The 110,643-nt window shown below is 54.3% G+C and carries 101 protein-coding genes (1 of these 101 running past the window's edge); 33 read left to right on the top strand and 68 right to left on the bottom strand.

The features are described from left to right. Positions 1 to 419 precede the first annotated feature (419 nt). Together adhP and IAE50_RS09740 are read right to left on the bottom strand one after the other, a co-directional pair. The gene (adhP, locus tag IAE50_RS09745; RefSeq protein WP_054804193.1) at positions 420 to 1,451 is read right to left on the bottom strand and encodes an alcohol dehydrogenase AdhP; all 1,032 of its coding nucleotides are present in this window, start codon (positions 1,449 to 1,451) and stop codon (positions 420 to 422) included. 26 nt (positions 1,452 to 1,477) lie between these two features. Beyond that, entirely contained in the window at positions 1,478 to 2,998 is a 1,521-nt protein-coding gene (locus tag IAE50_RS09740) for an aldehyde dehydrogenase family protein (protein WP_094419690.1), read from the bottom strand. 75 nt (positions 2,999 to 3,073) lie between these two features. Here IAE50_RS09740 and IAE50_RS09735 point away from each other — a divergent pair, with 75 nt between their 5' ends. Both IAE50_RS09735 and IAE50_RS09730 read left to right on the top strand, forming a co-directional pair. Then, a complete protein-coding gene (locus tag IAE50_RS09735; protein WP_200133793.1) occupies positions 3,074 to 3,268 on the top strand; it encodes a hypothetical protein in 195 nt (64 codons plus the stop codon). A 1-nt stretch (position 3,269) separates the two neighbouring features. Continuing rightward, positions 3,270 to 5,033: a sigma-54-dependent Fis family transcriptional regulator gene (locus tag IAE50_RS09730; protein ID WP_200133792.1), complete on the top strand. Its 1,764-nt coding sequence runs from the start codon at positions 3,270 to 3,272 to the stop codon at positions 5,031 to 5,033. A gap of 27 nt (positions 5,034 to 5,060) precedes the next feature. On the opposite strand, the gene IAE50_RS09725 is transcribed toward IAE50_RS09730, so the two are convergent. Continuing rightward, positions 5,061 to 5,864: a trypsin-like serine protease gene (locus tag IAE50_RS09725; RefSeq protein WP_200580140.1), complete on the bottom strand. Its 804-nt coding sequence runs from the start codon at positions 5,862 to 5,864 to the stop codon at positions 5,061 to 5,063. Between the two features lie 381 nt (positions 5,865 to 6,245). Between IAE50_RS09725 and IAE50_RS09720 the strand changes: the two genes are divergently transcribed. After that, positions 6,246 to 7,106: an alpha/beta hydrolase gene (locus IAE50_RS09720; RefSeq protein ID WP_200580139.1), complete on the top strand. Its 861-nt coding sequence runs from the start codon at positions 6,246 to 6,248 to the stop codon at positions 7,104 to 7,106. A 38-nt stretch (positions 7,107 to 7,144) separates the two neighbouring features. On the opposite strand, the gene mqo is transcribed toward IAE50_RS09720, so the two are convergent. Together mqo and IAE50_RS09710 are read right to left on the bottom strand one after the other, a co-directional pair. Further along, complete coding sequence (mqo, locus tag IAE50_RS09715; RefSeq protein ID WP_200580138.1) at positions 7,145 to 8,791, bottom strand: malate dehydrogenase (quinone); 1,647 nt, start codon at positions 8,789 to 8,791, stop codon at positions 7,145 to 7,147. A gap of 260 nt (positions 8,792 to 9,051) precedes the next feature. Next, complete coding sequence (locus IAE50_RS09710) at positions 9,052 to 9,966, bottom strand: N-acetylmuramic acid 6-phosphate etherase (protein WP_200580137.1); 915 nt, start codon at positions 9,964 to 9,966, stop codon at positions 9,052 to 9,054. Positions 9,967 to 10,139: 173 nt separating this feature from the next. Here IAE50_RS09710 and IAE50_RS09705 point away from each other — a divergent pair, with 173 nt between their 5' ends. Both IAE50_RS09705 and dcuR read left to right on the top strand, forming a co-directional pair. Continuing rightward, positions 10,140 to 11,756 carry a sensor histidine kinase gene (locus tag IAE50_RS09705; RefSeq protein WP_200580136.1) on the top strand — a complete coding sequence of 539 codons (1,617 nt, stop codon included), beginning with the start codon at positions 10,140 to 10,142 and terminating at the stop codon, positions 11,754 to 11,756. After that, positions 11,753 to 12,472 carry a two-component system response regulator DcuR gene (gene dcuR, locus IAE50_RS09700; protein ID WP_200133788.1) on the top strand — a complete coding sequence of 240 codons (720 nt, stop codon included), beginning with the start codon at positions 11,753 to 11,755 and terminating at the stop codon, positions 12,470 to 12,472. Before IAE50_RS09705 ends, dcuR begins: the two co-directional genes overlap by 4 nt. Here the strand turns inward: dcuR and IAE50_RS09695 are convergent. Next, a complete protein-coding gene (locus IAE50_RS09695; RefSeq protein WP_200580135.1) occupies positions 12,453 to 13,415 on the bottom strand; it encodes an FAD:protein FMN transferase in 963 nt (320 codons plus the stop codon). The genes dcuR and IAE50_RS09695 overlap by 20 nt on opposite strands. A gap of 93 nt (positions 13,416 to 13,508) precedes the next feature. Then, on the bottom strand, positions 13,509 to 16,286 hold the full coding sequence (locus IAE50_RS09690; protein WP_200580134.1) for a flavocytochrome c: 2,778 nt from the start codon (positions 16,284 to 16,286) through the stop codon (positions 13,509 to 13,511). Positions 16,287 to 16,919: 633 nt separating this feature from the next. Here IAE50_RS09690 and IAE50_RS09685 point away from each other — a divergent pair. Then, positions 16,920 to 18,431, top strand: coding sequence for an anion permease (locus IAE50_RS09685; RefSeq protein ID WP_042715318.1), 1,512 nt, complete (start codon positions 16,920 to 16,922; stop codon positions 18,429 to 18,431). 52 nt (positions 18,432 to 18,483) lie between these two features. Beyond that, complete coding sequence (fumA, locus tag IAE50_RS09680) at positions 18,484 to 20,130, top strand: class I fumarate hydratase FumA (RefSeq protein ID WP_200133785.1); 1,647 nt, start codon at positions 18,484 to 18,486, stop codon at positions 20,128 to 20,130. Between the two features lie 56 nt (positions 20,131 to 20,186). Here the strand turns inward: fumA and IAE50_RS09675 are convergent, their stop codons facing one another. From IAE50_RS09675 to IAE50_RS09475, 41 genes are all read right to left on the bottom strand, one after another. Then, entirely contained in the window at positions 20,187 to 20,714 is a 528-nt protein-coding gene (locus IAE50_RS09675) for a hypothetical protein (protein WP_200580133.1), read from the bottom strand. Between the two features lie 20 nt (positions 20,715 to 20,734). Then, the gene (locus IAE50_RS09670) at positions 20,735 to 21,832 is read right to left on the bottom strand and encodes a hypothetical protein (protein ID WP_200580132.1); all 1,098 of its coding nucleotides are present in this window, start codon (positions 21,830 to 21,832) and stop codon (positions 20,735 to 20,737) included. 133 nt (positions 21,833 to 21,965) lie between these two features. After that, positions 21,966 to 22,541 (bottom strand): hypothetical protein, encoded by a 576-nt coding sequence (locus IAE50_RS09665; RefSeq protein ID WP_232045432.1) that lies wholly within the window; start codon positions 22,539 to 22,541, stop codon positions 21,966 to 21,968. Between the two features lie 79 nt (positions 22,542 to 22,620). Then, a complete protein-coding gene (locus IAE50_RS09660; RefSeq protein WP_200133782.1) occupies positions 22,621 to 22,956 on the bottom strand; it encodes a hypothetical protein in 336 nt (111 codons plus the stop codon). A 9-nt stretch (positions 22,957 to 22,965) separates the two neighbouring features. Further along, complete coding sequence (locus IAE50_RS09655; protein WP_200580131.1) at positions 22,966 to 27,390, bottom strand: RHS repeat-associated core domain-containing protein; 4,425 nt, start codon at positions 27,388 to 27,390, stop codon at positions 22,966 to 22,968. Between the two features lie 13 nt (positions 27,391 to 27,403). Next, positions 27,404 to 27,832, bottom strand: a complete 429-nt coding sequence (locus tag IAE50_RS09650; protein ID WP_200133780.1) for a DcrB-related protein — start codon at positions 27,830 to 27,832, stop codon at positions 27,404 to 27,406. Positions 27,833 to 27,863: 31 nt separating this feature from the next. Further along, positions 27,864 to 28,409 (bottom strand): hypothetical protein, encoded by a 546-nt coding sequence (locus IAE50_RS09645; protein ID WP_200133779.1) that lies wholly within the window; start codon positions 28,407 to 28,409, stop codon positions 27,864 to 27,866. After that, positions 28,372 to 30,984, bottom strand: coding sequence for a type VI secretion system Vgr family protein (locus IAE50_RS09640; RefSeq protein WP_200580130.1), 2,613 nt, complete (start codon positions 30,982 to 30,984; stop codon positions 28,372 to 28,374). The genes IAE50_RS09645 and IAE50_RS09640 overlap by 38 nt, the downstream gene beginning before the upstream one ends. A gap of 95 nt (positions 30,985 to 31,079) precedes the next feature. Continuing rightward, positions 31,080 to 31,472: a DUF4150 domain-containing protein gene (locus IAE50_RS09635; RefSeq protein ID WP_007371701.1), complete on the bottom strand. Its 393-nt coding sequence runs from the start codon at positions 31,470 to 31,472 to the stop codon at positions 31,080 to 31,082. 9 nt (positions 31,473 to 31,481) lie between these two features. Beyond that, positions 31,482 to 32,090: a DUF3540 domain-containing protein gene (locus IAE50_RS09630; protein WP_200580129.1), complete on the bottom strand. Its 609-nt coding sequence runs from the start codon at positions 32,088 to 32,090 to the stop codon at positions 31,482 to 31,484. Then, positions 32,087 to 33,172 (bottom strand): pentapeptide repeat-containing protein, encoded by a 1,086-nt coding sequence (locus tag IAE50_RS09625; RefSeq protein WP_200580128.1) that lies wholly within the window; start codon positions 33,170 to 33,172, stop codon positions 32,087 to 32,089. The genes IAE50_RS09630 and IAE50_RS09625 overlap by 4 nt, the downstream gene beginning before the upstream one ends. Beyond that, positions 33,169 to 35,709 (bottom strand): DUF2169 domain-containing protein, encoded by a 2,541-nt coding sequence (locus tag IAE50_RS09620; RefSeq protein ID WP_200580127.1) that lies wholly within the window; start codon positions 35,707 to 35,709, stop codon positions 33,169 to 33,171. The genes IAE50_RS09625 and IAE50_RS09620 overlap by 4 nt, the downstream gene beginning before the upstream one ends. Before the next feature lie 50 nt (positions 35,710 to 35,759). Beyond that, a complete protein-coding gene (locus IAE50_RS09615; protein WP_232045428.1) occupies positions 35,760 to 36,032 on the bottom strand; it encodes a hypothetical protein in 273 nt (90 codons plus the stop codon). 255 nt (positions 36,033 to 36,287) lie between these two features. Continuing rightward, positions 36,288 to 36,545 carry a DUF3592 domain-containing protein gene (locus IAE50_RS09610; RefSeq protein WP_232045427.1) on the bottom strand — a complete coding sequence of 86 codons (258 nt, stop codon included), beginning with the start codon at positions 36,543 to 36,545 and terminating at the stop codon, positions 36,288 to 36,290. 154 nt (positions 36,546 to 36,699) lie between these two features. Beyond that, positions 36,700 to 37,065, bottom strand: a complete 366-nt coding sequence (locus IAE50_RS09605; protein ID WP_200580125.1) for a hypothetical protein — start codon at positions 37,063 to 37,065, stop codon at positions 36,700 to 36,702. 298 nt (positions 37,066 to 37,363) lie between these two features. Further along, positions 37,364 to 37,711: a DUF3592 domain-containing protein gene (locus tag IAE50_RS09600; RefSeq protein ID WP_200580124.1), complete on the bottom strand. Its 348-nt coding sequence runs from the start codon at positions 37,709 to 37,711 to the stop codon at positions 37,364 to 37,366. A 9-nt stretch (positions 37,712 to 37,720) separates the two neighbouring features. Then, positions 37,721 to 40,126 carry a type VI secretion system Vgr family protein gene (locus tag IAE50_RS09595; protein ID WP_200580123.1) on the bottom strand — a complete coding sequence of 802 codons (2,406 nt, stop codon included), beginning with the start codon at positions 40,124 to 40,126 and terminating at the stop codon, positions 37,721 to 37,723. Positions 40,127 to 40,182: 56 nt separating this feature from the next. Continuing rightward, positions 40,183 to 40,563: a DcrB-related protein gene (locus IAE50_RS09590; protein ID WP_023480152.1), complete on the bottom strand. Its 381-nt coding sequence runs from the start codon at positions 40,561 to 40,563 to the stop codon at positions 40,183 to 40,185. 142 nt (positions 40,564 to 40,705) lie between these two features. Continuing rightward, positions 40,706 to 42,160, bottom strand: coding sequence for a serine/threonine protein kinase (locus IAE50_RS09585; RefSeq protein WP_200580122.1), 1,455 nt, complete (start codon positions 42,158 to 42,160; stop codon positions 40,706 to 40,708). Positions 42,161 to 42,186: 26 nt separating this feature from the next. Continuing rightward, positions 42,187 to 44,805 carry a type VI secretion system ATPase TssH gene (gene tssH, locus IAE50_RS09580; protein ID WP_200580121.1) on the bottom strand — a complete coding sequence of 873 codons (2,619 nt, stop codon included), beginning with the start codon at positions 44,803 to 44,805 and terminating at the stop codon, positions 42,187 to 42,189. A 175-nt stretch (positions 44,806 to 44,980) separates the two neighbouring features. Then, positions 44,981 to 46,024, bottom strand: coding sequence for a type VI secretion system baseplate subunit TssG (gene tssG / locus IAE50_RS09575; RefSeq protein WP_094419670.1), 1,044 nt, complete (start codon positions 46,022 to 46,024; stop codon positions 44,981 to 44,983). After that, positions 46,021 to 47,892 (bottom strand): type VI secretion system baseplate subunit TssF, encoded by a 1,872-nt coding sequence (gene tssF, locus IAE50_RS09570; RefSeq protein WP_200580120.1) that lies wholly within the window; start codon positions 47,890 to 47,892, stop codon positions 46,021 to 46,023. Before tssF ends, tssG begins: the two co-directional genes overlap by 4 nt. Before the next feature lie 3 nt (positions 47,893 to 47,895). Continuing rightward, the gene (gene tssE, locus IAE50_RS09565) at positions 47,896 to 48,465 is read right to left on the bottom strand and encodes a type VI secretion system baseplate subunit TssE (protein ID WP_054803660.1); all 570 of its coding nucleotides are present in this window, start codon (positions 48,463 to 48,465) and stop codon (positions 47,896 to 47,898) included. After that, positions 48,458 to 49,270 (bottom strand): type VI secretion system accessory protein TagJ, encoded by an 813-nt coding sequence (locus IAE50_RS09560; protein ID WP_094419668.1) that lies wholly within the window; start codon positions 49,268 to 49,270, stop codon positions 48,458 to 48,460. The genes tssE and IAE50_RS09560 overlap by 8 nt, the downstream gene beginning before the upstream one ends. 9 nt (positions 49,271 to 49,279) lie before the next feature. After that, positions 49,280 to 50,257, bottom strand: coding sequence for a hypothetical protein (locus IAE50_RS09555; protein WP_200133768.1), 978 nt, complete (start codon positions 50,255 to 50,257; stop codon positions 49,280 to 49,282). A gap of 20 nt (positions 50,258 to 50,277) precedes the next feature. Then, entirely contained in the window at positions 50,278 to 51,072 is a 795-nt protein-coding gene (locus IAE50_RS09550; protein ID WP_023480106.1) for a PP2C family serine/threonine-protein phosphatase, read from the bottom strand. After that, entirely contained in the window at positions 51,069 to 52,889 is a 1,821-nt protein-coding gene (tagH, locus tag IAE50_RS09545; RefSeq protein WP_200580119.1) for a type VI secretion system-associated FHA domain protein TagH, read from the bottom strand. The genes IAE50_RS09550 and tagH overlap by 4 nt, the downstream gene beginning before the upstream one ends. 140 nt (positions 52,890 to 53,029) lie before the next feature. Then, positions 53,030 to 53,824: a lysozyme inhibitor LprI family protein gene (locus IAE50_RS09540; protein WP_200580118.1), complete on the bottom strand. Its 795-nt coding sequence runs from the start codon at positions 53,822 to 53,824 to the stop codon at positions 53,030 to 53,032. Positions 53,825 to 53,827: 3 nt separating this feature from the next. Beyond that, complete coding sequence (locus IAE50_RS09535; RefSeq protein ID WP_232045424.1) at positions 53,828 to 54,700, bottom strand: peptidoglycan-binding protein; 873 nt, start codon at positions 54,698 to 54,700, stop codon at positions 53,828 to 53,830. A gap of 162 nt (positions 54,701 to 54,862) precedes the next feature. Then, positions 54,863 to 55,345 carry a type VI secretion system tube protein Hcp gene (locus IAE50_RS09530; protein WP_023480099.1) on the bottom strand — a complete coding sequence of 161 codons (483 nt, stop codon included), beginning with the start codon at positions 55,343 to 55,345 and terminating at the stop codon, positions 54,863 to 54,865. Between the two features lie 202 nt (positions 55,346 to 55,547). After that, positions 55,548 to 56,042: a T6SS effector amidase Tae4 family protein gene (locus tag IAE50_RS09525; protein ID WP_200133765.1), complete on the bottom strand. Its 495-nt coding sequence runs from the start codon at positions 56,040 to 56,042 to the stop codon at positions 55,548 to 55,550. Continuing rightward, entirely contained in the window at positions 56,039 to 56,464 is a 426-nt protein-coding gene (locus tag IAE50_RS09520) for a Rap1a/Tai family immunity protein (protein ID WP_370568963.1), read from the bottom strand. Before IAE50_RS09520 ends, IAE50_RS09525 begins: the two co-directional genes overlap by 4 nt. Positions 56,465 to 56,537: 73 nt before the next feature. Continuing rightward, on the bottom strand, positions 56,538 to 58,040 hold the full coding sequence (gene tssC, locus IAE50_RS09515; RefSeq protein WP_023480123.1) for a type VI secretion system contractile sheath large subunit: 1,503 nt from the start codon (positions 58,038 to 58,040) through the stop codon (positions 56,538 to 56,540). A gap of 3 nt (positions 58,041 to 58,043) precedes the next feature. Beyond that, positions 58,044 to 58,568 (bottom strand): type VI secretion system contractile sheath small subunit, encoded by a 525-nt coding sequence (gene tssB, locus IAE50_RS09510; protein WP_023480163.1) that lies wholly within the window; start codon positions 58,566 to 58,568, stop codon positions 58,044 to 58,046. A gap of 74 nt (positions 58,569 to 58,642) precedes the next feature. After that, positions 58,643 to 59,659 carry a type VI secretion system protein TssA gene (tssA, locus tag IAE50_RS09505; protein ID WP_094419664.1) on the bottom strand — a complete coding sequence of 339 codons (1,017 nt, stop codon included), beginning with the start codon at positions 59,657 to 59,659 and terminating at the stop codon, positions 58,643 to 58,645. An 11-nt stretch (positions 59,660 to 59,670) separates the two neighbouring features. Continuing rightward, on the bottom strand, positions 59,671 to 60,381 hold the full coding sequence (gene tagF, locus IAE50_RS09500; protein WP_023480097.1) for a type VI secretion system-associated protein TagF: 711 nt from the start codon (positions 60,379 to 60,381) through the stop codon (positions 59,671 to 59,673). Between the two features lie 18 nt (positions 60,382 to 60,399). Next, on the bottom strand, positions 60,400 to 64,011 hold the full coding sequence (gene tssM, locus IAE50_RS09495) for a type VI secretion system membrane subunit TssM (protein ID WP_200580117.1): 3,612 nt from the start codon (positions 64,009 to 64,011) through the stop codon (positions 60,400 to 60,402). 3 nt (positions 64,012 to 64,014) lie between these two features. After that, positions 64,015 to 65,253 carry a DotU family type VI secretion system protein gene (locus tag IAE50_RS09490; protein WP_076769996.1) on the bottom strand — a complete coding sequence of 413 codons (1,239 nt, stop codon included), beginning with the start codon at positions 65,251 to 65,253 and terminating at the stop codon, positions 64,015 to 64,017. A 17-nt stretch (positions 65,254 to 65,270) separates the two neighbouring features. After that, positions 65,271 to 66,614, bottom strand: a complete 1,344-nt coding sequence (gene tssK, locus IAE50_RS09485; protein WP_042711792.1) for a type VI secretion system baseplate subunit TssK — start codon at positions 66,612 to 66,614, stop codon at positions 65,271 to 65,273. 23 nt (positions 66,615 to 66,637) lie between these two features. Continuing rightward, a complete protein-coding gene (gene tssJ, locus IAE50_RS09480) occupies positions 66,638 to 67,144 on the bottom strand; it encodes a type VI secretion system lipoprotein TssJ (protein ID WP_042711793.1) in 507 nt (168 codons plus the stop codon). A gap of 23 nt (positions 67,145 to 67,167) precedes the next feature. Beyond that, entirely contained in the window at positions 67,168 to 67,659 is a 492-nt protein-coding gene (locus IAE50_RS09475; protein WP_042711795.1) for a hypothetical protein, read from the bottom strand. Positions 67,660 to 68,628: 969 nt separating this feature from the next. On the opposite strand from IAE50_RS09475, the gene IAE50_RS09470 reads away from it, so the two are divergent. Next, complete coding sequence (locus tag IAE50_RS09470) at positions 68,629 to 70,332, top strand: alpha,alpha-trehalase (RefSeq protein WP_200580116.1); 1,704 nt, start codon at positions 68,629 to 68,631, stop codon at positions 70,330 to 70,332. A 51-nt stretch (positions 70,333 to 70,383) separates the two neighbouring features. Here the strand turns inward: IAE50_RS09470 and IAE50_RS09465 are convergent, their stop codons facing one another. Continuing rightward, complete coding sequence (locus tag IAE50_RS09465; protein ID WP_042711797.1) at positions 70,384 to 70,635, bottom strand: GlsB/YeaQ/YmgE family stress response membrane protein; 252 nt, start codon at positions 70,633 to 70,635, stop codon at positions 70,384 to 70,386. 209 nt (positions 70,636 to 70,844) lie between these two features. Between IAE50_RS09465 and IAE50_RS09460 the strand changes: the two genes are divergently transcribed. Further along, positions 70,845 to 71,576, top strand: a complete 732-nt coding sequence (locus IAE50_RS09460; RefSeq protein WP_200580115.1) for a flagellar brake protein — start codon at positions 70,845 to 70,847, stop codon at positions 71,574 to 71,576. On the opposite strand, the gene emtA is transcribed toward IAE50_RS09460, so the two are convergent. Then, positions 71,577 to 72,191: a membrane-bound lytic murein transglycosylase EmtA gene (emtA, locus tag IAE50_RS09455; RefSeq protein WP_023480169.1), complete on the bottom strand. Its 615-nt coding sequence runs from the start codon at positions 72,189 to 72,191 to the stop codon at positions 71,577 to 71,579. Positions 72,192 to 72,292: 101 nt separating this feature from the next. Here emtA and ldcA point away from each other — a divergent pair, with 101 nt between their 5' ends. Beyond that, entirely contained in the window at positions 72,293 to 73,204 is a 912-nt protein-coding gene (ldcA, locus tag IAE50_RS09450) for a muramoyltetrapeptide carboxypeptidase (protein ID WP_200580114.1), read from the top strand. Between the two features lie 113 nt (positions 73,205 to 73,317). Beyond that, on the top strand, positions 73,318 to 75,051 hold the full coding sequence (locus IAE50_RS09445; protein WP_076770000.1) for a potassium/proton antiporter: 1,734 nt from the start codon (positions 73,318 to 73,320) through the stop codon (positions 75,049 to 75,051). Positions 75,052 to 75,066: 15 nt separating this feature from the next. Here IAE50_RS09445 and dadX read toward each other — a convergent pair whose 3' ends face one another. Beyond that, on the bottom strand, positions 75,067 to 76,137 hold the full coding sequence (gene dadX / locus IAE50_RS09440) for a catabolic alanine racemase DadX (protein WP_139568576.1): 1,071 nt from the start codon (positions 76,135 to 76,137) through the stop codon (positions 75,067 to 75,069). 18 nt (positions 76,138 to 76,155) lie between these two features. Next, entirely contained in the window at positions 76,156 to 77,454 is a 1,299-nt protein-coding gene (locus IAE50_RS09435) for a D-amino acid dehydrogenase (RefSeq protein ID WP_200580113.1), read from the bottom strand. A gap of 320 nt (positions 77,455 to 77,774) precedes the next feature. Here IAE50_RS09435 and IAE50_RS09430 point away from each other — a divergent pair, with 320 nt between their 5' ends. Further along, on the top strand, positions 77,775 to 79,307 hold the full coding sequence (locus tag IAE50_RS09430; RefSeq protein ID WP_200580112.1) for a SpoVR family protein: 1,533 nt from the start codon (positions 77,775 to 77,777) through the stop codon (positions 79,305 to 79,307). Positions 79,308 to 79,343: 36 nt separating this feature from the next. Here the strand turns inward: IAE50_RS09430 and fadR are convergent, their stop codons facing one another. Further along, positions 79,344 to 80,063 (bottom strand): fatty acid metabolism transcriptional regulator FadR, encoded by a 720-nt coding sequence (fadR, locus tag IAE50_RS09425; protein WP_200580111.1) that lies wholly within the window; start codon positions 80,061 to 80,063, stop codon positions 79,344 to 79,346. A 306-nt stretch (positions 80,064 to 80,369) separates the two neighbouring features. On the opposite strand from fadR, the gene dsbB reads away from it, so the two are divergent. After that, positions 80,370 to 80,900: a disulfide bond formation protein DsbB gene (gene dsbB / locus IAE50_RS09420; RefSeq protein WP_200580110.1), complete on the top strand. Its 531-nt coding sequence runs from the start codon at positions 80,370 to 80,372 to the stop codon at positions 80,898 to 80,900. 229 nt (positions 80,901 to 81,129) lie between these two features. On the opposite strand, the gene IAE50_RS09415 is transcribed toward dsbB, so the two are convergent. Both IAE50_RS09415 and IAE50_RS25985 read right to left on the bottom strand, forming a co-directional pair. Next, complete coding sequence (locus IAE50_RS09415) at positions 81,130 to 81,516, bottom strand: S24 family peptidase (RefSeq protein WP_200580109.1); 387 nt, start codon at positions 81,514 to 81,516, stop codon at positions 81,130 to 81,132. A 1-nt stretch (position 81,517) separates the two neighbouring features. Next, on the bottom strand, positions 81,518 to 81,757 hold the full coding sequence (locus IAE50_RS25985) for a DNA polymerase V (RefSeq protein ID WP_232045421.1): 240 nt from the start codon (positions 81,755 to 81,757) through the stop codon (positions 81,518 to 81,520). A 225-nt stretch (positions 81,758 to 81,982) separates the two neighbouring features. On the opposite strand from IAE50_RS25985, the gene IAE50_RS09410 reads away from it, so the two are divergent. From IAE50_RS09410 to IAE50_RS09400, 3 genes are read left to right on the top strand one after another with little or no spacing between them, the layout of a single operon-like run. Beyond that, positions 81,983 to 82,345, top strand: coding sequence for a GtrA family protein (locus IAE50_RS09410; RefSeq protein ID WP_139569730.1), 363 nt, complete (start codon positions 81,983 to 81,985; stop codon positions 82,343 to 82,345). Continuing rightward, positions 82,342 to 83,274, top strand: coding sequence for a glycosyltransferase family 2 protein (locus tag IAE50_RS09405; RefSeq protein ID WP_200133753.1), 933 nt, complete (start codon positions 82,342 to 82,344; stop codon positions 83,272 to 83,274). The genes IAE50_RS09410 and IAE50_RS09405 overlap by 4 nt, the downstream gene beginning before the upstream one ends. Next, on the top strand, positions 83,261 to 84,565 hold the full coding sequence (locus IAE50_RS09400; RefSeq protein WP_200580108.1) for a hypothetical protein: 1,305 nt from the start codon (positions 83,261 to 83,263) through the stop codon (positions 84,563 to 84,565). Before IAE50_RS09405 ends, IAE50_RS09400 begins: the two co-directional genes overlap by 14 nt. A gap of 28 nt (positions 84,566 to 84,593) precedes the next feature. Here the strand turns inward: IAE50_RS09400 and IAE50_RS09395 are convergent, their stop codons facing one another. Further along, complete coding sequence (locus IAE50_RS09395) at positions 84,594 to 86,609, bottom strand: hypothetical protein (protein WP_200580107.1); 2,016 nt, start codon at positions 86,607 to 86,609, stop codon at positions 84,594 to 84,596. Positions 86,610 to 86,665: 56 nt separating this feature from the next. After that, complete coding sequence (locus tag IAE50_RS09390; RefSeq protein ID WP_239032829.1) at positions 86,666 to 87,733, bottom strand: host specificity factor TipJ family phage tail protein; 1,068 nt, start codon at positions 87,731 to 87,733, stop codon at positions 86,666 to 86,668. A 21-nt stretch (positions 87,734 to 87,754) separates the two neighbouring features. Between IAE50_RS09390 and IAE50_RS09385 the strand changes: the two genes are divergently transcribed. The 7 genes from IAE50_RS09385 to IAE50_RS09355 all read left to right on the top strand — a co-directional run bounded on the left by IAE50_RS09385 (position 87,755) and on the right by IAE50_RS09355 (position 91,100). Next, on the top strand, positions 87,755 to 88,168 hold the full coding sequence (locus IAE50_RS09385) for a hypothetical protein (protein WP_232045419.1): 414 nt from the start codon (positions 87,755 to 87,757) through the stop codon (positions 88,166 to 88,168). Between the two features lie 91 nt (positions 88,169 to 88,259). Further along, a complete protein-coding gene (locus IAE50_RS09380) occupies positions 88,260 to 88,478 on the top strand; it encodes a TraR/DksA family transcriptional regulator (protein WP_200133750.1) in 219 nt (72 codons plus the stop codon). Positions 88,479 to 88,480: 2 nt separating this feature from the next. Further along, complete coding sequence (locus tag IAE50_RS25980) at positions 88,481 to 88,750, top strand: hypothetical protein (protein WP_232045418.1); 270 nt, start codon at positions 88,481 to 88,483, stop codon at positions 88,748 to 88,750. Continuing rightward, positions 88,751 to 88,987: a hypothetical protein gene (locus IAE50_RS09370; RefSeq protein ID WP_200133749.1), complete on the top strand. Its 237-nt coding sequence runs from the start codon at positions 88,751 to 88,753 to the stop codon at positions 88,985 to 88,987. Between the two features lie 143 nt (positions 88,988 to 89,130). Next, positions 89,131 to 89,364 carry a hypothetical protein gene (locus IAE50_RS09365; protein WP_200133748.1) on the top strand — a complete coding sequence of 78 codons (234 nt, stop codon included), beginning with the start codon at positions 89,131 to 89,133 and terminating at the stop codon, positions 89,362 to 89,364. 172 nt (positions 89,365 to 89,536) lie between these two features. Next, entirely contained in the window at positions 89,537 to 89,785 is a 249-nt protein-coding gene (locus IAE50_RS09360; protein WP_054803809.1) for an excisionase family protein, read from the top strand. Between the two features lie 31 nt (positions 89,786 to 89,816). Next, complete coding sequence (locus tag IAE50_RS09355) at positions 89,817 to 91,100, top strand: site-specific integrase (protein WP_200580106.1); 1,284 nt, start codon at positions 89,817 to 89,819, stop codon at positions 91,098 to 91,100. Positions 91,101 to 91,126: 26 nt separating this feature from the next. On the opposite strand, the gene IAE50_RS09350 is transcribed toward IAE50_RS09355, so the two are convergent. From IAE50_RS09350 to IAE50_RS09340, 3 genes are all read right to left on the bottom strand, one after another. Continuing rightward, the gene (locus IAE50_RS09350; RefSeq protein ID WP_023480182.1) at positions 91,127 to 91,573 is read right to left on the bottom strand and encodes a YcgN family cysteine cluster protein; all 447 of its coding nucleotides are present in this window, start codon (positions 91,571 to 91,573) and stop codon (positions 91,127 to 91,129) included. Between the two features lie 91 nt (positions 91,574 to 91,664). Beyond that, positions 91,665 to 92,324 carry a fumarylacetoacetate hydrolase family protein gene (locus IAE50_RS09345; protein ID WP_200580105.1) on the bottom strand — a complete coding sequence of 220 codons (660 nt, stop codon included), beginning with the start codon at positions 92,322 to 92,324 and terminating at the stop codon, positions 91,665 to 91,667. A gap of 139 nt (positions 92,325 to 92,463) precedes the next feature. Continuing rightward, positions 92,464 to 92,739, bottom strand: a complete 276-nt coding sequence (locus IAE50_RS09340; protein WP_094419653.1) for a YcgL domain-containing protein — start codon at positions 92,737 to 92,739, stop codon at positions 92,464 to 92,466. 122 nt (positions 92,740 to 92,861) lie between these two features. On the opposite strand from IAE50_RS09340, the gene minC reads away from it, so the two are divergent. Genes minC through minE form a run of 3 tightly spaced genes read left to right on the top strand, consistent with a single transcriptional unit; the run spans position 92,862 to position 94,662 of the window. Continuing rightward, positions 92,862 to 93,557, top strand: a complete 696-nt coding sequence (minC, locus tag IAE50_RS09335; RefSeq protein WP_054803648.1) for a septum site-determining protein MinC — start codon at positions 92,862 to 92,864, stop codon at positions 93,555 to 93,557. A gap of 22 nt (positions 93,558 to 93,579) precedes the next feature. After that, the gene (minD, locus tag IAE50_RS09330) at positions 93,580 to 94,392 is read left to right on the top strand and encodes a septum site-determining protein MinD (RefSeq protein WP_042712035.1); all 813 of its coding nucleotides are present in this window, start codon (positions 93,580 to 93,582) and stop codon (positions 94,390 to 94,392) included. A 3-nt stretch (positions 94,393 to 94,395) separates the two neighbouring features. Next, positions 94,396 to 94,662 (top strand): cell division topological specificity factor MinE, encoded by a 267-nt coding sequence (gene minE / locus IAE50_RS09325; RefSeq protein WP_004384978.1) that lies wholly within the window; start codon positions 94,396 to 94,398, stop codon positions 94,660 to 94,662. Between the two features lie 86 nt (positions 94,663 to 94,748). Here the strand turns inward: minE and rnd are convergent, their stop codons facing one another. The 5 genes from rnd to IAE50_RS09300 form a co-directional block, all read right to left on the bottom strand. Continuing rightward, positions 94,749 to 95,876: a ribonuclease D gene (gene rnd, locus IAE50_RS09320; RefSeq protein WP_094192962.1), complete on the bottom strand. Its 1,128-nt coding sequence runs from the start codon at positions 95,874 to 95,876 to the stop codon at positions 94,749 to 94,751. 72 nt (positions 95,877 to 95,948) lie between these two features. Beyond that, the gene (fadD, locus tag IAE50_RS09315; RefSeq protein WP_200133744.1) at positions 95,949 to 97,634 is read right to left on the bottom strand and encodes a long-chain-fatty-acid--CoA ligase FadD; all 1,686 of its coding nucleotides are present in this window, start codon (positions 97,632 to 97,634) and stop codon (positions 95,949 to 95,951) included. A 205-nt stretch (positions 97,635 to 97,839) separates the two neighbouring features. Beyond that, positions 97,840 to 98,427, bottom strand: a complete 588-nt coding sequence (locus IAE50_RS09310) for a Slp family lipoprotein (RefSeq protein ID WP_094419651.1) — start codon at positions 98,425 to 98,427, stop codon at positions 97,840 to 97,842. A gap of 36 nt (positions 98,428 to 98,463) precedes the next feature. Further along, positions 98,464 to 99,159 (bottom strand): tRNA (adenosine(37)-N6)-threonylcarbamoyltransferase complex dimerization subunit type 1 TsaB, encoded by a 696-nt coding sequence (tsaB, locus tag IAE50_RS09305; protein WP_042712038.1) that lies wholly within the window; start codon positions 99,157 to 99,159, stop codon positions 98,464 to 98,466. 58 nt (positions 99,160 to 99,217) lie between these two features. Next, on the bottom strand, positions 99,218 to 101,128 hold the full coding sequence (locus IAE50_RS09300; protein ID WP_200580104.1) for an ATP-dependent DNA helicase: 1,911 nt from the start codon (positions 101,126 to 101,128) through the stop codon (positions 99,218 to 99,220). A gap of 112 nt (positions 101,129 to 101,240) precedes the next feature. Between IAE50_RS09300 and IAE50_RS09295 the strand changes: the two genes are divergently transcribed. Then, positions 101,241 to 101,585, top strand: coding sequence for a RidA family protein (locus tag IAE50_RS09295; protein ID WP_023480033.1), 345 nt, complete (start codon positions 101,241 to 101,243; stop codon positions 101,583 to 101,585). Here the strand turns inward: IAE50_RS09295 and IAE50_RS09290 are convergent, their stop codons facing one another. Continuing rightward, positions 101,586 to 101,774, bottom strand: a complete 189-nt coding sequence (locus IAE50_RS09290; RefSeq protein WP_200580103.1) for a YoaH family protein — start codon at positions 101,772 to 101,774, stop codon at positions 101,586 to 101,588. Positions 101,775 to 101,858: 84 nt separating this feature from the next. On the opposite strand from IAE50_RS09290, the gene pabB reads away from it, so the two are divergent. From pabB to IAE50_RS09270, 4 genes are all read left to right on the top strand, one after another. Then, a complete protein-coding gene (gene pabB, locus IAE50_RS09285) occupies positions 101,859 to 103,208 on the top strand; it encodes an aminodeoxychorismate synthase component 1 (protein WP_200580102.1) in 1,350 nt (449 codons plus the stop codon). A gap of 3 nt (positions 103,209 to 103,211) precedes the next feature. Further along, the gene (locus IAE50_RS09280; RefSeq protein ID WP_139566853.1) at positions 103,212 to 103,790 is read left to right on the top strand and encodes a CoA pyrophosphatase; all 579 of its coding nucleotides are present in this window, start codon (positions 103,212 to 103,214) and stop codon (positions 103,788 to 103,790) included. A gap of 175 nt (positions 103,791 to 103,965) precedes the next feature. Continuing rightward, positions 103,966 to 105,330, top strand: coding sequence for an L-serine ammonia-lyase (gene sdaA / locus IAE50_RS09275; RefSeq protein WP_094419648.1), 1,365 nt, complete (start codon positions 103,966 to 103,968; stop codon positions 105,328 to 105,330). 165 nt (positions 105,331 to 105,495) lie between these two features. Then, entirely contained in the window at positions 105,496 to 107,109 is a 1,614-nt protein-coding gene (locus tag IAE50_RS09270; RefSeq protein ID WP_094419647.1) for an EAL domain-containing protein, read from the top strand. Here IAE50_RS09270 and yoaE read toward each other — a convergent pair. Together yoaE and IAE50_RS26725 are read right to left on the bottom strand one after the other, a co-directional pair. Continuing rightward, complete coding sequence (yoaE, locus tag IAE50_RS09265; RefSeq protein ID WP_054803643.1) at positions 107,091 to 108,650, bottom strand: CNNM family cation transport protein YoaE; 1,560 nt, start codon at positions 108,648 to 108,650, stop codon at positions 107,091 to 107,093. The two genes, IAE50_RS09270 and yoaE, sit on opposite strands and share 19 nt — an antisense overlap. Next, the gene (locus IAE50_RS26725) at positions 108,638 to 108,784 is read right to left on the bottom strand and encodes a hypothetical protein (protein WP_375286797.1); all 147 of its coding nucleotides are present in this window, start codon (positions 108,782 to 108,784) and stop codon (positions 108,638 to 108,640) included. Before IAE50_RS26725 ends, yoaE begins: the two co-directional genes overlap by 13 nt. 309 nt (positions 108,785 to 109,093) lie before the next feature. Here IAE50_RS26725 and manX point away from each other — a divergent pair, with 309 nt between their 5' ends. Next, complete coding sequence (manX, locus tag IAE50_RS09260) at positions 109,094 to 110,068, top strand: PTS mannose transporter subunit IIAB (protein WP_054803642.1); 975 nt, start codon at positions 109,094 to 109,096, stop codon at positions 110,066 to 110,068. A 63-nt stretch (positions 110,069 to 110,131) separates the two neighbouring features. Continuing rightward, positions 110,132 to 110,643: the 5' portion of a PTS mannose/fructose/sorbose transporter subunit IIC gene (locus IAE50_RS09255; protein ID WP_054803641.1), read on the top strand. The gene runs 289 nt beyond the window's last position; the window shows 512 of its 801 coding nt (coding positions 1-512); it begins with the start codon at positions 110,132 to 110,134; its stop codon lies beyond the right edge, outside the window.

Raw genomic sequence — 110,643 nt, 5'->3', positions numbered from 1 at the left:
GGCGTCCAGACCTTGTCATTCCCGCTTCGGTTCGCCGATTTCAGCGGGGGTCAACACCGTCGCTGTCATATTGCAGATAAAAACAAAGTCGGTGTCGCTGAAAGCGCGTTTTTGTAGGCCGGACAAGGCGTAGCCGCCATCCGGCAAGGCTGCCGCGGAGATAATGCCGGATGGCGCGTTACACGCTTATCCGGCCTACGCGGTTTCAGTGGCTCCGTTTTTGTAGGCCGGATAAGGCGAAGCCGCCATCCGGCAAGCGGTGCCGCGGAATATGACCGCACGCCTGGTGAACGGAATCCTTCCACCGAAGCAGCATGCCAGGTTCAATGCCTGATGGCGCTGCGCTTATCAGGCCTACGCGGTTTCAGCAGCTTCGTTGATATCAGCCGGATAAGCGTTTACGCGCCATCCGGCAATTTTTACATCGCCATATCCACCACAATACGGCCGGTGATTTTCCCGGCGCGCATGCGATCGAAAATGTCGTTGATGTTCTCCAGCGGCTCCACGGCGATCTCAGCATGCACCTTGTTGCGTCCGGCGAAATCGAGCGCCTCCTGCAGATCTTTACGCGTACCGACAATCGACCCGCGCACCGTAATGCCATCCAGCACCATATTAAAAATCGACAGATCGAACGTCCCCGGCGGCAAACCGTTCAGCACCATGGTGCCGCCACGACGCATCATGGTGGTGGCTTGTGCGAAGGCCTTCGGCGACACCGCCGTGACCAGCACACCGTGCGCGCCGCCGAACTCCTCGTGAAAACGCGTGCCGGGATCCTCATTGAGGGCATTCACCACCACCGAAGCGCCAAGACGGCGGGCAAACGCCAGTTTCTCATCATCAATATCGACCGCGGCGACATTCATCCCCATCGCCACCGCATACTGAATGGCTAAATGCCCCAGCCCGCCAATCCCGGAGATCACCACCCACTGCCCGGCGGAGGCTTCGGTCATCTTCAGCCCTTTATAGACCGTCACCCCGGCGCAGAGAATCGGCGCGATTTCGTTGAAACCGACGTTATCCGGCAGGATGCCGACATAATTAGCATCCGCCAGGCAATATTCGGCAAAGCTGCCGTTAACCGAGTAACCGGAGTTCTGCTGACCATGGCACAGCGTCTCCCAGCCGCCGAGGCAGTGCTCGCAATGCCCGCAGGCCGAGTAGAGCCACGGCACGCCGACGCGATCGCCCTCTTTGATATGCGTCACGCCCGCGCCGACAGCAACCACATGGCCAACGCCCTCATGGCCGGGAATAAACGGCGGGTTAGGTTTTACCGGCCAGTCGCCTTCCGCGGCGTGCAGATCCGTATGACACACCCCGGTGGCGGCGATTTTTACCAGGATTTTGCCCGGTGCCACGGCGGGCACCATCACCTCTTCAATCACCAACGGTTGGCCAAACGCCTTCACGACGGCGGCCTTCATGCTTTTCAGTTGCATTCTTTCACCCTCATGCTGATGGATAATCAATAGAGACCCAGCGGGGAACCGCTGTAGCTCACCAGCAGGTTTTTGATCTGCTGATAGTGGCTGAGCGCCAGTTTGTGCGTTTCACGCCCCACGCCCGAGTTTTTGTAGCCGCCGAACGCCGCATGCGCCGGGTAGAGGTGGTAGCAGTTGGTCCACACGCGACCCGCTTTGATTGCGCGGCCCATGCGCCATGCGCGGTTGATATCCAGCGTCCACAGCCCGGCACCGAGGCCATATTCTGTGTCGTTGGCAATTTGCAGCGCTTCCGCCTCATCTTTAAAGGTGGTGATGCCGATGACAGGCCCAAAGATCTCCTCCTGGAAGCAGCGCATTTTGTTGTGGCCTTTGATCAGCGTCGGCTGAATGTAGTAACCCTTCTCCAGCTTATCGCCATGCTCAAGGTGCGCGCCGCCAGCGATAATTTCGCCGCCCTCTTCACGGGCAATGTTGATATAGGAGAGGATTTTGTCGTACTGCTCCTGGGATGCCTGCGCGCCAATCATGGTGTCGGTGTCGAACGGGTCGCCTTTACGGATGTTCTCCATGCGGGCAATCACTTTCTCAACAAACTGCGGGTAGATGGACTCCTGCACCAGCACGCGCGACGGGCAGGTACAGACTTCGCCCTGGTTGAAGAAGCCGAGCACCACGCCCTCAACCGCTTTGTCAATATACTCGGCATCGCCATTCAGCACATCTTCAAAGTAGATATTGGGAGATTTACCGCCCAGCTCGACGGTGCTGGGGATGATATTTTCAGCCGCGCACGCCAGGATGTGGCGGCCAATCGGCGTTGAGCCGGTAAAGGCAATCTTCTCGATGCGCTTGCTGCGCGCCAGCGGTTCGCCCGCTTCCATACCGAAACCGTGCACCACGTTCAGCACCCCTTTCGGCAGCAGATCGCCAATCACCTCCATCAGCACGCAGATGCCCAGCGGCGTCTGTTCAGCAGGTTTCAGCACCACGCAGTTACCGGCGGCCAGCGCCGGAGCCAGCTTCCAGGCCGCCATCAGGATCGGGAAGTTCCACGGGATAATCTGCCCGACCACGCCAAGCGGTTCATAGATATGGTACGCAACGGTATTGCTGTCGATCTCTGCCGCCGTCCCCTCCTGCGCACGGACGCAGCCGGCAAAGTAGCGGAAGTGATCGACAGCGAGAGGAATATCGGCACCCAGCGTTTCGCGGATCGGTTTGCCGTTGTCCCAGGTTTCCGTTAACGCCAGCAGCTCAAGGTTGGCTTCGATGCGATCGGCAATTTTCAGCAGCACATTGGCACGATCCTGCACGCTGGTTTTGCCCCAGCTCTCGGCGGCGGCATGGGCGGCGTCGAGCGCTTTTTCAATATCTTCCGCCCCGGAGCGCGGGAACTCGGCAATCACCTCTCCGGTCACCGGCGAGGTATTCGTAAACCAGCGGCCCTCAATCGGATCGACAAATTCGCCGCCAATATAGTTGCCATAACGCGGCTTATAAGAGACTTTCGCGCCATCAAGGCCAGGGTGCAGATATTTCATAAGGTGTTCCTCGTTATTATCGGTACAGAAGAGGCGTCTCACTCTGTGGTGGACAGAAGCATATAAGCAGTTCTTATGCCAACTACTGAAACGACCGGTAAAAACGAAAAATCATCAGGAAAATCAGAGAATAAAAAATCTCTCACCGTAAAAGCGAAAAGTGCGGAAACAAAAAAGCGTGATGGCGATTACGGGAAGTGTGTTGCACGTCGCTACATACGCGACACTCATGTGATACACAATTGCAACATTTCAATTATCGGAGAGTAACATGCCATCACGCGCCCGATCGTTGTCCCCCGCCCCGCAAGAGGTCAGCCTGCCATATCAACTGGAAGATTCCTGGCAGCGCAGCTCACGTTATGGATTAACCCGGGATGATGACGTGCAGCCCTGGGTGGCCTCCTCTCTGCTCAATGACGCCCGCGCGGAGAATGGCTGGGTGAACCACCTGGTCGCCCCGCTGCTGGCGCGGCTGCGCCCGCAACTCTCCAGCCATCCGTCGATTCTGGTGTTGTCCGATGCCACCGGCCTGGTGCTGGAGACCTACGGGAACAGCGACTTTCTGCATAAAGCGCAGCGCTTTGCCCTCTCGCCGGGCCATTTGTGGGGCGAACACGCGCGCGGCACCAATGCCATCGGCACGGCGCTGGCATTACAGCGCCACTGCGAAGTCTCCGGCGGCGAACACTTTCTCAGCCGTAACGCCGGGCTATTCTGCTCCGCCGCGCCGGTATTCCGCCCCGATGGACAGATTGCTGGCGTGCTGGATCTCTCCACCCCGGCGCACACCCCGCGCCGCGATGCGTCGGCGTTGATCCGCCGCGCGGTGTGCCAGATTGAACATAGCTGGGCCAGCAGCGCGCTCGGCGCAAATCGCTGGTTGTTAAGCCTGCATCACGATCGGGCGGTGCTCGGCAGCGCCCAGGAGCTGCTGCTTATTTTTGAAGAGAACACCCTGCTCGGCGCGAACCGGCTGGCGATGGAGGAGTTTTCCCTTACCGCCAACCACTTTGGCGCGATGGAGATCGACACCCTCTTCCCCGGTTTCAGTGCAAAAGCCGGTGAGTGCGCCCTCGAATCGAGCCACGCGCGCCACTACTTTGCCCGCCAGACGCTGCCCGCCCGGCGCTACAGCGCGCCGCGCAGGGTTTATCAGCCGGATCACATGGCGCGTGAAAAAGAGAAAGCGCTGCGCATCGTTAATGCCGGTATCGCCCTCTGTATTACGGGTGAAACGGGCTGCGGCAAAGAGCATCTGGCGCGTGAGCTTTTTCAGCGCAGCCAGTGGCACGAGGGGAAATTTGTTGCTATCAACTGCGCGGCGCTGCCGGAGCCTTTGATTGAGTCTGAACTCTTCGGCTATGTCCCCGGCGCGTTTACCGGTGCGAACCCGAAAGGCTATATCGGTAAATGCCGCGAAGCCGATGGTGGCGTGCTGTTCCTGGATGAGATTGGCGATATGCCGCTGGCGCTGCAAACCCGCTTGCTGCGGGTGCTACAGGAGAAGCGCGTGACGCCGCTCGGCGCCAACAGCAGCGTGGAGGTCAACTTCACGCTGATTTGCGCCACCCACCAGGATCTCGCCGCGCGGGTGCAAACGGGAAGCTTCCGCGAGGATCTGCTCTATCGCATTCAGGAGTTTCATCTGCCGATCCCGCCGCTGCGCGCATGGCCTCACCTGCCGGGCTTTATTCAAAAGTTGTGGCATGAACTGGGCGCTGCCCATCGCGGGCTGACATTAAGCGATGAGGTGCTGAACGTGCTGGCGCAGCGACCGTGGCCCGGCAATGTACGCCAGTTACTGAGCCAGCTGCGCGTGCTGATGGCGCTGGCGGAAGATGGCGATCGCATTACGCTTAGCGATCTGCCGGGTGAGCCGGTAACTGCCGTAAACGCGGCTGCCGCGCCGCAGGCCGATGCCCGGCAGGCGATTGCCGAAGCGCAGGGCAACATGAGCCTGGCGGCGAAAAAGCTGGGCATTTCGCGCAGCACGCTTTACCGGCGGCTGGAGAAGGAGCAGCCAGGCCGCTAAGCGGCAGCCCTGCTTCCCTGACAGGCGCTACCCGGCAACGGTGGCGTTGATCCAGTCCGCATAGTAGCTGACGCGCGTGAACTGCTGCGCCGGCAGAATGAGATCCCGCGAGACAATGCCGACAACGTAGCGGCTGCCATTGTAATCAGCAAACAGTGGGCCGCCCGAATCGCCCCCGGCGGTGGCGTAACCGGCACAAATGTGCATCTGCGGATCGAAATAAGTCGGCGGATAGAACTGCGGGACATCGATACACTGGTTATCCGCCAGTACGCTCAACTGCCCTTTATAGAGCACGTTCGGTTTGAGTCCATTTTCATTCACGCCAAAGCCCACGCCGGTCAGTGGAATATCCGTTAGCGCTGCGGGCGGCTCATCGCCCGGGTTATTTCCGGCCAGCAGCGCAAAATCGGTGCTGGTGGTTTCACTGGCCAGTTTAATTAAGGCGATATCGTATTTTGCCGATCCCTCCATTGTCGAAATATCGTATGAAGGGTGCACAACAATTTTCTCAACCGGCACGCTCTCTTTTATTTTTAACGGCTGATAACTCTCCGCGCCAATTAAAATATTGTCATGGGTTAAATCAAATGTGGTGGTGCAGTGGGCGGCGGTTAATATCCAGCGGGAATTAACCAGTACGCCACCGCAGCGGTGCCCGGCGAGCGTTGAGTCGGTATTGATGGTGATAAACTCAGGAAATTCGCCGGGTTGCGCCGGTGTGCCGTTGACGATCCTGACCATGCGGTCACTGGCTGAAGCCATATTTACGCTGGCAAATGGTAAAAGCGTGGCGACAACGCAAAGCGCCGTTTTAATTTTTGGGTTCACTCTGTTTTCTCCGAAATAGGGCCGACACGCACGCAGGGCAGCACTAATAGCCGCCTTTTTTGAAATAGCGTGATTCTGTTAACCGGGCCATAGTGATGATTTAAAACCGCGTGAAATATATAAAGCGCGGCGCGGGAAGTAAACAGAGACACTTTTCCTGTTGTTGCGATTATTCTCAACCCTCACTTCGCACAAGGCGTACGAAATGATTTAACGCCGTATCATCGCGGCTGTGCCATTAATGAAAACTATCCCGGTATAGCAAAACAGGTTATCTCTGCATTGATATCTGGCGATAAAAAGCGCGGGCGGGTAAGATGGCCCTTCACCGTTAAGCAATTGATTATTCAGACAAATGATAAAAAGGAAATCATAAGTTATATGGATACTTCAACTTACTCGCTCGCCAATGGTATCGCCCTTACCCTGCGCACGCCTGTTACGGCAGGCCCCCATCCCACCGTCGTGTTATGTCACGGCTTCTGCGGCATCCAGCCGATCCTGCTGCCTGCTTTCGCCGAGGCCTTCACCAGAGCCGGTTTTGCTACCGTCACCTTCGATTATCGCGGCTTTGGCGACAGCGAAGGGGAGCGTGGACGGCTGGTGCCTGCTATGCAGATTGAGGATATTCTTTCGGTCGTAGCGTGGGTCGGTGAGCAGCCCGCGCTGGATGCCGGGCGCATCGGAGTGTGGGGCACGTCATTTGGCGGCTGCCACGTCTTCGCCGCTGCCGCGCAGGATGCGCGTATAAAATGCGTGGTCAGCCAGCTGGCGTTTGCCGACGGTGAGGCGATCGTCACCGGGCATATGAATGAAGGCGAAAAGCGCGCCTTTATCGACACGCTGGATAAGATGGCGCAGAAGCAGCAGGCGACCGGCAAAGAGATGATGGTGGCGATCACTCGCGTGCTTTCCGATGCGGAATCGAAAGCGTTCTTTGAGGAAAATCGCACCCGCTTCCCGCAGATGGATATCAAAATCCCCTTTCTGACCGTTCGCGAAACGGTGAATTATCACCCTGCTGAGTGGGCGGCGAAGGTGACCTGCCCGACGCTGGTGGTGGTTGCGGCTGAAGATAGCGTTAACCCGCCTGCACAAGGCCGGGCGCTGTTTGAGGCAGTGGCAGCAGCAGAGAAAGCGCTGCACGAAGAGGCCGGCGCGCGCCATTACGATATCTATAGTGGGGAGGCATTCAGGCGCGTGAGTGAAGTGCAGAGTGCATGGTTTGCCCGCCATCTGTAGGGCATAAAAAAAGGCGCACCGCGGTGCGCCTCTCTTATTTACAGTGCCATATCATGCTGTGGCGCATTTTCGCTCTTCGGCGTGGCTGGCGTTGCAGCCTGCGCGTCTTTCATGTCGATAACCGGCGGCTTGGTCAGCTCCAGCGCGGCGGCGGTGTCATCCCACACCTGCTGCGTCAGTGCGACGTTGCCGTTCAGATGCTGACCAAAGCTCGGTACAACCTCTTTGATCTTGCTCTGCCACTCCGGCGAGTTGAACTGCTCCGGGAACATCTTCTTGATGACGTTCAGGGCAATCGGCGCTGCGGTAGAGGCACCCGGCGATGCGCCTAACAGCGCAGAGAGGGTTTTCGGCTGATCGACCACCACTTCGGTGCCCAGCTTCAGCACGCCGCCTTTATCTTCATCTTTCTTGATGATCTGTACGCGCTGACCGGCCTGGATCAGTTTCCAGTCCTCTTTACGCGCCTGCGGGTAGTACTCTTTCAGCGCTTCAAAGCGGTCGTCATCACTCAGCATCACCTGACCCATCAGGTATTTCACCAGGTCAAAGTTATCCAGACCTACGTGGGTCATTGGCATAAAGTTGCTGGTGGTGGTGGTGCTCAGCAGATCGAAGAAGGAGCCGTTTTTCAGGAATTTGGTCGAGAAGGTCGCGAATGGCCCGAACAGCACCACACGTTTACCGTCAATGACGCGCGCATCAATATGCGGAACCGACATCGGCGGTGCGCCCACGGAAGCCTGACCATACACTTTCTGACGGTGAATGTTGGTAACAGCCGGGTTTTCGGTCATCAGGAAGGAGCCGCCTACCGGGAAGCCCGCATAGTTGTCCGCTTCCGGAATACCGGTTTTTTGCAGCAGCTTCAGCGCGCCGCCGCCAGCACCGATAAAGACATATTTCGCATCGATAGTGTGCTCATCGCCGCTTTTCACATCTTTGATCGTCACATGCCAGGAGTTGTCGGCATTACGTTTGAAATCGGTGACTTCAGACGAAGTTTGCAGCGAGAAGTTTTTGCTCTTTTTCAGGCTACCGATCAGCTGGCGGGTAATTTCGCCATAGTTCACATCGGTACCGACCGGCGTCCAGGTCGCGGCCACTTTTTGCTGCGGATCGCGCCCTTCCATCACCAGCGGTGCCCACTGCTTAATTTGCTGGTGATCGGTGGAGAATTTCATTCCCTGGAATAACGTGGTTTGCTGCAGCGCGGCATAACGTTTTGCCAGATAATCCACATTATCGCCCCAGACAAAACTCATGTGCGGCGTGGAATTAATAAAGGAGTGCGGGTTGGTTAAAATACCGCGCTTCACCTGGGTGGACCAGAACTGGCGGGAAATCATAAATTGTTCATTAATTTCCAGCGCCTTGGTGACATCAATGGAGCCGTCTTCACGCTGTGGCGTGTAGTTCAGTTCCATATTTGCCGAGTGACCGGTACCGGCATTATTCCAGCCGTTAGAGGACTCAAGCGCAACGCCGTCGAGCTTCTCAACCATCACCTGTTTCCACTCCGGTTGCAGGGTCTGCAGCCAGGTGCCCAGGGAGGCGCTCATGATACCGCCGCCAATCAGCAGGAAGTCGGTTTTTTGGTTCTCTTCCGCCCATGCACTGGTCGCAGAGCTGACGAGCATCGCGACGGCGCTGAAGGCAATAATTGTTTTTTTCATTGCAGGCATAATTATTCGGTTAGGTAACAACAAGTGATTCGTGGTGACGCATATTAACGTATTTTTACGTTAATTTAAAATATCATTCACAAAATAGAATAATTTTGTTTTTATTTGCTGTCTGCTTTTTTTAATTAAAAAAAGTAGTGACGCACTCTGTGTGGACTTATTTTGGCGGGAATTTATCTTAAGGGGAGAAATAAAATTTAGCGTATTTCAATTAAATGGAAAATAAATAACGGCCGCACGCAGCGGCCGAATAGCGATTATCAGGCATCGACTCTTTCACTTTCCGCACCGGCGATCGCCAGACGCAAATGGCGATGGTTCTCTGCCAGCAGAACCTGCGCCCGTGAGGCACTTACGCCGGTCAGCAGCATTAAAATAGCGGCGCGACACTCATTATTCGCCTGCGCCAGCGCGCGTTTCGCCTCTTCACGCGAACAGCCGCTCGCCGCCATCACTACGGCGATCTGCCGCTCGGCCCAGTGCAGATTCACCGGTGCCACGTCGACGCGCAGGTTGCCGTAAACGCGCCCACCACGAATGGCCAGCCCGGTAGAAAACATGTTGAGGATCTGCTGCTGTGCCAGCTGCGCTTTTGGCTCGCCAAAACCGCTTACCGCTTCGGCTCCCGTATCGGGCGCGATGACAATATCGGCGTACTGCGCCGCTTCGCACGCCTGCGCGCGGGTGATCAACACCACGTATGCCCCAAGCGCCCTCGCCTGCTGCAGCGCCCCGTTTGCCCACGGTGTTTTGCCGCTTAACGACAGCACCACCAGCATATCGCGCGCCGTTAGCCCCTGCGCCCTGAGATCGTTACCGCCGCAGGCGTAGTCCCCCGCTGCGCGATCCTGCTGCGCTTTCCCCGCCAGTGCGCCACCGGCCATTAACGCCAGCAGCCCGTGCTGGCTATCCGGCGCGAACGCCTCGACGGTTTGGACTGCCGCCCGCCCCGAGGCACCCGCCCCGGCAAGCACCACTCTTGCGCCCTGGTTAAGCGTCGCGCTGGCGTTATCAACCAGCCGGGCGATCGCCGGGAGAAAGGCGGTAACCGCCTGCGTGACCTCTTCACTCTCCTGATGGATAAGCGTCAGCATATCCAGCGTGGCGAGGCGGTCGATATCGCCCGTGCGGCTATTACGACGCGCCTCCATTGAACCGTTTGGCTTACTGCTCATACCCTGCTCCTTGTTAAAGGTTCCCCACACACTATAAGTGTATTTGCGCTTCCTGCTTGCGAGTGGGGTCACGCTTCCCGGCGCGACTATTTTTCCTCATTTATCACACGGCTTTATGAATTGCCGCCCATCGGCGATAATACCTTTTCTCAGATAAATGATTCGGGTTCGGCATGACTCAAATAGCGCCCACGGCGACCTCCCCGCGCAAACGGCCAATGAAGTTCGGCACCATGGTTACACTTATGGTGTGCAGCGTGACGGGTTCCGTGCTGCTGCTGGCCTGCGCCCTCTGGTTCTGGCAGATAAGCAACGCCACGCGCGACGGCGTGAAAGCAACCGGGTTCGCGGTGGCGCGTACCCTTGCCAATGCGCCGGAAATCAGGCGCGGGCTGCTCCTGCCACCCAATAGCAATGTTATTCAGCCTCTTGCGCAGGCGGTGGCGGCGCGAAACGATCTGCTCTATGCAGTGGTGACTAATATGCAGGGCATTCGCTACGCGCACCCGAATGCCAGCATGATCGGGCAGAACTTTATTGGCGAGGATCTGCAGCCTGCGTTAAAGGGCCACGAGAATGCCGCAGTGAACCGTGGCGTACTGGCCCCGGCGCTGCGCGTTTTTACCCCGGTTTTTGATGAGCGCCACCAGCAGATTGGCGTCGTGGTGGTCGGCATTTCGTTAAGCGAGGTCGACGAGCAGGTAAGCCGCAGCCGCCAGGCGGCGATGTGGATCTTAATATTCAGCGCACTGGTGGGCTTTGTTGGCGTCTGGCAAGTGGTGCGGGTGTTGAAACGCATTCTGCTTGGCCTCGAGCCGTATGAGATTTCAGCCCAGTTTAAACAGCGCCAGGCGATGCTGCAGTCCCTCAAAGAGGGGGTGATGGCGGTGGATGCCGACGGGCGCGTAACGCTGCTGAACCATGCCGGGCGACGGATGTTGCTCAGCAGTACGGCGCAGGGCTCCGGCACGCATCAACCTCTGCTTGCCGATCTGCTGAGCGTGTTGCAGACCGGCACGCCTATTTTCGATCGCGAACTGGGGTGTAACGGTCGTCTGCTGCTCAGTAATACCGTACCGGTACGCAGCCAGGAGAGTATTATCGGCGCGATTTGTACCTTCCGCGATAAGACCGAGGTGAGCCAGTTGATGCAGAGGCTCGATGGTATGGTCAATTATGTCGATGCCTTGCGAACCACCTCGCACGAATTCATGAACAAGTTGCATGTCATCCTCGGTCTGTTAAATATGAAGCGCTATGACAAGCTGCAGGAGTATGTGCTGCAAACGGCCCAGAACTACCAGAGTGATATCGGCGCGATCCAGCATCAGATCAAGTCGCCGGTGGTGGCCGGTTTTCTGCTCGGTAAAATCAACCGGGCCAAAGAGTGCGGTTTTACCCTGACGCTGGCTGATGAGAGCCACGTGCCGGATAACCCGAATGAGAAACAGGTGACGGTGCTGGTTACCGTGCTTGGTAATTTGATTGAGAATGCGCTTGATGCGATGAGCGGCCAGCAGGAGGGTGAAGTCGGTCTGTTCCTGCATTATCAGGATGGCTGGCTGGCCGGTGAAGTGAGCGATGACGGGCCGGGTATTGCGCCGGGCAATATCGAGGCTATCTTTCGCAAAGGCTTCTCTACCAAGGGTGAAAACCGCGGCGTCGGGCTTTTCCTCGCCAGCCAGCAGTTGGCTGAACTTGGCGGCACCGTGAGCGTGGAATCTGAACCCGGTGTATTTACCCAATTTTTTGTCCATCTCCCGTGGGATAGTGAAAGGAAGAACGCGTGATAAATGTATTAATTGTTGACGATGATGCCATGGTTGCCGAGCTGAACCGCATGTACGTGGCGCAGATAGCCGGTTTTCAGTGCTGCGGCACGGCGTCAACGCTGCGTCAGGCCGAGGAGATGGTGAACAATCCGCTGCTTGCGATCGACCTGGTGCTGCTGGATGTCTATATGCAGCAGGACAGCGGTCTCGATCTGCTGCCGATCATTCGCGCCAGCGGGCGGGCTATCGACGTGATTATGATCACCTCTTCTGCCGATGCCGCCACCATTCAGACCTCACTGCACTACGGTGTGGTCGACTATCTGATTAAGCCGTTCCAGTTCCCGCGTTTTGAAGAGGCGCTTACCACCTGGCGCGAGAAGCGCAAGCTGATGGATGCACACCCCTACTATGAGCAATCGGATGTTGATCGCCTGCTGCACGGCGGCGCGCCGGAAGTTGCAGATACCCGTCGGCTGCCGAAGGGGCTCACTGCCCAGACCCTGCGCACCATTTGCCAGTGGATCGATGCCCATCCGGGGATTGAATTTTCGACGGATGAGCTGGCGAATGCGGTCAATATCTCCCGCGTCTCCTGCCGTAAATATCTGATCTGGCTCGCGCAGATCAATATTCTCTACACCACCATCCACTATGGTGCGACCGGTCGGCCGGTCTATCGCTATCAGCTTATTGCGGAGCAGTACAGCCTGCTCAAGCAGTACAGTCAATAAACCGGTAGCTGTCGTCAACGTGGGTGTAGCTGAAGTGGCGGCGGGAGGAGAGGATCACTTCGCGCTTTTTGGTGACGAACAGGGCTTCAATATCCTCGCGCTGTTTCAGAAGCTCACACCCTTTCTCGACGCCGAGGCCGAAGAGCAGCGTGGTCCAGATATCGCCGTCGAGTGAGTCGCCGGCGATGACGGTCACGCTGTCGAGTTCATTTTCCAGCGGGTAGCCGCTGCGCGGATCGAGGATATGGTGCCAGCGTCGACCATCCTGCTCGAAATAGCGCTCATAGGTACCAGAGGTGACTACCGACTGGTTGGCGACCTCAAGCGTGCCAATCAGCGCATCCGCCTGTGCGAACGGCTTTTTCACGCCGATCGACCACCGCCCCTGCGGCGTCCCCAGCGTCTGCACGTTGCCGCCAAGATTGATTAATCCCTCGCTCACCCCCTGCTGGTGCAGATAGTCGCGCACCCTGTCGGCAATAAACCCTTTGGCAATCGCGCCGAGATCGATCTCCATCCCGGCCTGGTCAAGAAAAACGCTGCCCGCAGTGTCATCAAGGACAACGTCCTGCACGCGCGTGATGCGCAGCCGCGCGGCGATCGCGTCCGCCTCTGGCACCCGGTCACCTTTAAAACCGATTCGCCACAGTTTCACCAGCGGGCCTATTGCCAGGTTGAAGGCGCTGCCCGGCATCATGCTGGCGGCTTTGGCACATTTGATAAGCTCAAAAACCGGACGGCTGACGGCAACCGGATGCTGCCCTGCAGCGTGATTGATTGCCATCACTTCAGAGTTGGCGCGGTTGACGGTGAAAAGATCTTCGTAGCGCTTAATCAGTGAGAATACGCGGGAGGCGAGCGCCTCATCATGGACAAAGAGCGTGAGCAGGATGGGCGAGCCCATCAGCACGGCTGAGTAGCGCCAGCTCGGATTAGCAGACATTGCATACTCCTTCTGTTGCGTACTGGTGGCGCTACGCTTATCAGGCCAGGGAGAGTGAGGCCTGATAAGACGCAGCCATTTTGCGTTAATGCGTTACCGTTTTGCGCGCAGCGCGGCCTGATGCCCCGCCAGCGAACCGAAGACGATAATATCTGCCACCGCGTTGCCGCCGATGCGGTTACCGCCGTGCAGACCGCCTACCACTTCACCCGCTGCAAAAGCCCCCGGAATAACCTGCTGCTCGCTGTTAAGCACCTGGGTGTCGGTGTTGATGGTCACACCGCCCATGGTGTGGTGCACGCCTGGCGCGATCTGAATAGCGTGGAACGGGCCTTCGTTAATCGGTGCGCGCAGTGCGGTGGTGCGCCCCAAATCATCGTCATGCTGTTTTTCAACAAAGCCATTGTAGCGCTCCAGCGTGGCGAGGAAGGCATGATAATCCATGCCCAGCTTATCCGCGAGTTCGCGTGGTGAACTGGCGCTGGTGACAAAACCACGGGCGATATACTCATCCGCCGCTTTGTTTTTTGCACGAATGTGCTCATCAAAGACGATGTAAGCATAGTGCTCCGGCAGCGCGATGATGGCCGCAGAGACTTTATCGCGGGTCGACATCTCGTTGAAGAAGCGGTTGCCCTGCTGATTGACCAGAATTGCCCCGCCGCCGCGAATCGATTCTGAAATCAGATAAGAGGTATTTTGCTCAACCGTCGGGTGGATCTGGATTTCGCCCATATCCACGGTGGCAGCGCCAAGGCGTTCCAGCAGCGAAATCCCGCTACCGGTCGCGCCTTTATGGTTGGTGGTGACGAAGCCGTCCAGATCGGGGCGATATTTCACGACCATCGCGCTGTTGGCGCTGAAGCCACCGGTGGCGACAATCACGCTCTTCGCCTCGACGCTCAAGGTCTCCTGCTCTTCGGTCAGCAGGCGTACACCGCGCACTTCGCCCGCGTCAAAGAGGATCTCTTCGACGGAGGTGTCCAGCATGACGTCGATATTGCGTTTGGTAACGTTGCGCAGCAGGCCGCTGATCAGATAGCCACCTACCGCCGATCCGTCGCGTGGACGGTGCGTACGGTCAATGCTCATGCCGCCGGTGGTGGTAATGTCGTTAAGCATAATGCCGCGACGTGCCAGCCACTCAATCGCTTCCGGGGCATGTTCAACAAAGCGGCGCAGCAGCGCAGGATCGTTCTTCTCGCCGCCCCCTTTCAGGGTTTCAGCGTAGAACAGCTCTTTACTGTCCTGAATGCCTTTTACGCGCTGGAAGCGGGTTTCCGCCGCGTTCATCCCTGCCGATGCTTTGATAGTGTTGCCACCGATAGTCGGCATTTTTTCGACGATCAGGACGCTGGCACCTTCGTCGTGCGCCTGAATTGCCGCAGCCAGGCCAGCACCGCCGCTGCCGATAACAACCACATCGTAATTTTTCGGCGCGCTGACATCACCACCCTCTTCGGCGATCCGCGCTTTGCTTGATTTCACCATCGCTTTCGACACTGCTTTTTTAACCGCTTCGCTCTGGCTGGTTGCGCCGGAGATGGCGTCTACGTGCGGAGAGTTGGCATCGATGATACGGCTGCGGATCTCTTCAAAGCTGCTGGTAAACTCGACGTCATCCAGCGGGCCTTCCGCCAGCGTAATATCCGCAATGCAGTCCGTTTCGAGACTGACGTTGAACACCAGCGTGGTGCTGTCATCCTGCACGGTTTCAGCAAAGACGCCCGGCTTGAACTTCGCCGCGCCCATGCTCATATCACGGATCATCGCTTCCACCAGCGAGAAACGCCATAGCGGCTCGGGGATGTTCAGCGCTTCACGCTGGGTGCTGTCCATAAAGAGCTCAAGGGTTTCACCGTTGGCAATGCGCGAAGCCCAGTCCGGGTAGGCGATGCAGGCGCGGCCCACCGCCATCAGGTCGTAACCGTGATCCAGCCCCTCTTCCGCATCCGCCGCGTTGACGATGCCGCCAACACCCATTACCGGAATTTGCGCCAGCGTTTCTGAGCGCAATGCGCAGTATTTATCAATCAGCGGCGTCGGATCGGTCGTGTCATTAATGGAGGAGCGCAGCGCAGCACCCACGGAAAAGTGCAGATAATCGAGACCGCGAGCGGCCAGCCTCTCCAGCAGGAACATTGTGTCATCAAAACGGATGCCGGGGATCTCCAGCTCTTCCGGTGAAAAGCGGTAGCCGATGATAAACGCGTCATCAGCATACTGGCGCGCCATCTTGTGAGCGATATCCAGCACGGCCAGCGGGAAGCGGGCCCGGTTTTCGCGGCTGCCGCCCCACTCGTCGTCGCGCTGGTTGGAGTGAGGAGAGAAGAATTGCTGAATGAGATAAGTGTTAGCGCCGTGAATCTCAACGCCGTCGAAGCCTGCCTGGATGGCGCGACGTACGGCTTCGCCAAATTTGGCAATCATGTTTTCCACTTCCGCAGCGCTCATCGCTACCGGGGTCGCGGCACCCTCGCGCGGTGCGGCAATCGCGCTCGGCGCAATAGGTGTACGTCCACCGATCAGTTTCGGCTCCACCATGCGCCCGCCGTGGTAAATCTGCAGAATGGCTTTTGAACCTTTCTCCTTAATGGCGGCGGCAATCTTCGCCAGACCGGCGATTTTTTCATCGCTATCAATCCCAATCGCCCCCGGAAAAGCGAGGCCGAGATCGTCGACAAAGCAACACTCAACAATAATGGTGCCAATAGCCCCTGAACGTGCGCGGTAATACTCCACTAACTCGCTAGTAACGGTACCGTCAAAATAACCCGTGCAGGTGGTCATTGGCGCCATTAACAAACGGTTTTTTAGTTCTACGCCGTTTGGCAATGTAAACGGGCTGAGAATACGTTCGTTGCTGGTCATAATAAGCTCCACATCTAAAATTGATAAATCTTGAATTCGGTGACGGATCTATTTTCGTTCTGGTTATTAATCCTGGTGTCGTGTAATTAATATACCGCGAATTTTATTTACCAAATTAATTACGTTAGTTATAAAACTATTTAACCCCTGCAATAACAGACCTACCTCCACTGTATTATCATTTTTAAATATTGCGTTCACATTTTTATAATTACCGGTAACATAACTATTACTTGGCTACGCCTGATGACGTGAGAGCAAGACAGACAAAAACCCTAAATATCAATAATTTAATCAAGAATTACAGTGCGTGCCCGTTAAATAACAACACAAATATTTAACATTTTCCTGATTTTCTGGAAATTAACCACATCATTCATAGTGGGTATTCCAGATATTAAAAAAAGCACCTATCTTTTCGTTTTATTGATCTTAATCAAGAGAAATCCCATCGTCAGGGGCAATATAGAAATAGACTTATTTTGTTATTTATTGCCGATCGTTTTTGCGATAAATAAAGATCAGCGGAATAAGAGAAGATGATTTTAATAACTAAAATATCTTTTGAAACTAAATAAATCACACTCACTTCCACGATCAATCCGAATTCTTAACTACTTGTAGATGCTCACTATGAAAGAGAAAACTCCAACCCCAGCTTCTGCTACTGCAGAGCACACAAAGGCCGGTAATAAAAACCGCCTGGTGATGATGGCGTTGCCCATTATCGTGGCCATACTGTTACTGTTCGTTCCGGTGCCAGAAGGCTTACCGCCTTACGCATGGCACTATTTTGCTATCTTCGTTGGCGTCATTGTCGGCCTGATCTTCGAGCCGCTGCCGGGTGCCGTGATCGGCATGACGGGCGTGGTAGTAATTGCGCTCTGTAGTCAGTGGGTGCTTTTCAGTCCGGAACAGCTGGCAGACCCGAAATTCAAGCTGGCGGGCCAGTCCTTTAAATGGGCAGTCAGCGGTTTCGGCAACTCCACCGTCTGGCTTATCTTCGGCGCATTTATGTTTGCCGCCGGTTACGATAAGACCCAGTTTGGTCGCCGCCTGGCGCTGATCCTCGTTAAATACCTGGGTCGCCGCAGCCTGACGCTCGGCTATGCCATCACCTTCGCCGATCTGCTGCTGGCACCGTTTACGCCCTCTAACACCGCACGCAGCGGCGGGACCATCTATCCGATTATTGCCAACCTGCCGCCGCTGTATGGTTCAAAACCGAACGATCCGAGTGCGCGCCGCATTGGTTCTTACCTGATGTGGGTGGCGATCACCGCAGCGTGTATCACCAGCTCCATGTTCCTTTCTGCTCTTGCGCCTAACCTGCTGGCGCTGGCGCTGGTGAAAAGCATCGTTGGAATCAATATTTCATGGGGCACCTGGTTCATCGCCTTCCTGCCGCTGGGCCTGCTGCTGATTCTGACTATGCCGCTGCTGGCGTACTGGTTCTACCCGCCTGAAGTGAAAGTGAATGATGAAGTCCCGCTGTGGGCGAGCCGCGAGCTGGAGAAGCTCGGCAGAATGTCCCGTAATGAAATTCTGCTGCTGGTCTTTGTCTGCTGTGCGCTGCTGATGTGGATTTTCGCAGCCGACTTTATTGAACCGGCACTCGCCGCCCTGCTGGTTGTGGTGCTGATGCTGTGGACCGGTGTTCTGAGCTGGAATGATATCACCAGCAATAAACCGGCCTGGAACACCTTTGTCTGGTTCGCCACGCTGGTCGCGCTGGCTGATGGCCTCTCATCCACCGGCTTTATTGCCTGGCTGGGCAAAGAGGGTGGACTGCTGATGAGCGGCATCTCTCCGGGCATGGCAACCATCGCTCTGCTGCTGGCGTTCTATCTGCTGCACTATCTCTTCGCCAGCACCACGGCACACACCACAGCGCTGTTGCCGGCGATGTTAACCATCGCAGCGACCATTCCTGGTATCAATATGGAAGTCGTTGTGCTGGTGCTCTGCACCTCACTGGGTGTCATGGGTATCATCACCCCATACGGCACGGGCCCAAGCCCGATTTACTACGGTAGCGGATACCTGCCGACTAAAGATTACTGGCGTCTGGGTACCATCTTCGGTGCCATCTTCCTCGCCGCCCTGCTGTTGATTGGCTATCCGTGGATTACCATGATGTTCTGATTCATAACCGTCGGGCTTTCCCGGCGGTTTTATTTTTGTGGAGTAATGAGCTATGTCGAACAAACCGTTTGTTTATCAGGATCCGTTCCCGCTGGCAAAAGATGAAACGGAATACTATCTGCTGAGCCGCGAACATGTCTCTGTCGCAGAGTTTGAAGGTGAGCAGGTGCTAAAAGTCGAGCCGCAGGCGCTAACGCTGCTCGCACAGCAGGCTTTCCACGACGCCGCGTTTATGCTGCGCCCCTCCCATCAGAAGCAGGTTGCCGCCATTCTGACCGACCCGCAGGCAAGCGAGAACGACAGGTATGTCGCCCTGCAGTTCCTGCGTAACTCTGAAATCGCGGCCAAAGGCGTACTGCCGACCTGCCAGGATACCGGTACGGCAATCATCATGGGTAAAAAAGGCCAGCGTGTCTGGACCGGCGGCGGCGATGAAGCCGCGCTGGCGCGTGGGGTGTATAACACCTACACCGAAGATAACCTGCGCTATTCACAGAATGCGCCGCTGGATATGTACAAAGAGGTGAATACCGGTACCAACCTGCCCGCGCAGATCGATCTCTATAGTGTCGATGGCGACGAGTATAAATTCTTGTGCATCGCCAAAGGCGGTGGTTCGGCTAATAAGACCTATCTCTATCAGGAGACCAAGGCGCTGATCACCCCAGCGAAGCTGAAAAACTATCTGGTGGAGAAGATGCGTACGCTGGGCACCGCGGCCTGCCCGCCCTACCATATCGCCTTTGTGATTGGCGGGACTTCCGCTGAATCAACGCTGAAAACCGTGAAGCTGGCGTCGACCCGCTATTACGATGGTCTGCCAACCAAAGGGAATGAGCATGGTCAGGCCTTCCGTGACGTTGAACTGGAACAGGCATTGATGGAAGAGGCGCAAAACCTCGGACTTGGCGCGCAGTTTGGCGGGAAGTACTTCGCCCATGATATCCGCGTGATCCGCCTGCCGCGCCACGGTGCTTCCTGCCCGATCGGTATGGGTGTCTCCTGCTCCGCCGACCGTAATATCAAAGCGAAGATCAACCGCGACGGGATCTGGATTGAGAAAATGGAGGCTAATCCGGCGCAGTATATTCCGGAAGAACTGCGTCAGCAGGGTGAAGGCGATGTGGCGAAAATCGATCTTAACCAGCCGATGAAAGCGATCCTCGCCCGGCTCTCCGCCTTCCCGGTATCGACCCGCGTTTCGCTTAATGGCACCATTATCGTGGCGCGCGATATCGCCCACGCGAAGCTGAAAGAGCTGATTGATAATGGTGAAGAGCTGCCGCAGTACGTAAAAGATCACCCGATCTACTACGCAGGCCCGGCGAAAACGCCAGAAGGTTATGCTTCCGGTTCGCTTGGCCCAACCACCGCAGGGCGTATGGATTCCTACGTTGACCTGCTGCAATCCCACGGTGCGAGCATGATTATGCTGGCAAAAGGCAACCGCAGCCAGCAGGTTACCGATGCCTGTGCCAGACACGGCGGTTTCTATCTGGGAAGTATTGGCGGCCCGGCTGCGGTGCTGGCGCAGCAGAGCATTAAGAGCCTGGAGTGCGTTGCGTACCCGGAACTGGGCATGGAGGCGATCTGGAAGATCGAGGTGGAGAACTTCCCGGCGTTTATTCTGGTGGATGATAAAGGGAATGATTTCTTCCAGCAGATCCAGAACAAGCAGTGCGCGGGCTGTAAGCAGTAATAACGAAAAAGCCCCCGGCAGGGAAACCTGGCGGGGGCTTTTATCGCGAAGGGCAGTTACTGCCGATCGTCAACGTAATTGATGTTGATGGAGTTCACTTTGCCTTTTACGATCTCGAAAGAGATCCGCTTGTTATCGCGCTGGTAGCCGATCCATTCTGCCCCATCGCTACTCTCTTTTTCACCCGGCCCATAAAGCTCTGTGACATTGTATTCGCTGCTACCTGGAGCAATGCCGCGCGCGGTATGCGATGTCGCTCCTCGCAGGGTTATCTGCGCAACGATATAGCTATCAAAATCTCGGCTCTGGCTGTCCCACCACAGATTTGCGCTATAGACATCAAAATCATTAAATACGTGACGATAAAATTTGTAGTTACCGTCGCCAAAAGGGACTTCACCGACAAAGTTGTCTTCGCTGCTCTTACCCAGCGACGCCTGGAGTTTATCACTCCATGGCTGACCCAGTGAAACGGGCTGCTGATTCAGCGTTACCGTAAAATCAGGCTCCTCAAGGCCCTGCTGTGCCCCGGCCACAGCGGTAAAACTCAGCAGCAGCGCTGCAAGGGATAAACGTCCGGTCATTATTTTGTTCCGTTGAGTCATTAGTTCAGCCATTTGGCTGGCTGATTAACCAGCACCTTTGCGCCCTGCATAACCACTAAGCCCGGCTGTTGATAATCAACGCGATAGGTTATGTTGCCATTATGGAATTCAGCGCCGGTAACGTTGTTTGCACTGTCCTGCAGCGTTTTCCCCTTCAGGCTAATCGTGGTGTTATCGCTGTTGCGCACGCCGTTATAGAGCACGTCGTCGCACGGCTTCAAGAATGCGCCGCAATTGTTGCGGACAAAGAGGGTAAACTTTGCGGTTTGTAATAAACGTGTCGTCGCACCCGCCGGGACATCCTCTTTGCTCAGGTCAAACTGTTCAGGCGCGTAATATTCGCCATTCACCGGCGTTCGCGTCATAGTCCAGCGAAGCGTACTTCCCTCGAGCTTTAATGTCGCCTGACCATTCACGGCACCAAAATTTGAATCGAAGCTGATTGTCGCAACGTTATTCTTCACCGAGCCCAGAAGGTTAGGTCTATCCTCATCAGCGCAATCAATACGATTCCCCTGCTGTGTGATGTAACAGTAAGTCCCAATCACCTTGTTGCCCATCTGCGTTAACTTCAGGCTTAGCGTTGAGGCATCGTTGTCCTTGCCCTGCCAGGTGCCAGAGAAACTTGTAGCCTGAGGCGCCATATCCGGGAGCGTTTTTCCCTCAAGCTGGCTTGCCCACTGTTGAATATCCCTGTCGATGCCGTCGTTTGGGTGGTTAGTACGGTAGTTCACCACACTGTCATCTGGCAAAATCCATGCCGCAGACAACCGACCATCGGGATAGATAACGAAGGCCGAGGCGTTCTCCTGAGCAAGATGCTGCATCCAGCCAGAAACAAACAGCCCACCATCCGCAGTGTGGTGCGGCTCGCCATAAACATCGAAGTTAGAAATAAAATTGTCGTAATCATTGCCGAGCAGCTTTTTTAACTGCACAACGACCGCTTTGTCGGCAGTAATGCTCTCAACCGTATCTAACTTATCGTACTGGTTAAGCTGAAGTGCGGCTGAAGCATGAGGGAGCGCAAATAACAGGCAGGTTAATAAAGCAGCGTAATATGGCACGTTGCCAAAGGTGCGACGATGATAAGACATACTCTTTCCCTGGTAACCTAAGTTGATTCTTATGATGTTTTAACTGTACGGAACAAAGTACATCACAGGTGATAAATGAATCTATAAAAAGCGATTGAATGTCGACGGTTAAGTGTTACAAAGCGCACTGGAGTTATACGTCATCGGCAAAATTTCGCACCGTCATTCCCTTAAGACAGGCCGGTTCGGCATAAGGAAAGGCGAAAGCTGTGGCATTACCGTTTTTATCTAAAGGGGTGATCCAGGCAAAAGTTTCATTAACCGAGTGCCCATGTGGCGCGCTAAAGAGCTTTAGCTGCGGGTAAATCTTTCTAACGTCTGACAATAAAATACATACATCACTCACGTCATAATGAATGATAAAAACCTTCGGTGGATGCTTATGATCCAATCGCACAGCGAGATTAGAGAGAGTAACCCCGCCATTAAGCGTGAAAGGTTTGGTTGTCAGCCAGTACTCATTGGCCGGATTCAGACGAAAAAGCGGATGCCCCACAATCGGCTCAACGGTATTCACATCCTGACCGATGCTCTCTTTGAGCTGATCTGCAAAGTCATTCAACGCTTTTAGTTTGATGAGATTTTCATCTGCATAAAGAGGAGTCGAAATACAAATGGTGGTGAAAACAAGCAAGGAGCGAATAAACAATGTGGTTTTCACTTCTGAATATGCGACAGTTTTTAACTTTATATTGATCATAAAATACATTTACAAATAACCCTAAGAAATCATCTGCGCATTTCTGCAGAACATTTTGACGAAGGTTAAAAACTCTTGGTGGCAACTATTAAGCATTCGCATCTAAACCAAGTTTTTCCTTTAAGCATTCCGGGCAGACGCTACAAAGATGATGAGATATTTTATTTATAGTAATTCTATCATTCATCTTTTTATTTGCCTTATCCCTGTCATAGAAAACAATGCCATCAACTTGATTTAAGCCGTGACTTACCAGCAATTCCCGATCAACAAAAACATACTCTTTCTTCATCCCCTCATCCGGCTTAATAATTACCACCTTGACTACGTCCGGCAGTTTCCTGCTTTGTTTCAAGGCCTCATTTATAGCCAATGAAACTGTCACATTTCGGGCAACATTGTGAATAGGACATAATGAAAACATTTTTAATCCTTATTTTAAAAGCCTCAGAATATACTTCATTTGTGCCCCAGGTTCATTTGGAACATCTATCCCACCGCGCCTTAAAACATCACAAACATGGGTTACACAGCTTTGTGTTTTAAGATCATAAAGAGGGCCATTCTTATCTAATACCCCCCCTAAGTATTTAACAGCTTCATCAGCCTTAGGTAATTCCACTTCAGCGCTTTTAGCTGCCGGAGGTAACCTATCAAAACCACGAGTTGTAATCATTGTTGATTCCCCCGGGCCCCCAGCCTGGTGCGTGTGTAAACTCATCCCATTAATTTTAACTTCAACAGAGTAATGACCGAACCGGTTATCCGGGGACCGATTGTCATGCCAGTGGATAACCGCTGAGCCTGATTGATGTTCAGACTTTATTCCACCCTTCAGTGAGCTGGTGCTGGTATTAGAACACTTACGCTGACTCAATCCCCATGGATCCACCCAGCCAAGCGCGTTAGGCGCATACTGATAAAGATTTAACCCGCCAGACAGCCCTATCGGATCCTGCTGGGTAAACCTTCCGTAATCCGGATCGTAATAGCGAAAAAGATTGTAATGTAAACCCGTTTCACGATCCAAATATTGCCCCTGCATTCGCAGGTTCTGCGCATAATCAGTGGGATTATCCAACGTTTCACGTAACAGTTTACCCCACGCGCTGTTCTGCCCTTTCCAGCGAACTTCACCCTCTGCGTCAGTGAGTAGCTCAGGGGTGCCGTTTGGCTGGCAATGAAACCAGTAGATCTCCGGGTCATTAATGCCATCAATACGTACAAGTGGATCGTAGCTCGCCTGATCGCTATAGACATATGTCAGCGGGACATCGCCATGAATTTCCTGGAGCAACCTGAAGCCATCCCAGACAAAATGCGTTGTTACGCTGCGCCCGACCACCTGGCCACCAAGAATCTGACGGCAGATTTTGCTGGTGCGTCTTCCCAGAGGGTCATAACGGAAAGTTACCTGCACCTGTGGTTTGTTGCGATTACGGGGCTGGCTAACGACTTCTATCAACCGATGTTCACCATCGTAGCGGTACAACCAACGCGTCTGCCCATTATCTTTCGCTACGGTGCGGCCGTGAATATCATACTGCCAACGAATACCATTTAATTGCGTCACGCGATTATGCCGCACAACTTTGGGCGAAAGATTATCCGTTGGGTTACCTGCGGCATCCCATCGCCACTGCTCGTGTCCGGGCAGCGACCCGTCCTGCACAAGCAGGCGCCCCGCACCGTCGTATTTCCAGCGATGCCAAATAAAGGGGTTATCATCACGCTCTTCGCGGATCAGGTTATTTTGGTAGTCATAATCCCAACGACGCGACCAGCGGCGAGGTGCTGGTCGCTGCGCATTGCCTTCGAAGACATCCCGTTGCTGTAATCGACCGAGTCGATCGTGATGGCTACGGGTTGTTAACAAACCCTGCGTTCGGCTTACCTCACGATGGAGTGTATCTCGGCTGAAATCTGTGATCGGCAGATTGTCGACGGCAATCCCCAACAGATGGCCACTACCGTAGTAATACTGTTTTAATTCTCGGCCATCAGGCAGTTTTGTCGAAACGCGATTACCCAGCGCATCATAGGACCATGCAAGGATCCCATTTTCGCTCTCTTCACTCGTCAAGCGTCCAAGATCGTCGAACGTAAACAGGATTTCCTGTTCAGCCTGGGAACTCCAGCTGTTCTCATCAAGCGCAAGATGCAGGCTAATACGCTTCAGGAGGCCTTCTGGTGACCAGTGCCAGCGTGTCTGGCCTTCAGGCGTCGTTCGTGCCAACAATTCTCCAGTCGCGCTCCAGCGAAAACTGTGCGTTATGGCCTGAGGATGATCGGCTGCAAAAGTTCGCGTCAGCGTACGTCCGCAGGCATCGTAGCTGTAACGGCTTATTACGCCATCCAGCCCCTGCTCTTCCAACAGCAGCGAGTCTGCTCCCCAACGGAAACGGTATGCTTCGCCATTTTGATTATGCAGCGCAATAAGACGTCCGCGAGTGTCCCAGCTGCGGCGGATCTCTTCCCCTTGACTATTGCGCGTCGCAATGAGCCGCCCGATAGGGTCATATCCAAATTCACTTCGGCCACCATCAGCTGATTCATGAATTATCGGAAGGCCTTTATCGTTCCACACCACGGTTTCGAGCCACTCTTCTGCTCGTGCTATCTTAAGCAGACGTCCGGCAGCATCGTAATGGTATCGGGTTACTTCGCCATCGGCTGTTTGAACAACCAGTGGCCAGCCCAGAGAATGATAGCGGTAACGAGTGACATAACCCGAACAATCGGTTTCGCGAATGATCAGGCCCGCGTCGTTGTACTCATGGCGCCTTAGGTTTCCACCCGCGTCAATTTCTTCGATAACTTGACCAAACTCATCGCGACGCCATAATGTTGTCTGGCCGAGAGCATCAACCACTCTCACAAGACCAAAATGTTCGTCATAATAAAAAAACGTGGTTCGCCCGTGTTCACTGATTGCCGAGGGCAACGCACGGTTTGGCAACCATTGAGTCGACCGCGAGTGGCCAGCAGCATCAACCTCTTCAACCCTGTTGCCTATGTCGTCATAGACAAACCTGACTCTATTGCCGAGCGGATCGATACGACAGGTTAATTGCTCGTCGTCATTCCATTCATAGCGCCAATTTTCTCCGCGCTCATCAATAAAACGAACAATTAACCCCTGCTGATTCCAGTAGTGCTGACGAGTTTGACCATCAATGTGTGTAACAGTGGTCAATCCTGCAACAAGGTCGTAAGCAAAACGGTAACCGTCACCGCTGTTTGTACGATTTTCAATTACACGCCAATGATCAAACATCTCCCAGCGGTATTCACTTTCCAGTCCACTTGCTGAGCGGTGCCACGTCATCAATCCATTATCGTTGTAACGATATTCACGTCGGGTAATACCTGTCGCATCAATTACTGAAGCAAGTTGTCCACGCGCATCATAATGCCAACGCATCAATGGCCAATGTTGCTCCCCATCAATATGGCTGGCCGCCGTTACGCGTAGTGGAAAACGCGCGTCGTCATAAGTTAGCTTGATGTTGATAGAACCGGGAGCATCATGGATGAAGACCAGTCGCCCCGTTTCATCCCAACCAGTCTCTAACGCATTTCCATATTCATCGCTCAATGAGGCCAAGCGTAAAATAGTCGGGTCTGCTCGAGTCGGCTTAAATAAGCGCCACACGGCACCATCTTCATCAGCGATAGCCACATCTCCGCTATCGTTACGACGAACAATTACTCCTTCACTGATGCTATACAGCGCCTGATCGATGGCAGGCATTCTGAAACGTAACTCACGGCCGCTATCGTCAAACCAAGTTACCTCTTCATTATCCAGCAACAGATAACTATCAAAAACGGTTGCCCAGCCAAGCCCACACAGCCCAACGCGGGTGGTAAGGCTGTTGTAACTCCGCTGAAATCGCAGCGGAAAACGCCCCGCGAGTGAAAAATCGAGTTCATTTTCATCGTTAAGCACTTTCACACCGGTCGCCGCATGAACAGGATTTGGTGAGCCGAAGAGAGCATTTACCGCCATATCTGCCAACATGCCACCGCCAGCTGCAACGATTGCGCAAGGCATGTTTTTCAGCATCTTCCCTGGACGGCCGCGGATGAGCGAAAGTGCGATCATGGCAACCGACAGCCCTGGTAATTTGCCGCTTTTGATATCACGGACCGTCAGCGTATCCCCACCTATGATGACATTTGGCGAAACAGCATCAGAGACCGTCCCTTCGCAAGTGCTTTTATCTTTTGCCCGAACGGCGGGTCGTCCATTAATAAAGACACTTTTTGAACCCTGAGCCAGATATTGCGGCCCCGAATGTTTTTCACAGGCAACCTTATCCTCTTCACAGGGTGAGGTTGCCTCGTTTGCCGAGCCCACCGTAGGCTGCCACATCTCGCTGCCAAACCGTTTTGCGCCGGCGAGTAACAATCCAGCATAGTCTGCGAAGCTGTCCGGCGATTGCGGCTGAGCGGGCGTATACTCGGGGGCTGTTAACTCTCCCGCAGCGCGCGCGGCGAGCTTGCCATTCGTTATTACATTGGACGACCCGGTTACGATGGTTCCCGCAGGTGATGGAGGAAATAACGCATCGCCGAGGCTGCTGGCCACATTGCTGATGTCATCCGTAATCCCGGCAACGTTCGCCAGTACTCCGCCCAGTATCCCGCTCAAAATACAGCTTGAGCCAATGGCCGCGACGCTGGCTGCAGCTGCGCCCACCCCCAATAAGGGTGCGGCGGTGGTCGCTGCAAACGCAACGGCCGAGCCGATTACGGCATACGCCACGCCTTCAGCAACAAGGCTTGTGATATCAGCGAAAACGCTGGAGTGGATAATTTGATCGCCCTGACGGGCAGCGTGTGTCTCGCTCATGCTACCGATTCCATTATTCGTGCAGCTTAAGGCTCTGTTTAATCCCTTCCCAACGCGCCTGGTCCTTGTCGTCAAACGCACGTAACGCTGAAAGGGTGAAGATCATAATGACTGCTGTATCAGGAACCTGAACAGCAAATTGCTTCTGCCTGGCTGGTTGCCCCTTTCCGGTAAAGGATGTTTCTACCTCCACCGCGCGGGTTTTGCGGTCCGATCCTACGAAAATTCGCTGAAATTCGCTCTGGTTTATATCACTCATTTGAGTACGTAAAACATCCCACTGGCGATGGAACTCTTTTTCAAAATCGCTACCTGTGGGGATGGTCCCCCGGCTGACAATGATCGAAAGGCCACTATCATTATCGCGAAGCACAGTCATGCTAGTATCTTGCCAATTGGCAGGAAAAAGAGAGAAGGAACCTTCCTGTAGCAGATATTCCATAATTCATCCTGAATAAAATAGGTACTAGAATCTAATTATCATAATGTCTGAAGCCGAGGCTTTTAAGACATGATGGCGTAGATTGAGAAAACCCCAAAATTATGCGATTCCCCTTATCATCCTTTGGAGTAACCCAGTTGAATTTCTCATTTGTTGCTCTACCTCTTGGCACACTTGATAGGGTGAGTTGAGGGTAAAGATCTTTAACCTGCGAAACCAAAATACATGACTGCTCAATATCAAAATTTATGATGTTAATACTATGAGGGTAATTAACATGCAATCGAACAATAAAATTATTAATCTGAACACCGTCATCAAGTTTAAATGATGGTGTTGTTAAGCGAATGTCATTATCCGGATCAACACGAGAAAGCGGCTGACCGGTTATTTCTCCAATAACACTTGCGTTCATACCGATACTATTTCTAAGTTCTGAAGCAAGTGACCATAAAGATTCTGTATTCATATTTTTTTCTTCTGCACATAAACAAGCTGAAAAAGACAGGGAAGCACTAATAAGTAAAATTCTCGCCAGGTTACGGTTTCGACTTATTAGCATCATACATCTTGCCATAATGTTCCTCATAAACCTCGTCTGTAAGCGAACTGGAAGCAACTTCTCCCCGTCTATATATTTCACCGATTGCTTTGCTTGCTGCGTTACGTGTAATCTTACCGCTATCCATATCTTTAAATATTTTAATATACTTACTCTCGTTTTGTGATCCAAAGACTGAGCCTATATCTACTCCCATATTGTGATAAATTTCTCGCCTAACCTCAATTTCATTCAACGTGGCATGACCCTCATCATTGAGCATGCTATTCACAAAATTGGTCCGAGATGTTAAATCATGAGTATAAGGGCTAGTGGCGTGCCCCAATTCGTGGGCAAGGGTAATAACAGCCTCATCGTCATTCGCCATATGTTCTGGATCCAGCACCATAAGTTTGTTATCAGTATCTGTCCAGGAGCCTGAACCTGGCACGTTTGGTGCTATATTCCACTCATCATCCAGCAATTTTTTCAAATCTTGTTGCATTTTAGGTGAGCTGTTTATTTTCTCTATCACACCATCGCTAAAAGGCATAAAGAGTTTCTTGCTTTTTTCATTACTGTAAACATAATCCCCTTTCAGCGGCGGCGGTGCTTTATATTTCGCGATCGGTTTTTGAGTTGGAGGAGACGCAGTGGCAGTTGCCACAGGCGCGGCATGTTTTACCTCACTTTGCGGAGAGAAAAATCGCTCTACGGCTGTGTGAATATCGCCTTTATGACCCGATCCCGGTGCTGCGGTTGGCGCAGGTGTTCCTTCAGTGTTGAGATGCAATTTACCACCGGTGGTTATATGCCCATCCTCTTCAACAAAAAAGTTAAACGATTTACCGATCAGATTGATTTTGCCGTTAGCGTTCAACTCAATCGCACTATCACCGGAGACCAGCCGAAGCTGCGTGCCAGAGGCGATAATAAATTGCTCAACCGCAGCATCAAGCTTGCCTTTTCCGGTGAGGTTTTCTGTTTGCCCCTTTACGACATGGGTCTGGTTGGCTTCAACGCGATGAAGCGCGTTTTTGCGCACATAATGACTGTGATTACTGCCAATGGAATGGGAAGCATCGTTTTTTACATGTACATCCAGATTACGCTCGGCCTGAATCCACACCTGCTCCTCCCCCGCTTTATCTTCAAAGCGTAGGGCGTTGGCGTTATCAACCGAGCCATCTTTTGAGCGGCTGAGAAAGCCCATCTGTGTTGCGGCAGCGGGCAGTGACCATGGCGGCATGCTCGCTTCGTTGTAGACGCGCCCTGTCACGATCGGACGGTCCGGGTCGCCGTTGATAAAGTCAATCACCACCTCATCCCCCACGCGCGGGATTTGTACCCCGCCGAAGCCCTGGCCTGCCCACGCGCTCGACACGCGCACCCAGCAGGAGCTGGTGTCATCCCCTTTCGCCTGACGGTCCCAGTGGAACTTCACCTTTATCCGGCCATATTTGTCCGTCCAGATACTCTCGCCCTGCGGGCCGACCACTTTTGCCGTCTGCGGGCCGTGGGTTTTCGGCCACGCTGTTACCGGCGCCGGGCGGAACACCACCGACGAGGGAATGACGGTGAAATCGGTGCGGTGCACCGTCTCGCCGTCTGACCCGCTGGCGTAGCGGTTCTCCTCGAGGAAGTAGTTCGCCTCGGTGGTCAGGTACTCGCCGTTATCGCTGAAGAACGGCGCGTTGTAGAGCGCAAAGGTGTGACCCGGCGCAATACCCGCTGCCGTGGCGGTGGCCTGAATCTGCTGGTGCTCCACCTGCCAGCGCTCCTGGCGGATGCGGGCATAATATTCACCGTGACCGTGCTCGACAAAGCGGCCCGGCCAGTCATAGACGTCAATGCTCCCCGGCTGCGGCGAGGCCGGATTCTGCCGGGCCTGGAACAGCCATGCGTTCGGTTTGCGGAAGTCGTAGTCGTCAAGGCTGTAGATGCCCGGTGTCACGCTGTCCTCCAGCGCCCACTGGCTGATGCCCTCTTCGCTGGTGCTGCCGCCGGACGGCGTCGGGTGGTAGGGAATGGTTTCGTACCCGCTGAAGGGCTGGTGTTCGGTGGCGGCGTCCGTCAGCACCATCACGTGCCGGTCGGCTTCGTGACTGAAGTGGTAGGCAATGCCCTCAAGCTCCATCAGACGGCTGATGAAGTCAAAACTGCTCTCCTGGTACTGCACGCAGTAGCCCCAGCTCCGGTAGCTGCCGGTCAGGCGGTCCTCAAGGTTCACCTGGTATTCCCCAAGCAGGGTCTTCACAATCTGCGGCACCGTCTGCTCCTGGAAGATGCGCAGGTTGCGGTCGCGCTTCATCGGCCACACGTCCGGCTCCACCGTCAGCCGGTAGACCGCATACCGCGTCCCGGACATCTCCGTGGCGCTCACCGCCACGCGGGTGATTTTACCGTTGAAGTGGCGCGTGCCGCCGGCAATCCCCTGCGTCGGCACATTCACCGTCACCGGCTGGCCGAGAAGCTGGCTGCGGTCGATACGCGCGTCGGTGCCCAGCACCGTCAGGGAAAAAGCAAACGCTTCAGACAGCGCCTCGCGACCGGTGAGTTTCCAGAAAAGCAGGCCGTCTACCGGCAGCTTGACCGTAATTCTATTCAACATAGTGATTAATCCCTCAAAAGCGACTATGTCAAAGCGCACCTGAAATTATCGGTGCGCTTATTGTTTTAATAAAATTGCTGTGTGTTTGATGGTGATTAAGGTGCCAGCATCAATACCTTGAACTGGCTCGGCACAATGCGCATGCCGATTGCGTTGGTGGAGTTTTGCAGGCTTACACTGGTCAAGCGTGTGGCCGGCGTGCCTTTCAACAATACGGTGAATGCACCGGTCAGGTGACGTGATGGCCCCATTACGGTGCCGGATGCAACGCCGGTCGCCACGCCTGGGTTGTCGCCGTTGGTAAGCGGCGTGACCGTCGCCATATTATGTGCGGGCATCCCCATAAAAAGGATATTCAGCGCATTCGGGATAGCCGTTGGCCCAAGCGCAATATCCGGATAGGGAATGGGCGTCGGAGCAGGCATCGGCGTCAGGCAGACGTCCGGAAACGCCAGGTCAACGCCCATCAGCTGGCAGTTAGCAAACATACTCTCTCCTTAACCCATATGGATCTGTTCAGAATCGACTTTGGTGATCGCTTTTGAAGTGATCACCGTGTTCTGCGCATGCATGCGCAGATAATCTTCTGCTTTCATATCCAGCTGCCCGGCACGCACCTGCTCCATCTGGCGCGTGGTGCGAAACAGCTGCTGGCTGATTTGCGTCACCGTCTGCCAGACCGATTCCGCCCGCTTGCCGACAATGCGCGAAAGGGATACCCATGCGGAGATCTTGTCGCCGCTGTAATTCATCTCGCTGATATGACACTCCCCTTTTGCCGCACTGATATTAAGCGCTTCACTGCTCAGGCTCAGAGCGCCCTGGCTGGCAATATGCAGATCGCCCTGTACGCTCAGCTCTGCGGCAGAGGCCGGATTCTGGCGCTCCAGCACCGCGAGCAGCCACATCTGGTTATCAACGGCGCTAATCAGTACCGTATCGCCCGCCTGCGGAGCGATGACGCAGCTCACGGCGCGACGGCAGTGCCAGCCGCGGCCTTCGCTTTCAACCATCAGGCTGCCATCCTCAAAGCAGTGAGTGACCTGTGCGGAGAACTGCCCGCTGGGGATCGCCGCCATCAGCAGCTGGTGATTAATATTCGTCATAATGAGTCTCCGTAAATTCTGCTATGGCGTTCGGCGCTCCAGGCTTCCGCCGCCAGTAACTCTTCGTCATATTCAAAGATGCCTTTACGATCGGCAAAGCGCGCGTTGTCCTGCCGGGCGCGATGAAAACGGGTGCGCGAAAAAGTCGCACCGTGAAAATCCGCCAGCCGGACATCGGCGGCAGAGAAGTCCGCATAGGTCAAATCACACAGGGTGAATTCCGCTTCCTGCGCGGTCGTCTGCTGCAGGATGCTCTGGAAGAAGCGGCTCTGCTTAAAGGAGGCCTTATTGAGCGTCGCGCCAACAAATATTGCCTGATTGAACAGGCTCCCCTGCGCCTGCGCTCCGCTTAAGTCCGCTTCCATAAACAGTGCCTGGGTGGCATTCACGCCGCGAAGCTGTGCCTGCTTCAATGATGCGCCTTTAAAGTTACATTGCGTAAGCTGTGCGCCGTTGAAGTCAGTGCCATCAAGCTGGTTATCGGTAAACTGACAACCGGTGAATTTATGCTTTGCATAGTGCTTGCCGCGCTGATCGCAGTTGAAAAAGACCGTGCGCTCAAACTGGCTCGCCTGCAGATCGACATCACGCAGATCGATACCAAACAGCGTAGTCATCAGATTAGTGCAGTTATCGAGCTTCGCTCCGCCAAGCGGGGTCTCATAGAAAGTGGAGCGATCGAAGGTCGAGCCGCTGAACAGACTCTTCTCCAGCGCACAGCGCATAAACTGGCTGGTATCGCTGCTTATGCGCGAAAAATCACTCTTTGCCAGATTGCAGTCATTAAAGACGCAGCGGGTCAGCGTTGCGCCGCTGGCGGTGATGCCCGCCATCTCGCACTGGTTAAATACCGTCTCTTCCAGCAGGGTTGCTTTAAGGTTTGCGCCGCTCAGCTGGCATTCGGTAAAAACGCTCTCTTTGAGATTAGCGCCTTGCAGATTGGCCCCCTGCAATGACACCTCCTGAAAAATCGCGCCGGAGAGATCGCAGCCCTGCAGATCGAGGTCGTCAAGGCTAAGTTCCATGATCGCTTCGCCGCCCTTTATTTTCTGCTGTAGCTCTGCGGCCGTTAATCTCTTCATATCACCTCCCCGTCACGCTTCGGCAATGTTTTAACCCGTTTGGTGTAAGCGCCCTGGAGCTGCGTCGTCTCGCTGGTAAAAGATTGCGACAGATCGGCACGGAACAGGTTGGCGAAGCTGAGATCGGCCCCTTCGAGGCGGCTTTTCTGCAACATCGCGCCCATCAGATTCGCCTCGTTAAGACGTGCGCGACGAAAGTCGGTACGAATAAACATGCTGCCGGTGAGAGTTGCACCGCTAAAATCTGCCGCTTCGCACTGCGCCTCGCTGAGATCGCTATTATTGAGCCTGGCCCGGGTAAAGCGCGCGCCGGTTAACACCGCCTGACGCAGGTTGCTCTGCTTAAGATGTGCACCGCTGAAATCTGCTCTGGCAAGCGTGCCGCCAGAGGCCACCGCGCAGGTCACAAGCGTGGCACCCGCGAAATTCGCCTCTTCCAGCTGGCTTTCGACCCAAGAGCAACTCTCCAGTTGAGCCGCGGTGAAGCTGGCATGCTGAAGCTCACATTTAATAAAGCTGGTTTTATTCATCACCGCATGGCTGAAATCCGGCTTCGGTAGCGTCAGCTCCATAAAGACGCCGCTATCAATAGTGGTGTAATTAAAGCGACACTCACTGAAGCCTGTCTCGCGGAATAAGAGATTATTCAGGCGGGCATGGCTGAAGTCACACGCGTCGAACAATGCGCCGGTCATCTCGGTTTCATTGAACTGCGCGCCCTGAAAGCCGGAGCCTTTACACTGCGCCAGCGCCAGACTGGCCTTGTCGAGGCAGCAGTCGCGCAATGAGGCATTTTGTAAATCGGCGCGCGCCAGCATCGCCTGAGTAAAGTTCGCGCCATCAAGCTTACAATCGCTTAAATTCGCGCACTCCAGCAGGGTGTGAGTAAAGTTTGCGCCGCTCAGATCCATGCCGGAGAAGTCGGCCCCGGTTAAATCGAGCCCGCTAAAGTCGCCGCCCTGCGCCATAGTGCGTTCAGCACGCTGGCGAATAATGAGCGCGATATCGCCGGTCAGTTTTATTGCCGGCGGCTGTTGCGCAGCGGACATCAGGTACATCTGATGCAGCGCTTCACGGCTTTGCGCCAGCTTCTTCTCGCTCATCTGCGAGGCGTTGCGCTCGAGCATATCATTCATACGATGCATCGATTCCGGGCCGCGCGGGCGATTTTCATCATTTGCGGCGTCAGGATATTTTGCTTCCATCTCCGCTTTACGCGCCTCGGCCTGCTGCTGCATTTCCGCCGCTTTACGCTCCATCTCTTCGATAAACTCAGGCAGTTCATCAAGTTTGGGCAATTCAGGTTCATCAAATGCTTTCATCAGGTCGCTGACATCGCCGCCCTGCGCCTCCAGCCGCGCCCGGTGCTGCTCACGCAGTTGTGTGGCACGCGCATTCTGGTTCTCGCGCATCGGGCTGTGATTTTGCTGAACCTCATTGTCGATCCACGGGCCGATAGCCTCTTCCGGCACCAAATCTTTTTCGCGGAAGGCAAACAGTGCCCCCTTCTCTTTATCAAGACGCTGAGTCAGGACTTTGCGGTAGTGATTAACGGAGCGTGTCGCACCCGTTTTTTCCAGCGCTGGCATCAGGTGCAGCACATCGGCGGCATCATCTTCGTTGATCCGCTGGTTACCGTGCCAAATCAGCACCATCTGCTCGAGGTGGGGGAAGAACCAGACGGTGGTAGCACGGAGCGCGATCTCCTCAAACAGGATCTCCTCCCCGCGCTGGCGCTGAATAAAGCAGCGCGCCTGCCACGGCGGTAAAGTGCCTTCCTGCACCGGCTTTTGCGGATGCATGTTCCAGATTCGCCAGGCGGCCTGCGGCGGCAGCGAATCACGCTCCTCCCACCACTGATCGGGGCTGGCGGCATTAAAGACGCGCCAGTCGATATCCGGGGCGAAACCGGGGAAATCATTCTGCAGCCAGCGGGCATCGTAGTTTTTGCCCATGCGGCGGAAACGGCGCGGCCATGTCAGATCCAGCGGCCCAAAGCTCGCCGGCTCCGGTTTCATGCGCGGCGAAACTACGCGCTGTTGTAGCGCTTCGATATTTGGCAAGCGACGGAACTGGGTGCCGTTGTAGTTTTCCATCACAGCGCCGATGCCGTGCGGGTTCTCTTCATACCCTTCACCACCAAACGCGCGGCTCCAGTCGAGGCGCATCTGTTCAAACGGTTTCGGTGCGGTCGCTCTTGAGCCTGCCCAGTAACGATCGCCGGTAACGGCGAGGGTTTTAGTCAGCGTGTCGACTTCGATGCGAACCGCACAGGCTGTTTTATCCTGATGGTGCTGCGTATACGCGTAACCGGTAGCAAGAAACTCAGCGCGCGCCTTCGGCATCGCCATATCGAGCACGCCGCCGCTCGTTTGCAACTCGCTGGCCGCCAGTTGCCAGAGTTCAACTTCGGGACGAAGCTTTGGCGCAGCACTCATATCAGCCAGCGCCATCACGGCAACGCCCAGATGGTTCTGGCCCTGCAAGCGGAACGGACGGTTTAACACGCTTAGCCGCAGCGGTTTGATAATCTTCATATAACTTCCTTTGGAAGATTAAGAGTGGTGTTGGCGTCTGAGAAAAAGGGTTATTTCAGTACGCTCGGAAGAGTATGTTTATTTTGTGTGGGATCGCTGCGCAAATAAACGATCGGCACCGTTGCGCCAACATTGTATTGCGTCATTTCCATGGTTTTAACGACAGTTACAGTATTCTTCTTTGTGTATCGATTTCCTGATCCGTCTTCAAACTCATAATCCAGAGTCACGTTGACAATGCCATTGGGGGCCGGTGTACCAGGCACCGCTTTAGTGATTAATGCATCGGTATAAACGGGATCGCGGGCAATCCTTTTTTTCATTCTCGCGTTTTTGAAATCCCGGAGCCCCAGAAAGAAAAAAAGGATTACGCAAAGTGCTGGAAAAATGTATGTCAGGTATATCAAAAGAAGCTTTCCCGATTGATTTATTCATATTGCTGCCAGATAAAGCTAGAAAAAAAGCAAGAATTTTAATGAAAAACCCCGATCATTATTAGATTCTTTTTTTCTGATACAGCACATAGAGTGTAATAATAGCAGCCTCGCCAAAGTCAGCCCTCAATGAGGGATATGGCCTCACGTCATTTCACACGGCATAAGTAGAACCTGTTTCGGATCATGAGGCATATAGTAAAGAATGACCGTATTGTTTCTCATTACTTTAATGAGTTCCTCAGGTGTAAAATATCTTTTAGCCGTTGCCTGAACTATTCCATCCCTGGTTGCAAATTCAACGACCATACGGAACTTTGTATTACCTGTGCCTGACGCACCTATCTTTTCTTTGCTTATTATTTTAGCTTTGACTCTGACCCCCCACTTTTTTGAACTCATCGTAGGTTGCGCCTGTGTGATAGCAATAAGCAATCACACCGACGCCTGCAATAACGAGAGCTATAATAGTAATGAAGGGTGAATCAAGCAAAACGAACCTCTACCAGAATTAATTGCCGAGAAATAACACATTGCAAAGTATGAACCCATATTATCATGACATTTCACTCTTCACATTGAGCATATTACGGAAAGGATCCATTTTCAAATAAACAACTGGAACCTTTGCACCGACTTTATAATTACATAAGTCCATCGTTTTGATCACAGTTCGTGCATGTTTGTTTCGGTAGGTCGTACCATTTTCGGCATTAAACTCATAATCCACCTCGATGTTAACAACGCCAAGCTTCGAAGGTGTATCAGGGACTATTTTTGTAATAATCGCCTCAACATAAACTGGATTACTAAGTATTTCCTTTTCACTTCGGCCATTTTTATAATTACGAATAACTATTGACAAAGCGATGGCAACAATAATGGCAGGAAAAATAAAATGTAGATATTTGAAATATTGCATAATACTAACTCGTACAATTTAGCATTATTGTCCGCAGCGGCTTGATAGTCATTATACATTTTATAGATTTCGCATAAAGTCACTCACCGCCTCATCCTTCGCCCATGGGAGCTGCCCCCCGAAGGCTGGCCTGCCAGCATACACTATTATCTAGTAAGAGTTGATATCGTGTCTTTTACTTGTTACACCCAGTGAAATTTCAATTTTATACGGCTACATTCGTCCCCCCAAATATTTTCGCCCTGCGGGTCTTGCATCTGAAACAAGGCTCGCAAGGCTTAGAAAAAATGAAAGAGGCCTACTCCATATCCTCAGGAACAAGATAAACCTGTTGTGGATCTTCAGGCATGTAATACAAAAAAACAGTATTTTTTCTCATGATTTTTATCAATTCCTCTGGCGTAAAAAACCGTTTTGCAGTAGCTGTAACTTTGCCATTATTTGTTTCAAACTCAAGATCCATCTCGTATTTCGTGTTTCCAGTACCTGACACCCCAATATTTTTTTTATTTACTATCTGCGCCTCAGTTTTAATACCTTTAGCCCTAAACTTTTCATTATCGTTGCCTGCTTTAATAATCCCGTAAGCCATCCAGCCCAATACGACAATTGAGATAGCGATGGTCCATAATGTTGAATTAGACATTTCATAACCTTACATAAAGACTGTTAATTTGTTAACCTGTGCCTTGATAGCGGATATGCTCATATCATAAATATTCTTTAGCCTCACTTTCACTTGCTGATTTGTTAAATCCAATCCTTTCTCAGCAAAGTCAACACCATTATATCCTGCTGAAATGCCATTCAATGAAATCGATAAGCCGGTAAAGGAAAATTGGGTTGCATGAGTGTTACTATTAAAGAAAGGAGTATCCAGGTCAATATTTTCATTGCTTTTTATACTTATTGCTTTAGGCGAGAAAATGCTGATTTCCCCTTGTGCATTGAATGTAACTTTACCAATAATATCTTCATCAAGATCCCCTTTTACGGTTCGGGCTGCATTGCCATCAATAGATATAATTTGATTTTGTTCTACTGAAAGTTTATCCACTCCTTGGATTTTGGTTACTACACCCTTTTTATACGTAACTTTTGTCGCAAGATTAATTGAGGATGCTGACGCTGATGCAAGAAAGTCACTTGAAGTAGTAACAACGTCCGGACTGGATATAACAGTGCCTTTCTTGTTTTTAACATCGAAAGCCGCTTTAGGAACAGAACTCTCATTGCCAGAAGCATCAACCACTTGCCCAAAAACAACTTCAGGGACTTCATACATGATTTTATTTGCAGCTAATGTACTCACGCTTGCATCTGTTTTAATCACTAGGTTCTGAGTATATGTATTATCCGAATACCCCGTTACCGACTTAGTTTCATTATCGACTATGGTCTCTTTTCGGCCTTTAGCCGTAACGGATATTGTCTGGCCACTATTGTATGTCTGTGTATCGTGATCATCGACAGTCACTGAACGGGTTGTTTTATGTTCATAAATTGTCGCTTGATGAACAACTTCATTATGTACACCTTCGACTGAAACGTTCATGTCGCGTTCAGAATGCAGATCGACAGATTCGCTACCCAGCCTGTCTTCAAAGAACAAATAGCTGGCGTTGTCTTTACTTCCATCCTTACTGCGCGTCATAAAGCCCATGCGCGTTGAATCATCGGGCAGTGACCACGGCGGCATGCTCGCTTCGTTGTAGACGCGTCCTGTCACAATCGGACGGTCCGGGTCGCCGTTGATAAAGTCAATCACCACCTCATCACCCACACGCGGGATCTGCACCCCGCCGAAGCCCTGGCCTGCCCAGGCGCTCGACACGCGCACCCAGCAGGAGCTGGTGTCATCCCCTTTCGCCTGCCGGTCCCAGTGGAATTTCACCTTTATCCGGCCATATTTGTCCGTCCAGATACTCTCGCCCTGCGGGCCGACCACTTTTGCCGTCTGCGGGCCGTGTGTTTTCGGCCACGCCGTTACCGGTGCCGGGCGGAACACCACTGACGAGGGAATGACGGTGAAGTCGGTGCGGTGCACCGTCTCGCCGTCCGAGCCGCTGGCGTAGCGGTTTTCTTCCAGGAAGTAGTTCGCCTCAGTGGTCAGGTACTCGCCGTTATCGCTGAAGAACGGCGCGTTGTAGAGCGCAAAGGTGTGACCGGGCGCAATACCCGTCGCCGTGGCGGTGGCCTGAATCTGCTGGTGCTCCACCTGCCACCGCTCCTGGCGGATGCGGGCGTAATACTCCCCGTGACCGTGCTCGACAAAGCGGCCCGGCCAGTCATAAACGTCAATGCTCCCCGGCTGTGGCGAGGCCGGGTTCTGCCGGGCCTGGAACAGCCAGGCGTTCGGTTTGCGGAAGTCGTAGTCATCAAGGCTGTAGATACCCGGCGTCACGCTGTCCTCCAGCGCCCACTGGCTGATGCCCTCCTCGCTGGTGCTGCCGCCGGACGGCGTCGCGTGGTAGGGAATGGTTTCGTACCCGCTGAAGGGCTGATGTTCCGTGGCGGCGTCCGTCAGCACCATCACGTGCCGGTCGGCTTCGTGACTGAAGTGGTAGGCAATGCCCTCAAGCTCCATCAGACGGCTGATGAAGTCAAAACTGCTCTCCTGGTACTGCACGCAGTAGCCCCAGCTCCGGTAGCTGCCGGTCAGGCGGTCCTCAAGGTTCACCTGGTATTCGCCAAGCAGGGTTTTCACGATTTGCGGCACCGTCTGCTCCTGGAAGATGCGCAGGTTGCGGTCGCGCTTCATCGGCCACACGTCCGGCTCCACCGTCAGCCGGTAGACCGCATACCGCGTCCCGGACATCTCCGTGGCGCTCACCGCCACGCGGGTGATTTTACCGTTGAAATGGCGCATGCCGCCGGCAATCCCCTGCGTCGGCACATTCACCGTCACCGGCTGGCCGAGCAGCTGGCTGCGGTCGATGCGCGCGTCGGTGCCCAGCAGCGTCAGGGAAAAAGCAAACGCTTCAGACAGCGCCTCGCGACCGGTGAGTTTCCAGAAAAGCAGGCCGTCTACCGGCAGCTTGACCGTGATCCTGTCTTGCATGGTGAAGTCCTCTGTGACATCTGATTTTAATGAAGGGTGAGCCTGGCGGTGCAGCGTTAGCGAGCGCGATGGAATTTCAGGCTTTGAATAATTTCCTGATATTGCTGTTGGTAAGACTCACTAAATTCACCCGGGCAGGTGCCCACATAGCTGACCATTTTCTGACCCGCTGCAGGATCCGCCAGCAAAATGATGGTTTGCCGCTGATAAATGATCCGGTTGTCATTGCTGAACTGATAAAACAACTCGACGGCAGGATTGCCATCAACGTCTAACATTTGGGTGGATTCGAGGTGAAAATCGGTGAGCGTCATCTCCAGCTCGCGGATCTTTCTGGCGGCGACGGTATGAACCTTATCATCGGCTTTGGCGCTGGCGCGAGAGACAACAAACGTAAATTCACTGCCACCGTTATTACTGTGTGTTAATAAATTCATAGTTCTGTCTTTTTTATAGGTCGGACGAGACTAAGGTCGTGATGAAAAGAAGAAGCCGTTGCTCCCTGCAGCAAGGTGAAATGATACGCGCGGGATGACGCTCCCGCGCGTGACCGGGTCAGGGTGCCCGGGTAAACAACGATTACCGCGGCTGCGGATTGATAAGCCAGGTGCCCGGGTTAGCAATATCGACAGTCTGGCTACGAGTCTGGCCATTGCCTTCCAGCACCAGCTCGTAACGGCCCGGTTTCACTTTCAGAGAGGCAAAACCGTTGGTGGCCGGTGAAACAGACTGGCTTTCGCCGTTGAGCGTCAGCTTCTCGCCCTCGTTCATCCGAACAAAGAGTTGTGCTATCGGTGTCTGCGAGGCCACCGGTGCGGCGCTCGGCGTTTCGCTCTGGCTCTGTGCTGGCTGAGCCGTCGGCTGTGCAACTGGCTCGGTCTGGCGCGGCGGCTCGACAGGCGCGCTGTTCTGCTGCGGCTGCGAATTATTGACCGTCTCCGTTGCGCCCTTTTCAGGCTCCGAGCTGCTGCTGAACAGCAGCGCGCCGGCGATAACACCAACAATCACACCTGCCGCGACCAGCGCGGGCAGTTTGTAGCGCTGCCAGCCAGCAACCTCAACTTTTTCCGGCGTCTCTTCAACCGGTACCAGCATGGTGCCCGGCTGCTTCACGTTCAGCACATCGTCGATCCCGGCGACCGGCATCTCAATCAGCGCGGCAAACTCATCTATCGACTGCGGACGATCTTCCATCTTCAGCGCCAGCGCGCGATCGACAGCCTGCAACAGCGCGTGAGAGTACCCCGGCAGCCCGCGCTGGGTCAGCGGGACATAGGTGTCCTGAATGCTGCGCACTACGCTGACCGGCGGCGGTGAGCCGATGATCATGGTATGCAGCACGGCACCCAGGGCGTAGATATCGGTCCACGGCCCCTGCTCGCTCTCGTTGTCGTCGGTATATTGCTCGATCGGCGCATAGCCGGGGCGCAGCATGGTTTCGGTTTCATCAGAAATCGAACCGATACTGCGGCGCGCGGAGCCGAAATCAAGCAGCACCGGTAAGCCGTTTTCCTGAATCTGGATATTGTCCAGTGAGATATCACGATGGAGATAACCCTCATCGTGAATGGTCTTGATTGCCCCCAGCAGCATCGGCAGCATGCGGCGGATCCAGGCTTCATTGATCAGCGCCGGATTCTTCTCGCGCAGGCGCGACAGCGTCGTGCCGCTGTAGAACACCGTCCCCATGTAGGCGGTGTCGTTCTGCACCCAGAAACGCAGCACATGCAGCAGGTTCGGGTGGTTAAAACGGGCCAGTAAACGGGCTTCCTGGATAAAACTGTTCAAACCGGCGGTAAACGCTTTACTGAAGCGCTCGCTGCGCAGCACCAGCGTCATGTCGTCGTTACGCACTGCCAGCGAAGAGGGCATAAACTCTTTTATCGCGATGGTTCGCTCAAGCTGGTGATCCCAGGCGCGATAGACGATGCCGAACCCTCCACCACCGATCACTTCTTTAATTTCAAACTCATTGAAGCGATATCCCGGTGGCAACGCGTTCGGTACACTCCGGTTGTTATCGTGATCCGTCATATTGGAAAACTCTCTTGATAATGGCGTTACGCCGCAAACTGACAGTGAAACTCACCCTGCTCAAACGTGACACGTAAACGCTTATAATGCTCGTCTCGCGCGCTGGCGTCGAGTAATAGCTGGCTCATAAGCGGCAGCAAAGTGTTGGTAAGGATGGAGTCAACCATACGTCCGCCCGATTCCACTTCCGTACAGCGGGCAACGATCTGTTCAACCACGCTCTCATCCACTTCCGAAACGATGCCATGGTTCTCTTCGAGACGACGCTGAATGCGCTTAAGCTGCAGACGCACGATCATCGCCAGCATCTCATCGCTTAGCGGATAGTACGGCACCACCAGCAGACGGCCCAGCAGCGCAGGCGGGAAGACTTGCAGCAATGGCGCGCGCAGCGCATCACGCAGGGCATCTGGCTCCGGCATCAGCTCCGGGTCGGCGCACATACCGGTAATCAGATCGGTACCCACGTTGGAGGTGAGGATGATAATGGTGTTACGGAAATCGATATGGCGACCTTCACCATCTTCCATCCACCCTTTATCGAACACCTGGAAGAAGATCTCATGCACATCGGGATGCGCTTTTTCAATCTCATCCAGCAGCACCACGCTATAGGGACGACGGCGCACGGCTTCCGTTAACACGCCGCCTTCACCATAACCGACGTAACCCGGAGGCGCGCCTTTCAGGGTAGAAACAGTATGCGCTTCCTGGAACTCGCTCATATTGATGGTGATGATGTTCTGCTCGCCGCCGTAGAGCGACTCCGCCAGCGCCAGCGCGGTTTCGGTTTTACCGACACCAGACGGGCCGCAGAGCATAAACACGCCGACCGGCTTGTTCGGATCGTCAAGGCGCGCGCGCGAGGTGCGAACACGTTTGGCAATCAGCTCCAGACCGTGACGCTGACCAATAACGCGTTCATTTAAGGTATCGGCCAGTTTCAGCACCGCGTCGATCTCATCTTTCACCATCCGGCCCAGCGGAATGCCGGTCCAGTCAGAGACCACGGCGGCAACCACGTTGGCATCCACGGAGGTAAAGAGCAGCGGCTCGTCGCCCTGCAACGCGCGCAGCGCATTTTGCTGCTCGGTAAGGGTGCCGCGTAACTCGGTCAGTGCCTCTTCCGGCGCGGTATGCAGCTGCGCACGCTGGGCGATGATGCTGTCCACCAGCGCCTGCTCCTGCTCCCAGCGCTGCGTCAGCTCATCGCGCTGCGCGGCGAGTTTCTCCAGATCGGCCTGCAGTTTCACCACGCGCTCGCTGTCGCCAACGGCGACTTTGGCTTCACGATTGGCAATCTCGATCTCCACGTCCAGCGCGTCGATGCGGTGCAGGCAATCTTCCAGTTGCGGCGGCGGTGAACTCTGGCTGACGGCAACGCGCGCGCAGGCCGTATCGAGCAGAGCAACCGCTTTGTCCGGCAGCTGTCGCGCCGGAATGTAGCGATGCGACAGCTTCACGGCAGCAACTACGGCTTCATCCAGCAGCAGTACGCGGTGATGTTTCTCAAGCGCCGACACGGTGCTACGCAGCATCAGTACCGCTTTCTCTTCGTCTGGCTCGGCAACCTGTACGGTCTGGAAACGACGGGTCAGCGCCGGGTCCTTCTCAATGTATTTTTTATACTCGGCCCAGGTCGTGGCACCGATGGTGCGCAGCTGTCCACGCGCCAGCGCCGGTTTCAGCAGGTTGGCAGCATCGCCAGTGCCCTGCTGGCCGCCTGCGCCAATCAGCGTGTGGATCTCATCGATAAAGAGAATGATCGGCGTCGGGCTGGACTGCACTTCGTTAATCAGCGCCTGCAGACGCGCTTCGAACTCCCCTTTCATCCCTGCGCCCGCTTGCAGCATGCCGATATCAAGCAGCCACAGCTGAACGTCAACCAGCGGCTCAGGCACGTCGCCACTGGCGATACGCAGAGCCAGGCCTTCGACCACAGCAGTTTTACCTACCCCGGCTTCACCGGTCAGCAATGGGTTGTTCTGTCGACGGCGCATCAGGATATCGACCATCTGGCGGATCTCTTCGTCGCGCCCGACAACCGGATCGATCTTGCCATCACGCGCACGCGCGGTGAGATCCTGACCATACTGAGCAAGCGTTCCCTGCTGAGCCGGTGCAGCAACGCCGCTTTCATCATTCAGGGCGACCGTTGCCTGCTGCGTCTCTTTGCTGTTGGCGCAAATGGTGTCGAAATTATCCAGCAGCGCATCGGCGCTGACGCGATCGAACTGCGGGGAGATGCCTTTCAGTACGTTGGCGAGGCTCCAGGTTTTCAGGATCCCCGCTAACAGATGACCGCCGCGAATGCGCGTCACGCCAAATTTCAGCGAACCGTAGACCCATGCGCGCTCAACCGCTGTATCAATATGCTCTGACAGGTCGGAAACGGAACTTGCGCCGCGCGGCAGTTTATCCAGCGCCGCGACGATATCGCGCGTTAGCGCCTGCTCATCAAGTGAAAAGTGGCGGATAACCTGCTGCAGATCGCCATCCGACTGCTGCATCAACTGATGCAGCCAGTGAACCAGCTCTACATAAGGGTTGCCCCGCAGTTTACAAAACGCGGTGGCGCTCTCCAGCGAGGTGAATAAGAGTGTGTCGAGTTTGCCGAATAAGACGGCGCGGCTGATTTCTGACATGGGTTCTTCCATTATTCATAATTAATTAGCACTTCATCCTTCGTGCTGTCTCGTCGATGGCGGCCCCATCTCCTTTGTGCTTACGGGTGTAAGCGTCCGGGATACGCCGGCTTACCGTGCAACGCAACGCGAATGATTATGTGCAGACGTCAGACAGGGATGCAAAATCGAAGGATTACCCCTCCGGGCTAAATACCAAATCTCCACGCGCTTCTGGTCTCGGTTGCATACCAAGCCAGGCGCTATACCCCAGACGGCTATCGCCGCCCAGCGCGGCGCCGACAACATCTTCGCTGCGCAGGATAATTTTCACCGCCCACTGATACTCAATGCCCAGATACTGGCGCACCCAGTCACGAAGCGCGGCGACATACTTCTCTCCCGGCAGAAAGCGCCGGTAGGTTTCAGCCGGTAGCGGGCCGATCTCAATGCGAAATTTATGGCACACATCGCGCACCGCCTCACCAAGAAAGGTGGATTGCCCCAGACGCGGCGCGTGCCGTCCACCCTGCAGACGCGCGCGTTCGCGCGGGCTGAGCGGCATCCACTGCGGAACGTTCTCCACAATGTGGACCGGCACATTGAAATAGCCGCGCAGGATCTTCGCCAGCCCCTCGGGATCGCGGCCGTTACGGGTTAAGTGCCCTGCCAGCGCGAAGCGGGAATGGGGGCTGAGCGTCCCCTTCTCCAGCTGTCCTGGCTGACCCATACCGATCAGCGACGCGATATAGTGCTCGAAGCGATTATTGTCTTTGCGATCGAGAGAGACCGTCGGTTGCGCATCCGCCCAGGCACGATAAAAGAGCAGCGTCAGCCGGTGATGGAACAGATCGGCAAAGGCGCTCATGCTCTCATCCTGATGATGGTCGATACGCTCGCGCGCATACTCCGTCAGGTGGATGGGCAGCGGGCCGTTAGGGCCAAAAAGACCAAAGCTGTAGATCGACACATCATAGAGAGGCGACGCTTCGCGCTGTTTCACCCCGGCGAGCGTTGCCGGCGCGAAGCTGAGCGATGGCGTCTGCCCGACGCGCAGCGACTCAAAGCGCGGCAACGGCGCGCGCCCCAGCGGGTAGCGCTCACCGCCGCGCGCATCCACGCGACGCAGCAGAGTAAAGAGATCGTAACGCCACGGCGTCGCCATCACGTTCTGCCAGAAGGCATCCGGCAAGCTGTTCAGGCGGACGATCGCAGGCTTGAGCGCGGGCGTGTCGGTCATATCAGCGCCCTCTTGCCCATACGCGGCGGCCAATAACCCACTTCGCCGCGCTGCTGGCTCTTGAGGGTAAACTCCGTAAAGCTGTTCATGCCCACCAGTCGGGCAAAGACGCGCTCCAGCACGCTGCCGAAAAGCCACGGGCTGAAGCCGGAGAAGGCCTGCTCATCAACGGTAAGGGTAATGCCAACGCCACGGGCAAAGACAATCGGCCCCGGCTCCGGCACCCGGCGATGTACTGGCTCCAGCACGCAGTGGCGCACGCCCTCAATCTGGCGTGCCACCGGCGCTTCCGCCAGCCGGGTATAGAGCCCTAGCAGCTGGCGCAGCGCCGCAGCGCCTTCGCCGTTTTCGCCATCCATCAGGCTGAGGTAGTTCATCTGCAGTTGGCTGATTAAGCGCCAGGTACTGAGCCCTTCTGCCAGCGCCGGACGCGGCGGCGTCGGCCCTTTGCGCAGCTTGAGTGATTTCACCGGCAGCGAATCGGGCAGCACAAACTGCCCCATATCCTGCTGCAGCATCAGCGGCAGATCGCGGCTGGTGCACAGCACTTCTGCGGTGATGTAGCGTAAATCTTCTCGCCACGGCGCATGCTGCTCATCCACCAGCGACGCGAAGACTTCAGAGCCGATATAGCCAGTGCGGGTGCCGTAGCGCTGGGCATGCTCAGAGAGCGCGCGCTGCTCGCGGCGCACTGAGAAGTAGGCACCGTAATTGCCCTCATCCTGGCTCCAGCTGCTCCAGAACGGGCGGAAGGTCTGCTCATCGCGCTGGCCGTCGACGCTGGCGTGGATTTTGCCAACAGAGTAAATCTCATAATCCAGCGGACGGATGTTATCGACCACCAGATGGTATTCGTGCAGGCTTTCGCTCAGCTTCTGCCGCTCGGCGATCTTTGGAAACAGGTTGATGACCGGCGTACAGTGCAGCGCCAGATGGCTCTTATCCACCACCCGCTCCAGCTGACCGTCCGCTTTATCAAGCAGAATAATGATATCGAAGGATTTGGCTTCGCCGCTGCTTTCCAGCATGGTGCGCAGCCCCTGCAGACTGATAAAGAGAAAACGCGACGGGAAAGCAAAATACTCCTGTAGCAGGCGGTAACCGTCGAAATTGCGCAGGTCGTCAGGCAGCAGAGACTGGTTAGCCTCAAAGCCCTCCTGGCGCAGCGCGTCATCCGCCAGCACATGGAGTGCAGCCTGCGGCGCGTTTGCCTGGCAGACCATGCCTACCTGATGCTCCATCAGCAGTTCAAGCAGTTGCAGCGCCTGCATGTCAGGCCCGCTCAGGAAGAGTTCCAGACGGTCAAAATCGAGATGGCTGAGATTTACCGGGCCATCGCAGCTCAGGCGAATACGCAACGCGCTCTGCGCGCCGCGCTGGCTTAAACCAACCTGCGCCAGAGGAAGATCGGCAGGCACGCCGCCAAGCTCAACCTGGCTAATTTTCAGCGGCAGCAGCGTGACGTCGTGGGCGGTGGTGTAGCTACAGGTGACGCCATTCTTCTTCATCAGCTGGCTGTCCATCATGGTGCCGCGCGGCACCACAAACCCGTTGCTCAGATCGCCTTTGGCGCTGTCCGGCTGCAGTTCTGCAATTGCCATTGAGGGCGTCGGCGCCAGGTAGTTCGGCGCGACCATCTCCAGCAGACGCTGGGAGAAGCGCGGAAACTCGGCGTCCATTTTTAACTGTACGCGGGAGGTGAGAAAGGCAAAGCCCTCCATCAGGCGCTCGACATAGGGGTCGGATACATCCATCCCACGCATGCCCAGACGTCCGGCCACTTTTGGGTAGCGCCCGGCAAACTCCTGGCCCATCTCACGCAGCCAGGCGAGTTCGCGGTTGTAGTACTCCAGTAATTTGCTTTCCATGAATTACCCCGCGTCTTTCAACTCGAAATGCCCGTTTTCAAGATCCACATCGGTGCGAAAAAGGAACTCCAGCGGATAGGGCACACACCACAAACGACCTTTGATCTCAATCGACAAAATATTGTGCAGATCCAGCGATTTGGTATCGGAGATACAGCGCACCTGCAGGCCCTGCGGCAGGATGCGCGGCTCAAAGTGCAGGATCGCATCGGTGAGCTTGCGTTGAATATCATTCCATTCAATATCGGACATCCGCTGGCCCGCCAGCGGCGAAATACCGAAGTTGACCACCGAGCGGCGAACTTCATCAAAGCCGGAGAGATCCTGCTGCGCTTCGTTATTGATGGTATTAAACAGCCACTGCAGATCGCGCAGCACATTGCGGCGCAGCGCCGAGTGGGTGATCAGATTGTTATTCGCTGGCTCCTGCGCTTTGTCCGGTGCGTCATCGGTCAGGCGATCGAGCAGCGAGGGCTGCATTTTATCGCGCGCGCCGACAGTATCTTTGCCGCGACGCGAGCGCCAGCCGCTGCGCAGCAGATCGCCCTCGTCATGTTGTGCGGAGTTACTCATTCGTCGCGTCCGCAGCGAAGGTCACTGTGGCGAGATCGAGCAGCGAATATTCGGCACCGTCATTGAGCCACACTTTTTGCCCCATCCCGAGGTAATGCGCCGACTCGCCCGACAGCTGCTGCCATTCGGTGACGCGACAGAGTTTGAAGCGATCTTCTGCGTTAGCCTCCAGCGGATAGCGCGCCGGGATCTGGCACACCTGTTCGCTGCCATCGCGCAGGCGCACCAGCGTGTGACGCCAGACTAAATCGGTGACGCTGGCGGGCGGCTGAAACTGCATCGCGGAGATAGCGCTAAACGGCAGCCAGAAGTAGCGACCATTCACAATCGCTTCGCATACCGGCCCAAAGCGGCTGTCGCCATCCATCAGCCAGTCGAACGCTACCGTCTGCCCATCCTGTGTGGCGAGCTGACCGGGATTGGCGTCGGCCTTCTCCAGCGCCGCGTCACGCAGCGCGTCGGCATCACTGCCCTGCGGATCCAGTGCGCTAATCACCTCTGCCAGCCATGGATACTGCTCGACCGGTGCAACCGGACGCGCGCGCCCGGCCATCACGTCGGCACGCTGACGCTCGCCTTCGATCGCCTGCTCCAGCAGGGTGACGGTCGGCTGCGCCTGCGGCTTAAGCCCCTGCCAGCTTTTTAACTGCGCCTGCGCGCGTGTCCAGTTGCCGTCCAGGCAGAGCAGCTGTGCGAACGCGGCGCGTAAATCGGCGTCGCCCGGCTGAGTGCGAATACGGCTCTCAAGCTGTGCAAGGCTATCCTGCAGGGATTCACCCGCCAGTTGTTGAAATAGGGTATTCATGGCTGCTCCTTAGTTGACGGTTTTGTAGGTCCCGACTGCGGGATCGCGCAACTGCGGATGCAGGGAGTCAATCAGCAGAATATTGAGGCGAGTGCCCGGTTCAAACCATGGGGTCCAGACTTTGCGCACTTCATCAAGCCGCGCTTTTAAGCGTGTGGCATCGCTGGCCACTTCGCGCGAAATCTCGACGGCGACGGTGCCGTTGGCCTGCCAGCCGTTGAGGCTGTTGACGTAAGGCAGGATCATCCAGCTCTGCGCCAGACTGCCTTCGCTCACCACCATACGTTCGTTATTGACGGTGGTGATCAGCAGACGGTCGGCGTCCACTTTGTCGCTCAGGCCGCTCACCGGGAAACCGTGAACGAAGGTCATGGTGATTTTCTTTTCAGCGCCGTTGCTGACCTGCGTAACATCGCTGCGACCATTCAGCCAGCCGCCCTTCTCGCATTTCCCATCCTCTTTAGCGGGAATGAAGAGTGCTGCCGCGCTGGCATCGCCCTGCCAGAAGGTGCGTAAATGGCAACCATCCTGCAGGGTGAACTCCTGCCACGGCGCACGGTTAGCGGGTGGGGAAAGGTCTTCAGGGCGGCCAACCGGCTGTTGCAGCGTCGTGGTTTGCGCTGGCGCTGCGCCGTTTGAGGTGACGACCGGCTGCCACTCTTTGGCTTTATCTGCGGTACCTTCAGCCAGCGTCGTACCCTGCGCGTCGGTCAGTTTCCAGTGCACCTGCGTCAGGGCACCGCACTGGTTTTCCAGCAGCGCGCCAAGACGGGGTAAGAAGTTGTTCAGAACGGAAGGCTTTTTCTCGCCGCCGGTGACAATGCGCAGCGGCAGCGTCTTGCCGCACCAGCTTTTTGGAGTGTTATCCTCAACATTGTCGATCCAGACATCCAGTTTTTGCGAAGGCGATTGCACGATGCGGTAGTTTTCTGCCTGCGCGCTGCCACATGCCGCAAGCAGGGCCAAACCCGGTAGCCAAAGTTTCATAAAAGTCCTTGTAAGCTGTATCAATCACGAAGAGGGAAAAACTGAGCGGCTTCAGAGATCGTATGCAAAAGCGTGGTCTCCTGAGGCGTACCCATCCACACCGCCACGGCGCTGTAGTTATCCTGCTGGGTTTGTGACCCGGCACCGTTTTTCAGCAGGATTTGATTCATTAATGTCAGCCACTCGTCGGGCGTATTAACCATATGCAGCGATTGCTGCATCTGCTCTTCGGTGACGCCGTGCCAGAAACCATCCGTACACAATAAGAAAGCGTCACCATCTTCAATCGGCACCACATCACTGTAGCTCGGCTCGCGCTCATCTTCGCCGAGGCCGAGCGCGAAATAGAGCAGGTTGCCGTTAATGCCTTCAACCTGATGTCCGGCGTCTTTCATCTGCTGGACCAGGCTGTGATCGGTGGTCACATGATAGAGCCAGCCGCGGCGAAAGAGATAGAGACGGCTATCACCGGCGTGGGCCCAGTAAGCCAGCTCGTAATCGCGATCGATAAACAGGCTGACCATGGTGGTGCCCATGCGGTTGTAATCCCTTACCGCTTGCTGCTCTTTACGGATTGCACGGTTCGCGCCGTTGATGTAGTTGCGAATGTACTGGGCATTGAGGTGCTCATCGCCGTCAAACTCGGTGATGATGGCATTGCGCGCCAGTTCGGCCGCCTTGTCACCGCCGGGCAAACCAGCGATGCCATCGCAGACGACAAAACAGGCGGCACGCTCGCCGATAGTTTCTCCGGTCTGATCCTGATTACTGGCACGCTCACCTTGTCGTGATATTGAGGCGGTGCTGATATTCATTCTTCCGATCCGCTTTGTGAGTCTTTGTACTGGTTAACCTCCATGTCGTAAGCGTGGAGGAACGCTTCACCGAACAGGGTATGGAAGTCATCGTCAATCTCACCGGCGGTTTGCGCATAGGTGCGCACAAAGTAGTCCCACATCGCGGCCTTGCGGTTGGAGAGCACGCCAAGACGTGAGGTCGCGCCGTCACGTTTTGCATCCTCTTCCAGCTGCTCAGGATTAAAGGATTGCAGCATCGCCGCGATAATCGCGCGGATACCGGAGATCATCCCCAACTGGTGTGCCTGCAAGTCGATCAGCGCATCGCGTACCGATTTTTTCGGCGGCATAAAGCCCGGCATGCGGTTACCGAACATCTGCATCAGTACGGTTTTACCCGACGGCAACAGTTTGAACGGATTGTTTGCATCGTCCAGCACCATCGTCATATCTGCTTTCACGCCGCGCTTTAAGATCGAACGCGAGGAGAGCAGCGCCACGGTGCCCTGCGAGAACATACTTAACATCTGGCCAAACTGGCGCATGTTCTCTTTATCAAACTGCGGAACGGGCTGCATATCGCCAAGCCCCATCCCTTCGAGCAAAGCTTCGAGCAGTTCACCCTGTAGCACATCGCCGCTGTCGCCGGAGGTGCTGGCAGGTGCTGATTTCGCGCCGGGGCTCTGCACCGGATCGATACGCAGGCGCCCTTTCGGCGTCTGCGCCGCGCTGCGCTGTACCGCCTGCGGTGTCGGCAGAGTGATGCCGGCATAATCCTGCGGCTCCTGCACGCCTTCCTGCAGCGGCATCGGCTCCTCTTCGGCGAAGAGCGGCGTGCCGCTTAAATCCTCTGCGTGCAGATCGGTAATAATCGGTTGCGGCTCTACCGGCGGCTCGCTGGCCTGCAGATCGGTAATGATCGGCGAAGAGGGCTCCTGCGGTTTCGCCGGGGCAATCTCATCAGCATGCGCCAGCGGTACAGCACCACTCAGCAGCCCAAGCGGGTCGTCGCTGCGTGCCTGCGGAGCACTGCCGCTGCCGCCAAACAGCGCCAGCGGATCGAGTTCGTCGCTCTCAGGCGCACTCTCTTTCGGTGCCTGTACTGGTTCAACCGGCGGGACTAAGGTCGATGGCGTGGCGTCATTGAAGATGCTGTCGTTTTTAAACAGCTGTTCGTCATTAAACAGATTGTCTGAATCGAGCGATTTTGGCGCGACCAGCGGTTCGTGGTTGCCCAATAATGAGAGCGGGTCTTCCGGGTTGCGCTCCGGCTCTTTTGGTTCAGCAAAAGGATTGAAGTTTTGCGGCTCGGCGGGTTTGGCACGGCTGCTGGAGATGCTGTCGGAGATTGAGAACTCCTGCATCAGGCTGTCCCAAATCTCCGTCGGCACGGAGGCTGGCGCGCCCTCTGCTGCGTTTTTCGGTGCAGCGGTCGGCGCAGGTGCAGGCTTCGCTGTCGGTGCAGGCGTTGGCTTCGGATACATCTCCTCGGCCATGCGGCTTACCGGCTGCGTGTCCTGAATAAGATCGCTCACTTCGATGCGGTATTCATCGATACCAAGAATGTCCCCATCCTGAAGCTCGACCTGACGGCCGCGCTCAAGCGGGATGTCGTTGAGCACAACGCGCGTCACATTGCCGCGGTTGGTGACACGGCATTCACCCGTGCCGGAGATATGAACAATGGCCTGCAGACGGGAAATAGAGCGGTCGTTATCCGGCAGCACCAGATTATTGTCGGTGCCGCGGCCAATGGTGCCGCCCGGAGGATAAAAGTCGCAGCGGCTTTGCGGCGGCTGATGACCGGGTTTATTGGTGATAATAGTGAATCGCATCGCGTATTCCTGCTGGAGTTATGTGCACTCAAACGGCGCCGTTTTGGGTAAAGCGGCTGCGTTTGAATACGGGCATCTGAAAGCGTTACTCAGCCCACTGCGGGGAAGGCAGTGCGCCCTCCCCGCTATTGTGAAACGACTCAGACGCCATCCAGGCTATGTGCCAGGGTTTCCAGACGATCGTTCATCGATTTTTTCAGACACTCCGTGTCTGAATTACAGCTGTTGCGCTGGCTTAACCACGCTTTCTGCTGTGACTGCAACTGCTTGTCGAGGTCCTTATTGCCCACCTTGACCGCTTCCTGACGGAAAGATCGGTAGGAGCGCGCGACGCTGTTATCCAGTGACGCCAGCTCGCGATCGCTACAGATCGCTTTCTCAGGTGCAGAAGCCGCTTTAGCACAGTCAAACGACGCTTTCGGCTTGCTGTTTTTATCTACAGGCGCGAGTAACAGGATGGTGCCATCCGTCCAGTTGAGCAGTACGCTTTTGTTAACCACTGCGAAACTGGCATCAGCGCCCGGATCGCCGTTAGAAAAGTTTCCTGATGCACAGGTAATGTTCTCAACCTGCGCTTTCGCTTTACCGTCTAAGCCCAGCTCATAGGTTTTAGCGGCATCTTTCTCCGGAATAGATTGCGTTGCCGCAACCCAGGCGTTAAGCGTGGAACCGTTCTCTTTTATCGTCGGTGACTGGCAGTTTGACCCACCCGGCAGCGATGTGGAGATCCCCTTATCGGTCACGCTCAGAAAGCGTCCCACCAGGCGATCGTCATTGAACTGATAGTTCAGGGTACGTTCTGATTCCGTATTGATAAAAGCTTGCTTAACCTGCCACTCGCCCGTAACCGGCGAATTCCCCGCCAGCGCCAGTGACGGCAACAGGGTCGCGGCGGAGATTGCCGCCGCCAGCATCACAATTTTATGCGTCTTCATCGGTCAGTTATTCCCATAGTCGCCGTTTAAGTACAAGTTCACTTCAAAGTTGCGACGATTAATCAAGCCTTTCACCACTTTATGATTACTGGTAACGGCGCGTTTAATTTCCGTCATCGCGTCAGAAATCTGACCGCGGTTGATAAAGCCAAACACATTTCTCAGTCGTCCTCCCGGGTTATAAGCGAAGGAGACCAGTGCATCAAACTCATACTGTTTGAGAGGCACAAAAATACCATTTCTGACACTGTTGACGTACGGGGGGACCGTTGCACGCAGTAAGTTTGTCTCCTGCTCATCCGTCAGGCGCACCAGTTTGGCGTTATCTTTAGCAAACTGGCTCGCTTTGTCGTCCTTCAGCCCGGCAGCTTTACTGATCTTCTCTGCCGTAATGGCATCGATACCAATTTCCATCATTTTAGCTTTGATGGACTGCTCAGACCGCTCTTTCATATCGTAGCCCGGCCCAAGCGTAACGCCGCTTGCGCCGCCTGGCCAGTGCAGATAACAGCTTTTGTTCGCCCAGGCTTCACGATGAAAAATGAAGCTCATACCGCTGGCGGAAATATCCATTGCGCCAACCGCCTGACGCCCTGCGCTGCCGGAAATCGGCGGCTGCGGCGCGCGGGTTGTCACGGGTTTACCCAATGCAGCGAGCGTACGACGCCCGACAATACCGTCCACATGGAGATTCTGTTTAGCCTGGAACTGTTTGACAGCCATTTCCGTTTTCAAGCCGAAAATACCATCATCACCGACGTTAAACCCTGCTTTACTCAGCAGTTGTTGTAACTCTTTGACATTCGTACCACGATCACCCTTGCGCAGAACACTCATTCGTTCATCCTCAAAATATTCTTTAATATTTATACGCATTCAAACGACACAGCTTTCAGCAAAGCTGCTGCGTTTGAGTAGCAATAGCTCTCTGTTGCAGGAAACACGCTATTTGATAAGAGGAAGTCAAAACTAAAGAGGAAATGTGTGGTGTTTATCAGCACGAAAACAGGGTGAGCCCTTGCGGGCTCACCGAAGCAATTACGCTTCTTTGTTTTCTTTGATGTTCCAGCCAGCGCTGGTTTCAGCACCTTTACCGCCGGAAGAGGACTGCTCCCAGTACTGCTGTTTCACTTTCGCAGCCTGGAATGCATAGGTCACACCTACGGTGTCGCCGTTGTCAGCACCGGTGTACTGAACGGAGGTCACCAGCACGTCTTCCAGAGTGATGCGAGCATATTCAACCTGCTGACCACCTGCTTTGCAGACAGAGAGTTCAACTTTGGTCAGATGCTTGCCGCTGGAGCAGTGCTTCAGGATAGCGGTAGTGGATTTGTCAATGAGTGCATTTACATGCAGGTCGTTGAAATTGACTTTACCGGCACCGCCGCCACCGCCAACACTCATGTTCCCTGGCTGTGAAGCACCCCAGGAGAAAGATGTGATATCAGTCCAGCCGGTGTGGTTAGAGTCTTTGGACTCGCCCGTAACTCCATCGACCTTCAGAAACATATCAATAGCCATAATATTTACTCTTCGTTAATGATAAATATTGCTTTCGAAAAAGCGCTTATATGGCAAATGGGTAAGCATGGGGCTGAATAAAACCGTCCATATTTTACCTCTGCCTCTTTACATTCCGAAAAAACGGGTGTTTCTTCAGAAATTCGTTTTCTCTCACATAGAGAAATTTAATCTTTTAAAGTGATAATTTGATTACTGTGAATCAGTTTAATTCCCAGAACCAGATTTCCTTGCAATGCGGAAAGCAGTTTGAGTTACAAATAAAAGAATTACTTGTCAGGGGCTCAAGCATATCAATATGCCCACCGCCATAACCATCAATTCTATTAAAAAAAACGACACCACGACGTTTTAAAAGGGCCCGACCACCCTCGACTTTGTCAGTGTAAATTTCCGCACTACCAAAAATATGGGGTTTATTGAGTTGGTCGGCCAGAAGCTTGGCCCCCATTTCAAATTTTTTACCTTTTAACGGGCCTTTTCTGATAGTAAACCGCCCTGAAAATTCAATGTTACATTTCAGCAGCGCCAGGCTCATTCTTACTGCGCAAGTGTTTTCGTACTGGCGACCTTGCCGTAGTAAGGCCTTAAAATCATAGCCTATCTCTGAAAAAAGGTCATCAGAGTCTACGAAACCTGCTCGCACATCATTTGAAGAGTAATGCTGCTTTTTCAATTGTTCATATAATGGCCTCATTTTTTACTCCTCTCATTACAAGGAAGAATATCGGCCATCGATTTAACAATATACTCAGCTGCAGGTCGTTCTCTTTCCGCTGATTTCATTCTTGATAAGCTTGAATAAATATATTCATGCGCGGAGCTGGGAAGGATTTTTTTGTAGTTACACCATATTTTACCTTCGGTTGCATCCAGCACGCCTAAAAAATACATATCAGCTTTAATGCGCTCACGTTCGTTTTTTTTATTATTCCAGGCGTTGAAAAAACGCTCGGCGGTGAGCTTAACATCATGCCCGGTTAAAAGTGCAGGATCGCGTGGGAATACAGAAGTGTCATCTTCTGGTAAAGATTCAGCCCTGGGATATTCATACGTTTTAGTTTCCGCTAAAACCATCACAGGCACTGTTATTAAAATAGTGACAAGTAGTGCTCTCATTTTCATCACAAATCCCTCTGTTACGAAAAGTATTAGTTGACCGTAAGCGCATCGCGCTTACGGTCTTACAGCCTTACGCCTCTTTAGTTTTCAGCGACGGCAGTTTTGAAACCAGACGCAGAGAAACGGTCAGACCTTCAAGCTGGTAGTGCGGACGCAGGAAGAATTTCGCTGCGTAGTAGCCTGGGTTGTCTTCAATTTCCTGCACCTGCACTTCTGCAGCAGCCAGCGGTTTACGCGCTTTGGTCTCCTGCGAGGAGTTTGCCGGGTCACCGTCGACGTAGTTCATCACCCAGTCGTTCAGCCAGCGTTCCATCTCATCACGCTCGCGGAAGGAGCCGATTTTGTCACGCACGATGCACTTCAGATAGTGCGCGAAACGGCAGCAGGCGAAGAGATACGGCAGACGGGAAGCCAGACGCGCGTTGGCGGTGGCATCAGCGTCGTGGTACTCCATCGGTTTTTGCAGCGACTGCGCGCCAATAAAGGCAGCAAAGTCGGAGTTTTTGCGATGAATCAGCGGCATAAAGCCGTTTTTCGCCAGTTCCGCTTCACGGCGATCGCTGATAGCGATCTCGGTCGGACACTTCATGTCCACGCCGCCGTCATCGCTCGGGAAGGTGTGGCAAGGCAGGTTTTCTACCGCACCGCCAGACTCAACGCCGCGGATAGAGGTGCACCAGCCATACTCTTTGAAGGAGCGGTTGATGTTGGTCGCCATTGCGTAAGCGGCATTCGACCAGGTGTAGTTGTTGTGGTTCGCGCCATCTGTCTCTTCTTCAAAATCGAAGCTGTCGACCGGGTTGGTACGAATACCGTACGGCAGACGCGCGAGGAAGCGCGGCATAACCAGGCCCAGGTAACGCGCATCTTCAGACTCACGCAGCGAACGCCATGCGGCGTACTCGGTGTTCTGGAAGATCTTCGTCAAATCGCGCGGGTTCGCCAGTTCCTGCCAGGACTCCATCTGCATCACGCTTGGTGCAGTACCGGTGATGAACGGGCAGTGTGAGGCCGCGCCAATGCGCGCCATTTCACCCAGCAGCTCCACATCCTGCGGGCTGTGGTCGAAGTAGTAGTCGCCCACCAGGCAGCCGAACGGTTCGCCACCGAACTGGCCATACTCTTCTTCGTAGATCTTTTTGAACAGCGGGCTCTGATCCCAGCCGACGCCTTTATAGCGTTTCAGGTTGCGACCCAGCTCCTGCTTGGAGATGCTCATAAAGCGGATCTTCAGCATCTCATCGGTTTCAGTGTTATTCACCAGGTGGCTCAGACCGCGCCAGGCGCTCTCCAGCTTCTGGAAATCTTCGTGGTGAATAATCTGGTTGATCTGCTGCGACAGCTTCTCATCAATACCGGCAATCAGGTTCTGGATGGTGCGATAGGTGTCGGATGAGAACGTAACGGTGTTCTCCAGCGCCTGCTGCGCCAGGGTTTTCACCGCACTTTCAACCGCCGAGCGCGCCTGATCGGTTTTTGGACGAAACTCTTTATTGAGCAGAGAGCTAAACTCGTCCTGGCTAAAGGACTGGGCACCCTGCTGTAGTTCTTGTTGTTGAGAAGGATTGCTCATCAATTATTCCTCTTTACCTTGCGCGCTCTCGTCACTGTTCGGCATCTGGCTGAGTGATTTCAGCAGGGTCGGATCCTGCAGAACTTTTGCAATCAGCTCTTCAGCGCCGTTTTTACCGTCCATATAGGTCAGCAGGTTAGAGAGCTGGGTACGCGCTTCCAGCAGCTTGTTCAACGGTTCGACTTTGCGGGCAACGGCGTCCGGCAGGAAGTCATCCATGCTTTCAAAGGTTAAATCCACGTTCAGACGGCCATCACCGGTCAGGGTGTTGTCTACGTTAAACGCGACGCGCGGTTTCAGCGCTTTCATGCGTTCATCGAAGTTGTCGACGTCGATCTCGAGAAATTTACGCTCTTCAATAGAAGGTAAGTTCTCCACCGGTTTCCCTACCAGATCCGCCATTACGCCCATCACAAACGGAAGCTGGATTTTGCGCTCCGCGCCGTAAACTTCCACGTCGTACTCGATCTGTACGCGCGGCGCACGGTTGCGGGCGATAAATTTCTGACCACTGTTACTCATTGCCATGATGTTCTCCATCGAATATACGCGGTGAAGGTTTGATGACAGGCAACACGCCTGCCGTCATAACGCGGTTTGCGTCACTCCTGACGCCCAAAAATATTTTGTAGCTGATTGACGCCGTCCGGCGCCAGATCGCGAATGATCTCCATAAAATCCAGCTCGATTAATCGCTGCACGCGGTCGATCATCAGCGGTGCGGGGTGGCTCGGCTCATGCTGGGCAAAGTACTGTTTTACCTTCTCCAGCATTAACTGTGCATCCGCACGCGTGGCGACCTGCGCGGTACGCCAGTCGGTCATCGCCGGTAGCGGAACGGCAGCCGCAGGTTGCGCAGCGCTCTGCGTTGGTTGCGGCTCAGATGTCGTCTCTACAGGCTCATCAGAGCGGGAAGCGCGGCTGACACCGGCAATCATACCCACGGTCTTAAGTAACTGTTCCATTTCCGGCACCCCGCTTTCGCCCAGTTGTTCCAGCAGCCATGTACGGATGGTTTGCAGACGCCCTTCGATTTGCCCGATAGCTTCAATGCCGGGCTGACCGCCACGCGTCAACTCATCAATCAGGCGCACCCGTCCGCCGGGATAGCCTGCACACTCTGTTTTGCTGCCGTCGAGCAGCGACTGCGCATCACGCACGATAATTTCATCGCCGTTGCTGCGCAGTAATACGGACTGGCGAAGCGTGGTGGTTAGCGATGATTTATCGCTTAACCCGGCCAGGGCGTTAATGCGGTAGAAGGGATCAAACTCGCCGCCGTCGGTTAGCGATGGCCAGAGCTGATCCCAGTACAGTGAGAGAGCCTGACCCAGCAACAGCAAACCATCGGCATACCCTTCAAGGCCGCGGCGGCGTGTCCAGGCGTGGGTCAACGCCATCATCACGCGGATATCTTTGGTGCGTGACAGCAAGCCGGTGGCCAGTTTTTCCACGCGCGTCCAGTCAGCCGGTTCAGCAGGAATAATGGTGCTGCCAAACTGCTGCTCGGCTTTGCCAAGGCTCGCCTGCTCCATCGCCTGGAAATCGGCGTCGTACTCAAGGTTTTCACCGCACGGCTGCTCCGCAGTAACCGGAGCCAGTAACGTTTCAATAGTCATCCGCAACCTGCTTATTCATCAAACATTGGTGGGTAAAGACCGTGACGACCGGGTCTTGCGCCGCCCGCCGGTTCAAACAGTAGCGTAAAGAGTTGACCGGTAAAGTTACCGCTGTGTACATGCGTGTAGAGCGGATACCCGTCGCTACGGTTGGTCCACCAGAAACTAATCTGACGCTGCGGATCAAAGCACTCGGCGGCCTGCTGCCAGCCGATCGATGATTCGCCATCGCCTTCATAACCAATCACATCGAGAATTTCCGAGCGCGCTTCCGGCTCTGCCAGCTGTACCGGTGGGATAGCCAGCAGCGCCTGATCGAGCTGCTCCGGCGAATAGCCGTTGCGCACGGCGTGAAGCATGGTGCGTCCCAGTTGCTGATACCAGTCACCCGCTTGTGCCAGGTGACGCGGCGACCACTCTAGTGGGTTAATCGCCATCAGCGCGCAGAGCGGATACTGGCGGCCAACGCTATCGCGTCCGGGAAGCAGGCAGCCCATCTGAACCTGTTGCCCGCCCAGCATCGGCGGTACAACGAAGTTCCAGATTGGCGCATTGCTGAACTGCCGTTCACCGCCGCGCTGCTCCTCTTTTTGCCAGTTCATCAATCCCACCTGAAACCAGTGGGACCATTGACGCTGCAGAGCGTCTGGAAAGCGGCGCTGGAGAAAATCACCCGCACTGGGCAATTTCCCATACCAGCTAATTGCAGAAGTCGTAGTCATTAGGCGTTCCTTTGCGGATCAAGGACATGCGAATCGTGGAAGCTGGAACGGATTGCGGATACTGTTAGGCGCAAACTCCAGCGTGACCTGATGCCCGTCAACCGTGAATGTCGCCTGGCGGCTCAGGCTGCTGCTGCCAGGGCTCACGCGCGCTTTATCGAAAAAGCGGTTCAGCGCCCAGGCGCCGTTGGTCACCAGTGTTGCCGTAGTACCATTGGCCAGACCCAACTGCATGCGCACCTGGTTGGTGCCGCCTGTGCCCGGCCAGCTAACAATTTGTACCGCCTGCGGCCCGTGGCTGTAGCGCAGGATCTGTCCGTCCACATCCAGCGTCATATTGAGGATAGTGTTATCCATCCGCACTGTACGCACCGTAGTACGAAAAGAGGGGGTTGCACTGCCATTGGCAAAGAAGGCATCGCGAATCGACTGCGCCTGCTGGAACGGGACCAGCACCCCTTCGCTTCCCGGCAGCGTTTTGCCATCGATCCCCGGCATAAAGCGCCATGTGGCCTGCGTGGTATCGACCTTATTGGTCAGGTTATCGCGAAAGAAGACATCCATCAGGCCGGTACCAGGGGCGAACATACGCGCCAGATCGTCCGGCGTCACTTCAGCGCTGGCAGAACGCACCAGCGGGTAACGCCCGGCGATCGCCTGGCGGCAGAAGCTGCCCACTTCGACGCTGATGCGTTTACGCACATTTTCCATATCACGACGTTGCGTATCGCTGCTCGCGCCGACCGCCATGTTGCTGAACATGGTTTGCAGACCGCCCGGCAAGCGCCCTGCGCTGGCCTGCAGGCGGCTGATTGCTTCACCACCCGGTGCTGGCATACCGCTGTTGGCCGCGTCCTGCACCGCCGTCAGATAGCGATAGAGTTCATCAACTTGTTTGAGGAAATCATCAAAGACGATGGTTTTACCGCCCTTCTCCAGCGGCTGCGCCAGCTCAATGATCGGCGCAAAGTGCTCGGTCACGCGCTGTTCAGGCGTCTGGTTAGCGGCCGCGTTGCCCGCAGCGTTGTTTTCACGATTGCTGAAGAGCGACTCCAGCATCTGTGTACCGCGATTGCTGCTTTCAGGGCTTTTCTCTTTCTCCGCCGCCGCAGGGTCATCGCGCACCAGCGTCAGTTGCTGGCTGAGGTTAACCACCAGACGGCGCAGCGGTGAGTTGTTGCTGGAGAGAACACGCGCGGTGTTGATGCGCTGATTGAGATCGGCGCTGTTATTCAACTGAATATCGCTTAAGAAGCTGTCCCAGAGGGTAATGAAGTCGCGAGCGTAGAGCTGGCGCACTGCATTATCCGTCTGCTGTTTGTCTTCAGGCTGCGTGGTTGAGCCTAATACCCATGCGTCATCTTCATGCAGTGAGGCGGTCACCGGCGCAATCTGCGCATTGAAACTGTTCCAGTAACCGTCCGGCGTGTAGAGCCCAGGAATGCCATCGTTTACCGGCTTGCCGCTTTTACGCGAGAAGACCAATTCACTCTGCGGACCACCCAGCGTAGTCAGCGACACCGGCTTGAGGTTTTCATCACGCTCCAGCAGGCGTTTAAGGCGTCCATAAACACGGGTTGAGAGTGGCTGCTGGTTAATCAACGCCTGCTCGCGGCTGATGAGCGCATCATCTTTTGCATAGGGTGAAGCGACAATCTGCCGCTCCAGCAACTGCATCAGGTGCCACTCAAGCTGGCGGATCTGGGCTTTGGTCACATTCTGCGGCAGGTTGCGCTCCAGATTGAGCATCACCCATGAGTGCAGGAATTTGCCATCGTAATGTTTTGGCTGGTAGAGCATCTGATACGCTTTCAGCGCTTCATAGCTGTACTCGACGTCACTGCCGTTGTCATTACGCAGCCAGGTGGTGACGCGCATTGCCACTTCCGGCAGCAGCATCTGCTCCAGCGCTTTTCGGTAGAGCGCCTGCGAGGCATCCGACACATCGTTACCGCGATAGAGCCCCATACGGCGGGTGATCGGCGGATGATTGATATCGAACTCTTCACTCTGCGGCAGTTCGGCAAGGCCATTCAGCAGCGGCAGTAAGGCAAACAGATCCCCCTGCTGGCGGTTACGCAGCGCTTTAATCTCCTGATCGAGCGCCGGCACTTTCGCCTGGACTTCATCAAGGTAATCTTTGTTGTTGCCGTAGCTGGTGAACCAGAGCGCGCTAAGGATAACCAGCAAAGCCAGCAGTGCGGCATAACCAGACCAGATGACTGCACGGCTGCGCAGCTCCCACCAGCGGTTCTGCCCGGCGATCCCCGCCTCCTGGAAGATAACGTTCTGCAGCAGATGCTTGATAAAGAAGCTCTGCCCTTTACCACCCGGCACCGGCTCATCCTTGCTGACGGAATCCCAACTATCGCCCGACTTGCCCTGCGGCAGAGAGAGTGCACGATTAAGCTCACCCATCACCCGATCGAATGGCAGACCTTCCTGCGTGCCGCTGGCGAAATAGATACCGCGCGGCGAGAACTCGGTCTCAAAATTGGAGCGGGCAAAAATCGTATCAAGATAGTCCGACAGCAGCGGACGCAGCGCGGCAAACTCTTGCGGGAAGAGGAAGCACTCAGCGCGCGCCTGTGGATCGCTTTCACGCAGCATCGTATCCGGCAGGCCGGCGTCCAGACGCTGTTGCAGCAGGGCAAACTCCTGAATGAAACTGCCCTGCAGATCGAAATCGGCGAGCTTCGCTTTTTCCCACGGGAAGGTGAAGCCCCAAATCTGGTCGCGCTGCGCTTTATCAAAGCCAGAGAAATAGGCGCGGAAACCCTTAAGCAGGTCAGCTTTGGTTACCAGCACATAGACCGGGAAACGGATGCCCAGTTGCTCATGCAGTTCGGTAAGACGTTTACGCAGATTGAGCGCCTGCTCGCGCGAGGCTTCAGCAGACTGGGTCAGCAGGTCAGCGATACTGATGGTGATAATCACGCCGTTAATCGGCTGGCGACGGCGGTATTTCTGTAGCAGGCCGAGGAATTTATTCCACTCGCTGGCATCCTGAATCTGCTCGCTCTCCTGCGTGGTATAGCGTCCGGCGGTATCCAGCAGAACGGCTTCATTGGTGAACCACCAGTCGCAGTTGCGCGTGCCGCCAATACCGCGCAATGCGGTTTTACCGAAGCGATCGGCGAGCGGGAATTGCAGGCCGGAGTTTACCAGCGCGGTGGTTTTACCAGAGCCTGGCGCGCCGATAATCACATACCACGGCAGCTGATAGAGATACTGGGTACTGAAACGCTGCGTCCACAGGCCACGCTGGCCCGGCTGGTTAAAGTGCGCTTTTTTCAGTACCTGTGCCGCCTCTTCGAAACGGTCATTCAGCACCTGATCGTCGCTGGTCAGACGTTGACGCTCAGCGGGATCTTTCGCCTCTTCGCTTTTGAGGTTGTCCATCAGCTTGCGGTTGAGCCACGCATTATAGAGACGCGGCACAATGTGGCTGTGAACCCAAATCAGGTACATCACCGCAATGGCGATCATGCGGTTTTGTTCGGACTCCAGCGGTCGGGAGTCGACGACCGACAGCAGCGGCCCGATCATCCAGATAACCGCAGCCAGCCCGGTAACGCCAAGGAAACCCCACAAAATGCGGTTAGTCAGCAACGAAAGCAACATGTTCATCCATTAGTTTCCTTGCGGCAGTCCGTTCAGCTCGGCAGCCGTATTTTCCGGCGACACAAGCAAGGTAATTTCGACACGGCGGTTACGCGCGCGGTTTTCGGCCGAGTTGTTCGGCGCGATGGGATCCATCTCCCCTCGCCCTTCGGCTTTCACACGCTCCGGCTGCGAAAGGTGTTTTTGCAGCAGCGACTGCACAGAGCGCGCGCGCTCCAGCGACAGTTCATAGTTGGAGGCGAAACGGGCGCTGCGAATCGGCACGTTATCACTGAAGCCGACCACCAGGATCTTACCGCTGACATTGTTCATTGCCTGCGCAACGCGGTCGATGACCGGCTCGTAGCTATCGCGCGCAACCGTGGAGGCAGAGGCAAACAGCCCGTCACCTTTCAGAGTCACGACGCTGCGATCGGCCTCATCACGTACCGCCACCAGGCCGGCCTTGATTTCAGGACGCAGGAACTCGCGCAGGTTCAGCACCGGCTGCACATGCTGCACCGGCTGTTGAACGGAGACTTCCGGCAGCTGTGTCTGGTAGATCTTCGCCAGCACCGGATTGGTGTTGTCGCCCAGCCGCCAGTTGAGGACGATATAGAAGAGGCAGGCGAGGAAACCCGCCAGCCCGGCACACGCCCACAAAGGGATCACCGGACGCCACAATTTGCGCATCACCGGCTGATCTTCCGGATGCGGCGAGAGCGGCGGTGGGTAGTTGCCACGTACGCCGCGGATCATCTGCCATAAACGCTGCTTGATGGTTTCAAGCTGTGTACGGCCGTTGTCCATCACGCGGTAGCGACCTTCAAAACCCAGCAGCAGGCAGAAGTTGATTAACTCCAGCAGCGCGATATGTTCGCGCGGGTTTTGCGACAGACGCGCCAGCAGCTGGAAGAACTTCTCCCCGCCCCAGGTTTCGTTGTGAAACGTCACCAGCAGGCCGCTGCCGGACCACACGCCGCGGCTGCCCCACGGTGTGAGCGCGGCGGCTTCATCCAGAGCGGTGCAAAGACAGTAGCGTGCGCCCACGATGACTTCGTACGCCAGGCCAGATTGCTGGCAGCGTACTTCAAAACGGCGGATTTCATCTATCAGGTGCTGACGTAGCCCGCTCTGATCGTCATGAGAGACCGAATAGCGGATCTGCGGTATCGCATTGAGCAGCGGATTTGCGGCCGCCACCAACGGATTGTTACCACTTGCTCCTGCCAGGACGGCATCACTGCCGGAGGCGTGTTGTTGCTGCATAGTGTGCGCTCGCTGTGTTATTCCGTCGGGCTACGGATGGCCCAAAATTCCATATCAAGACCGGGGAATTCGCCCGCCAGATGCAGTGCGAAAGCGCCCGATTTTTCCATTTCGTTCCAGAGCTCGCCGCCCTTTTCCAGTTCAAAATAGTTATAACCGGCGTGCCATGGAATTTGCGGCGGTGCAACAGGCATGCTGCGTAGCTTCATGCCAGGCAGCTGAAGCTGCACCAGATCGCGGATTTTGGTCACCGGCGCAACTTTCATCTGCGCCGGGAAGTGGGTTTGCAGAATTTCGCCCGGCACGCTGGCTTTCACCGCCAATACAAAACCAAACTCGCGCGCCATCGTGGTGGTAGGCAGCGTGGCGATATTGAGTCCATGGGTGCGCTCGGTGAGCGGCAACTGGATGGCATGCTCTTCCATTACCAGCGACAAACCCTGGCGCAGCATCAGCTGCAGTTTACTGAAGCAGCCAGCGAGATCGTCATGGTCGTAAATGGGGAGCGTCTCTTCCGGCGAGCGCGCCGCGGTCCAGGTGGTGAGCTCGGTGGCAAACGCCAGCCAGCTGCGCCATAACTCTTCCGGGTGGATCATCGGCAGCGATTTCAGGTGCGACATCTGCCCGACGTGATGGTTAATCAGTGCCAGAAGCGAGAACTCCACCATTTCAGAGGTGTTGAAACGCCCAGGCTGGCGCAGACGTTGACCAATCTGCTGGCTGCGCTGCATCAGCAGGCTCTGCAGATCGTTCATCACGGCGTAAAGTGAGGGGTTGTTGACCGCGTTTAACATCGGCGGAATATAGCGATTATCGATGCGAACCTGGTTGTCGTTGCGCTTTTCAAGCACATGCGCCACGCCAATTGCCGTCCACTCTGCGCTGAGATCCTTCTCCAGCATCAGCTTCAGGCGCAGGCGCCCAAACTGCACCGCAGCGGGACCAACGGACATCGCGTTATCATCATCGACTTCGCTCTCCCAGGTGATGTAGCGCGCCAGCGAATCTTTCTCTTCGCTGAAAATCACTTCATCACGACCGCCGCGACGTGCTGGCAGCGCCAGCACGACACGTTCGTTAGTGAGATTATCCGGGATCACCAGCGGGGTTGGCGCCTGGCGAGCATCGTTGAAAGAGAAGAAGGTGCCGTCTGGCAATAAGCCGCTGGCGTAACTGACGGCAATGCATCCCTGGCGAAGCATCGCGTCGTCGAGTTCGATATCAAGGTAGCCCCAAAGATAGGGCCGCTGCAGTGTTCCCCACTCGCGAATATGGTGCTGAAGATAGCTTTCCGCGCGTTGAAAATGGTGAGGACGCAGAAACATACCTTCGGTCCAGACGACCTTTTCTGCTTTATTCATACTGTATTCCTGTCAGGATGGCGCTATTTGGAAATCACGCGTATTCCGTTAACGTCGAGAAAGATGTTGGCTTCCAGCGCATCTTCTGACGATTTCCAGAACTCATAGAAGTGAGACTCCCCCTGTACCGGAAGCGGCAGGGAGATTCGCCATTTTTTGCCGTCCAGCGCCTGATACTCCGCCATCACGCCGATGTAGCGCGCTTCAGGCGAACTGTTGCCGGACAGCGTTTTTGACAGCTGACCGGGCATCAGGAAGAACTCATCACTGTTCAGCAGATTGCCGCCCAGTGCGCTATCGGCGTTGTTTTGCAGCGACCAGAAATCGGCGGACATAAATGTCGCGTCCGATTTCAACAGCAACACCCTGACTTTAAGGGGAGCGGACTCATTGATTTGCGGATGAGCCCTGAACTGAAGGTTATAGCTGGTAGGTACGCTGTGTGAAGACGATCCACAACCGCTGGCCAGGGTGGCCAGCACAAAGAAAAACACCAGGCTAATCTGGCGTACAACCGAATTATTATTCATAGCAGGTACTCATCACGGCTGGATTAATCGATGATCCAGGTCCCGGATTTAACGTTTTTGCAAGCTTTACCGCTGCCGTCGACCGTTACACAGTTCGCTTTTTTACGCTGAACTTTGCGGCGATCGTTACGCAGCGTTTTTTCGTACAGATCGCTTTTAACGACCGCACGCATCGGCACGTAGCCAATCAGCTCTTCCTGACCTTCATCGGCCAGCGCCATCCAGAAGTGTTCAACCTGACCAAGCACAACGTAGGTTTTGCCCGCTTCCAGCTGGCGAATGACTTTGCCGCCGAAATCAGGTTTGCTCATTACAGATGCCGGATAGAGTGCGCGGTAGTCTTGTTTAACCGGTTCGAACTCCTTCGGCGGCAGTACGGCATAACGGTGGGTCAGGGTTACGCCATTCACTTCACTGGTAACAATTGTGTCGTCGGAAGGTGCGGGTTTCTGATGTTTTACACAGCCAGAGACGCCAAATACAAAAAGAAGTGCCAATACGATTCGCATGTTCATAGGGTTTGTTCCATTGCAAATATATTACTGTGTTGACGTGCATCGTTATGGATAGGGGAAATGAAATCGTTATGAATGACTCAGTTCCTTGTCCGTTAAACGACCTGTTAATGAATTAAGGGCATAGCTACCGCACGAGCCTGTCCGCGAGGACCGCCGCAACAATATTACTTTTCATTGACTATCGTGACATGATTTTACAGATCGGATAATTCAATTCAATATCATTGCCGAGCCGTTGAAAAACTATTACTTAATTCTTTTGCAAATTAGGATAAATCTCAAGAATTAATTTCACTTAAGCAGAAAAACGGCAAAATTTTGTTCTGAGATGAATCCCTCTCCGCCAATTATAATCCTAAACTGATGAATAATAATAAAAATTTTATATGCATAATCCGGTAGTATACAGACCGAAATATGAGATAGGACAATTCCTAAAAGTCAAAAAGAGCGAAGCAATACTACAATATTTGGTAGCTGATATTCCACATTGTCGGGCTAACCTTTGCGCTAAGAATGTTTATTTGGGACTTTTCTTCGCCACAGCCTCTTTTTTTGCGAAATATATCGACTTTTACTCTTCGTATTCTGCAAAAAAGATAGTTACAGGCAAAACTATTACCGCAGTAAATCGCTTTTACAAGGTACCCGCTGTACTTTATTTCATTCAGTGTGACTAAACTCTAATAAAGCGCGCTTAACCGAATCCATTCAGCAAAAGGCCGGTGATTAAAAATAAGGCAATCCGGTATGCGATCTCTTTGATATCTGCCTTCTCATCCTTACAGACGGATCTCGTCGCCACTGCCGTACGCTTTGAACAGCCGAATTGCTCAGAGGCGAGAGGTAATTTCTCCGTATTGACACAAATTGCCGGGCACAGCACACGAATTGTCTGAGATTCGTCTATGGTTTTGGTCAAGGTTGAATGCAGCGGCCCGCTGCCTGCTTGCTAAGGAGACGTCAATGATAAAACCTGTTTTGCGCCAGCCGCGCACCCTCTTTCTGGTCATGCAACTTGCATTGGGTGGAACATTCCTTGCCGCAAATGCCCCAACATTCGCTGCTGAAGCGCAAAACCCGCCGCAAACTCCCGACATTCTTCTCGGTCCGTTATTCAGTGATGTGCAAAGCGCCAAACTCTTTCCCGATCAAAAAACCTTTGCCGATGCCGTGCCCAAGAGCGACCCACTGATGATCCTTGCGGATTACCGCATGCAACGGAACCAGAGCAGCTTCGATCTGCGCCATTTCGTCGAGGTTAACTTCACGCTGCCAGAAAAAGGTAAGCCCTATGTGCCGCCTGCCGGACAAAACCTGCGTGAACATATCGACGGCTTATGGCCAGAACTGACGCGCACCACGGATAGCGCGGGCAAATGGGACTCACTCTTACCGCTGCCTAAACCCTATGTTGTGCCCGGCGGGCGATTTCGCGAAGTCTATTACTGGGACAGCTACTTCACCATGCTCGGCCTTGCCGAAAGCGGTCACTGGGACAAAATCGAAGATATGGTCGCCAACTTCGGCTATGAAATTGATACCTGGGGACATATTCCGAATGGCAACCGCAGCTACTACCTCAGCCGTTCTCAACCGCCCTTCTTCTCATTAATGGTGGAGTTACTGGCGACACATGACGGTGATGAGGTGCTGAAAACCTGGCTGCCGCAGATGGAAAAAGAGTATCAGTACTGGATGGAGGGCGCTGATGCGCTGCAGCCGGGCGAAGCAAATAAACGCGTGGTGAAGTTAAGCGATGGCAGCATTCTCAACCGCTACTGGGATGATTCCTCCACGCCGCGTCCGGAGTCGTGGCTGGCAGATGTCACCACAGCCAAAAACAATCCGAACCGCCCGGCGACAGAGATCTACCGCGATCTTCGCGCCGCTGCGGCTTCCGGCTGGGACTTTAGCTCCCGCTGGATGGATGATCCTGAGCAGCTTGGCACGATCCGCACCACCAGCATTGTGCCGGTCGACCTCAATGCCCTGATGTTTAAGATGGAGAAGATGCTCTCCCGCGCTTATCAGGTCTCTGGCGATAGCGCTAAAGCGAGTCACTACGACGCGCTGGCAACAGCCCGGCAAAAAGCCATCGAAACCAATCTGTGGAATACAAAAGAGGGCTGGTACGCCGATTACGATCTGAAAACCAAAAAGGTGCGTAATCAGCTGACCGCCGCGGCGCTCTATCCGCTGTTTGTTAACGCGGCGGCAAAAGATCGCGCCGACAAAGTAGCGGCGGTGACCGAAGCGCGGCTGTTAAAAGCGGGCGGCATCACCACGACTACGGTTAAAAGCGGTCAACAGTGGGATGCGCCGAATGGTTGGGCACCGCTGCAGTGGGTCGCCGCCGCCGGGTTGCAGAACTACGACCACCAAAAACTGGCGATGAGTGTCAGCTGGCGCTTCCTGACCAATGTTCAGCACACCTACGATCGCGAACAGAAGCTGGTAGAAAAATATGATGTCAGCTCCACTGGCACAGGCGGGGGCGGCGGTGAATATCCGCTGCAGGATGGCTTTGGCTGGAGTAATGGCGTGACGCTAAAAATGCTCGATCTCATCTGTCCGAAAGAGAAACCGTGCGACAGCGTACCGCAAAAACAGCCTGCGGATGAGGCCAGGCCTGCCGCTGAGCCAACGGCGCAGAAAGTCGCGCAGTAGTGTATAAAAAAAGGCCGCATCAAAGTGCGGCCTTTTTTCAGAGAAAATCCGTTACCGGCGTACAAGTCGGAAAACTGCCAGCACCACAATCGCGCCAATCACCGCGACGATAAAACTGTGCATGTTGAAGCCCGTAATGTCGCCGCCATAACCGAACATTGTCGCCAGCCAGCCACCGACCACTGCCCCTACAATCCCCAGAACACAGGTCAGAATAAAGCCGCCGCCGTCGCGTCCTGGCATAATGAATTTCGCGATAACGCCCGCAATCAGGCCAAATAAAATCCACGCGAGAATACCCATATTCACTTTCTCCTTTCGTTTATGACGTGTAAATGAACACACTACCTTGCAGTGCGTTGCGTACAGTATAGATGTCTTGCGCAAAAGCGCTGCCATCTCACAGATTTAATTCATAATTTAATGAGATAATTTCTACCATTTGTATTAAGTTCTGGCATAGATTGCCGATAAACAATCGACGTTGTGTCAGTATCGAGGAGCCATTCGGCGTGAGCAATTACAGTGAGCAGTTCCTGAAGCAAAATCCTCTGGCCGTGCTGGGCGTCTTGCGCGACCTGCAAAACACTCAGGTGCCGGTGTGCATCAGCTGGGGTAGCGGTCAATTTATCAGCAAAATTCTCGAGGTTAACTCTGAGATGCTGGTGATGGATTTTGGTAGCCAGGAGTATGAAAACAGCGCCGTTCAGCGTGCCGGTAAAGTGACTATTACCGCTGAAACCCATGGCGCAAAGGTTGAGTTCACGCTTAATGCGCTCACCACCGGCGATTATCAGGATCTGCCTGCGTTTATCACGCCGCTCCCGGAAACGCTGTGGTTTATTCAACGTCGGGAATATTTCCGTATTAGCGCCCCGCTCCACCCGGCTTACTTCTGCAAAGCGAAGTTACCCGATAAGAGCCAGTTGCGCTTTCGTCTCTTCGATCTCTCACTGGGCGGCATGGGCGCATTGCTGGACGGCGCGTTGCCGGAGAATGTCCAGCCTGGCATGCGCTTCACGCAGGTCGAACTGGATATGGCGTCGTGGGGGCAGTTCTACTTTGATGCGCAGTTGATTGCAGTGGGCGAACGCAAAGTTGTGGATGGTAAAAATGACACCATCGCCACGCCAAGGCTGAGCTTCCGCTTTTTAAATGTCAGCCCGGGCGTCGAGCGCGAACTCCAGCGCATTATCTTTGCGCTGGAGCGCGAAGCGCGCGAACGCGCCAGCCGGGTGCGCTAATTACATCGCATCCATCGCTTTTTGGACTTTCCAGATATAGCGCGGGGCTTGTGGCGCGGGGTGTTTTTCCGCTACGTGCTGCAAAAAGCCCTTCGGACTTAGCGAGTTAATCTCGTCAATCGCCTCCTGGCGGTCTGAAGAGAAGGTGCGTAGCAGCGCACCCGCGCCATTCACATACGAGACCACCAGCGCGTACTGCATCACCAGCGGATCTTTGATCCCGGCAAGCGGCCCATGTTCCAGAATGCTCAGGTAGGCTGCCCCCATTGAAATATTGCGCTCCGGGTTTTTCAGCTCGCGTGTTGAGGGTTGCCCGCTCCAGCCCATACGACGATAGACTTCGCGCCCCGCCGTTGACGCCTTCAGCTGCATCAGACCTACCGCATTCGATTTACTCACCAGCTCCGGGTTGCCTCCGGACTCCACGGCAATCATCGCCGTAATCAGTTCCGGGCTTACGCCCCATGACGCGCCGGCTTTCTCGCTAATTGGCATCCACTGCATCGCCCGTTTGACCGGCACTTCCGGGTTCCAGTCAGGGTTACGATAATCCTGTTTTGTCGAGCTACAGCCCGCCAGCAGCACCACTAAAAAGGCAAACCATCTTAATTTCACGCCAGAAAATCCTTATATAAGCTGTACATCACGGCGGATGACAATGACCAGGGTTAGCGGCATGATAACTGTTTGTTTAGAGATGTCAGCAAGGAAATGCCATGTCCACTTTCCATTTAATTGCCCCCTCCGGGTACTGCATCAATCAGCGTGCTGCGGCGCTGGCCGTTGAACGGCTGACCCGCGAGGGCCATCAGGTCCATAACCAACAGGTGATTACGCGGCGTGAGGAACGTTTTGCCGGTAGCGAAGCTGAAAGGCTGGCGGACATCAATGACCTCGCCCGTCTGGCTGGGGAAAATCTGATTGTTATGCCGGTGCGCGGTGGCTACGGCGCAAGCCGACTGCTGGCCGACATTGACTGGCAGGCACTGGTCGAGCGCCAGCAGCAGCAACCACTGGTGATTTGCGGCCACAGCGACTTTACTGCGATTCAGTGCGGCCTACTGGCGGCGGGTGGCACCATCACCTTTAGCGGCCCGATGCTGGCGGGCAACTTTGGTGCTGAACCGCTCAATGCCTTTACGCAGGAGCACTTCTGGCGGGCAATACGCAATAAATCCTTTACCGTTGAGTGGGACGGCGACGGGCCGCAATGCCATGTTGAAGGAAGATTATGGGGCGGAAACCTGGCGATGCTGACCTCGCTGATTGGCACCCCCTGGCTGCCAACAGTGCCCGGCGGCATTCTGGTGGTTGAAGATATCAATGAGCATCCTTACCGCGTTGAGCGCATGCTGTTACAGCTGCTCTATAGTGGGATCCTCGCGCAGCAGCGCGCGCTGATCCTCGGCAGTTTCTCCCATGCGCAACCCAACGATTACGATGCGGGCTACACTTTAGAGAAGATGGTGGCCTGGTTACGTTCACGGGTGGCAATCCCGGTGATCGCCGGGCTGGACTTCGGCCACGAAGCGAAAACCGTCACGTTGCCGCTGGGTGCGCACGCCATATTGCAACACGCTGAAAAATCAACGCTGACCCTCACAGGCCATCCCACAATCTCGGCGTAAAAAAAGCCCTTAATGCCCTTATTAAATTGCTTTTTCTGCCGTTATTATAATGTGCCGTAATAAATCCCGGTCCGTGCCGGGATCTCACCGAGAAGAGAAGGAGATGCATACCATTGGACGCTGGGGCGATAATTAGTCTGTTTATTCTGGGTTCTGTACTGGTAACCTGCAGTATTTTATTGAGTTCGTTCTCATCCCGCCTTGGTATTCCGATTCTGGTCATTTTTCTGGCGATTGGTATGTTGGCAGGCGTTGACGGCATCGGTGGCATTCCCTTCGACAACTACCCGCTGGCCTATATGGTTAGTAACCTGGCACTGGCGATCATTCTGCTCGACGGCGGTATGCGCACGCGCGCCAGCTCTTTTCGCGTTGCCCTCGGCCCCGCGCTCTCGCTGGCAACTGTCGGGGTGCTGATTACTTCAGGTCTGACCGGCATGATGGCGGCCTGGCTCTTCAAGCTCAACATTATGGAAGGCTTCCTGATTGGCGCGATAGTCGGCTCAACCGATGCGGCGGCGGTCTTCTCGCTGCTCGGCGGTAAAGGGCTGAACGAGCGTGTCGGCTCAACGCTTGAGATTGAGTCCGGCAGCAACGATCCAATGGCGGTGTTTCTGACCATCACGCTGATTGAGATGATCCAGAGCCATCACGCCAATATTGATTTCACCTTCTTCCTGCATATTCTGCGCGAGTTTGGCCTCGGCATACTGCTTGGTGGCGCGGGCGGCTACCTGCTGCAACAGATGATCAACCGCATTGCCCTGCCGCCCGGGCTCTATCCTTTATTAGCATTGAGCGGCGGCATTCTGATCTTCTCTGTTACCACAGCGCTGCACGGCAGCGGCATTCTGGCGGTCTATTTATGTGGGTTCGTGTTAGGCAATCGCCCGATTCGTAATCGCTTCGGCATCCTGCAAAACTTCGATGGCCTCGCCTGGCTGGCGCAAATTGCGATGTTCCTTGTGCTCGGACTGCTGGTGACGCCATCTGATTTAATGCCGATTGCACTCTCTGCGCTGATCCTCTCGGCGTGGATGATCTTTATTGCCCGCCCGCTCTCGGTGTTCGCCAGCCTGCTGCCTTTTCGCGGTTTTAACCTGCGCGAGCGCATCTTTATTAGTTGGGTCGGTCTGCGCGGCGCGGTGCCGATTATTCTGGCGACCTTCCCGATGATGGCCGGGCTGGACAACGCCCGCCTCTTCTTTAATGTCGCCTTCTTCGTGGTGTTGATTTCGCTGCTGTTCCAGGGAACGTCTTTGGGCTGGGCGGCGAAAAAAGCGAAAGTGGTGGTGCCGCCGGTGGGCTGGCCGGTTTCGCGCGTTGGGCTGGATATTCACCCCGATAACCCCTTCGAGCAGTTCGTCTACCAACTGAGTGCCGATAAGTGGTGCGTTGGTGCGGCGCTGCGCGACCTGCACATGCCGGAAGAGACGCGCATTGCGGCGCTGTTCCGCGATAACAGCCTGCTTCATCCAACCGGCAGCACCCGGTTACGTGAAGGGGATGTACTCTGCGTGATTGGTCGCGAAAAAGATCTGCCAGCTCTCGGAAAACTCTTCAGTGAGTCGCCGCCGGTGTCACTGGATCAGCGCTTCTTTGGTGACTTCATCCTCGAAGCGAATGCCAAGTTTGCCGACATAGCGATGATTTATGGTCTTGATGAGGGACTTGAGCATCGCGACAACCAGCAAACGCTTGGTGAGATTGTTCAGCAACTGCTGGGTGCCGCTCCGGTGGTGGGTGATCAGGTTGAGTTTGCCGGTATGATCTGGACCGTGGCAGAGAAGAGTGAGAATTCGGTATCAAAAGTGGGTGTAAAAGTGGTGGAAAGCGAGGCGGAGTAAGCGCCTCGCGAGAAGTTACATTGTCACAACAGGTACGCGCGGCGCCAGGGCGCACATCAATTCATACCCGACGGTATTGGCCGCCGCGGCTACATCATCAATCTTGATCTCCCTGCCCCACAGCTCTACCGGCGCGCCGATACTGGCGTGCGGGCACGGCGTGAGATCGACCGTCAGCATATCCATTGAGACCGCGCCAACTACCGTGGTGCGAATGCCATCCACCAGGACTGGTGTACCGGTGGGAGCCTGGCGCGGATAACCATCTGCATAACCACACGCTACCACGCCGATACGCTGCTCCGTCTGCGCACGGTAACGACAGCCGTAGCCGACGGCGTCGCCACTCTTCAGCGTCTGTACGGCAATAATCTCACTGCTTAGCGTCATTACCGGGCGAATACCGCTGTTTGCCACATCCTGCCACCTGCCCGAGGGCGAGGCACCGTAGAGAATAATGCCGGGGCGAACCCAGTCAAAATGCGCTTCCGGGTGCCATAACGTCGCGGCAGAGTTGGCGAGCGATCGCGGTAACGGTAGCCCTTCCGCCGCCTGCTCAATGCGCCGCATCGGTTGCGAAATGCCGTCCGGGCGCTCCGCTTCGGCAAAGTGCGACATCAGCGTGATATTGCCGACGCTGGCAAAGCTGCTCAGCTGCTGCCAGACGCTGTGCACGCGCTCCGGCAGGAAACCGAGACGGTTCATACCGCTGTTGATTTTGAGGTAGATATCAAGCGGTGCCTGCAGCTTCGCATTTTTCAGCAGATTAAGCTGCCAGTTACTGTGGATCCCACTGGTGAGACGGTACTGGTCATAAAGCGCCAGCTCCTCCGCATCAAAAAAACCCTCCAGCATTAAGAGAGGCCCTTTCCAGCCGCGCTCGCGCAGCAGGATCGCCTCCTCAAGGTTGAGCATCGCAAAGCCATCAGTTTTATTAAGCGCCGACCAGATGCGCTCAAGACCGTGGCCATAGGCATTTGCCTTCACCACCGACCAGACTTTGGCATCGGGTGCCGCGCGGCGCACTATTTGCAAATTATTGGCTAACGCCTGTAAATCGAGGGTTGCCAGAACCGGACGAGACATGTCTATTCCTTACGCCTGTCAGCTGTGTACACCATGGAGATGCTGGGCACGCGCAGGCGTGAATCCCGGAAGATAACGCGCCACGCTCAGATCGTCAGCGGCGATAGCCGGTGTGTTGCCGGTCATCAGATCGCTGAGCAGTTGCCCGGAGCCGCAGGCCATTGTCCAGCCCAGCGTGCCGTGACCCGTATTGAGCCACAGGTTTTTAAACGGCGTGCGGCCAACCACCGGCGTACCGTCCGGGGTCATTGGACGTAAGCCGGTCCAGAAGGTTGCCTCTTCAACATGGCCGCCGCGCGGGAAGAAATCGCGCACCACCATCTCCAGCGTTTCGCGCCGCGGTTGTAAAAGCTCGGTATTGAACCCGACGATCTCTGCCATGCCGCCGACGCGAATGCGCTGATCAAAACGGGTAATGGCGATTTTGTAGGTCTCATCAAGAATGGTGGAAACCGGGGCGCCATCCTCTTGCGCCACCGGAATGGTCAGCGAGTAGCCCTTGAGCGGATAAACCGGGATATCGACAATCCCCTTCAGCAGGCCGGTGGACCAGGAGCCGAAAGCCATCACGTAAGCATCGGCTTTTACCACCTCTTCTCCGCACTTCACGCCGTAGATCTTTTCGCCTTCGTAAAGCAAGCGATCGACGGGCGTGTTGAAGCGGAAGACTACCCCGGCGGCTTCGGCCATCTGCGCCAGCCGCTGCGTGAAGAGCTGGCAATCGCCGGTTTCATCGTTTGGCAGACGCAGACCGCCGGTCAGCTTGTGCGCGACTTCACCCAGCGCCGGTTCCACCTCTGCCAGACGCGCCGATTCCAGCAACTGATAGGGCACGCCCGCTTCCTGCAACACGGCGATATCACGGGTGGCGTTCTCATACTGTTCGGCGGTGCGGAAGAGTTGCAGCGTTCCGCCCTGTCGGCCTTCATATTGAATACCGGTGGTTTCCCGCAGCAGTTTCAGACAATCGCGGCTATATTCAGCCAGACGCACCATGCGCCCTTTGTTTTCCATATAGTGCCGGGTATCGCAGTTGCGCAGCATTTGCCACATCCATTTGAGCTGCGATGAGGAGCCGTCGAGCTTGATGGCGAGCGGCGCGTGGCGCTCAAACATCCATTTGATCGCTTTCAGCGGCACGCCGGGCGCAGCCCACGGTGCAGCATAGCCCGGCGAGATCTGCCCGGCGTTGGCGGCGCTGGTCTCCAGTGCAGGCCCCGGCTGGCGATCGATTACGGTGACATCATGTCCGGCCTGGCGTAAATACCAGGCGCTGGTAACGCCAACAACGCCGCTGCCCAATACAACAACTCGCATATCCCTTCTCCCGTGAGTAAAGCACAATCATCTGATTACAAATTGATAACTCAGATGAAAATATTATTCAACATATGGCTTTTTTATGGTGACGTTCCTCACAACATCGCCGCCAGCTAAGGGCTACGGATATTCAGCATCTCCTGCTGCGCACCCTATCGCCGCAGCATAATATTTTGGCAACTCGGTTTTTTACACGGTGAGCGAGCGGGAATATCGTGAAGATTTGGTGAGGGCTGGCGTACACTTTTAAATCAGTGTTCTATGCTTGAAATGAGACGCTCCATACAGAGAGCGTCGAGAACAATGAGGGCGCGCTAATGGCTACGATTGACTCAATGAATAAGAATTCTATTCGTCTGAGCGATGGACCCGACTGGACATTCGAGCTGCTGGATGATTACCTGGCAGAGATTGACCGGGTGGCGAAACTCTACCGGCTGGATACCTATCCGCATCAAATCGAAGTGATCACCTCAGAACAGATGATGGATGCCTACTCAAGTGTCGGCATGCCTATCAATTATCCCCACTGGTCGTTCGGTAAAAAGTTTATTGAAACCGAACGGCTCTATAAGCATGGTCAGCAAGGCCTGGCCTACGAGATTGTCATTAACTCCAATCCCTGCATCGCTTATCTGATGGAAGAGAACACCATTACCATGCAGGCGCTGGTGATGGCGCATGCCTGTTATGGACACAACTCGTTTTTCAAAAATAACTACCTCTTCCGCAGCTGGACCGATGCCAGCTCGATTGTCGATTACCTGATCTTCGCGCGTAAATACATTACCGATTGCGAAGAGCGCTACGGCGTAGTCGAAGTGGAAAAACTGCTCGACTCCTGCCACGCACTGATGAATTACGGCGTTGACCGCTATAAGCGTCCGCAGAAAATCTCGCTGCAGGAGGAGAAAGCGCGGCAAAAAAGCCGGGAAGAGTATCTGCAAAGCCAGGTAAATATGTTGTGGCGTACGCTGCCAAAACGCGATGAAGAGGTGGCCGTCGCTCAGGCGCGCCGCTACCCGGCGGAGCCGCAGGAGAACTTGCTCTACTTTATGGAGAAGAATGCGCCGCTGCTGGAGCCGTGGCAGCGCGAGATCCTGCGCATTGTGCGCAAAGTGAGCCAATATTTTTACCCGCAGAAGCAGACGCAGGTGATGAATGAAGGGTGGGCGACGTTCTGGCACTACACCATCCTTAATCATCTCTATGACGAAGGCAAAGTGACTGACCGCTTTATGCTGGAGTTTCTGCACAGCCATACCAACGTGGTATTCCAGCCGCCTTACAACAGCCCGTGGTACAGCGGCATTAATCCTTACGCTCTGGGCTTTGCCATGTTCCAGGATATTAAGCGCATCTGCCAGTCACCAACGGAAGAGGATCGCTACTGGTTCCCGGATATCGCCGGTTCCGACTGGCTGGAGACGCTCCATTTCGCCATGCGTGATTTCAAAGATGAGAGCTTTATCAGCCAGTTTATGTCGCCAAAAATCATGCGCGATTTCCGCTTCTTCACCGTGCTGGATGACGATCGCAATAATTACCTGGAGATTGCCGCCATCCATAACGAAGAGGGCTACCGTGAGATCCGCTCGAAACTTTCATCCCAGTACAACCTGAGTAATCTTGAGCCGAATATTCAGGTCTGGAACGTCGATCTGCGCGGCGATCGTTCGCTGACGCTGCGCTATATTCCACACAACCGCGCCCCGCTCGATAAAGGACGCCGCGAAGTGCTGAAACATGTGCATCGCTTATGGGGATTTGATGTTCTGCTGGAGCAGCAAAACGAAGATGGCAGCGTGGAGTTGCTGGAGCGCTGTCCACCGCGAAGCAACGTGCTGTGATATAAAAAAACCCCTCTGATGAGGGGTTTTTTGTCACTAGCGGCTTTGTAGCGCGAGATCGCCAGGCATGGTTTTCTGCATCTTGTGCCAGATCTCCCCGCTGTCATGCCCGTAGCGACGAACCAGTTCATGAACCTGGTCGTGCTGGGCATGCTCGCAGATCTCTGCCAGCCGATGATAAAAACCGAGCGCGAGGCTACGTGCCTCCGGGCTGGAGAAGTAGTGGCGACCAATGCGGGTATAGAGCCCTTTCATGCCGTTCAGGATCAGACCATAGATCGGGTTGCCGGAAGCAAACGCCAGCCCGCGAAAAATGTTGTAATCCAGCTCAGCAAACGCATCGGCGTGATCTTCGACTTCACGCGCGGTGGCGAGCACCTTTAACGCATCTTCAGGATGCTGGCGAAACGCAGTGCGAATGAAAATCGTGGAAATGTTGGTACGCACGGACAGCAAGTTATCGATCAACTGCGGTACGCTTTCGTGATCCAGACGTGCCAGCGTTTCCAAAATATTCAGACCGGAGGTTTCCCAGAAATTGTTCACTTTTGTCGGTTTGCCATGCTGGATAGTGAGCCAGCCATCCCGGGCAAGTCGCTGCAGCACTTCACGCAGTGTGGTACGAGTGACGCCAATCAGTTCAGAGAGCTCGCGTTCAGCAGGAAGAATCGACCCCGGAGGAAAGCGACTATTCCAGATACTTTCGATGATGTACTCTTCCGCGAAACCCGCCGGGCTCTGCGCCTTAATGACCATATAAGATTTCCATAACACAGCTAAGCAATGAGCACTCATCATACCAAAGCATGCAGTGGGCAGGTAGCGTAGGGTAGGAAGAAAAAAGGCGATCAACGTTTTATTTTGACGAATTTGCTACATGAATATTTCGTGCAAATATGCCTTAAATCCAAATAATTAACTGAAGATCCGCCAAAATGGCGTAGGCGATGTTTCACTTTTTGCTGACTAAACATTCCATTACGCATTATTTTGCCCCCGCTAGTGGCCTTGAGATTGATTTCGTTTACACTGCGGTCTCTACGCATCTCCAGGGAAATGATTATGTTGCGATATTTAAATAAGTGCTCACACGGGCGCGGCGCCTGGCTGCTGATGGCGTTAACCGCCTTTGCGCTTGAGATGACGGCGCTGTGGTTCCAGCATGTCATGTTGCTCAAACCGTGCGTGTTATGCATTTACGAGCGCTGCGCCCTCTTTGGCGTGATGGGTGCCGGTATTGTCGGAGCCGTTGCGCCAAAAACCCCGCTTCGCTTTGCCGCCCTTGCCATCTGGATCTATAGCGCCATTCGCGGCATCCAGCTGACGTGGGAACACACGCAGATCCAGCTTCACCCCTCCCCTTTTATGACCTGCGATTTTGCCGCGCGCTTCCCGAGCTGGCTGCCGCTGGATAAATGGCTGCCGCAGGTGTTTGTCGCTTCCGGCGATTGCGCGCAGCGTCAGTGGGAGTTCCTGAAGATGGATATGCCGCAGTGGCTGTTGGGCATCTTTGTCGCCTATCTGGTGGTGGCGCTGCTGGTGCTGATTGCGCAGTTCTTTAAACCGAAAAAACGCGACCTGTTTGGCCGGTAAAAAAAACGCTCCTTCGGGAGCGTTTTTTATTGATGAAAGCAGTGATGAGACGCAGAGCCTCAATCCGCCCAATCAGGCTTGTTCAGGATAGGCAGCAGTAAAAAAACACTTTGCGGTGAAGTGAAATAAAAGCAGGTTGTAAGCAATGCATTAGCGCAAGACGAATCGACACCTTCAGAGGTTTTGAGTTGTTTTGCGCTAATTTTTTGCCCCATCCATGCCCCATCTTTCACATCACCGGATTATCATCGAACTCACCGGTGCGCGCGTCGTTGATGATGTAGGTGATCACGCCTTTGAAAACCAGGCGGCCTTCGAAGTCATCACTCGTCATCGGGTAGGTGATTTTAGGCCTGTCGAGTTCTTCCAGTCTCGGTCGAGGGTAAAGCCGCAACCGCAGCATACGCATCTGCTCATCCATGTGGCACATCACGATCGACCCGTCTACTGGCGTTGCCGACATGTCCAGAACCAGCAAAGCCCCCTTCTTTATCGCTTCACGCCGGGACTCAGTCGCCGCGCGCAGGAAGTTTGTCGCAGAAGGTACGCGGATCAGCTCATGGTCGAGAGATATCTTCTCATCCATGTAATCGGCAGCAGGTGATGGGAACCCCATATCAAATCCCTCCGTTCGGGTTGTACATCATGAACGTACGGAGCTCACCCTCTTGTTGGGAGATATCCTTGAACGTGCTGACATGTCCCTCAATCCACTGGTTGGCCTGCCTTGGCGACAAGTCCCAGTTAAAGGTGAGTAAAACCTTAACGAAGTTTTCTGTAGTGATCGTGCGTCGACCGCTCGGCTCCATCACTATGGCCTGCCTGAATGCTGTCTCGATATCGTCTCTTCTTGGCATAATGCACCCCCGCAATACTGTTTTTATATACAGTATTTATCATCAGAGAATATATCAAGAAGGCGAAGCCTATTGATGATCAGAATGTTGATGAAGATTTTTCTATTCCTAAACATTCTCTTTGCAACACATAGGCTTATCTTTATAGGATTTGTCCCACTACATTCTCGATCGATGCCACGCCCGATGGTAGACTATGCCCCTCATAAAACTGATGATAAGAAAATGTTAAAACTTTTTGCTAAATACACTTCTGTTGGCTTAATCAACACGCTCATCCATTGGGTTATTTTTGCCATGTGCATTTACGTTTTTCAAACGAGCCAGGCGCTAGCCAACTTTTCTGGATTCATCGTCGCTGTAAGTTTCAGCTTCTTCGCTAATGCACGATTCACGTTCAATTCTTCTACTACCACTTTGCGCTATATGCTTTATGTAGGCTTCATGGGTGGGCTGAGTGCCGCTATTGGATGGATGGCTGATAAGTGCGGTATGGCGCCGATTATTACACTCGTTGCCTTTTCTGCTATCAGCCTGGTGTGTGGTTTTATTTATTCCAAGTTCATTGTCTTTAGGGATGCGAAATGAAAATCTCTCTGGTCGTTCCGGTATTCAACGAAGAGGAAGCAATTCCAATCTTCTATAAAACAGTCCGGGAATTCGAAGAGTTACAGCAGCATCAGGTTGAAATTGTATTCATCAATGACGGAAGTAAAGATGCTACTGAAGCCATTATTAACGCCCTGGCGCTATCCGATTCGCTTGTCGTGCCGTTATCTTTCACGCGTAATTTCGGCAAAGAGCCGGCCTTATTTGCCGGGCTTGAGCATGCTACAGGCGATGCTATCATTCCGATTGATGTTGATTTACAGGACCCAATCGAGGTAATCCCTCACCTCATTACGAAGTGGCAATCCGGGGCCGATATGGTGCTGGCAAAGCGGGCAGATCGCTCTACAGACGGGCGGCTGAAACGGAAAACAGCAGAGTGGTTTTATAAACTGCACAATAAAATCAGCAGCCCAAAGATTGAAGAGAACGTTGGCGATTTTCGCCTTATGTCCAGGGAAGTAGTAGAAAATATTAAGCAGATGCCAGAGCGAAACCTTTTCATGAAAGGTGTGCTGAGTTGGGTCGGCGGGAAAATTGACGTTGTCGAATATGCTCGCGCAGAACGCGTCGCAGGAGATTCCAAGTTTAACGGATGGAAGCTGTGGAACTTAGCTCTTGAGGGTATTACCAGCTTCTCCACTTTCCCGTTGCGCATGTGGACTTATATTGGCTTGGTCGTGGCTGGCTTATCATTCCTGTATGGCGCATGGATGATTATCGATACCCTGGCTTTTGGTAATCCGGTGCGAGGCTATCCATCTTTGCTTGTTTCTATACTGTTTTTGGGCGGGATACAGCTTATCGGAATTGGCGTTCTTGGTGAGTATATCGGAAGGATTTATGTCGAGTCGAAACAGCGACCGAAATATCTGTTGAAAAGTAGGAAATCTGATGATCAACATTAAGGAACGATATCTTTTATCTGCATTGATATTAGTTGTTATTGTGGCTACAAGTGATTTGTTCCTCATAAACACTGGTGACTTCTATCGACTTGATTATGGTTTCATGAACGATGCTGCGATGTTCAACCGTGATCTTCCACTTATTTTTAATATTAAGCCGTTATTTCTCCCACTGTGGGAATACGACTATAAAAGCTCATATACAGTTCTGGTGTATTGTTACGCATGGCTATTATCATGGGTTACACCTTTTTTTGATATGCGTGTTTTCGCCTCATTACAGAAAGCATTTTACATAGCCTCTGTTTATTTACTTTTCTCATGCTGTAGCGAAATAAACAAAAAGTGGATAAAGTTCCCGATATTTGTTATTTGCTGCATACCATTGTTATCATCTTCAATTCTGAGCTTTTCCAACTCTCTTTATCAGGAGCAGGCGTTGATTCTTTTCATGCCGCTTCTGATGGTTGCCATTTATAAGAGAATGGATTTTTCAACGTTTTTGATCTTGTCTTTTATTGCGTGCTCTAAAAGCCAGTTCTTTTATCTACCACTGCTGATGCTTGTTTACTATGTCATTTATGACAGAGAGCATATGTTAAGAAAACTGGCCATGATGATTGTTGCTCTTGGATTAGCAGTCTCCTGCATTGTGTTTACTACCACGGCAACTACGTATAACAAGTATCACTCTGCTTACTTTGGTGTATATGCACTGGATAAGTATGCTGGCCTGAACAAGGCTCAGTATGACACAGACTGCGCGGGCGTTGATGCGTGGGGCAATGTCTTGAGCCTTGAAGAGGGTGCCACCCCAAGTGATATAGGAGAGTCCTGCTTCAAAAAACATCCCGAGGCCGGATTTAAGAGCTCTGTGCAGTACATCGCAGAAAATCCTATGACGATAATAACTCTCCTTTTCGATAAAAATATCAAATCACAAATGGATGAGGTTTATTTTCACGTCTACAAATCAATAAAAGTGATGGTGAATGACAAAGGATTTACAAGTAAAATAACCCATGCAAAGCAGAAACTTTATGGCTCACTCAGGCCTATTATTTCAATAATAATCCTGATAGCTTCAGTAATCTTTTTCAGAAACAGGCTGAGCGGTTTGCTTTTTCTCGCCAGCGCCACTGCTATATCTCAGTTTTACATAGCTTTCATCGGTGAAGGGTATCGTGACCTTGCAAAGCATCTGATGCCAATGAATTTCAGCTTCGATATGTCCGTATTCATTCTGTGCATACTAATTGTATCTGCATTGAGCAAGAAGCTCAGAGCGTAAAAAAAGGCCGCATATAGCGGCCTTTACTTTACCAATCTGTTGATGCGATTAAACCCCTAAAAAACCTTCTGTATTGGTTTGAATCTATAACTGCGGATGTCCTGATGCACAACCTTTCATTGCTATTTGGCGTTGTGAGGTACTGCTCAATTAGTGCAGATGTACCTGAGACGGCCTGATCGCCACGCTGAATGGTCGTATACCCACCATCGTAAGAGCCGAAGATTGTAAAGTTCCCATTCACGTTTGCAATGTCTGGAGTAATAGCGCTGTACTCACCAAATATCAGCAAATTATTTCTGAAAGGTATATTTGTGACGATCATCGCTAGGGTGCCTTTAAAGCCTATGCCTGACTTATTCCAACCGGCAGTAGCTGTAACCCTATCTCTGTTCGAAGATCCGCTAATTACCTGCACTGGATACGCTTTCTGACCTTGAAATGCATCAGAACTCGAAGAGTCTCCCCTCATCATCCTGTCGATAATATTATTAAGCGACTTGTGCCCAGTAACTGAGTTTCCGCCTACCAGAATAGATTCTGTTATGTACGGTACCGGGTACTTCTTCTCAGAGGTCGCCGCAACAAAAGATCGGAATGTTTCGTTGGAGCGAATACCTCCGGTTATCGTTGGATCACCAGCCCCATCCCAGACAAAGACAGCAAACTCACCATTTCCGGCGTTACGGAAAACCTCAGCCCCCCGTAAGATTTGTGTAACATCGTCCGTCCCTGCGCCCGAAGAAGAGGTAAAGGTACCTAAAACAGGAATTACCTTTTTGTTTCGGCTGTGGGCCTGCATACCCGCAAAGCTACGGCGCATACGGTTCAAATCATTGGCGACCCTTTCTGAAATGGTTCCAGAACTTTGCCGCTCCGCATATGGATCAGCTAAAACGATGTCATAATAATCGAGTAACAAATCAGATATAACATCAGCACCATACCATGCATCAACTATCACAACGGGCTTATTCGAGTACTGCCTGATTAGGTCATAACGCGTTTTTTGTTGCGCGTAACTTATGTTACGGCTCATTGCCTCGTCATAAGTCGCCCACCCAAGGAGTGCAGGGTGATATCGGTAAGCACTCAGGAACTGCTCGGTTGTCATTCCCGGAGCACCGACTTCAGTACTGACTATAACGCGTAAGCCAATTGCCCATGCATTATCAAGCACCTTCTGTACGGTGCCGTCACCATCATTTTCAACCGTGTTAGGGTGGCTGAAGTTACCATAGTGCTTGATGGTATTGATGCCGAGAGATTTTATGAATGCCAGTTCACAGAGGTCGTAAGCCGATTCAACATACATGATCCGCAGTTTTGCATCGTCCTGCACTTTATCGGAGAAAGACACCTTCACGACGCCCAGCGAATAACGCGAAGTGTTAAGGCTCATTACACCCGTGTGGAGATTCCACACATTCTGGCTGGCTGTAATAATTCCGGTCACCTTATAAGTTTTCGCCGGGTTCCAGTGAACATTTTTACCAGACGTCAGAGCAGAAATGACAGACGCGGAGTTATCTGCAGCTGCAATATCGCAACCAAAATCTTCCGGTGAATATATTTTGCCATCTAATCTCTCGATCTCTTCCTGGACTGTGAGCCCTGAACTAGCACCAACCATGGATGCGCCTGCAGCTGATGCAAGCATCGCCCTCAAAGCCGAATCACCTACGGATATCCATGCATCAACACCAACACCGCCAGTTGAGCCAGGCGTTGATCCAGCAGCTACTGTTTTAGTGAGCACGCCATCCCACCGATAGTACTCACCATCTGTTTCGTCCTTCAGAATCTGGTTTGGCAGTGTCAGTGTCGCTCCGGCCTGGAATGTACCAACCGGAATCCATCCATACTGCGCTATTGCCTGCTGAGCGAGCCAGCGAATTCCCTCAATGGTGTAGTGAGCATTACCGAAACGGTCGATATACTGGTGAACCAGGGAAGTAACGAACTCATCGATCTTACCCGCATTGAATTTCAGATCACGCGGGGACTCGCTCGGGACGGGCATATTAGTCGGTGTGGTAGCCATATTTTTTCCATATAAAACCCGGCGCACCGGCCGGGTGTAGTTGAATTGGACAGGTCTTATGAGTCGATAGCTTCGCTATACTCTGCGACAGACAGAGAAACCGTGTTGTCTGAATTAGGCTTTATAGTCCCCACCTTCCATAACTGGCTGTCCAGCTCTTCGACGGTTGCGATCAAATAGCGCGATGGCAGCTGCACCGTGTCGCCATTCCAGATATTGAGTTCAATATTTGGTATTGCGGCCGTAAATCCGTATTTCGTTTCACTGCGCGCAGTCGCCGGATAACGCTGCGTAGGATTTCCCAGGCTGTCAGTAACCATCACATACATCGTGCCGGTAAAAGTGATTGACTCGCTGGTATCAAAATTATTTCCGGCGCGCCCTGTTATGTAACCCTGATGCTGGTTGCTGTCGTAGATGTCCGGCATCTGAATGACACTGCCCACCTGTATAATGCCGTCCTCGAACACCCGGGCATTCATGCGAACACGCGAGTAAATCAGACGCTTGGTCTCGCGTAGTGCGCGCTCTCTGGCCTGATATTCATTACGAAATCCGACGATCTCCATTTTGTTCGGATTCTCAGCTTCCTGCTCTAGGATAGCGCCGTTTAACACGCGATAGTTGATGTAGGTCTTGTTGTTAGTTTTCGGGTGAACATACGACACCTGCACCCCGTCATATCCGCCAGGAAGAGTGGCTTCGTACGTCATTTTGTACTCGTCCGTCTTCATATTGGCCCGGTTGAATACTGCCGCCGGATAGTTAACTTTCTGGTCGCGCGTGAAGGTCAGCACGCCGTCATCCCAGTACGGCACAACCGACGCTGCATTACAGATAGCCTGTACGCGGTCGCCCAACGAATCATTCTCATCATCGAACGTGTAGTCGAAGTAACCCAGACGTTCATCAGGCAGGCTTTCGGCGATCGAGTACAAACCGTAAAGGTCAATGCTGCTGACAGGCTGCTTTTCGCCTTTCTTTTGGTCAGTCTTCTTCGCCTTGCCGGTCTTTAACCAGCGCTCAGCCGTTGCGTCGTCAACATCTACCACCGAGCCAACCTCCAGTTTGCGGAGGTCGGCACCGGCGTGCAGGTTGGTTGCCACGATTTCTACCAGTGCCATGATTTATCCTTAGCTCGATGCGTGAATGACGGAATATTTGTTGTTGATGTCCTGCTTGGCGATATAGTTCAGGAGTTCATTAAACGCGTAAGCAATGACTATCTGATTGGCTACTTCGACCCGCAACTGCAAAGCACTGTCGATGATGACAATGACGCAAACCGTCTCTTCGTTAAGTCACAAATCATCAAACTACGCCGGGAGAAGGAAATCGCAGCAGAAGAAGCCCGCGAAATGTGGGACGAGGCTGAGGATGCAGATGACGTGAAAGCGAACTGCTGCGATCGGCTCGTTGGAGACAAATTGCTTGGGCTGTTGGGTGATGACCCCTGGTATGCGAACTGGCCCTCTGTACCAAACCACAAATACCAATACCTCGAACGCATCATTGATGCGGTGCGCGGTGGGCTCGCAGAACTGGAGCGTACCGCATGAAGGCACTAATCACCCAGGAGCTTAAGGCTCCTTTTTTATTGCTGGCGTTCACCTTCAAACGTATTAACCAACAGTTCCGGGAGCAGTGATTATGGCCGACATCATCGACAGTGCATCAGAGATTGAAGAGCTTCAGCGTAACGCTGCACTTTCCGCTCACCGCGTCGACCGCAATGCGGTATCGGCTGAGCATTGCGAGGAGTGCGGCGATCCTATTCCTGATCTGCGGCGCGCGGCGATGCCCGGCTGCCAGATGTGCGCCGAGTGCCAGGGGATTATCGAACTGAAGCGCAAGCAGAGAGGCTTTTAACGATGAAACCAAAAATGACCCGCGGCGAATTACGCGTCATCGCCGATACCGACCATGTGCAGTGCGGTGATGCTGCGGCAATGGCAAACATGCTGCTTGAGTTGCTGGGCAGCGGGTCAGTGCCAAACCCAGTGCTGGTTTATGCCGATAGCTATCGTGACCTGGCAAAAAAAGGTGTTGAGTCGGTTCAGATATGGAGCGTTATTACTGACCTGGAGAGAAACATAACTCCGCTGTTCAACGCCCCGGCAGCGCCTGAGGAGGAGGTGTGAATGGAAACTATTCAGGACATCCGTAACCAGTTAGAGGTGATCGTTGTCGCCGCGCACCGCGTCGCATGCTCTCTCGATATTGGCGATGAGCGCACTGAAGCTTTCGAGCTTTACGAAGCACTGCGCCGACTTCAGCGTAAGGGAGCGGCTGCGGAGATGCTGGCGGCCACAAATCCTTTATTCAATCTTTCGCAGGATGATGACGATTATGACTGGTGGGTGGATGATGACAACTGAGCTGCGCACCATGATTCAGCGAGAAGTTCTAATGACGATACCGTCAAGAACATGTTGAAATATAACGTTTATTAATAATCATAACCCTTCCTTTGCGCTGTCTTACTGATATGCTCATATTTCACCCAACCCCAAGAGATGATATGAGCATTGATTCGATAATCCCTTGTCCGTTCTGCGGCGTTCAGCCTAAAGAGATGCTACTGGATGTTTGCATTAGCACTCCACCATCAAAAGGTGCTGATGGCCATCACGATGTTATCTGCCAAACGGAGGGTTGTGAGGTTCAAAACAGGGCTGTTTATAACAAAGCATGGAATATTGTTGCCGGAGATACAGACACTCTGCATGAAGCGATAAAACACAACTGGGTTTAACCACCACCTCTGTTCAACAAAGCCGCCGAGTCCGGCTTTTTGATTACCACTCGGTAGCAACTTACAGGCGATTCCCTGAGTCGCCTGATGGGTGTTAAGCACCGATAAGACCTATCTATCATCCCTTAATGTTTGCCGCCTGCGGGCGGCTTCTTTTTGCCTGGAGTAAACCATGAGTGAAGCGATCCAACTGGTGCCCAATAAATGGGTATCGGAAGAAGTGCTGATGGCGATCACTGGCCTGACCAAAAACGCTATCAAGTCCGCGCGGGAAAAGTCCTGGATGGAAGGCCGCGAGTACCGGCATTACTCCGGAGACTGCCAGCCGAAGGACAACTCCCCTATTCTCTACAACCGCCACGAAGTCGATAACTGGGTGGAACGTCAGCGCCCGGCGATCCCCCGTCAAAAATCTGCTTAAATAGCCCCTCTTTCATAACAGAGGAAGAAGCATGTCTAAATATCCAACCGGGGTCGAGAACCACGGGGGCACACTGCGCCTGTGGTTTATCTACCAGGGTGTAAGGGTACGTGAAAATCTTGGCGTACCCGATACCCCTAAAAACAGAAAGATGGCTGGCGAGCTCAGAACGTCAATTTGTTATGCAGTCAAAACAGGGACATTCAACTATGCAGAGCAGTTCCCGCAGTCTCCAAACCTCTCTCGGTTCAGTTTACTTCGCCCTGGCGCAACCCTGGGTGAAATAGCCGATCGCTGGCTTGAACTTAAAAGGATGGAGATAACACTCAACGCATTTAGCCGCTACAAGTCTTACATCAAGATTTGTGTTGATATTTTGGGGAGAGAAAAGAAAGTTTCTGGCATCTCTAACGAACACATTTTGTTGATCAGGAAGGAGCTTTTGACTGGATATCAAATGCCCGCCAAGCATCGCGAGCACTGCAAACCCAAAAAGGGAAGAACAGTGAGAACCGTCAATGTGTATCTCAACTGTCTTGGTGGCATGTTCTCGTTCGCAAAGCAAAATGGATACATCGATAAAAATCCATTCGAAGGTATCGATCCACTCAGGAAGAGCAAATCAGAGCCTGATCCTCTTTCCAGGGATGAATACTACCGCCTTCTCGATGCTTGCCCATCAGAACAGATAAGGAATCTGTGGATTCTGGCAATTAACACCGGTTTACGACATGGTGAGATCAGCGCGCTGGCGTGGGAAGACATAGACCTGAGAAACTGGACTATCACCGTTAGTCGTAACATTGCTTTGAAGGGGCACTTCACGCCTCCCAAGACAGAGTGTGGTAACCGTGTGATAACGCTCACTGACGCAGCGATACAAGCCCTCAAATGCCAGATGGCTTATACAAGGATGGGTAAGCAACATCAGATAGAGGTGCATCTCAGAGAGTTTGGCAGAACTCGTATTGATGCATGCACTTTTGTTTTTGTACCGAGACTCACAGCAAGGAACGGTAAGGGTGGTGACTGGTACGCTCCCGGGTCATTTGGAGCCACATGGAACGAAGTTCTGAAGCGCGCCGGCATTCGTCATCGACGAGCATATGAGTCGCGGCACACTTTTGCATGCTGGGCGTTAAGTGCTGGAGCCAACCCCAACTTCATAGCTACACAAATGGGCCACACATCTGCACAGATGGTTTGCAACGTTTACGGTAAATGGATGACCGATAATAACAGCAACCAGATGGATATTTTGAATGCACACTTTGGAGGAAATGTCCCACACATGCCCCAGGCACAAAATCAGTAAGATAAAACCTCTTTCATATCAACGCTTCAGTCTGCCCAATCCGGTTTATTCAGGATATGGGCTTGCCAGTCACGCACTTCAGACTCTTTCACCGCAATATGGCGAACGGAAATTCGTTCAGCGTGCATCGCTGCTTTTGACCCGGTACGCAGCGGGTGCCAGACCGGCAAATTTTTCCCCTCTGCCAGCAAGCGGTACGCACAGCTTGGCGGCAACCATTCGAAGGTTGGCAGATTCTCACGGGTCAGCTTGATGCAGTCCGGTTCATATTCGAAACGGCGCTCGTAGTTACGGCACTGGCAGGTTTTGATATTTAACTGGCGGCAGGCGACGTTGGTGAAGTAGATCTCGTCAGTGTCTTCATCCATCAGTTTGTGCAGGCAGCACTGCCCGCAGCCGTCACAGAGCGATTCCCACTCTGCGTCCGTCATTTGGTCGAGAGTTTTGCTTTGCCAGAAAGGAGTGTCGCTCATGATAAAATCCGCCGTTGGTAACCAGGGTGCACCTTATAACCACTCTGGCAGAGGGATGCAAGTTTTGCCGCCCGAATGAGCGGCAAAAGCATTAAAGCACGCGGGTCGAGAGAGAGTGTTCGTTGAGGCGCAGCTCGAGTTCATCACCGCTGCTAAGCGGCCCGACGCCTTCAGGCGTACCGGTGAGGATCACATCCCCCGCTTTCAACGTGAAAAATTTACTCATATAGGCAATCAGCGGCACGATTTTGTGGATCATGTCTGAAGTGCTGCCCTGCTGGCGGATCTCGCCGTTAATTTTCAGCTCCAGCGCGCTGTTCTGCGGATCACTCTCAAACTGAGCGGCCGGAATAAAACCCGAGATGGGGCAGGCATTATCAAACCCTTTCGCTTTCTCCCACGGCTGCCCTGCTTTTTTCAGTTTGCTTTGCAGGTCGCGCGCGGTCAGATCCAGCGCCACGCCGTAGCCTGCTATCGCTTGTTGAACATGATCTTCGGTGGCATGGCGCAGCGTTGCACCAATTAGTACCGCCAGTTCAATTTCATGATGCACCGAGCCAAGTTCAGTCGGCAGCACCAGCGGCTGGCGAAGGTCACACAATGCGGATTCAGGTTTGATAAACAGCACCGGCTCTTCCGGCGTCACGCTGCCCATCTCCTTTATATGCTTCGCATAGTTACTGCCGACGCATACCACTTTACTCACCGGGTAATCCAGCAGAGCGCCCTGCCAGTTATGATGTTGATACATGTTTTGCCTCTCCGGTAACACGTTGAACATGAGCGAAAAATGACTATCCGCGCCGCCCGGCGGTTTGTCAAATCGCAAAATGAGAGGGATGTAGTGGGTTTAAAAAGGCGGTGGAATAATCCGCCGCCTTTAGAGAGAGTTATTGCTGAGTGTTCGCCGCGAGATGCGCTTTAAGTAAATTTTCCGGCGGCGGCGGAAGTTGTAAATAATATCCCTGCTCGCTGAGCGCGGTTTTTACTTTTTCCAGATCCGCGCCGGCTAATTTTTTACTGCCGTCGAGGGGTAAAATCATCGCTAACTGCGGTTGGCCGAAACTTTGCATTAATGTTTCCGGCACACGAGAAAAATCGTCTCTTTTCTCAACATACAGATAGGTCTGTTCACGTCTGGCACTTCGATAGATCACACAAAACATACTTTTACTCGGAATTAGGAGGTGGTTACTTGCCTGAATATAACAGGGACTATAACATGCCCGGTAGTATTCAGAATATCACCCCGATTTCGGGTGTTTAGAGCAAAATGAGTAAGGTCAGGATGTCAAACACGCCCATCGAGCTTAAAGGCAGTAGTTTTACCTTATCCGTGGTTCATTTGCATGATGCAAAACCCGAAGTTATTCGTCAGGCGTTAGAAGACAAAATCGCTCAGGCTCCTGCATTTTTGCAGCATGCTCCCGTGGTGGTGAATGTCTCAGCACTGGTAGGTCCGATTGACTGGCCGCAATTGCAAAAAAGCATTGCCGCCACTGGCCTGCATGTTGTTGGTATTAGCGGCTGCAAAGACGCTGCACTGAAAGCGGAAATAGAACGCGCTGGCTTTCCTATTCTGTCGGAAGGCAAAGAGAAGGCGCAACCGCGCCCGGAGCCCGTTGCTGAACCGGTATCCGTCGCCACGCCGGCTATTAAAACACGGCTGATTGATACCCCGGTGCGCTCAGGTCAGCGCATTTATGCGCAGAACTGCGACCTGATTGTCACCAGCCACGTGAGCGCAGGCGCGGAGTTAATTGCCGATGGCAATATTCACGTCTACGGCATGATGCGCGGCCGCGCGCTGGCGGGTGCAAGCGGTGATGATGAAGCACAAATATTTTGTACCCACCTGACGCCGGAGCTGGTCTCTATTGCGGGTGAGTACTGGCTGAGTGACCAAATCCCGGCCGAATTTTATGGCAAAGCGGCGCGTCTGCAACTGGCAGGTAACGCTTTGACAATTCAACCCTTAGATTAAGCCCTTTTAACAAGGAACTCCTATGGCACGCATTATTGTTGTTACTTCGGGTAAAGGGGGCGTCGGCAAGACCACCTCCAGCGCGGCCATCGCTACTGGTTTAGCCCAGAAGGGCAAGAAAACGGTCGTTATCGACTTCGATATTGGCCTTCGTAACCTTGACCTGATCATGGGCTGCGAGCGCCGCGTTGTGTACGATTTCGTTAACGTTATCCAGGGCGACGCAACGCTGAACCAGGCGTTGATTAAAGATAAGCGCACTGAAAATCTCTATATTCTCCCGGCATCGCAGACGCGCGATAAAGACGCCCTCACCTATGAAGGCGTTGATAAAGTACTGGAAGATCTGAAAAAAATGGACTTCGACTTTATCGTCTGCGACTCACCGGCTGGCATCGAAACCGGCGCGCTGATGGCGCTCTACTTCGCCGATGAAGCCATTATCACCACCAACCCCGAAGTATCGTCCGTGCGTGACTCTGACCGTATTCTGGGCATTCTGGCTTCCAAATCACGTCGTGCGGAGAGAGGTGAAGAGCCAATTAAAGAGCATCTGCTGCTCACCCGCTACAACCCAGGCCGCGTTAACCGTGGCGACATGTTGAGCATGGAAGATGTGCTGGAAATTCTGCGCATCAAACTGATTGGCGTGATCCCGGAAGATCAGTCTGTACTGCGGGCCTCCAACCAGGGCGAGCCGGTTATTCTGGATGCCAATGCTGACGCCGGTAAAGCGTATGCCGATGCCGTGGAACGTCTGCTGGGAGAAGAACGTCCTTTCCGCTTCATTGAAGAAGAGAAGAAAGGTTTCCTCAAACGCCTGTTCGGAGGATAAGTTATGGCATTACTCGACTTTTTTCTCTCCAGAAAAAAGAATACCGCCAGCATCGCTAAAGAACGCCTGCAGATTATTGTTGCAGAGCGCCGCCGCAGCGACGCTGAACCCCACTATTTGCCGCAACTGAAGCGCGATATTCTGGAAGTCATCTGCAAATATGTGCAGATCGATCCGGAAATGGTCACCGTACAGCTGGAGCAGAAAGGGGACGATATTTCTATTCTGGAGTTGAACGTCACGTTGCCAGAAGCGGAAGAGACGAAATAGTCTTCGCAATAAGGGCAATAAAAAAAGGCAGAATAAATTCTGCCTTTTTATTTATCTGCTCAAATACACTGTAATTATTTACAGTCTTATTGCGGATACTCTGCTAATAACGCGTTCAGACGATCGGCCATCAATTCACCGCGCCAGCCGCTGATTAATTCCGGCAGGCTATTTTGCGTCTTTAATTTCCAGTGCCAGTTTAATAACTGATTAATCTGGCGACGCGAAGCCAGCAGCTCAACGCTAATATTTTCGCTTTCACTGATGGTCTGCACCTGCGCTTTAATCGCTTTAAACGCTTTGCGATAGCCGGGCATATCCATCAGATTACGTAGCGGTTCAGGCAGTGCCTCTTCCGGCAACTCCTGCGCCTGCGCGACCAGTGCCACAAGGGTTTTACCGTGAAAACGGATTTCGCTGCCGGAGAGACCAAGGCTATCCAGCTCGCCGAGGCTGCCCGGCATATAGCGCGCCACCGCCCAGAGATGTTCTTCACGCACCACAAAGTTAACCGCCATGTCGCGCTCGCGCGCCTTGCGCAGACGCCACGATGCCAGCAACTGTAAACAGGCCAGCTGGCGCGGGCGCAGCTGCCAGGCGTTAGTGATTTCACGCCATGCCTCGTCCGGTGCCAGCACTTCCTGGCGGCGCTGCATCATTAAGCGACACTCATCAAGCGCGGCAGCCAGCCTCCCCGCCTGCTCAGTTTCTGCCAGCAGTTTCCCGGCGATAGGCAGCAGATACCAGACATCTGCCGCTGCATAGTCACACTGACGCTCGGTCAGTGGACGCGCCAGCCAGTCGGTGCGGGATTCGCTTTTATCAATCACCGTCCCGGTAAACTCCTCCACCATCGAGGCAAAGCCCCATGACATCGGACGGCCGCAGAATGCCGCGAGGATCTGCGTATCAATCATCGGCTGTGGCTGTACACCAAACGTATTGAGGAACACTTCCAGATCTTCGCTTCCCGCATGCAGATATTTGGTGATTGCCGTATTGGTGAGCAGGTCGCGAAACGGCGTCCAGTCGGTAATGGTCAGCGGATCGATAAGCGTGACACGCTCACCGTCATACATCTGCAGCAGACCCAGTTGCGGGTAGTAAGTGCGGGTGCGGACAAATTCCGTATCGAGGGCAATGGCTGGAAACGCACTGGCAGCTTCACATATGGCTGCCAGCGCATCGTTCGTCGTTATCATCTGGTAATTCAAATCATTTTCTCTTCAGTTTGCGCCCATAAAAAACGCCGGCTTTAACCGGCGTTCGGGAGGCTAACGGATAGCTCAGGCGTTATTGTCCACTTTGGCACGCGCTTCGTCACGTAATTCTCGTCGCAAAATCTTTCCGACGTTCGATTTCGGCAGCTCCGTGCGGAACTCAACCTGCTTCGGCACCTTGTAGCCTGTAAGCTGTCGGCGGCAGAAGGCGATCAGCGCCTCTTCCGTCACGGAAGCCTCTTTTTTCACTACAAACAGCTTCACCGCTTCGCCGCTGTTCGCGGACGGCACGCCAACGGCAGCCACTTCAAGCACACCAGGGTGCTGCATCACCACATCTTCGATCTCGTTCGGATAGACGTTAAAACCGGAGACCAGAATCATATCTTTTTTGCGATCGACAATACGCAGGAAGCCCTCGTCATCCATCACCGCAATATCGCCGGTATGCAGCCAGCCATCACGCAGGATCTCATCCGTTGAATCGGGACGCTGCCAGTAGCCAAGCATCACCTGCGGCCCTTTAATGCAGAGCTCGCCCGGTTCGCCCGGGGCGACCTCGTTATTGTCGTCATCCACCAGCTTGGCTTCGGTAGACGGCACCGGCAGGCCAATACTGCCGCTGTGGTAGTCAATATCGTGGGGGTTGACGCTCACCAGCGGCGAGCATTCGGTCAGGCCATACCCTTCCAGCAGATACTGCCCGGTCAGTTTGACCCAACGATCCGCCACCGCCTGCTGCACCGGCATCCCGCCACCGGCGGAAAGATGCAGTGATGAGAAGTCGAGCTTTCTGAACTCGTCATTATTAAGCAGCGCGTTAAACAGCGTGTTCACGCCGGTCATAGCGGTGAAGGGGTATTTGCCCAGCTCTTTCACCAGCCCCGGAATATCGCGCGGGTTGGTGATCAGCAGGTTCTGCCCGCCCAGCTCGATAAACAGCAGGCAGTTCATGGTCAAGGCAAAGATGTGATAAAGCGGCAGCGCGGTGACCACCAGCTCTTTGCCGCGATGCAGCAGCGGCCCGTAAGTCGCGTTTACCTGTTCGAGGTTAGCCAGCATATTACGGTGGGTCAGCATCGCCCCTTTTGCCACGCCGGTGGTGCCACCGGTGTATTGCAGAAACGCCAGATCCTCGCACACCAGTTCCGGTTTGACATACTGCATGCGGTAGCCGTTTTGCAGCGCGCGGCGAAACGAGATGGCGTCCGGCAGATGATATTTCGGCACCAGCCGTTTGATATATTTAACGACAAAGTTGACCACCGTCCCTTTTGCCGTTGAGAGCTGATCGCCCATGCGGGTCAGAATGACGTGGCGCACCTGGGTTTTGTCGACAATCTTCTCCAGCGTGTGGGCAAAGTTGGAGACAATCACAATTGCCGCCGCGCCGCTGTCGTTAAGCTGATGCTCAAGCTCACGGGGTGTGTAGAGCGGGTTAACGTTTACCACAATCATCCCGGCACGCAAAATCCCGAACAGCGCAACGGGGTATTGCAGCAGGTTCGGCATCATCAGCGCCACGCGATCGCCCTTTTGCAGGCCAAGCCCCTCCTGAAGGTAGGCGGCAAATGCCCGGCTGCGCTCTTCCAGTTTACGGAAGGTCATCACCTCGCCCATGTTGATAAACGCCGGCTGGTCGGCATAACGGGCTGCTGAGTGTTCAAATAATTCAACCAGGGATTGATAACGGTCAGGGTTGATCTCCGCAGGCACATCGGCGGGATAACGATTTAACCAAACCTTTTTCAATGCATCACCTCTAAAATGAGTGTTTGTTGTCATCGCAGCCCCAGTTAATAAACAAGAAATTAACATTATATTAACTCAGCGTACCAGTTTGAAAATTAACCGGACGGAAGGTTGCGAAGCGCGTCACTAATTATTTTTGTCATCTAATACAGAAAACAAAAACAGCGGCCGGGCCGCTGTTTATTTTTCCTGTCAAAACAAGAAATTACTCTGTTACGACCGTTTGTACACGAGCGGGTTCAGGCGGATACCAGCCCCATGGACCGTAGCCTGTGCGCCACGGATAGGCTCCCGGGCCGGAGAACCACGGGTCGAGCGGCTGCGGCGGCATCATGATTTGCTGCTGCAAGCGCCAGCGCTTGTAGCCGTTAACCTGCATCACCATGTAGGTGTAGGAGGCGCTGCCAACTTTACCCGCTTCGGTGCCGGTAATCGGCCCGACCACAGTGACCAGCTGGTTACGGAAATCGACCGGGTCAACAAAACCGTTGATGTCGGCATAGATGCGCCCGACAGAGGGCTCGCCCAGCACCGGGCGCGCGCCTTCATCCAGCGGGACAGAGGCGATCTCCAGCCGGGTTTTGCCCTGCTGATTGATCACATTGATCACTTTCCCGCCGAAACGCCCCTCCTGACCGACATAGAGCGTTGGCGCATTCATCACCCGCACTAAATCTTGCTGCGGTGTCGGGCTGGTGCCCTTGATCGCATCGGGCACCGTCACGCACCCACTCAACGCTACCGTTACCAGCCCTGCCAGTAACAGCTGCATAACCCCTTTTTGACCCGCCATCATGCGACCCCTTAACTCAGTTAGTACTACTGAGATTCATTCCCGGCCAGGAAGTTTCTTCCACGCCACTTCGTTACGCAAATAAACCGGTTCCGCCTGTTCAACGGCAACCCATTTTTGCGCGGCAAAAAGCTGGCGGGCGATGGGCAACATATCTTCTGCCGTGGGCAGTAACATCTCGCCGTCGGTCAGCGTAAGAGGACTATTCGCTGCTAATTCAGGCCATGCGCCCCAGCCGGTGCCAACCATCGCCCAGTTGCCATCAAGCTGCTGCAAACGATCGCTTACCGCCTCAGGCTTCAGCACCGCTTCGGTCTCTTCACCGTGCCAGACGCCGTCGGCATCGCGCTGATACTCAGCCCAGTAGACTTCGCCCATGCGCGCATCAATGGCGGCCAGCACACGGGTCGCACCGGTTTTACGCCAGGCACCCTGCGCCATCGTCGCCAGCGTCGAGACGCCAATCATCGGCAGCTCCGCGCCGAGCGCCAGGCCCTGGGCGATACCAATACCGATACGCACGCCGGTAAAGCTGCCGGGCCCGCGGCCAAAGGCCAGCGCGTCGAGATCCGTAAGCTTGACCTCAGCGTCAGCAAGGGCAGCTCTGACCAGCGGCAGAATGCGTTGTGTGTGTTCACGAGGGCAAAGTTCGAAGTGAGCGAAGGTCGTACCGTCATTCCACAGGGCGACAGAACAGGCTTCTGTGGCGGTATCAATAGCCAGAATTCGCATGGGTATAGCAGTCCAGATTCAACAAAATGGCGCGCATCTTACCACACTTCGCGGAAAATTACTCCGCTGCGGGCCCGGCAAGAAACTCCACTGCGCGGCGGATATCACGCGTGCGCGGTGCCGGCGGCAAGCTGGCGAGAAACACCGCGCCGTAGGGCCGCATCACCAGACGGTTATCGCAAATCACCAGCACGCCGCGATCGTCAATATCACGGATCAGGCGACCGACGCCCTGCTTCAGCGTAATCACCGCATCCGGGAGCTGCACTTCATCAAAGGGATCGCCACCGCGCAGACGGCAATCTTCCATTCGCGCTTTCAGCAGCGGATCGTCCGGCGAGGTAAACGGCAGCTTATCGATGATTACCAGCGAAAGCGTATCGCCGCGCACATCGACGCCCTCCCAGAAGCTGCTGGTGGCAACCAGCAGTGCGTTACCGGCGTCAACAAACTGTTGCAGCAACTGCCCTTTACTGGTTTCACCCTGCAACAGCACCGGCAGGCTAAGTGTGGCACGGAACTGTTCTGCAAGATCGCGCATCATGGCGTGGGAGGTGCAGAGCATAAAGCAGCGACCGTTGTTGGCCTCAATCATCGGCCTTAACATCGCTGCCAGCTGGCGCGCAGAGCCGGGCTGATTAGTCTGTGGCAGATTGCGCGGCACGCAGAGCAGCGCCTGGCGCGGGTAATCGAAGGGGCTCGGCAACAGCAGCGACTCGGCTTCGTCGATGCCTAGCCGCGCGGTGAAGTGATGCAGATCGTCGTTAACCGACAGGGTCGCGGAGGTAAAGATCCAGCTCCCCTTCTTCTCTTTCATCACTTCCTGGAATTTATCGGCGACGGTCAGGGGCGTCAGCGCCAGCGTAAAGTTGCGCGAAGTGCACTCATACCAGTAGCTGAAGCCGGGCTGGTTGAACTCTTTCAGCCGCTTGAGGCGGGCGCGGTAAACCGTGGCGCGCTCAAAAGCGGCGTCCAGCACCGCTGAACGACCGAGGGAGAGTTTCGCCACGTCGTAACAGAGTTCGAGGGCGTCATCGAGCAGCAGCAGCGCACGCTGAATCCGCGCATCGGCCAGCAGTTCGCGCAGGTTCCCGCGATAGCCCGGCTCGCCGAGCTGCAGGCGGAAATCCTGCGCGCTTTGCGCCAGCCGGTCGGCGCATTTCTGCAACTGCGCGGTATCGCGTAAATCGGTGCGGTAAGCGATGGTGAAATCTTTTGCCAGATCGAGCAGCTGGCGGCTTGAGAGCGACTGGCCAAAATACTGGCTGGCGATATCGGGCAGCTGGTGCGCTTCGTCAAAGATCATCACCTCAGCTTCCGGGATCAGCTCACCGAAACCGCTCTCTTTCACCACCATGTCGGCGAGAAAAAGGTGGTGGTTGACGACGACAACGTCGGCTTCCATCGCTTTTTTACGCGCCTTCACCACGAAGCACTCTTTGTACATCGGGCAGTCGCTGCCCAGACAGTTATCGTTGGTGCTGGTGACCAGCGGCCAGGCGGCGGAATCTTCAGCCACGCTGACGCAGGTGCTGATATCGCCATCTTTGGTCTGGTTAGACCAGGAGCGCAGCAGAATGACATCGCTCAGCGTTTGTACCGGCAGATCGCCACCGGCAATCGCTTGCTGTTCGAGACGCTCGATACAGAGGTAGTTTGAACGGCCTTTGAGCAGCGCCGTGCGCCCGGTGTACTCCAGCGCTTTTGAGACGGTGGGCAGATCGCGGCTGTAGAGCTGATCCTGCAGGGCTTTCGAACCGGTGGAGATGATCACTTTCTTCCCGGCGCGCAATGCGGGCGCAAGGTAGGCGTAGGTTTTACCGGTTCCGGTTCCCGCCTCAACCACCAGCGGCTGCGTTTTTTCAATCGCTTCGGTCACGGCGTAAGCCATCTGGCGCTGCGGTTCGCGCGGTTTAAATCCCGGTATCGCTTTGGCAAGCTGGCCGTCTGTTGCAAAATCGTCCGTCACACTACCCCCTGGTTAAATCGCCAGTGATTATGTCAGGGTGCGCGGATTTACGCCAGCCAGGTTTTTGTGGCACTCTTCCCGGCGAATCTATGTAACCAGGAAGGAAAAGGTGATGACAATTGTGCGTATTGACGCGGAAGCCCGCTGGTCTGATGTGGTGATCCATAACCAGACGCTTTATTACACTGGCGTGCCGGAAAACCTCGATGCCGACGCCTTTGAGCAGACAGCTAACACGCTGGCGCAGATTGATGCGGTGCTCGAAAAACAGGGCAGCGATAAGTCACGGATCCTCGACGCCACTATTTTTCTTGCCGATAGCGATGATTTTGCAGCGATGAATAAGGCCTGGGATGCGTGGGTCGTGGCGGGCCATGCACCGGTGCGCTGCACCGTGCAGGCGAAGCTGATGAATCCGCGTTATAAAGTTGAGATCAAGATTATCGCGGCGGTCTAATTACTCCTCCTCGTCTTCCTCATCTTCAAAGCGCGCCACAATCCGCTCACCGGTATGGCTGGCGCGCAGCTCTTGTGCCACCAGGGTAATGGCCTCGCCGCTGCTCATGCCGCCGGCCATAAGTTCCTGAATATGTTCGACTGCTTTCTGTTGCTGTTCGTGACTGAGGGCGGGTAATCCTGCAAACATGGTCAACTCCTGATAAATTATCGGCGCTAATTATTCCACGCGTCTGTGCACTACGCCAGCGAAGACGCTCAAGAGCCAGGAATCATGAAACAGTTAACCCCTGCCCAACTCTCGCTTCCGTGGCGCCGCGACGCTGCGGAATTCTATTTCGCACCGCTCAGCGCGCAGCCGTGGGCGATGCTGCTCCATTCGGGGCATGCCGATCATCCCCATAACCGTTTTGATATTTTAGTCGCCGATCCGCTCACCACACTGACAACGCAGGGCGATATCACTTATCAGGATGGACGCGCGTCGCAAGGCGATCCGCTTGAACTCTTACAGCAGGCGCTGGATGCGTGCGGTCTGCATGCTGAACCCGCGAATGACCTCCCTTTCCAGGGCGGTGCGCTGGGCCTGTTTGGTTATGATTTAGGCCGCCGTTTTGAACAACTGCCCTCACTGGCCGCGCAGGATATTGCCGTCGCGGATATGGCGGTAGGCCTCTATGACTGGGCGCTGATTGTTGACCACAAACTGCAGCGCGTAACGTTGTTGAGCCACGGGGATGTCAATGCGCGCCTGGCCTGGCTTGAGGCCCAGAGCGCACCGCCACAGGCTGAGTTTCGCTTAACCTCTGCCTGGCAGGCCAATATGAGCCGCGCGGAGTATGGCGAGAAGTTCCGCCAGGTGCAGGCGTGGCTGCACAGCGGCGACTGCTATCAGGTTAACCTCGCGCAACGTTTTCAGGCGCACTATAGCGGCGATGAGTGGCAGGCGTTTGTGCGCCTTAACCAGGAAAACCGCGCGCCGTTCAGCGCCTTCCTGCGCCTGCCGCAAGGGGCGATCCTCAGCCTGTCGCCGGAGCGATTTATTCGCCTGACCGGCGATGAGATTGAGACCCGCCCGATTAAAGGCACCCTGCCGCGTCTTGCGGACGCGAAAGCCGATGCTGAGCAGGCCGCCCGTCTTGCCGCCTCGCCGAAAGATCGCGCCGAGAATGTGATGATTGTCGATCTGATGCGCAACGATATTGGTCGCGTGGCGGTGCCGGGTTCGGTGCAGGTGCCGGAGCTGTTCGTGGTGGAACCCTTCCCGGCGGTGCATCACCTGGTGAGCACCGTGACGGCGAAGCTGCCGCCCGGACGACACGCAAGCGATCTGCTGCGCGCGGCGTTTCCCGGCGGGTCGATTACCGGTGCGCCGAAAGTGCGGGCGATGGCGATTATCGATGAGCTGGAGCCACACCGCCGCAATGCCTGGTGCGGCAGCATCGGTTACCTCAGCCTCTGCGGCAATATGGACACCAGCATCACCATCCGTACCGTCACCGCCTGTGACGGTCAGCTTTACTGCTCAGCGGGCGGCGGGATTGTCGCCGACAGCGATGAGGATGCGGAATATCAGGAAACCTTTGATAAAGTTAATCGTATCCTGCGGCAACTTGAGAGGTAATTCGTGGAGCAACCGGTGTTAACTCTGGATAACTTTTTATCACGCTTCCAGCTAATGCGACCGCAGCTTAATGCCGCCACCCTGAATGCGCGCCAGGCGGCGGTGCTGGTGCCGATTGTGCGGCGTGAAGAGCCAGGCCTGCTGCTGACGCAGCGCTCAGCCATGTTGCGTAAACATGCCGGCCAGGTCGCCTTTCCCGGCGGCGCGGTCGACAGCACCGACGCCTCGCTTATCGCCGCCGCGCTGCGTGAAGCGCAGGAAGAGGTGGCTATCCCGCCAGAATCGGTTGAAGTGATTGGCGTCCTGCCGCCGGTGGATAGCGTGACCGGCTTTCAGGTTACGCCGGTGGTCGGCATTATTCCGCCAGATCTCCCCTGGCGTGCCAGTGAAGATGAAGTGGCGGCGGTGTTTGAAATGCCGCTTGCCGAGGCGTTGCGGCTTGGGCGCTATCACCCGCTGGATGTGCATCGTCACGGTAATGCCCACCGGGTGTGGTTATCCTGGTATGAGCATTATTTTGTCTGGGGCATGACGGCGGGGATCATCCGCTCGCTGGCGCTGCAAATCGGCCTGCGGCCATAAGCGCTATACTCTGTTTTGCGCACTTTGTGACGGCGAACTCGCTATTAGTTTAATAGAGGCCAGCGATTAGTTTAATTCATGTGAATAGTTAACCTGCTGGCACCCTTCCCTCTTACACTATGCGCAGTTATTACATCGTTACTGGAAACCCAGTAACCCTGTCAGGAGTGTAAATGTGATTAGTCTATTCGACATGTTCAAAGTGGGAATTGGTCCCTCCTCTTCCCACACTGTTGGCCCGATGAAGGCCGGGAAGCAGTTCGTCGATGATCTGGTCGAAAAAGGATTGCTGGAAAACACTACCCGCGTTGTGGTGGATGTTTACGGCTCACTCTCCCTTACCGGGAAAGGACACCATACCGATATCGCCATTATTATGGGTCTGGCGGGCAATGAGCCGGCCACTGTCGATATTGATGCGATCCCGGGGTTTATCCGCGATGTGGAAAACCGTGGGCGCTTGCTGCTGGCGCAGGGTCGCCATGAAGTCGACTTCCCGCAGAATGATGGCATGCGTTTTCACAGCGATAACCTGTCGCTGCACGAAAACGGCATGCGCATTACCGCCCTGAACGGCGATGAAGCCGTTTACAGCAAAACTTACTACTCCATCGGCGGCGGCTTTATCGTTGATGAAGAGCATTTTGGTAAAGAGACCCTCGACTCTGTCGCTGTGCCCTACCCCTTCAACTCTGCGACGCAGATGCTTGAGTACTGCAAACAGACCGGGCTTTCTCTCTCCGGGATGGTGATGCAGAACGAACTGGCGCTGCACTCGAAAAAAGAGATTGAAGAGTACTTTGCTAACGTCTGGACGACCATGCGCGCCTGTATCGATCGCGGCATGAACACCGAAGGCGTGTTGCCGGGTCCGCTGCGCGTGCCGCGTCGCGCCTCTGCGCTGCGCCGCCTGCTGGTCTCCAGCGATAAGCTCTCCAACGATCCGATGATCGTCGTGGACTGGGTCAACATGTTTGCCCTCGCGGTTAACGAAGAGAATGCGGCGGGCGGTCGCGTTGTGACGGCTCCGACCAACGGTGCCTGCGGTATCGTGCCGGCGGTGCTGGCCTATTACGACCACTTTATTGAGTCCGTCAGCCCGGATATCTATATTCGCTACTTCCTCGCTGCCGGGGCGATTGGTGCGCTCTATAAAATGAACGCCTCCATTTCCGGTGCGGAAGTGGGCTGCCAGGGCGAAGTGGGCGTTGCCTGCTCGATGGCGGCGGCAGGTCTGGCTGAGCTGCTGGGCGCAAGCCCGGAGCAGGTTTGCGTTGCCGCAGAGATTGGTATGGAGCACAACCTCGGTCTGACCTGCGATCCGGTCGCCGGCCAGGTGCAGGTTCCCTGCATTGAGCGTAACGCCATTGCCTCGGTGAAGGCGATTAACGCCGCGCGGATGGCGATGCGCCGCACCAGCGCGCCGCGCGTCTCTCTCGACAAGGTTATCGAAACCATGTACGAGACCGGGAAAGATATGAATGCCAAATACCGCGAAACCTCGCGCGGTGGTCTGGCCATCAAAGTGCAGTGTGACTAAACTCACCGCTCTCAACGCCGTTCAACCGAACGGCGTTTTTTTTACCCGCTACGCCACAGATCAAGAATATTCCCCGCCGTTTGTGCATAAGCTGAGCAATTTCCCGCTACACTTCAACTGTGCTGGCATGGCAATCAGGCCAGGGATATTACAGGCGATCGGCGCATGCAAACGGCTCAGCGGATCATTAAAAGCTATCGACAGCGGCGCGCGACGGTCTGCGTGCTGGCGGGCATTGCTGCGCTGATATTGACCCTCGCTTTTCGCTTTGTTTCCGAGCGTAACCTCAACCAGCAACGCGTTGCCTCTTTTACCCATCATGCGGTGGTGAACTTTGATCGCTTGCTGCTGCCGCTGGAATCGACCCGCGAGATGGTTTCACCGCTGGTCGGTAAACCCTGTGACGGGGTGCACCTGCAACTGCGCAAAATCGCTGCCAGCCTGCAGACGGTGCGCTCCATTACGCTGGTCCACGATGGCATACTTTACTGCTCGAGCATTTTTGGCGATCGTCACGTCCCTGTTCACCAGCTTCAGCCGAGCCTGCCGGCGAAAACCACGCTGCTGGTCCTCTCAACGGATAAATCCCTGTTGAAAGATCGCCCGGTGCTGATCGTCTGGTTTCCTACCGCCGCAGACGGGCAAAGTGGCGTGATGGAAGTGGTCAATATTGAACTGCTCAGCCGCTTAATGCTGGAGCCCCAACCGCCGCTTATCACCCGCGTTGCACTCTCTGTTGCCGGGCGGCATCTGGTGCAGGGAAAAGGTCTGCTTGAGACCCTTCCGCTGGCGGACGATGAGAAGCGCTATCAGCGTACCTCGCAATTCTTCCCCCTGTCGGTGAGCGTAAGCGGCCCGGGTGCAACGCGGCTGGCGCTGCAACACCTCCCTTCACAGCTGCCGCTGGCGCTGATGATTGGGCTTTTAACCAGCGTGATTACCTGGTTTACCACTGCCAGCCGCATGAGCTTCGCCCGCGAGATTAACCTTGGCTTAACCGGCCGCGAATTTGCCCTCTTCTGCCAGCCGGTGCTGCACGCCCAGAGCCTGAAGTGCGTCGGCGTGGAGATCCTGCTGCGCTGGCACAATCCGCGCCAGGGTGCGATTTCGCCGGAGGTGTTTATTCCTATCGCCGAGGCGCAGCATCTGATTGCCCCGCTGACCCGGTATGTGCTAATTGAGGTGCAGGCGCACCGCCATCTCTTTCCGGCCGACGCCCATTTTCATATCGGCATTAATGCCGCCCCCAGCCATCTGCGCGATGGTGAGTTACTGAAAGATCTGCACCGGTTGTGGTTTGTTCACCATCCGGTTCAGCAGTTGATCATTGAGTTGACCGAGCGCGATGCGCTGCAGGATGTGGATTCGCGCATGATGCGCGAGCTGCATCACAACGGCGTGAAGATTGCGATTGATGATTTCGGCACCGGCAATAGCGCCCTGAGCTGGCTGGAGAAGCTGCAACCGGACATTCTGAAAATCGACAAATCCTATACTGCGGCGATCGGCACCGATGCGGTGAACTCCAAGGTGACCGACATCATTATCGCGCTTGCGCAGCGGCTGGATATTGAACTGGTGGCAGAGGGGGTAGAGACCCCACAGCAGGCACAATATTTGCGTCAGCAGGGGGTGCAGTCACTACAGGGATATCTGTTTGCACAGCCGATGCCCATTGAGAACTTCCCGGCGTGGTTAGCCGGGAATGCGACGCCAGCCGCGCATGACGACCGGCTGGCTCCGCTGATGACGATTGAGGATCACTCCTCTTCGTCGTGAGCCGGTTGCTCTTTAACAATACGCACCAGATCGACGCGGTAGTCGTTCGCTTCCATCACGGTGATATGCAGCGGCGCAATGGCAAAGGTTTCGCCTACCGGCGGGATCTGCCCACGCGCGGCAATGACAAGGCCCGCAACGGTGGCGATATCTTCCTCTTCATTGACGAAGTTATCGAGATCCAGCGTGTGCTGCAGCGCATGCAGGTCGGTAGTGCCTTTCACCAGCCAGCCGTCGCCGTCGGCAATGATTTCCGGCGTTTCATCCGCATCAGGGAATTCACCGGCAATCGCCTCCAGCACGTCCAGAGGGGTTACCAGCCCCTGAACCACACCAAACTCATTGGTGACAATCACGAAGCTGCCGCGCGCGCGGCGTAATACCGCCAGCAGCTTGATCGGGTCGAGGGTTTCCGGCACCACAATTGCCGGCGACTCAGATGCGATAGCGGCAACATCGACGCCCTCTTCCAGCGACACCAGCAGCTCTTTGGCGCGCACAATACCGATCACTTCATCCAGTTCGCCACGGCAGACCGGGAAGAGGCTGTGCGGGGAAGAGAGCAGTTGCTGACGGATCTCGTCAACGCTCAGATTGGCATCCACCCAGCTGATATCACCGCGCGGCGTCATAATGCTGCGCAGCGAACGGGACGCCAGCGTCAGGACGCCGTTGATCATATAGCGCTCCTCTTCCGCAAACGCGCCTTCCGGCACCGTTACTGAGGCATCGCTGTCCGTCTCAGTTTGCGTCGTATTCTGACGGCGACCGCCCATCAGACGCACAATCGCATCCGCGGTGCGCGCACGCAGCGGCAGGCGCGACTGGTTACGCAGAAAGTTACGGCGCGCAACCTGGTTAAAGAACTCAATGATAATTGAGAAGCCAATCGCGGCGTAGAGGTAGCCTTTCGGAATATGGAAGCCAAAGCCCTCTGCGACCAGGCTCAGACCAATCATCAACAGGAAGCTCAGACAGAGCACCACGACCGTCGGATGCTGGTTCACAAAGTTAGTCAGCGGCTTCGAGGCCAGCAGCATTACCGCCATCGCGATTACCACCGCCGCCATCATCACCGGCAGGTGATTAACCATACCGACCGCAGTAATCACCGCATCGAGGGAGAAGACCGCATCGAGAATCACGATCTGCGTCACCACCACCCAAAAACTGGCGTAGCCTTTACCGTGTCCGCCATCGTGATCGCGGTTTTCCAGCCGTTCATGAAGCTCCGTAGTAGCCTTGAACAGTAAGAAAATACCGCCGAACAGCATGATTAAATCACGGCCGGAGAAGGTAAGGTTCCACACCGAGAAGAGCGGCTGGGTGAGCGTCACCATCCATGAGATCAGCGACAGCAGGCCAAGCCGCATCACCAGCGCCAGTGACAGACCGATCAACCGTGCTTTATCGCGCTGCTTCGGCGGCAGTTTATCGGCAAGAATGGCAATAAAGACCAGGTTATCAATACCCAGCACGATTTCCAGCACAACCAGCGTCAACAAACCGATCCAAATCTGCGGATCCATTAAGAATTCCATGACAGGCTCCTGTTCAGGAAAACAGTATACGGCGCGCGAAAATGCGCAGGCGTGATGACATTGACTCTATTTGAAAGGGGGGAATACGTGGCGCGGGACGGCCATAAAGTGAACTGACGTCGGTGACGATCCATACGATGGGCTACTGCCCTTTACTCCTGGTAACTTAAACGGAGGTTAAACATAGCAAAGAGCCTGGGTAGCTGGCAAAGATTTACCAGACTTTGCAAAATGTATGGATATTTTGCGCCACAAAATTTCATTTTTATGGAAGCTAAATTACGGATCTTCATCACATAAATTATTTTTTCACTCTCTAAAATAATTCGCGAAAGTTCCTAAACTTCTCTTTGAGTTTATCTCTGAATCGATTCGCTTTTTTGGTGCCGATTCACAATACATCCATCGCGTGGATGTTAACGACAAGAATAAGGAGGTAGCAAGTGACTATTGCTATTGTTATAGGCACACATGGTTGGGCGGCAGAACAACTGCTTAAAACCGCCGAGATGCTACTCGGCGAGCAGGAGAATGTCGGATGGATCGATTTTGTTCCCGGCGAGAACGCGGAGACGTTAATCGAAAAGTATCAGGCGCAGTTGGCAAAACTGGATACTAATCAGGGCGTGCTGTTTCTCGTTGATACATGGGGTGGCAGCCCGTTTAACGCCGCCAGCCGCATTGTCGTCGATAAAGAGCATTATGAAGTCATCGCTGGCGTGAATATCCCGATGCTGGTTGAAACCCTGATGGCGCGTGATGACAACCCAACCTTCGATGAGCTGGTAGCGCTGGCCGTCGAGACCGGACGTGAAGGCGTGAAGGCGCTGAAAGCGCAGCCGGTGGAAAAACCTGCTCCCGCTGCGGTTCAACAGACGGCAGCACCGAAAGCCGCTACCCCTGCTAAACCGATGGGGCCGAACGACTATATGGTCATCGGTCTGGCGCGTATTGATGACCGCTTAATCCACGGCCAGGTCGCCACCCGCTGGACCAAAGAGACCAACGTCACCCGGATTATTGTCGTCAGTGATGAGGTAGCCGCCGATAACGTGCGCAAAACGCTGCTGACGCAGGTCGCACCGCCGGGGGTAACGGCTCACGTTGTCGACGTCGCAAAAATGATCCGCGTCTATAACAACCCGAAATATGCCGGTGAACGCGTAATGCTGCTCTTCACCAACCCTACCGATGTCGAGCGCATCGTCGAGGGCGGCGTAAAACTTACCTCGGTCAATATTGGCGGTATGGCCTATCGTCAGGGCAAAACCCAGGTAAACAACGCTGTTTCCGTCGATGAGAAAGATATTGAGGCGTTTCGCAAACTCAACGATCGCGGCATTGAGCTGGAAGTCCGTAAAGTTTCAAACGATCCGAAACTGAAAATGATGGATTTAATCAGCAAAGTGGCGAAGTAACCGCGACGACCTGATTGACTCAGTTTTCACACTTACGTCTGATTTAGCTATAGGAGAAGTACAATGGAGATTACCACTCTTCAGATTGTGCTGGTGTTCGTCGTCGCATGTATTGCCGGTATGGAGTCGATACTTGACGAGTTCCAGTTCCACCGTCCGTTGGTGGCATGTACGTTAGTCGGTATCGTTCTTGGTGATATGAAAACCGGTATCATTATCGGCGGTACCCTTGAGATGATCGCGCTTGGCTGGATGAACATCGGTGCCGCAGTCGCGCCGGATGCCGCGCTGGCGTCGATTATTTCCACCATTCTGGTCATTGGCGGCCACCAGAGCATCGGTGCTGGTATCGCGCTGGCGATCCCGCTGGCAGCAGCAGGTCAGGTACTGACCATTATTGTGCGTACCATTACCGTTGGTTTCCAGCACGCGGCAGATAAAGCCGCAGATAACGGTAACCTTACCGCGCTGTCCTGGATCCACGTCTCCTCCCTGTTCCTGCAAGCGATGCGTATCGCCATCCCGGCGGTGATTGTGGCTATCTCTGTCGGTACCAGCGAAGTGCAGAACATGCT

The organism is Kosakonia sp. S42 (assembly GCF_016624785.1).
GTDB classification, from domain to species: domain Bacteria; phylum Pseudomonadota; class Gammaproteobacteria; order Enterobacterales; family Enterobacteriaceae; genus Kosakonia; species Kosakonia cowanii.
This window is presented reverse-complemented; position numbering and strand designations above follow the sequence as displayed.

Bases quoted from the DNA above. Each gene is read 5' to 3' on its own strand.
- adhP (WP_054804193.1), bottom strand. From the start codon at position 1,451: ATGCAACTGAAAAGCATGAAGGCCGCCGTCGTGAAGGCGTTTGGCCAA.
- IAE50_RS09740 (WP_094419690.1), bottom strand. From the start codon at position 2,998: ATGAAATATCTGCACCCTGGCCTTGATGGCGCGAAAGTCTCTTATAAG.
- IAE50_RS09735 (WP_200133793.1), top strand. From the start codon at position 3,074: ATGCCAACTACTGAAACGACCGGTAAAAACGAAAAATCATCAGGAAAA.
- IAE50_RS09730 (WP_200133792.1), top strand. From the start codon at position 3,270: ATGCCATCACGCGCCCGATCGTTGTCCCCCGCCCCGCAAGAGGTCAGC.
- IAE50_RS09720 (WP_200580139.1), top strand. From the start codon at position 6,246: ATGGATACTTCAACTTACTCGCTCGCCAATGGTATCGCCCTTACCCTG.
- mqo (WP_200580138.1), bottom strand. From the start codon at position 8,791: ATGCCTGCAATGAAAAAAACAATTATTGCCTTCAGCGCCGTCGCGATG.
- IAE50_RS09710 (WP_200580137.1), bottom strand. From the start codon at position 9,966: ATGAGCAGTAAGCCAAACGGTTCAATGGAGGCGCGTCGTAATAGCCGC.
- IAE50_RS09705 (WP_200580136.1), top strand. From the start codon at position 10,140: ATGACTCAAATAGCGCCCACGGCGACCTCCCCGCGCAAACGGCCAATG.
- IAE50_RS09695 (WP_200580135.1), bottom strand. From the start codon at position 13,415: ATGTCTGCTAATCCGAGCTGGCGCTACTCAGCCGTGCTGATGGGCTCG.
- IAE50_RS09690 (WP_200580134.1), bottom strand. From the start codon at position 16,286: ATGACCAGCAACGAACGTATTCTCAGCCCGTTTACATTGCCAAACGGC.
- IAE50_RS09685 (WP_042715318.1), top strand. From the start codon at position 16,920: ATGAAAGAGAAAACTCCAACCCCAGCTTCTGCTACTGCAGAGCACACA.
- fumA (WP_200133785.1), top strand. From the start codon at position 18,484: ATGTCGAACAAACCGTTTGTTTATCAGGATCCGTTCCCGCTGGCAAAA.
- IAE50_RS09675 (WP_200580133.1), bottom strand. From the start codon at position 20,714: ATGACCGGACGTTTATCCCTTGCAGCGCTGCTGCTGAGTTTTACCGCT.
- IAE50_RS09670 (WP_200580132.1), bottom strand. From the start codon at position 21,832: ATGTCTTATCATCGTCGCACCTTTGGCAACGTGCCATATTACGCTGCT.
- IAE50_RS09665 (WP_232045432.1), bottom strand. From the start codon at position 22,541: ATGTATTTTATGATCAATATAAAGTTAAAAACTGTCGCATATTCAGAA.
- IAE50_RS09660 (WP_200133782.1), bottom strand. From the start codon at position 22,956: ATGTTTTCATTATGTCCTATTCACAATGTTGCCCGAAATGTGACAGTT.
- IAE50_RS09655 (WP_200580131.1), bottom strand. From the start codon at position 27,390: ATGAGCGAGACACACGCTGCCCGTCAGGGCGATCAAATTATCCACTCC.
- IAE50_RS09650 (WP_200133780.1), bottom strand. From the start codon at position 27,832: ATGGAATATCTGCTACAGGAAGGTTCCTTCTCTCTTTTTCCTGCCAAT.
- IAE50_RS09645 (WP_200133779.1), bottom strand. From the start codon at position 28,409: ATGGCAAGATGTATGATGCTAATAAGTCGAAACCGTAACCTGGCGAGA.
- IAE50_RS09640 (WP_200580130.1), bottom strand. From the start codon at position 30,984: ATGTTGAATAGAATTACGGTCAAGCTGCCGGTAGACGGCCTGCTTTTC.
- IAE50_RS09635 (WP_007371701.1), bottom strand. From the start codon at position 31,472: ATGTTTGCTAACTGCCAGCTGATGGGCGTTGACCTGGCGTTTCCGGAC.
- IAE50_RS09630 (WP_200580129.1), bottom strand. From the start codon at position 32,090: ATGACGAATATTAATCACCAGCTGCTGATGGCGGCGATCCCCAGCGGG.
- IAE50_RS09625 (WP_200580128.1), bottom strand. From the start codon at position 33,172: ATGAAGAGATTAACGGCCGCAGAGCTACAGCAGAAAATAAAGGGCGGC.
- IAE50_RS09620 (WP_200580127.1), bottom strand. From the start codon at position 35,709: ATGAAGATTATCAAACCGCTGCGGCTAAGCGTGTTAAACCGTCCGTTC.
- IAE50_RS09615 (WP_232045428.1), bottom strand. From the start codon at position 36,032: ATGAAAAAAAGGATTGCCCGCGATCCCGTTTATACCGATGCATTAATC.
- IAE50_RS09610 (WP_232045427.1), bottom strand. From the start codon at position 36,545: ATGAGTTCAAAAAAGTGGGGGGTCAGAGTCAAAGCTAAAATAATAAGC.
- IAE50_RS09605 (WP_200580125.1), bottom strand. From the start codon at position 37,065: ATGCAATATTTCAAATATCTACATTTTATTTTTCCTGCCATTATTGTT.
- IAE50_RS09600 (WP_200580124.1), bottom strand. From the start codon at position 37,711: ATGTCTAATTCAACATTATGGACCATCGCTATCTCAATTGTCGTATTG.
- IAE50_RS09595 (WP_200580123.1), bottom strand. From the start codon at position 40,126: ATGCAAGACAGGATCACGGTCAAGCTGCCGGTAGACGGCCTGCTTTTC.
- IAE50_RS09590 (WP_023480152.1), bottom strand. From the start codon at position 40,563: ATGAATTTATTAACACACAGTAATAACGGTGGCAGTGAATTTACGTTT.
- IAE50_RS09585 (WP_200580122.1), bottom strand. From the start codon at position 42,160: ATGACGGATCACGATAACAACCGGAGTGTACCGAACGCGTTGCCACCG.
- tssH (WP_200580121.1), bottom strand. From the start codon at position 44,805: ATGTCAGAAATCAGCCGCGCCGTCTTATTCGGCAAACTCGACACACTC.
- tssG (WP_094419670.1), bottom strand. From the start codon at position 46,024: ATGACCGACACGCCCGCGCTCAAGCCTGCGATCGTCCGCCTGAACAGC.
- tssF (WP_200580120.1), bottom strand. From the start codon at position 47,892: ATGGAAAGCAAATTACTGGAGTACTACAACCGCGAACTCGCCTGGCTG.
- tssE (WP_054803660.1), bottom strand. From the start codon at position 48,465: ATGAGTAACTCCGCACAACATGACGAGGGCGATCTGCTGCGCAGCGGC.
- IAE50_RS09560 (WP_094419668.1), bottom strand. From the start codon at position 49,270: ATGAATACCCTATTTCAACAACTGGCGGGTGAATCCCTGCAGGATAGC.
- IAE50_RS09555 (WP_200133768.1), bottom strand. From the start codon at position 50,257: ATGAAACTTTGGCTACCGGGTTTGGCCCTGCTTGCGGCATGTGGCAGC.
- IAE50_RS09550 (WP_023480106.1), bottom strand. From the start codon at position 51,072: ATGAATATCAGCACCGCCTCAATATCACGACAAGGTGAGCGTGCCAGT.
- tagH (WP_200580119.1), bottom strand. From the start codon at position 52,889: ATGCGATTCACTATTATCACCAATAAACCCGGTCATCAGCCGCCGCAA.
- IAE50_RS09540 (WP_200580118.1), bottom strand. From the start codon at position 53,824: ATGAAGACGCATAAAATTGTGATGCTGGCGGCGGCAATCTCCGCCGCG.
- IAE50_RS09535 (WP_232045424.1), bottom strand. From the start codon at position 54,700: ATGCGTATAAATATTAAAGAATATTTTGAGGATGAACGAATGAGTGTT.
- IAE50_RS09530 (WP_023480099.1), bottom strand. From the start codon at position 55,345: ATGGCTATTGATATGTTTCTGAAGGTCGATGGAGTTACGGGCGAGTCC.
- IAE50_RS09525 (WP_200133765.1), bottom strand. From the start codon at position 56,042: ATGAGGCCATTATATGAACAATTGAAAAAGCAGCATTACTCTTCAAAT.
- IAE50_RS09520 (WP_370568963.1), bottom strand. From the start codon at position 56,464: ATGAGAGCACTACTTGTCACTATTTTAATAACAGTGCCTGTGATGGTT.
- tssC (WP_023480123.1), bottom strand. From the start codon at position 58,040: ATGAGCAATCCTTCTCAACAACAAGAACTACAGCAGGGTGCCCAGTCC.
- tssB (WP_023480163.1), bottom strand. From the start codon at position 58,568: ATGGCAATGAGTAACAGTGGTCAGAAATTTATCGCCCGCAACCGTGCG.
- tssA (WP_094419664.1), bottom strand. From the start codon at position 59,659: ATGACTATTGAAACGTTACTGGCTCCGGTTACTGCGGAGCAGCCGTGC.
- tagF (WP_023480097.1), bottom strand. From the start codon at position 60,381: ATGACTACGACTTCTGCAATTAGCTGGTATGGGAAATTGCCCAGTGCG.
- tssM (WP_200580117.1), bottom strand. From the start codon at position 64,011: ATGAACATGTTGCTTTCGTTGCTGACTAACCGCATTTTGTGGGGTTTC.
- IAE50_RS09490 (WP_076769996.1), bottom strand. From the start codon at position 65,253: ATGCAGCAACAACACGCCTCCGGCAGTGATGCCGTCCTGGCAGGAGCA.
- tssK (WP_042711792.1), bottom strand. From the start codon at position 66,614: ATGAATAAAGCAGAAAAGGTCGTCTGGACCGAAGGTATGTTTCTGCGT.
- tssJ (WP_042711793.1), bottom strand. From the start codon at position 67,144: ATGAATAATAATTCGGTTGTACGCCAGATTAGCCTGGTGTTTTTCTTT.
- IAE50_RS09475 (WP_042711795.1), bottom strand. From the start codon at position 67,659: ATGAACATGCGAATCGTATTGGCACTTCTTTTTGTATTTGGCGTCTCT.
- IAE50_RS09470 (WP_200580116.1), top strand. From the start codon at position 68,629: ATGATAAAACCTGTTTTGCGCCAGCCGCGCACCCTCTTTCTGGTCATG.
- IAE50_RS09465 (WP_042711797.1), bottom strand. From the start codon at position 70,635: ATGGGTATTCTCGCGTGGATTTTATTTGGCCTGATTGCGGGCGTTATC.
- ldcA (WP_200580114.1), top strand. From the start codon at position 72,293: ATGTCCACTTTCCATTTAATTGCCCCCTCCGGGTACTGCATCAATCAG.
- dadX (WP_139568576.1), bottom strand. From the start codon at position 76,137: ATGTCTCGTCCGGTTCTGGCAACCCTCGATTTACAGGCGTTAGCCAAT.
- IAE50_RS09435 (WP_200580113.1), bottom strand. From the start codon at position 77,454: ATGCGAGTTGTTGTATTGGGCAGCGGCGTTGTTGGCGTTACCAGCGCC.
- IAE50_RS09430 (WP_200580112.1), top strand. From the start codon at position 77,775: ATGGCTACGATTGACTCAATGAATAAGAATTCTATTCGTCTGAGCGAT.
- fadR (WP_200580111.1), bottom strand. From the start codon at position 80,063: ATGGTCATTAAGGCGCAGAGCCCGGCGGGTTTCGCGGAAGAGTACATC.
- dsbB (WP_200580110.1), top strand. From the start codon at position 80,370: ATGTTGCGATATTTAAATAAGTGCTCACACGGGCGCGGCGCCTGGCTG.
- IAE50_RS09415 (WP_200580109.1), bottom strand. From the start codon at position 81,516: ATGGGGTTCCCATCACCTGCTGCCGATTACATGGATGAGAAGATATCT.
- IAE50_RS25985 (WP_232045421.1), bottom strand. From the start codon at position 81,757: ATGCCAAGAAGAGACGATATCGAGACAGCATTCAGGCAGGCCATAGTG.
- IAE50_RS09410 (WP_139569730.1), top strand. From the start codon at position 81,983: ATGTTAAAACTTTTTGCTAAATACACTTCTGTTGGCTTAATCAACACG.
- IAE50_RS09405 (WP_200133753.1), top strand. From the start codon at position 82,342: ATGAAAATCTCTCTGGTCGTTCCGGTATTCAACGAAGAGGAAGCAATT.
- IAE50_RS09400 (WP_200580108.1), top strand. From the start codon at position 83,261: ATGATCAACATTAAGGAACGATATCTTTTATCTGCATTGATATTAGTT.
- IAE50_RS09395 (WP_200580107.1), bottom strand. From the start codon at position 86,609: ATGGCTACCACACCGACTAATATGCCCGTCCCGAGCGAGTCCCCGCGT.
- IAE50_RS09390 (WP_239032829.1), bottom strand. From the start codon at position 87,733: ATGGCACTGGTAGAAATCGTGGCAACCAACCTGCACGCCGGTGCCGAC.
- IAE50_RS09380 (WP_200133750.1), top strand. From the start codon at position 88,260: ATGGCCGACATCATCGACAGTGCATCAGAGATTGAAGAGCTTCAGCGT.
- IAE50_RS25980 (WP_232045418.1), top strand. From the start codon at position 88,481: ATGAAACCAAAAATGACCCGCGGCGAATTACGCGTCATCGCCGATACC.
- IAE50_RS09370 (WP_200133749.1), top strand. From the start codon at position 88,751: ATGGAAACTATTCAGGACATCCGTAACCAGTTAGAGGTGATCGTTGTC.
- IAE50_RS09365 (WP_200133748.1), top strand. From the start codon at position 89,131: ATGAGCATTGATTCGATAATCCCTTGTCCGTTCTGCGGCGTTCAGCCT.
- IAE50_RS09360 (WP_054803809.1), top strand. From the start codon at position 89,537: ATGAGTGAAGCGATCCAACTGGTGCCCAATAAATGGGTATCGGAAGAA.
- IAE50_RS09355 (WP_200580106.1), top strand. From the start codon at position 89,817: ATGTCTAAATATCCAACCGGGGTCGAGAACCACGGGGGCACACTGCGC.
- IAE50_RS09350 (WP_023480182.1), bottom strand. From the start codon at position 91,573: ATGAGCGACACTCCTTTCTGGCAAAGCAAAACTCTCGACCAAATGACG.
- IAE50_RS09345 (WP_200580105.1), bottom strand. From the start codon at position 92,324: ATGTATCAACATCATAACTGGCAGGGCGCTCTGCTGGATTACCCGGTG.
- IAE50_RS09340 (WP_094419653.1), bottom strand. From the start codon at position 92,739: ATGTTTTGTGTGATCTATCGAAGTGCCAGACGTGAACAGACCTATCTG.
- minC (WP_054803648.1), top strand. From the start codon at position 92,862: ATGTCAAACACGCCCATCGAGCTTAAAGGCAGTAGTTTTACCTTATCC.
- minD (WP_042712035.1), top strand. From the start codon at position 93,580: ATGGCACGCATTATTGTTGTTACTTCGGGTAAAGGGGGCGTCGGCAAG.
- minE (WP_004384978.1), top strand. From the start codon at position 94,396: ATGGCATTACTCGACTTTTTTCTCTCCAGAAAAAAGAATACCGCCAGC.
- IAE50_RS09310 (WP_094419651.1), bottom strand. From the start codon at position 98,427: ATGGCGGGTCAAAAAGGGGTTATGCAGCTGTTACTGGCAGGGCTGGTA.
- tsaB (WP_042712038.1), bottom strand. From the start codon at position 99,159: ATGCGAATTCTGGCTATTGATACCGCCACAGAAGCCTGTTCTGTCGCC.
- IAE50_RS09295 (WP_023480033.1), top strand. From the start codon at position 101,241: ATGACAATTGTGCGTATTGACGCGGAAGCCCGCTGGTCTGATGTGGTG.
- IAE50_RS09290 (WP_200580103.1), bottom strand. From the start codon at position 101,774: ATGTTTGCAGGATTACCCGCCCTCAGTCACGAACAGCAACAGAAAGCA.
- pabB (WP_200580102.1), top strand. From the start codon at position 101,859: ATGAAACAGTTAACCCCTGCCCAACTCTCGCTTCCGTGGCGCCGCGAC.
- IAE50_RS09270 (WP_094419647.1), top strand. From the start codon at position 105,496: ATGCAAACGGCTCAGCGGATCATTAAAAGCTATCGACAGCGGCGCGCG.
- yoaE (WP_054803643.1), bottom strand. From the start codon at position 108,650: ATGGAATTCTTAATGGATCCGCAGATTTGGATCGGTTTGTTGACGCTG.
- IAE50_RS26725 (WP_375286797.1), bottom strand. From the start codon at position 108,784: ATGGATCGTCACCGACGTCAGTTCACTTTATGGCCGTCCCGCGCCACG.